At 63.9% G+C, this 87,675-nt stretch carries 87 protein-coding genes, 2 tRNA genes and 1 pseudogene; 56 read left to right on the top strand and 34 right to left on the bottom strand.

Features of this window, described 5'->3' with window-relative positions:
* Positions 1–2,431: carbamoyl-phosphate synthase large subunit (carB, locus tag KBY99_RS12750; RefSeq protein WP_254999439.1), on the bottom strand; the 2,431-nt coding region annotated here is incomplete at its 3' end.
* 97 nt (positions 2,432–2,528) lie between these two features.
* Here carB and KBY99_RS12745 point away from each other — a divergent pair.
* The 6 genes from KBY99_RS12745 (at position 2,529) to KBY99_RS12720 (ending at position 6,896) form a co-directional block, all read left to right on the top strand.
* Entirely contained in the window at positions 2,529–3,164 is a 636-nt protein-coding gene (locus tag KBY99_RS12745; protein ID WP_106632970.1) for a DUF3318 domain-containing protein, read from the top strand.
* The gene (gene rsfS / locus KBY99_RS12740; RefSeq protein ID WP_254999437.1) at positions 3,157–3,567 is read left to right on the top strand and encodes a ribosome silencing factor; all 411 of its coding nucleotides are present in this window, start codon (positions 3,157–3,159) and stop codon (positions 3,565–3,567) included. The genes KBY99_RS12745 and rsfS overlap by 8 nt, the downstream gene beginning before the upstream one ends.
* A 5-nt stretch (positions 3,568–3,572) precedes the next feature.
* A complete protein-coding gene (locus KBY99_RS12735; RefSeq protein ID WP_254999435.1) occupies positions 3,573–4,055 on the top strand; it encodes a CGLD27 family protein in 483 nt (160 codons plus the stop codon).
* An 18-nt stretch (positions 4,056–4,073) separates the two neighbouring features.
* A complete protein-coding gene (locus KBY99_RS12730) occupies positions 4,074–5,045 on the top strand; it encodes an asparaginase (RefSeq protein ID WP_254999434.1) in 972 nt (323 codons plus the stop codon).
* Positions 5,046–5,088: 43 nt separating this feature from the next.
* Positions 5,089–5,165: transfer RNA gene (locus tag KBY99_RS12725), tRNA-Met, on the top strand.
* An 84-nt stretch (positions 5,166–5,249) separates the two neighbouring features.
* The gene (locus KBY99_RS12720) at positions 5,250–6,896 is read left to right on the top strand and encodes a GMC oxidoreductase (RefSeq protein WP_254999433.1); all 1,647 of its coding nucleotides are present in this window, start codon (positions 5,250–5,252) and stop codon (positions 6,894–6,896) included.
* A 153-nt stretch (positions 6,897–7,049) separates the two neighbouring features.
* On the opposite strand, the gene KBY99_RS12715 is transcribed toward KBY99_RS12720, so the two are convergent.
* Together KBY99_RS12715 and KBY99_RS12710 are read right to left on the bottom strand one after the other, a co-directional pair.
* Positions 7,050–7,286 (bottom strand): DUF2811 domain-containing protein, encoded by a 237-nt coding sequence (locus KBY99_RS12715; RefSeq protein ID WP_254942009.1) that lies wholly within the window; start codon positions 7,284–7,286, stop codon positions 7,050–7,052.
* A gap of 414 nt (positions 7,287–7,700) precedes the next feature.
* Complete coding sequence (locus tag KBY99_RS12710; RefSeq protein WP_254999432.1) at positions 7,701–8,828, bottom strand: sirohydrochlorin chelatase; 1,128 nt, start codon at positions 8,826–8,828, stop codon at positions 7,701–7,703.
* A 77-nt stretch (positions 8,829–8,905) separates the two neighbouring features.
* Between KBY99_RS12710 and KBY99_RS12705 the strand changes: the two genes are divergently transcribed.
* From KBY99_RS12705 to KBY99_RS12695, 3 genes are all read left to right on the top strand, one after another.
* Positions 8,906–9,568, top strand: a complete 663-nt coding sequence (locus tag KBY99_RS12705; RefSeq protein ID WP_106632976.1) for a ParB-like protein — start codon at positions 8,906–8,908, stop codon at positions 9,566–9,568.
* Positions 9,569–9,635: 67 nt separating this feature from the next.
* Positions 9,636–10,082 (top strand): universal stress protein, encoded by a 447-nt coding sequence (locus KBY99_RS12700; RefSeq protein ID WP_254999431.1) that lies wholly within the window; start codon positions 9,636–9,638, stop codon positions 10,080–10,082.
* A gap of 36 nt (positions 10,083–10,118) precedes the next feature.
* On the top strand, positions 10,119–10,790 hold the full coding sequence (locus KBY99_RS12695; protein WP_315857996.1) for a hypothetical protein: 672 nt from the start codon (positions 10,119–10,121) through the stop codon (positions 10,788–10,790).
* Here KBY99_RS12695 and KBY99_RS12690 read toward each other — a convergent pair.
* Entirely contained in the window at positions 10,787–13,186 is a 2,400-nt protein-coding gene (locus KBY99_RS12690; RefSeq protein ID WP_254999430.1) for a glycogen/starch/alpha-glucan phosphorylase, read from the bottom strand. The genes KBY99_RS12695 and KBY99_RS12690 overlap by 4 nt on opposite strands.
* 177 nt (positions 13,187–13,363) lie before the next feature.
* Between KBY99_RS12690 and KBY99_RS12685 the strand changes: the two genes are divergently transcribed.
* On the top strand, positions 13,364–15,532 hold the full coding sequence (locus KBY99_RS12685; protein WP_254999428.1) for a glutamine synthetase III: 2,169 nt from the start codon (positions 13,364–13,366) through the stop codon (positions 15,530–15,532).
* 16 nt (positions 15,533–15,548) lie between these two features.
* Here KBY99_RS12685 and KBY99_RS12680 read toward each other — a convergent pair whose 3' ends face one another.
* Positions 15,549–16,262, bottom strand: coding sequence for a hypothetical protein (locus tag KBY99_RS12680; protein ID WP_254999426.1), 714 nt, complete (start codon positions 16,260–16,262; stop codon positions 15,549–15,551).
* A gap of 280 nt (positions 16,263–16,542) precedes the next feature.
* Between KBY99_RS12680 and KBY99_RS12675 the strand changes: the two genes are divergently transcribed.
* Complete coding sequence (locus KBY99_RS12675) at positions 16,543–16,746, top strand: hypothetical protein (protein ID WP_254999425.1); 204 nt, start codon at positions 16,543–16,545, stop codon at positions 16,744–16,746.
* 9 nt (positions 16,747–16,755) lie between these two features.
* Here KBY99_RS12675 and KBY99_RS12670 read toward each other — a convergent pair whose 3' ends face one another.
* Positions 16,756–17,079, bottom strand: coding sequence for a hypothetical protein (locus KBY99_RS12670; RefSeq protein WP_254999423.1), 324 nt, complete (start codon positions 17,077–17,079; stop codon positions 16,756–16,758).
* A gap of 241 nt (positions 17,080–17,320) precedes the next feature.
* Between KBY99_RS12670 and KBY99_RS12665 the strand changes: the two genes are divergently transcribed.
* The 4 genes from KBY99_RS12665 to KBY99_RS12655 are packed head-to-tail and all read left to right on the top strand — an operon-like array spanning position 17,321 to position 18,731.
* Positions 17,321–17,725, top strand: a complete 405-nt coding sequence (locus KBY99_RS12665; RefSeq protein ID WP_254999421.1) for a molecular chaperone DnaJ — start codon at positions 17,321–17,323, stop codon at positions 17,723–17,725.
* Between the two features lie 51 nt (positions 17,726–17,776).
* Positions 17,777–18,130, top strand: coding sequence for an esterase/lipase family protein (locus KBY99_RS12660; RefSeq protein WP_409996570.1), 354 nt, complete (start codon positions 17,777–17,779; stop codon positions 18,128–18,130).
* A gap of 2 nt (positions 18,131–18,132) precedes the next feature.
* Positions 18,133–18,261: a hypothetical protein gene (locus tag KBY99_RS14945; RefSeq protein ID WP_409996569.1), complete on the top strand. Its 129-nt coding sequence runs from the start codon at positions 18,133–18,135 to the stop codon at positions 18,259–18,261.
* On the top strand, positions 18,261–18,731 hold the full coding sequence (locus tag KBY99_RS12655) for a hypothetical protein (protein WP_254999418.1): 471 nt from the start codon (positions 18,261–18,263) through the stop codon (positions 18,729–18,731). The genes KBY99_RS14945 and KBY99_RS12655 overlap by 1 nt, the downstream gene beginning before the upstream one ends.
* Here KBY99_RS12655 and KBY99_RS12650 read toward each other — a convergent pair whose 3' ends face one another.
* Together KBY99_RS12650 and KBY99_RS12645 are read right to left on the bottom strand one after the other, a co-directional pair.
* Positions 18,732–19,775: a glycoside hydrolase family 3 C-terminal domain-containing protein gene (locus KBY99_RS12650; RefSeq protein WP_254999417.1), complete on the bottom strand. Its 1,044-nt coding sequence runs from the start codon at positions 19,773–19,775 to the stop codon at positions 18,732–18,734.
* Positions 19,693–20,913, bottom strand: a complete 1,221-nt coding sequence (locus tag KBY99_RS12645; protein ID WP_254999415.1) for a glycoside hydrolase family 3 protein — start codon at positions 20,911–20,913, stop codon at positions 19,693–19,695. The genes KBY99_RS12650 and KBY99_RS12645 overlap by 83 nt, the downstream gene beginning before the upstream one ends.
* 517 nt (positions 20,914–21,430) lie before the next feature.
* On the opposite strand from KBY99_RS12645, the gene KBY99_RS12640 reads away from it, so the two are divergent.
* From KBY99_RS12640 to KBY99_RS12625, 5 genes are all read left to right on the top strand, one after another.
* Positions 21,431–22,363, top strand: coding sequence for a cupin domain-containing protein (locus KBY99_RS12640; RefSeq protein WP_254999413.1), 933 nt, complete (start codon positions 21,431–21,433; stop codon positions 22,361–22,363).
* Positions 22,364–22,802: 439 nt separating this feature from the next.
* The gene (locus KBY99_RS12635; RefSeq protein ID WP_254999410.1) at positions 22,803–23,903 is read left to right on the top strand and encodes a glycosyltransferase; all 1,101 of its coding nucleotides are present in this window, start codon (positions 22,803–22,805) and stop codon (positions 23,901–23,903) included.
* Positions 23,904–24,237: 334 nt separating this feature from the next.
* On the top strand, positions 24,238–24,417 hold the full coding sequence (locus KBY99_RS14870; RefSeq protein WP_315857997.1) for a Thivi_2564 family membrane protein: 180 nt from the start codon (positions 24,238–24,240) through the stop codon (positions 24,415–24,417).
* A gap of 481 nt (positions 24,418–24,898) precedes the next feature.
* A complete protein-coding gene (locus KBY99_RS12630; RefSeq protein ID WP_254999408.1) occupies positions 24,899–25,168 on the top strand; it encodes a ribbon-helix-helix domain-containing protein in 270 nt (89 codons plus the stop codon).
* Positions 25,169–25,505: 337 nt separating this feature from the next.
* On the top strand, positions 25,506–25,757 hold the full coding sequence (locus tag KBY99_RS12625; protein WP_254999407.1) for a hypothetical protein: 252 nt from the start codon (positions 25,506–25,508) through the stop codon (positions 25,755–25,757).
* A 974-nt stretch (positions 25,758–26,731) separates the two neighbouring features.
* Here the strand turns inward: KBY99_RS12625 and KBY99_RS12620 are convergent.
* A tRNA-Lys gene (locus tag KBY99_RS12620) sits at positions 26,732–26,803 on the bottom strand.
* 97 nt (positions 26,804–26,900) lie between these two features.
* On the opposite strand from KBY99_RS12620, the gene KBY99_RS12615 reads away from it, so the two are divergent.
* The 7 genes from KBY99_RS12615 (at position 26,901) to KBY99_RS12585 (ending at position 34,030) form a co-directional block, all read left to right on the top strand.
* On the top strand, positions 26,901–27,428 hold the full coding sequence (locus tag KBY99_RS12615) for a gamma carbonic anhydrase family protein (RefSeq protein ID WP_254999406.1): 528 nt from the start codon (positions 26,901–26,903) through the stop codon (positions 27,426–27,428).
* A 73-nt stretch (positions 27,429–27,501) separates the two neighbouring features.
* The gene (locus tag KBY99_RS12610) at positions 27,502–27,624 is read left to right on the top strand and encodes a photosystem II protein Y (RefSeq protein WP_106632785.1); all 123 of its coding nucleotides are present in this window, start codon (positions 27,502–27,504) and stop codon (positions 27,622–27,624) included.
* A gap of 4 nt (positions 27,625–27,628) precedes the next feature.
* Positions 27,629–29,002: an FADH(2)-oxidizing methylenetetrahydrofolate--tRNA-(uracil(54)-C(5))-methyltransferase TrmFO gene (gene trmFO / locus KBY99_RS12605; RefSeq protein ID WP_254999404.1), complete on the top strand. Its 1,374-nt coding sequence runs from the start codon at positions 27,629–27,631 to the stop codon at positions 29,000–29,002.
* Between the two features lie 27 nt (positions 29,003–29,029).
* The gene (gene crtH / locus KBY99_RS12600) at positions 29,030–30,559 is read left to right on the top strand and encodes a carotenoid isomerase (RefSeq protein ID WP_254999402.1); all 1,530 of its coding nucleotides are present in this window, start codon (positions 29,030–29,032) and stop codon (positions 30,557–30,559) included.
* A gap of 177 nt (positions 30,560–30,736) precedes the next feature.
* A complete protein-coding gene (locus KBY99_RS12595; RefSeq protein ID WP_254999401.1) occupies positions 30,737–33,190 on the top strand; it encodes an EAL domain-containing protein in 2,454 nt (817 codons plus the stop codon).
* Positions 33,191–33,218: 28 nt separating this feature from the next.
* Entirely contained in the window at positions 33,219–33,503 is a 285-nt protein-coding gene (locus KBY99_RS12590) for a hypothetical protein (RefSeq protein ID WP_254999400.1), read from the top strand.
* Positions 33,500–34,030 carry a hypothetical protein gene (locus KBY99_RS12585; RefSeq protein ID WP_254999398.1) on the top strand — a complete coding sequence of 177 codons (531 nt, stop codon included), beginning with the start codon at positions 33,500–33,502 and terminating at the stop codon, positions 34,028–34,030. The genes KBY99_RS12590 and KBY99_RS12585 overlap by 4 nt, the downstream gene beginning before the upstream one ends.
* Here KBY99_RS12585 and KBY99_RS12580 read toward each other — a convergent pair.
* Positions 34,019–34,780, bottom strand: coding sequence for a response regulator transcription factor (locus KBY99_RS12580; RefSeq protein ID WP_254999443.1), 762 nt, complete (start codon positions 34,778–34,780; stop codon positions 34,019–34,021). The two genes, KBY99_RS12585 and KBY99_RS12580, sit on opposite strands and share 12 nt — an antisense overlap.
* A 178-nt stretch (positions 34,781–34,958) precedes the next feature.
* On the opposite strand from KBY99_RS12580, the gene KBY99_RS12575 reads away from it, so the two are divergent.
* The gene (locus tag KBY99_RS12575) at positions 34,959–35,225 is read left to right on the top strand and encodes a DUF6761 family protein (RefSeq protein ID WP_254936090.1); all 267 of its coding nucleotides are present in this window, start codon (positions 34,959–34,961) and stop codon (positions 35,223–35,225) included.
* A 25-nt stretch (positions 35,226–35,250) separates the two neighbouring features.
* Here the strand turns inward: KBY99_RS12575 and grxD are convergent, their stop codons facing one another.
* The 4 genes from grxD to KBY99_RS12555 form a co-directional block, all read right to left on the bottom strand.
* Positions 35,251–35,574, bottom strand: coding sequence for a Grx4 family monothiol glutaredoxin (grxD, locus tag KBY99_RS12570; protein ID WP_106632779.1), 324 nt, complete (start codon positions 35,572–35,574; stop codon positions 35,251–35,253).
* Between the two features lie 4 nt (positions 35,575–35,578).
* Positions 35,579–35,812, bottom strand: a complete 234-nt coding sequence (locus tag KBY99_RS12565; protein WP_254999396.1) for a BolA family protein — start codon at positions 35,810–35,812, stop codon at positions 35,579–35,581.
* Positions 35,813–35,849: 37 nt separating this feature from the next.
* Positions 35,850–36,347, bottom strand: a complete 498-nt coding sequence (locus KBY99_RS12560; protein WP_254941955.1) for a hypothetical protein — start codon at positions 36,345–36,347, stop codon at positions 35,850–35,852.
* Positions 36,348–36,418: 71 nt separating this feature from the next.
* The gene (locus KBY99_RS12555; protein ID WP_254999395.1) at positions 36,419–37,138 is read right to left on the bottom strand and encodes a lysophospholipid acyltransferase family protein; all 720 of its coding nucleotides are present in this window, start codon (positions 37,136–37,138) and stop codon (positions 36,419–36,421) included.
* 152 nt (positions 37,139–37,290) lie between these two features.
* Between KBY99_RS12555 and KBY99_RS12550 the strand changes: the two genes are divergently transcribed.
* Positions 37,291–38,040, top strand: coding sequence for a pyridoxine 5'-phosphate synthase (locus KBY99_RS12550; RefSeq protein WP_106632777.1), 750 nt, complete (start codon positions 37,291–37,293; stop codon positions 38,038–38,040).
* Complete coding sequence (locus KBY99_RS12545; RefSeq protein ID WP_254960312.1) at positions 38,037–38,357, top strand: MgPME-cyclase complex family protein; 321 nt, start codon at positions 38,037–38,039, stop codon at positions 38,355–38,357. Before KBY99_RS12550 ends, KBY99_RS12545 begins: the two co-directional genes overlap by 4 nt.
* Here the strand turns inward: KBY99_RS12545 and KBY99_RS12540 are convergent.
* Positions 38,354–38,677, bottom strand: a complete 324-nt coding sequence (locus KBY99_RS12540; protein ID WP_254960311.1) for a hypothetical protein — start codon at positions 38,675–38,677, stop codon at positions 38,354–38,356. The genes KBY99_RS12545 and KBY99_RS12540 overlap by 4 nt on opposite strands.
* Before the next feature lie 113 nt (positions 38,678–38,790).
* Between KBY99_RS12540 and KBY99_RS12535 the strand changes: the two genes are divergently transcribed.
* From KBY99_RS12535 to KBY99_RS12505, 7 genes are all read left to right on the top strand, one after another.
* Positions 38,791–39,450, top strand: coding sequence for a metallophosphoesterase (locus tag KBY99_RS12535; protein ID WP_254999394.1), 660 nt, complete (start codon positions 38,791–38,793; stop codon positions 39,448–39,450).
* Positions 39,451–39,473: 23 nt separating this feature from the next.
* Positions 39,474–42,731: an exodeoxyribonuclease V subunit gamma gene (locus tag KBY99_RS12530; RefSeq protein WP_254999392.1), complete on the top strand. Its 3,258-nt coding sequence runs from the start codon at positions 39,474–39,476 to the stop codon at positions 42,729–42,731.
* Positions 42,728–46,585 carry a UvrD-helicase domain-containing protein gene (locus tag KBY99_RS12525; protein ID WP_254999391.1) on the top strand — a complete coding sequence of 1,286 codons (3,858 nt, stop codon included), beginning with the start codon at positions 42,728–42,730 and terminating at the stop codon, positions 46,583–46,585. Before KBY99_RS12530 ends, KBY99_RS12525 begins: the two co-directional genes overlap by 4 nt.
* Positions 46,521–48,098 (top strand): ATP-dependent RecD-like DNA helicase, encoded by a 1,578-nt coding sequence (locus KBY99_RS12520; protein ID WP_254999390.1) that lies wholly within the window; start codon positions 46,521–46,523, stop codon positions 48,096–48,098. Before KBY99_RS12525 ends, KBY99_RS12520 begins: the two co-directional genes overlap by 65 nt.
* A complete protein-coding gene (locus tag KBY99_RS12515) occupies positions 48,095–48,460 on the top strand; it encodes a phosphomannose isomerase type II C-terminal cupin domain (protein WP_254999388.1) in 366 nt (121 codons plus the stop codon). The genes KBY99_RS12520 and KBY99_RS12515 overlap by 4 nt, the downstream gene beginning before the upstream one ends.
* 219 nt (positions 48,461–48,679) lie before the next feature.
* Positions 48,680–50,545 carry a DEAD/DEAH box helicase gene (locus tag KBY99_RS12510; protein ID WP_254999387.1) on the top strand — a complete coding sequence of 622 codons (1,866 nt, stop codon included), beginning with the start codon at positions 48,680–48,682 and terminating at the stop codon, positions 50,543–50,545.
* An 82-nt stretch (positions 50,546–50,627) separates the two neighbouring features.
* Positions 50,628–50,864, top strand: a complete 237-nt coding sequence (locus KBY99_RS12505) for a hypothetical protein (RefSeq protein WP_254999386.1) — start codon at positions 50,628–50,630, stop codon at positions 50,862–50,864.
* Positions 50,865–50,896: 32 nt separating this feature from the next.
* Here KBY99_RS12505 and KBY99_RS12500 read toward each other — a convergent pair whose 3' ends face one another.
* Positions 50,897–51,100: a hypothetical protein gene (locus KBY99_RS12500; RefSeq protein WP_254941943.1), complete on the bottom strand. Its 204-nt coding sequence runs from the start codon at positions 51,098–51,100 to the stop codon at positions 50,897–50,899.
* 250 nt (positions 51,101–51,350) lie between these two features.
* Here KBY99_RS12500 and KBY99_RS14840 point away from each other — a divergent pair, with 250 nt between their 5' ends.
* Together KBY99_RS14840 and KBY99_RS12490 are read left to right on the top strand one after the other, a co-directional pair.
* Positions 51,351–51,770, top strand: a complete 420-nt coding sequence (locus KBY99_RS14840) for an RNA recognition motif domain-containing protein (protein ID WP_261352661.1) — start codon at positions 51,351–51,353, stop codon at positions 51,768–51,770.
* A 257-nt stretch (positions 51,771–52,027) separates the two neighbouring features.
* Complete coding sequence (locus tag KBY99_RS12490; RefSeq protein ID WP_254999385.1) at positions 52,028–52,951, top strand: LCP family protein; 924 nt, start codon at positions 52,028–52,030, stop codon at positions 52,949–52,951.
* On the opposite strand, the gene KBY99_RS12485 is transcribed toward KBY99_RS12490, so the two are convergent.
* On the bottom strand, positions 52,933–53,403 hold the full coding sequence (locus tag KBY99_RS12485) for an MgtC/SapB family protein (RefSeq protein WP_254999384.1): 471 nt from the start codon (positions 53,401–53,403) through the stop codon (positions 52,933–52,935). The genes KBY99_RS12490 and KBY99_RS12485 overlap by 19 nt on opposite strands.
* Before the next feature lie 82 nt (positions 53,404–53,485).
* Here KBY99_RS12485 and KBY99_RS12480 point away from each other — a divergent pair, with 82 nt between their 5' ends.
* The 3 genes from KBY99_RS12480 (at position 53,486) to KBY99_RS12470 (ending at position 57,397) form a co-directional block, all read left to right on the top strand.
* The gene (locus tag KBY99_RS12480; RefSeq protein ID WP_254999383.1) at positions 53,486–54,463 is read left to right on the top strand and encodes an aromatic acid exporter family protein; all 978 of its coding nucleotides are present in this window, start codon (positions 53,486–53,488) and stop codon (positions 54,461–54,463) included.
* The gene (locus tag KBY99_RS12475) at positions 54,460–55,512 is read left to right on the top strand and encodes an FUSC family protein (RefSeq protein WP_254999382.1); all 1,053 of its coding nucleotides are present in this window, start codon (positions 54,460–54,462) and stop codon (positions 55,510–55,512) included. The genes KBY99_RS12480 and KBY99_RS12475 overlap by 4 nt, the downstream gene beginning before the upstream one ends.
* A 106-nt stretch (positions 55,513–55,618) precedes the next feature.
* Positions 55,619–57,397: a TolC family protein gene (locus KBY99_RS12470; protein WP_254999380.1), complete on the top strand. Its 1,779-nt coding sequence runs from the start codon at positions 55,619–55,621 to the stop codon at positions 57,395–57,397.
* A 31-nt stretch (positions 57,398–57,428) separates the two neighbouring features.
* Here the strand turns inward: KBY99_RS12470 and KBY99_RS12465 are convergent, their stop codons facing one another.
* The 4 genes from KBY99_RS12465 to psbP are packed head-to-tail and all read right to left on the bottom strand — an operon-like array spanning position 57,429 to position 60,576.
* Positions 57,429–57,635: a hypothetical protein gene (locus KBY99_RS12465; RefSeq protein WP_254999447.1), complete on the bottom strand. Its 207-nt coding sequence runs from the start codon at positions 57,633–57,635 to the stop codon at positions 57,429–57,431.
* Positions 57,632–58,945 carry an NHLP bacteriocin system secretion protein gene (locus KBY99_RS12460; RefSeq protein ID WP_254999379.1) on the bottom strand — a complete coding sequence of 438 codons (1,314 nt, stop codon included), beginning with the start codon at positions 58,943–58,945 and terminating at the stop codon, positions 57,632–57,634. The genes KBY99_RS12465 and KBY99_RS12460 overlap by 4 nt, the downstream gene beginning before the upstream one ends.
* Positions 58,946–58,963: 18 nt before the next feature.
* A complete protein-coding gene (locus tag KBY99_RS12455; protein ID WP_254999378.1) occupies positions 58,964–60,049 on the bottom strand; it encodes an FAD-dependent oxidoreductase in 1,086 nt (361 codons plus the stop codon).
* A complete protein-coding gene (psbP, locus tag KBY99_RS12450) occupies positions 60,046–60,576 on the bottom strand; it encodes a photosystem II reaction center PsbP (RefSeq protein ID WP_254999377.1) in 531 nt (176 codons plus the stop codon). Before psbP ends, KBY99_RS12455 begins: the two co-directional genes overlap by 4 nt.
* Before the next feature lie 160 nt (positions 60,577–60,736).
* On the opposite strand from psbP, the gene KBY99_RS12445 reads away from it, so the two are divergent.
* From KBY99_RS12445 to lipA, 3 genes are all read left to right on the top strand, one after another.
* Positions 60,737–61,447 (top strand): pentapeptide repeat-containing protein, encoded by a 711-nt coding sequence (locus KBY99_RS12445; RefSeq protein ID WP_254999376.1) that lies wholly within the window; start codon positions 60,737–60,739, stop codon positions 61,445–61,447.
* A gap of 62 nt (positions 61,448–61,509) precedes the next feature.
* Positions 61,510–62,088, top strand: coding sequence for a recombination mediator RecR (recR, locus tag KBY99_RS12440; protein ID WP_106632752.1), 579 nt, complete (start codon positions 61,510–61,512; stop codon positions 62,086–62,088).
* Positions 62,089–62,107: 19 nt separating this feature from the next.
* Positions 62,108–63,034, top strand: a complete 927-nt coding sequence (gene lipA / locus KBY99_RS12435) for a lipoyl synthase (protein ID WP_254999375.1) — start codon at positions 62,108–62,110, stop codon at positions 63,032–63,034.
* On the opposite strand, the gene KBY99_RS12430 is transcribed toward lipA, so the two are convergent.
* A complete protein-coding gene (locus KBY99_RS12430) occupies positions 63,013–63,762 on the bottom strand; it encodes a J domain-containing protein (protein WP_254999372.1) in 750 nt (249 codons plus the stop codon). The two genes, lipA and KBY99_RS12430, sit on opposite strands and share 22 nt — an antisense overlap.
* A gap of 310 nt (positions 63,763–64,072) precedes the next feature.
* Between KBY99_RS12430 and KBY99_RS12425 the strand changes: the two are divergent.
* Positions 64,073–65,053: pseudogene (locus KBY99_RS12425) on the top strand (carbohydrate porin); the annotation flags it as partial.
* Positions 65,054–65,093: 40 nt separating this feature from the next.
* Here KBY99_RS12425 and KBY99_RS12420 read toward each other — a convergent pair.
* On the bottom strand, positions 65,094–65,627 hold the full coding sequence (locus KBY99_RS12420; RefSeq protein ID WP_254999371.1) for a hypothetical protein: 534 nt from the start codon (positions 65,625–65,627) through the stop codon (positions 65,094–65,096).
* 94 nt (positions 65,628–65,721) lie between these two features.
* Between KBY99_RS12420 and KBY99_RS12415 the strand changes: the two genes are divergently transcribed.
* Together KBY99_RS12415 and KBY99_RS12410 are read left to right on the top strand one after the other, a co-directional pair.
* Positions 65,722–66,015, top strand: coding sequence for a type II toxin-antitoxin system Phd/YefM family antitoxin (locus KBY99_RS12415; protein WP_254999370.1), 294 nt, complete (start codon positions 65,722–65,724; stop codon positions 66,013–66,015).
* Positions 66,016–66,149: 134 nt separating this feature from the next.
* A complete protein-coding gene (locus KBY99_RS12410; RefSeq protein ID WP_254999369.1) occupies positions 66,150–66,446 on the top strand; it encodes a type II toxin-antitoxin system VapC family toxin in 297 nt (98 codons plus the stop codon).
* 65 nt (positions 66,447–66,511) lie between these two features.
* Here KBY99_RS12410 and KBY99_RS12405 read toward each other — a convergent pair whose 3' ends face one another.
* The 6 genes from KBY99_RS12405 to lysA all read right to left on the bottom strand — a co-directional run bounded on the left by KBY99_RS12405 (position 66,512) and on the right by lysA (position 72,396).
* Positions 66,512–67,534, bottom strand: a complete 1,023-nt coding sequence (locus tag KBY99_RS12405) for a DUF952 domain-containing protein (RefSeq protein ID WP_254999368.1) — start codon at positions 67,532–67,534, stop codon at positions 66,512–66,514.
* Positions 67,500–68,435 (bottom strand): rhodanese-related sulfurtransferase, encoded by a 936-nt coding sequence (locus KBY99_RS12400; RefSeq protein ID WP_254999367.1) that lies wholly within the window; start codon positions 68,433–68,435, stop codon positions 67,500–67,502. Before KBY99_RS12400 ends, KBY99_RS12405 begins: the two co-directional genes overlap by 35 nt.
* Positions 68,432–69,319 (bottom strand): biotin synthase BioB, encoded by an 888-nt coding sequence (bioB, locus tag KBY99_RS12395; protein WP_396112063.1) that lies wholly within the window; start codon positions 69,317–69,319, stop codon positions 68,432–68,434. The genes KBY99_RS12400 and bioB overlap by 4 nt, the downstream gene beginning before the upstream one ends.
* Before the next feature lie 67 nt (positions 69,320–69,386).
* A complete protein-coding gene (locus KBY99_RS12390) occupies positions 69,387–70,160 on the bottom strand; it encodes an isoprenyl transferase (RefSeq protein ID WP_254999365.1) in 774 nt (257 codons plus the stop codon).
* Entirely contained in the window at positions 70,157–70,945 is a 789-nt protein-coding gene (cdaA, locus tag KBY99_RS12385) for a diadenylate cyclase CdaA (RefSeq protein WP_254999363.1), read from the bottom strand. The genes KBY99_RS12390 and cdaA overlap by 4 nt, the downstream gene beginning before the upstream one ends.
* Positions 70,946–71,007: 62 nt before the next feature.
* Positions 71,008–72,396, bottom strand: coding sequence for a diaminopimelate decarboxylase (gene lysA / locus KBY99_RS12380; protein WP_254999361.1), 1,389 nt, complete (start codon positions 72,394–72,396; stop codon positions 71,008–71,010).
* A gap of 27 nt (positions 72,397–72,423) precedes the next feature.
* Between lysA and rimI the strand changes: the two genes are divergently transcribed.
* From rimI to KBY99_RS12355, 5 genes are all read left to right on the top strand, one after another.
* Positions 72,424–72,900: a ribosomal protein S18-alanine N-acetyltransferase gene (gene rimI, locus KBY99_RS12375; RefSeq protein WP_254999359.1), complete on the top strand. Its 477-nt coding sequence runs from the start codon at positions 72,424–72,426 to the stop codon at positions 72,898–72,900.
* A 179-nt stretch (positions 72,901–73,079) separates the two neighbouring features.
* Entirely contained in the window at positions 73,080–75,632 is a 2,553-nt protein-coding gene (locus tag KBY99_RS12370) for an ATP-dependent Clp protease ATP-binding subunit (protein ID WP_254999357.1), read from the top strand.
* A 52-nt stretch (positions 75,633–75,684) separates the two neighbouring features.
* Entirely contained in the window at positions 75,685–76,791 is a 1,107-nt protein-coding gene (locus KBY99_RS12365; RefSeq protein ID WP_254999356.1) for an iron-containing alcohol dehydrogenase family protein, read from the top strand.
* The gene (locus KBY99_RS12360; RefSeq protein ID WP_254999354.1) at positions 76,788–77,681 is read left to right on the top strand and encodes an alpha/beta fold hydrolase; all 894 of its coding nucleotides are present in this window, start codon (positions 76,788–76,790) and stop codon (positions 77,679–77,681) included. The genes KBY99_RS12365 and KBY99_RS12360 overlap by 4 nt, the downstream gene beginning before the upstream one ends.
* On the top strand, positions 77,678–78,316 hold the full coding sequence (locus KBY99_RS12355; RefSeq protein WP_254999353.1) for a DUF2993 domain-containing protein: 639 nt from the start codon (positions 77,678–77,680) through the stop codon (positions 78,314–78,316). Before KBY99_RS12360 ends, KBY99_RS12355 begins: the two co-directional genes overlap by 4 nt.
* Positions 78,317–78,323: 7 nt before the next feature.
* On the opposite strand, the gene KBY99_RS12350 is transcribed toward KBY99_RS12355, so the two are convergent.
* The 4 genes from KBY99_RS12350 to KBY99_RS12335 form a co-directional block, all read right to left on the bottom strand.
* Positions 78,324–79,244 (bottom strand): phosphatidate cytidylyltransferase, encoded by a 921-nt coding sequence (locus tag KBY99_RS12350; protein ID WP_261352686.1) that lies wholly within the window; start codon positions 79,242–79,244, stop codon positions 78,324–78,326.
* 10 nt (positions 79,245–79,254) lie between these two features.
* A complete protein-coding gene (gene cbiT / locus KBY99_RS12345; RefSeq protein ID WP_254999350.1) occupies positions 79,255–79,914 on the bottom strand; it encodes a precorrin-6Y C5,15-methyltransferase subunit CbiT in 660 nt (219 codons plus the stop codon).
* Positions 79,915–79,921: 7 nt separating this feature from the next.
* Positions 79,922–81,253, bottom strand: coding sequence for a lysine decarboxylase (locus KBY99_RS12340; protein WP_254999349.1), 1,332 nt, complete (start codon positions 81,251–81,253; stop codon positions 79,922–79,924).
* Positions 81,254–81,338: 85 nt separating this feature from the next.
* The gene (locus KBY99_RS12335; protein WP_254999347.1) at positions 81,339–82,538 is read right to left on the bottom strand and encodes a hypothetical protein; all 1,200 of its coding nucleotides are present in this window, start codon (positions 82,536–82,538) and stop codon (positions 81,339–81,341) included.
* 109 nt (positions 82,539–82,647) lie between these two features.
* Between KBY99_RS12335 and KBY99_RS12330 the strand changes: the two genes are divergently transcribed.
* Complete coding sequence (locus KBY99_RS12330) at positions 82,648–83,742, top strand: ABC transporter substrate-binding protein (protein ID WP_254999442.1); 1,095 nt, start codon at positions 82,648–82,650, stop codon at positions 83,740–83,742.
* An 85-nt stretch (positions 83,743–83,827) separates the two neighbouring features.
* Positions 83,828–85,468, top strand: a complete 1,641-nt coding sequence (locus KBY99_RS12325; protein WP_254999441.1) for an ABC1 kinase family protein — start codon at positions 83,828–83,830, stop codon at positions 85,466–85,468.
* A 38-nt stretch (positions 85,469–85,506) separates the two neighbouring features.
* Here KBY99_RS12325 and KBY99_RS12320 read toward each other — a convergent pair whose 3' ends face one another.
* On the bottom strand, positions 85,507–86,802 hold the full coding sequence (locus KBY99_RS12320; protein ID WP_254999346.1) for a hypothetical protein: 1,296 nt from the start codon (positions 86,800–86,802) through the stop codon (positions 85,507–85,509).
* On the opposite strand from KBY99_RS12320, the gene KBY99_RS12315 reads away from it, so the two are divergent.
* A partial coding sequence (locus tag KBY99_RS12315) for an ABC transporter substrate-binding protein (protein WP_254999345.1) occupies positions 86,795–87,675 on the top strand: 881 nt, incomplete at its 3' end. The genes KBY99_RS12320 and KBY99_RS12315 overlap by 8 nt on opposite strands.

The raw sequence follows: 87,675 nt of genomic DNA, 5'->3' as shown, positions 1-87,675 counted from the left end.
CCATTAAACCGCCGATCACCACTACCCCCTCCCGATCGCAAAGGGCATCCACATCCACTTCGATGGCGTTATCAAGGTATTGGTCGATCAGCACTGGGTGGTCGGGCTCCACCTGCACCGCTTCCACCATGTAGCGGTTGAGCTCGGCTTCGTCGTAGACGACCTCCATGGCGCGCCCGCCCAGCACGTAGCTGGGGCGCACAACAACTGGATAGCCCACGCGCGCAGCGATGGCCCGGGCCTCGGCCTCACTGCGGGCCAAGCCATTGCGGGGCTGGCGGATCTCCAGCCGGCGCAGGATCGCTTCAAATTGCTCCCGGTCTTCGGCGGCGTCGATCGATTCAGGTGAGGTGCCCCAGATGCGAGTTCCGGTGGCCAACCCCTCGGGCGAAGCCAGCCAGCGCAGCAGCGGGATCGCCAGCTTGAGAGGTGTCTGGCCGCCGAACTGCACGATCACCCCCTCGGGATGCTCCACCTCGATCACGTTGAGCACGTCTTCGAGGGTGAGGGGCTCGAAATAAAGCCGGTCGGAGGTGTCGTAATCCGTTGACACCGTCTCCGGGTTGCTGTTCACCATCACGGTGGCGAAGCCCTCGGCCTGCAGAGCGAAGGAGGCGTGCACGCAGCAATAGTCGAATTCGATGCCCTGGCCGATGCGGTTTGGCCCGCCGCCCAGGATCATCACCTTGCGGCGGCTCTCCGGCTGCACCTCGTTTTCGGGCGGCACGATCTCCAGCTCACCGGCCGCATTGAGCCGCTCCAGCGGCCGCTCGTAGGTGGAGTAGTGATACGGCGTGCTGGAGGCAAACTCCGCCGCACAGGTATCGACGGTTTTGAACACGGCATTGATGCCCAGCCCCTGACGGTGGCGCCGCACCGTGAGTTCATCGCTGCCAGTGGCCCAGGCGATCTGGCGATCTGAGAAGCCCAGCTGTTTGAGCTCCAGCAGGGCGGCGGCATCGAGTTGCTCGAGCTGGCGGCCCCGCAGCAACCGCTGCTCAGCTTCGAGGATGCAGCGCAGCTTGGCCAAAAACCAGGGATCGATGGCGCTGAGCTGGTGGATCTCGTCGTCGCTGCGGCCGACGAGCATCGCCTCGCGCACGGCGAAAATCCGCTCAGGCGTGGCGGTGCGCAGGGCCCGCTCCAGGGCGGTGGGATCGGGGGCAAGCGTGAGGTCACTGGCGGCATCGGGGCGGTCGCAGCCCCAGCCGGCATGGCCCGTTTCCAGGGAGCGCAACGCCTTTTGGAACGACTCCTCAAAGCAGCGGCCGATCGCCATCGCCTCCCCCACCGACTTCATCGAGGTGGTGAGCACCGCCGGGCTACCGCGGAACTTCTCAAAGGCGAAGCGGGGAATCTTCGTGACCACGTAATCAATCGTGGGCTCGAAGCAGGCCGGGGTGGCACCGGTGATGTCGTTGACGATTTCGTCGAGGGTGTAACCCACCGCCAGGCGGGCGGCGATCTTGGCGATTGGAAAGCCTGTGGCCTTCGAAGCCAGCGCCGAGCTGCGCGATACGCGCGGGTTCATCTCAATCACCACCACATCGCCGTTGGCGGGGTTGATCGCAAATTGAATATTGCTGCCGCCGGTATCGACGCCGATCTCGCGGATGATCGCGATCGACTGGTCGCGCAGCCGCTGGTATTCGCGGTCGGTGAGGGTTTGGGCCGGTGCAACGGTGATCGAATCACCGGTATGTACCCCCATCGGATCGAGGTTTTCGATGCTGCAAACGATCACCACGTTGTCGGCGCTATCTCGCATCACCTCCAGCTCGAATTCCTTCCAGCCCAGCAGCGACTGCTCCACCAGGATCTGGGAGACGGGGCTCGCCTCCAGGCCGCTTTTGCAGAAAGCGCGGAACTCCTCGGGGTTGTAGGCGATGCCACCGCCGCTGCCACCGAGGGTGAAGGCCGGCCGGATGATGCGGGGATAGCTGCCGATGACCTCGCCCACCCGCTCCGCCTCCTCAAGGGTGTTGGCGATGCCGGAGGGACAGACAGCGACGCCGATCCGCTCCATCGCCTCCTTAAAGAGCAGCCGGTCTTCCGCCTTGCGGATCGCCTGCAAATTGGCGCCGATCAGCTCCACCCCGTGCTTTTCCAGGGTGCCGTTTTCAGCCAGGGCTACCGCCAGATTGAGAGCGGTCTGGCCGCCCATCGTCGGCAGCAGGGCATCGGGCTGCTCGATCTCAATCACCCGGGCCACCACCTCGGGCGTAAGTGGCTCGATGTAAGTGCGATCCGCCATGTCCGGATCGGTCATGATCGAGGCCGGGTTGGAATTCACCAACACCACTTCGAAGCCTTCTGCCCGCAGCGCTTTACAAGCCTGGGTGCCGGAATAATCGAATTCGCAGGCCTGGCCGATCACGATCGGCCCCGAGCCCAGCAGCAGGATGCGCCTGAGGTCCGTGCGGCGGGGCATAGGGGGTGGGCAAGCCAAACCTGCCTAGCCTCTCACGCCCCCCTGGCAGCAGCTGGGGCTGGAATCGCTAACCTGATTGATAACGCGGAAGCCCTAGATGAGTGAGCTCCAGCGCCTGAAAGGGCTGCTGCCCCCTGAATTACAGAGCTGGGTGTTTGTTGAAGCGGCCGCCTCGGTGGAACCGCCCCTGATCACCATCGAGGAGATCGGTCGCGATGAAGTCGAAATTCAGGTCGACCTGGAAAGCTGGGACGGGCTGGCGATAGACCATCGCAACCTGCTGTTTTGGCACGAGGTGGGCCGCGTCCAGAACGATGCGGTACCCCGCGACGGTTGGGAGATGGCGGCCCTGGCGATCGGCCTGGGTGGAGCCATCGGTGAGCTGTGGGTGCAGGACGGCCTCCTCCTGGTGATGGCCCTGGGCCTGTCCGGCTTTGCCGGCTACCGCCTCTACCTCAAAAACAACTCCGAGAAGCGGCTGCAGGACGCCATCGCCGCCGATGAGCGGGCCATCGACCTGGCCACCCGCTTCGGTTACACCCTGCCCAATGCCTACAAGAGTTTGGGCGGCGCCCTCAAGGAGCTGGTGGAGCAGACCCGCAAGAAAAAGAAGCGCGCCTTCTACGAAGACCGGCTAGAGGCACTGCGCAAGAGTGCCGGCAAGGCCCGGGCCGAAATGGCCCAGCAACAGGGCTCGCGTCAATCCGTCACCAGTGAGAACGTCTATGGCTGATTCCCCCGCTGGCAGGCCCACGACCCACCAGGAGCTCAACAGCGAGCAGCTGGCCAAGCTGGCGGCAGAAGCCTGTGACGACCGCAAGGCCGTGGATATTCGCCTGATCCGCGTTGACGAGGTGTCGTCGTTGGCCGATTGGTTTGTGATCTGCAGCGGCCTCTCCGATGTGCAGGTGCGGGCCATCGCCCGCTCGGCTGAGGATCAGATCGAGGAAACCACCGGCCGGCTACCCCTACGGCGCGAAGGCCAGAAGGAGGGCCGCTGGATGCTGCTCGATTACGGCGAAGTGATTGTGCATGTGCTCACCCCCAGCGAGCGCACCTACTACGACCTCGAATCCTTCTGGGGCCACGGTGAACAGGTGCGCTTCGTAAGCTCAACTCCAGCAGTTTCTCCCTGACCGCCATGCCGTGCCCGGTGCCCCCCGAGCAACGGCCCCTGCAGGAATACGAGCAGTTGCTGGCCTCCTGGTTTTTTGTTTGGCCGTCCCACGACCTGCCAGGTCTGTTGCGCCCCTTAGCCACCAGCTGGCTGTTGCTGCTGCCCCTCTCCACCTTGGTGGCAAGCGGCAGCTGGGTGTTGCGCCACCACCCGGCCCAGCTGGTCCTGGCGGGCATGGTGGCTGCAGTGGCGCTGCCGATGCTGCTCCTCGTGCGCCAGTGGCTCGGATGGAACTACGTGCACCGCCGCCTGGTTTCCGAGCAGGTCGAATACGAGGAATCGGGGTGGTACGACGGACAAGTGTGGGAAAAGCCCCTGGCCTGGCGCCAGCAAGACCTGCTGGTGGCCCAGCACCAGGTGCAACCGGTGCTGCGGCGGCTGCAGCAGGGGGCAGCCCTGGCGGTAATCCTGGCCCTGGTGGGGGCCAGCCTCTGTCAGGCTCTATAGACCAGCTCCTGGGCTCTTGTGACCCTGTCCTCCAGTTTCGGTGGCACCGCCCGCGGGGGCGTCCCTCCCCTGGAGGTGCGGCTGCTGCGCAACGGCATCGTCGAATCGCGCCACCGGGTGCACGCGGTGGTTTGCGACGGCCGCGGCCGAGTATTGATGCGGGCAGGCGATCCCCAGCAGCTGAGCTTTGTGCGCTCTGCCCTAAAGCCCTTTCAGGCCACGGTTTTTGTGAGCAGTGGCGCCGCCGACCATTGCAATTGCGGCGAGCGGGGCCTGGCGATCGCCTGCGCTAGCCACACCGGCACGGCCATGCACGCCCGCGAGGCCTTCAAGCTGCTTTGGGGCGCTGAAATCGAGGCCGAGCAGCTGCAATGCCCCGTGCCCGACTGCGGCAAAAGCCCCCTTGAGCACAACTGTTCCGGCAAGCACGCCGCCTTCCTGGCCACCTGCCGGCAGCTGAACTGGAGCACCGAGAGCTACCTACAAAAAGAGCATCCTTTGCAGCAGGAGGTGTTTAAGCGCGTGGGCGATCTGCTCGCCCTGCCCGCCGCCGAGCTGCTCACCGCCCGCGACGACTGCGGCGCCCCCACCCTGCAGCTGCAACTGGCCCAGATGGCCCTGCTCTACGCCCACCTGGGCGCCGGCAGCCAGGCCGATCTGGAGCGCCTCAGCCGGGCGATGTTGGCCCACCCCGAACTGGTGGCCGGGGAGGGGCGCTTTGACACCGAACTGATGCGAGGCGGCCACGGCCAGGTGGTCAGCAAGGGCGGAGCTGAAGGCATCCAGTGCCTCAGCCGCGTCGGCGAAGGCATGGGGATAGCGATCAAGGTGGAAGACGGCTCCGCCCGAGCCAAGCAAGCCGTAGCCCTGCACCTGCTCGAGCAGCTCGACTGGCTAACGCCAATAGCTCTTGAAGAGCTGCGCACTCGCTTCTTGATCCCAGCCCCCCATCTGCGCCTGGAGGTGATCGGCGAGCTGCGTTTCGACTGAGCGCCAGTACTAGGCACTTCGACTGGTATGGTTAAGAGGTCGACGCGGGGTAGAGCAGTCTGGTAGCTCGTCGGGCTCATAACCCGAAGGTCGCGAGTTCAAATCTCGCCCCCGCCACCACTTCCCAAAGCCCCGGCAGTCACCTGTCGGGGCTTTGTTGTTTGAACGTTCACCTGCGCTGCCCCAGCGATTACCGCCCAGAAGATGGCCATCCCCGCCAGCGTGACCCAGCCCGACGCCATCGTGGTGGGCTCCGGCGCTACCGGCGGTGTGGCTGCCATGGTGCTGGCCGAGGCGGGGCTGCGGGTGCTGGTACTTGAGGCCGGTCCCGAGCTCTCATCCCGCCAGGCCTTCGGCAGCGAACCGCTGAATACGGCCCGGCGCGTGGCCCGCATCGCCAGCGGCCAGCAACGCCTGCAGCGCCACCATCCGGGCTTCTGGAAACACAATCCCCAGCTGTTTGTCGATGAGCGGCTCAATCCCTACTCCACCCCAGACGACGCCCCGTTTTTGTGGAGCCGGGGCCGGCAGGTGGGGGGCAAAAGCCTCACCTGGGGAGGCATCACCCTGCGCCTTTCCGACTACGAATTTGGTGCTGCTGAGCGCGATGGCCAGGGGGCAAGCTGGCCGATCGGCAGCGCCGAGCTAGCGCCTTACTACACCCGCCTTGAGCAGTTGCTGGAGGTGCATGGAGCCTGCGACGGCCTGCCCCAGCTGCCCGATGGCCACTTCCAGGCGCCCTTACCCTTCACCCCGGGCGAACGCCACCTGCAGCGTCGCATTGGCGACGAGCTCGGCCTGCCCCTGATCCACTCGCGCGGCTTCAACCTGCACCGGGGTGCGGGCTGGCCCCGCTCCGCCAGCCAGGGGCGCACGTTGGCACGGGCCCTGGCAACGGGGCGCACCCAGGTGCGCAGCAACGCCGTGGTGAGCCACCTACTGCTCGACGGCGAGCGGGCCCAGGGCGTGGTGCTGGTAGATGGCAAAACGGCAGCACACGAGCGCATTGAGGCGCCCTTGGTGGTGCTCTGCGCCTCAACGATCGAGACACTGCGGATCCTGCTGCACTCGAGCGAAGCCCACCAACGCGGCGGCCTAATCGATCCATCCGGCAGCCTCGGGCGCTATCTGATGGACCACATCTCCAGCAGTCGCTTCTTTTCGATTCCCGGGGTGCCAGCCCTCGATGGGCCCAGCGAACTTTCTGGGGCCGGTAGCTGCTTCATACCCAACACGGTCAACCTGGATGCGGGTAGCGAAGCTGATTTCCGTGGCGGCTACGGCCTCTGGACAGCCCTGCAGCGCTTTGATCCACCCGCCCTGCTGCAGCGACGCCGAGGCGAGGCGGTGGGTTTTCTGATCGGTCACGGCGACGTGCAACCCAACGCCGACAACCAGGTGACCTTGAACGGTGAACATCTCGATGCCTGGGGGCTACCCACCGCCCACATCAACTGCCGCTGGGGTGCAAACGAGCAGCGCCTGGTGGCCCACATGCACCGGCGCATGGAGGCGGTGGTGGCAGCTGGTGGGGGGCAGATCCGGCCCATCGAAGAGCTATTTGTGCTGCCGCTGCTGGAGCCCTGGATCCGCACCAGCCTGGCGGTGAGTCCCGAGGCGCCACCACCTGGCTACTACATCCACGAACTCGGCGGCGCCCGCATGGCAAGCCAGCCCGAGGCAGGTGTGGTGAATCACCTCAACCAGTGCTGGGGCGCCCCCAATGTCCTGGTAGTCGATGGGGCCTGCTGGCCCCGGGCCGGCTGGCAGAGCCCAACCCTCACTGAAATGGCCATAACCTGGCGCGCTTGCGAAGCCGCTGCCGCCAGGTTGCGCCAAGGAGCCCCATAACCCGGTTGCGATCCGGTGTCTATCGCCACAACCGGCTTAAGCAACCCTGCTCACAATGGCAACGTCGACCTCTAAAGGGTCGGGCAAGGGAGTCTCAGGCGGAGGTTGGCCCCTCCGCCTTTTTTTTGTTATCTGCCACCAGATTTGAAAAATTCAGCGGCGCAGGAACAGGCCGTTGAGGTAGTGCTGGCTCACCCCCTGATCGGCGCAGCCGTGCTGAAACAGGAAGCTGGACAGCGCTGAGGAGATCAAGCGGTATTGATCCCACTGGGGGTGGCTGCGCAGGAACTCGCGCATGCCATCGAACAACACCTCTGGCACCTCCGCCTCCAGGCTGATGCTGCCGGCTTCTGCCTCCACTAACCCTTCTGCGCAGCTGGGCTGCTCCATACATCGTTGGAGGTGACTGCGCTCGGCTGCCATTACGAAACAAGAGTTGGGTGACCTAGTAGGCCACATCGGTGCCAGGTCCGTCAAAGCCTGAAGGCCAGGGCGAAACCACACCGTTCTCAACTGAGATTGCCTGTGCCTGCGGTTCCACAAGGAAGTAACGAGGCTTTGCAAAGCCTGCGAGGGCGAGCGCTGCCGGTGCTGTCAAGGCCACACTGAACAAAAGCAGTTATTCCCCAACTGCCAGGCCTGAACTGGCTTAAAAGCCTCGTTTCTGGGGAAAACCCCTAATAAACCGGGGAAAAGACGGCAATAATGGGGAATACGGATAACCAATCAGCAGAACTGATGAGCTGGAGTCTCGCGAGACTTCCAGCGAGCTGAGAAGACTGAGCCACGCCAAACCAAGAGGGCTCAGCTGCTGCCGCCCTGGCGCAGGGTTGTGGGACCGAGGGGATGGTCCGCGTGGGGGTAGGGCGGATGGTGATGGCTGAGACCGTGGTCGTGGCTGAGACCGTGGTCGTGGCTGTGCCCAGGGGAGTGGTCGTGATCGTGGGTGTGGCCGCCCACTGGAATCGGCACTCCATCGGGCTGGCAGGCACCGGTGCACTCGCGCTCACAGAGGTCACAGCCGTCGGTGAGCCCTTCAACGTGGTGGTGGTGGCTGTGCTGGGGCGCCCCAACCTCAGTCTCAAAGCCCAGCACCTGGGCCCGGTATTTGCACAGCGAACAATTCATGTTGGCGTCACCGCGCACCACCTCGGCCACCCGCTCCACAAAGGTGTCAAGCACCAGGGGGTGATCTGCCAGATAGGAGGCCTTGAGGAACTCCACCTCGGGATGGTCCTGGGCCACCCTCTCGGTGTGCTGCTGAATCCGACTCACCAGCACCCCGGAAAACAGGAAATAGGGGAAAACGACAACCCGGCGATAGCCAAGTCTCACCACTTGGCGAAGTCCAGGCTCCACTAATGGAAAGGTGACCCCGGAATAAACCGTTTCACCCCAGCCAAAACCAAAACCCTCCACCAACATCCGCGTCACCTTGGCGACATTGGAGTTGGCATCGGGGTCGGACGAGCCCCGGCCCACCACGACCAACATGGTTTCGTGCAGGGGCACCTCTGTGGCTGCCCCATCAAGGACTTCGCGAATCCGGGCCCCGGCGGCCTGAATCATCTTCAGGTCAACCCCCAGTTCACGGCCGTAGTCAATGCGCAGACCCGTCTCCGCCGCGTAGGTATTGAGCACCGAGGGGATGTCGTTTTTGGCGTGGCCCGCTGCGAACAGCATGGCCGGCACGGCCAGCACGTGGCTTACCCCCCGGGCCCGCAGCGCCTCCAGGCCATCGCGCAGGATCGGCCTGGCAAATTCCAGGTAGCCGTATTCCACAGGCACCTCGGGCAGCAGCGCTTGGAGCCCCTTGGCCAGCTCGGCAAATTCGGCCACTGCCAGCCGATTGCGGCTGCCGTGGCCGCAAACCAGCACCCCAATCGGGCCGTGGGGACCGGCACTCAGGTCGGGATGGGAGAGGGAAGCCATGGCCACTCGCACTTGAGGCCGACCCTATTCCGGGAAGCAGCGGGTCAGGATGGGGATATCCGGGCTGCCTAGCCGTCATGGCCCTGCGCCTTCCCCCATACCAGCCGTTACCGGCCCCGCGCCCGGGGGGTGAGCTGCTTGAGGTACCCATCGCCCAGCTACGCCCCACCCAGCTCTGCGTGGGACTGGCTGAAGTGCGCAGCAGGCTGCGCGATTTCGGTGCCGAAAATGCGCGGGAACGCCGCTCCTACCTGGGCAGCAAGCCCGTGCCGCTGGTGCGCAGCGCTGATGGCAGTGTGTGGATGGTCGACCGCCACCACCGCCTGCGGGCCCTGATCGAGATCGAACCCGGCGCCACCGCCTTCGGCTACGTGGTGCTCGAGCTCGACAGCCCCGACCCCCAGCAGGTGCTTGCTGCCCTGCATCAACGCGGCTGGCTCTACCTCTATGACGGCAGGGGCTTGGGGCCCCTGCCCCCCAGCGCCCTGCCCGAGCAGCTCACAGGCCTGCAGGACGACCCCTACCGCAGCTTGGTGTGGAAGCTGAAGCAGGAGGGGGTGTTGGCCGCCGCCCCACTGATTCCCTTCCACGAATTCCGCTGGGGCGCCTGGCTGCGCAGCCGCCCCCTGCCGCCCTTCAGCTCCGAGCAACTCGAGCCGGCCCTGCCCCGCGCCCGCGCCCTGGCCCGCTCCCGCGCCGCTGCCCACCTGGCTGGCTGGAAGGGATCAGGCAGTTGCTAGGCGGCGCCAGTTGCTAGGCGGCCCCAACTGCCCCAGGCTGGAGCTCCACCGCCCCCCTGCGCCGTAAATGCCATACAGCCACCTGCTGGTGCCCACCGATGGCTCCGAGCTCTCAGACAAGGCCGTGCAGCAGGCGGTGGCGCTGGCCCACAGCCTGGGAGCTCGCATCACCTTTTTCCACGCGCAATCCAACTTCCCCATCTCCCTAGTGGGCGTGGGTGAGCTGGTGGACCCCAATACGGTGACCGCCCTAGTGCAAGCCGCTCGCCATGGCGCCGAGCAAATCCTGGCGGCAGCAGCAGCCATGGCCCAGGCCGCCGGGGTGGTCAGCGACCAGGACACCGTGGTTAGCTCCATGCCCTATGCGGCAATCGTGGAGGCCGCCACCCGCCATGGGGCTGATCTGATTGTGATGGCATCCCATGGCCGCCGCGGCCTGGAGGGAGTGCTGCTGGGCAGCGAAACCCACCGGGTGCTTACCCACAGCAGCTGCCCGGTGCTGGTTGTGCGTTGAGCTCCGGCCACTACGCTGCCTGCGACAGCAACAGGCGTGCCGGTGGCTAAGGACGAAACGAGCAGGGGCGAAGAACTGCAGGGCCTGGGCTGGACGCCTGAGGAGGTGCGCCAATACGAGGAGCTGTGGGAATACCGGCAGCGCTGGGGCGCCATCAACCTGGAGCCGGAAGATCGGGTGTTACTTCGGCGAGCTGAAGCAGCCCTGCCCAAGCGGGTTGCCCATGGCAAGAGCTCGCTCAAAAAAACACTGCAGCAGAAATCTCACTACCGCTGGCTGTGTCTCTATCGAGACGCCATGCTCGCCGCCGCCGAAGGCCTTGGCCTCCAGCCCGGCGAAGAAGCCGCCTGGGTGATTCTGCTCGAGGCCGAGTTAAGAGCCCTGGATCACTACGAGCCGGTGCTGGGCTTGCCTGACACCCTCAAGGCCAAGGCCCTTTTGCCGGCCCGGGAGGCCTGGATCGCTGCCATCGCCACCCATGGACGGGAGCTCAGCTTCGACTTCGACGCACCGCTGGAAGCCCTCAAGCAGCAGGAAGCCACCAGCTGGAAGCCCCTGCGCAACGTTGGGGCCCGCTCCTATCCGGTGCTCGAAGCTGGCGCCGCTGCCAACTTCCGCTCCCAGATGAACCAGGAGGTAGCCCAGCTGATCCGCTCCACCTTCCCCTCGCTCAAGGACAGCGACAAGCCGGAGCCCCCGAGCGCCTAGGGCGCCGGGGCGCCGGCGCTGGACTGCACCGGTACCCGGCCCACCTTCCAGATGCGCTCGGCGTAGTCAGCGATCGAGCGGTCGCTGCTGAAGAAGCCACAGCGCATCGTGTTGTGCAGCGACATCCGCGCCCAGCGGCCCCGGTCGAGCCAGGCTTCATCCACGGCGTTTTGAGCGCGGCGGTAGTCGGCCACATCTGCCATTACCCGGAAAGGATCGTGGCTGGTGAGGCTGGCCAGCAAGGGGTGGAAGAGCTCGCCATCACCCTCGCTGAAGTAGCCCGAGCCGATCAACTCCAGGGCCTGGCGCACGGCCGGGTCCTGCTCGATCCAGGGCATCGGGTGATAACCGCCGTGGCCCAGCTGCTCGATCTGCTCTGCGGTGTGGCCAAAGAGGAAGAAGTTCTCAGCCCCAACGCAATCGCGGATTTCGATGTTGGCCCCATCGAGGGTGCCAATCGTGACAGCACCATTGAGAGCCATCTTCATGTTGCCGGTGCCGGATGCCTCCTTACCAGCGGTGGAGATCTGCTCAGAGAGATCAACCGCTGGATACACCAGCTGGCCCAGGCTGACGCTGAAGTTGGGCAGGAACACCACCTTGAGGCGGCCATCCATGGCCGGATCCATGTTGACCACGTCGGCGATACCGACCAGCAGGCGGATGATCAACTTGGCCAAGGCATAGCCAGGAGCCGCCTTGCCACCGAACACAAAGGTGCGCGGCGGCAGGTCTTCACCGGCGCGGATGCGCAGATAGCGCTCAACGATCTGCAGGGCCGCCAAGTGCTGGCGCTTGTATTCGTGGATGCGCTTGACCTGCACATCAAACAGGGAGGTGTGATCAACCAGCACCCCCAGCTCGCGGCGCATGTACTGGGCGAGGCGCTGCTTGCCGAGGTCACGCACCGCCTGCCAGCGCTCAAGGAACGCGGGGTCGTCGGCAAAGGCGGCAAGACCTTGCAGCTCCTCGAGGTGGGTGCGCCAGCGATCGCCGATCGCCTCATCTAGCAGGGCCGCCAACGGGGGGTTGGCCACCGCCAGCCAGCGCCGCGGTGTGACGCCGTTGGTGACATTGGTGAAGCGCTCCGGCCAGATCCGGGCCAGATCAGCAAACAGGTTCTGCTTCAGCAGGGTGCTGTGCAGCTCGGCCACGCCGTTGACGTGGTGGCTGCCCACCACAGCCAAGTGGGCCATGCGCACCCGGCGCTGCGGACCCTCCTCAATTAAGGAAATGCGCTGCAGGATTTGGGAATCGCCGGGATAGCGAATCCGGGCCATGCGCAGGAAGCGGGTATTGATCTCGTAGATGATCTCCAGCTGGCGGGGCAGCAACTGCTCAAACAGCTCCACGCCCCAGGTTTCCAGGGCCTCAGGCAGCAGGGTGTGATTGGTGTAACTGATGCTGGCGGTGGTGATCGACCAAGCGGTATCCCAATCGATGCCGTATTCATCCATCAGCAGCCGCATCAACTCAGCCACGGCGATGGCCGGATGGGTGTCGTTCAGCTGCAGCGCAAACTTGCGATGGAAGTCGGTCACCTCCAGCCCCTGGCCCCGCAGGATGCGGAACATGTCCTGCAGGGAGCAGCTAACGAAGAAGATCTGCTGGGAGAGACGCAGTCGCTTGCCCTGGTCCAGCTCGTCGTTGGGGTAGAGCACCTTTGAGAGGGTTTCAGCCTGCATCTTGCGCAGCACGGCTCTTGTGTAATCGCCGGCGTTGAAGGAAGCGAAGTCGAAGGCCTCAGGAGCCACCGCCGACCAGAGCCGCAGGGTGTTCGCGGTGTTTACGCCGTAGCCCAGGATCGGCGTGTCGTAGGCGACGCCGATCACGGTGTGTTCACCGATCTGCACCGGATAGCTCCACTCCGGCCGGATCACCTCCCAGGGATTGCCATGGGCCAGCCAGGGATCGGTGCTCTCCACCTGGCCGTGGGGAGTTATCTGCTGACGGAAGATGCCGAATTCGTAGCGGATGCCGTAGCCGATCGCTGGCAGCTCCAGCGTCGCCATCGACTCCTGAAAGCAGGCGGCCAGTCGCCCTAAGCCACCGTTACCAAGACCGGGTTCGGGCTCCTCGGCGATCAGCTCCTCAAGGCTCAAGCCCAAGCTGGCGCAGGCCTCCCGGGCTGCCTCCACCAAGCCCAGATTCACCAGGTTGTTTTCCAGGTGCGGACCCAGTAGGTATTCCGCCGACAGGTAGGTGGCCGTGCGGACATGCTCGCGGGTGTATGTGTCGGCGGTGTCAACCCAGTTTTTGAGCAGTCGATCACGCACCGCCAAAGCCAGGCAGCGGTAATGGTCGTGGCTGGTGGCCAGGGAGCTGGACTTGGCCTGACTGAAGAAGAGATGCCTTTGCATCGACTCCTTCAGAGCCTGGCTATCGGCTGAGGCCATCCCTGACTACCTACAAAGTGAAAGTCTGGGGCTGGCGACTCAAATTCGCTGCAGCGTGGTCACGGTTACCGCACACGCCAAGCCAGGGCCAATCGCGCCGCTGGTATCAACCGCAGCAAAGCGTGGGAGGGGTAACAGCTTTGGGTAGGAGGAGTGACGTTCAGTAGCGAAGTCCCCATGCCCTCCCAACCACGCCTGCAAGCCCTCGAAAAGATTCTCAGCCGCCCCGCCGCCCCTACAGCTCCGATTCAATCCCTCGACGAGCTCTGGGCTAGCGACGTTTTCACCCTCGACAAGATGAAGGCGGCGCTGCCGAAGGAGATCTTCAAATCGGTGCAGCGCACCATTAAGGAGGGCAGCAAGCTCGACGTGTCGGTGGCCAATGTGGTGGCCCAGGCAATGAAGGAGTGGGCCACAGCCCGAGGAGCTCTCTATTACTCCCACGTTTTTTATCCGCTCACCAACTCCACTGCCGAGAAGCACGACGGCTTCATCTCACCCCAGGGCGACGGCACGGTATTCACCGAATTCACCGGCAAGGTGCTGGTGCAGGGCGAGCCCGACGGCTCCTCCTTTCCCAATGGCGGTATCCGCTCCACCTTTGAAGCTCGCGGCTACACCGCCTGGGACATCACCAGCCCGGCCTGGCTGATGGAGACGCCCAACGGTGTGACCCTCTGCATCCCCACCGTCTTCGTCTCGTGGACCGGCGAAGCCCTCGACAAAAAAACCCCCCTGCTGCGCTCGATCGCAGCCGTTAATAAACAGGCCCACAGGCTCCTCAGCCTGCTGGGGGAAACCACCATTGCCCCTGTCAACTCCAGCTGCGGCGCCGAGCAGGAGTACTTCCTGATCGACAGCGCCTACGTGCCCCTGCGGCCAGACCTGCTGCTGGCCGGCCGCACCCTGTTTGGTCGGCCCTCGGCAAAGGGCCAACAGTTTGACGACCACTACTTCGGCGCCATCCCGGAGCGGGTGCAGGTGTTCATGCAGGAGGTGGAGCGGCAGATGTACCGCCTGGGGATTCCGGCCAAAACCCGCCACAACGAGGTGGCCCCATCCCAGTTTGAGATTGCGCCTTTCTTCGAGGCCGCCAACGTGGCTACCGACCACCAGCAGCTCACCATGACCCTGCTGCGCAGCACAGCGAAGAAACATGGTCTGGCCTGCCTGCTGCACGAGAAGCCCTTCGCCGGCATCAACGGCTCTGGCAAGCACGTCAACTGGTCGATCGGCAACGCCACCCAGGGGAACCTGCTCGATCCGGGCAAGACGCCCCATAAAAACCTGCAGTTTCTGATGTTCTGCGGAGCGGTGATCCGCGGCGTGCATGTGTACGGCCCCCTGCTGCGGGCCGTGATCGCCACCGCCAGCAACGACCACCGCCTCGGCGCCAACGAAGCGCCCCCGGCAATCATTTCGGTGTATCTGGGCAGCCAGCTGGAGGATGTGTTCAACCAGATCCGCGAAGGCCGGCTCTCCGGCTCGGCCCTCGGCGGCGTGATGGACTTCGGCGTGGATACCTTGCCCGAATTCGACAAGGACGCCGGCGATCGCAACCGCACCTCGCCCTTCGCCTTCACTGGCAACCGCTTCGAGTTTCGCGCCGTCGGCTCCAACCAATCGGTGGCCGGCCCGCTTGTGGCCCTGAACACCATCCTGGCCGATTCCCTCGACTGGATCTCCAGCGAACTGGAGGCCAAGCTGGCCAGTGGCTACGGCCTGGAAGAAGGGGCTCTGGCCGTGCTCAAGACCCTGATCGAACAGCATGGCGCCGTCGTGTTTGGCGGCAACGGCTACTCCGATGAGTGGCACCGCATGGCCGTGGAGGAGCGGGGCCTGGAAAACCTGCGCACCACCGCCGATGCCCTGCCGGTGTTGGAGCGCCAATCAATGCGCGAGCTGTTTGAGCGCACCGGCGTGCTCTCGGCCGTGGAGCTGCAAAGCCGCTTCGAGGTTTACGCCGAGCAATACATCCTGGCGATCGATGTGGAAGCCAAGCTAGCCGTCCAAATCGCCCGCACCCAGGTGTATCCAGCGGCGATCCGCTACCTCGGCGAACTAGCTGAATCCCTGCAACTGCAGAGTTCCCTAGGCATCCAGGTATCGCCGGAAACCTCCAAGGAGGTGGCTGGACTGTGCCAGTCGTTGATGGACATCAGCGGCCAGCTGCAAAGCGCCATCGACCATCCCCCCCACGGCACCGAAGCCCACATGCGCTACTCCGCCGACACCCTGGTGCCGTTGATGGGCGACTTGCGCGTGGCGGTTGACGGCCTGGAGGCCCTGGTCGACGACAACCTCTGGCCCCTACCCACCTACCAGGAGATGCTGTTCGTGCGTTGAGCCAGGCTGCGCCCGCTCACTGCGGAAAAACGCTGATGCGGGCGCGTTCTAGGTAACTGGGGTCGGCCATGGTGTCGACCTCAAAGCTGGTCCAGGTGGCACTAGGTGCGGGGCTGCGCTCAAGCAACGGCCATTCGATACGCCGGCGCTGATAGGTGAGGCCCACACAAGTAAGTGCCTGGTCATCGGCCATCAGCGACCAGAGCACGTGCACCTCGCCGCGGTCATAGGCGATCGGAAGCTCCTGCCCGCCCTGCTCTGGCAACCATCCTGGAGCGAGGGTCAGGCCAGTCTGATTTTCCCAGCACAGGTAGGAGCCGTTATCGGTGGGATAAAACCAGCAGGTTTCATTGGCTGCCTCAGCCAGGGGAAAGCGATCCAGCAGCTCCACCTCCTGCACTTGCAGCCAGGAGCCGTCGGCGGGGCCCCTAACGGCGTAGACGCCGATCCACAGGGAGGGCACGTCAAACTGCGTCACCACGGCATCGCAGATCAGGGAACGCCGCTCTGGCGCTGAGCCGAGGGGATCTTCACCGGCGATGGTGGCGCTGCCACTAGCCACCAACTCATCAAGGCTGCCCTGCCATTGATCTGGCATCCGAAACAGCCTCAGACCCCGGCCGCGATCAGGACCCTGGTGGCCTTGGGCCGCAACCAGAGCCTGCCAATCAACGCCCTCTTCGGGCAACTCCTGGCCCCTGGTCAACAGAAAGGCTAGGGAGTGGAGCATGGGTGCCTGCACAGGTCAGGGGCGCAGTAAAAGCGGACCCTAGAAGCCCTGCTTGTTTAAAGCGGTGTTCTTGGCTGCCGGTCAGAGCACCAACTCCACGATCACAAAGCCCACAAGGGCCGCCAGAGCCAGCAGGGATGGCACACGCATCGAATTCCGCACCGTTCAATTCTTAAGCAAATCCTAGGAGCGCTGGCTGGCCCTGGATTGGGATCGGGGAGGTCTTCACATCTCTTGCTCCTGAGAGACTGGGTTCATCAGCAATCCCGCACCCCAGGCGATGCAAAGCAGCGATGGCAGCCACCGCACAGCTTTCAGCCTGATGCTGCTGGTCGTGGTGGCCATCGGCCTACACGTTTACGCCTTACGGGTAAAAGAGGTAAAACCGAGTCGCCAGCTGCCAAGAACCAGTCTTAGCCCCGATGGCCAGGGGCGCGTGGCCGGTTCCCAATCCAACCGGATTCAGCGACTACTTGAAAACTGAAAGCCAGCCTCAGCGCTCGAAGGCAAGGCCCACCAAAGAACGATTGGCACCCTTGACTTGCCAGCAGCCCTTGACCGGCCGGTAGCCACAGCCACGGCCATGGGCCTGGGTAATTAAGACGCCATGGCCGCCGGGGCATAAATCGAGCTTTGGATCAACCCATATCGCCACGCCACCGGCACTGAAATTTGCGATTTTCACAGGAATTACAGGCAGCACCCTGCCCTCCCACTGCAACCAGCCCTCCATGGGTTGCTCCACTGGCCAACGCTGACCCTCGCGGAGGTTGGTGAACCCAGCGAGAGGCCTGTTTCGCAGGCGAATTCTGGTCACCGATCTCATAAAACCCTCACTACGCAGGCCAGAGAAGACCGATCGCGACTAGCGCGCCTCACCTCTTCTTAAGTTTAGACCCATCTGACACTGGATAGACCGAGGTCCCGGCAGCCTTGTCATAAGAGGCTCCAGAAGTGCAAGGCACAAAGATCTCGCCCCTAGCCAGCGATGGGCGTCGCCTAGGCCACCACGGGGCTAGCCGGCCATGGAGGACAGTGGATATATCGCGGCAGAGCTGATGCCCCAGACCAAGCAAGCCAATTTGACCGGTCTGGTACCGACCCGATCGCCGCGGGCCGCTGCCGCGCCGGCTGAAGAGACAAGCCAGTCCCAGCGGGGATTCGGTGGATCGGGCCAGAGCAAGTCACGACGCAAAGGGGGCAAAAAGCGCAGCCCTGCACTGAGCAAAGCCGACTGGGGCCCTCTGGGTAAGCATCCCGATCTTGATGCGATCGTGGCGCGTCAGCGATTACACCTGCCCCTGGCCGGGCGCATCGGCGCCGACGAAGTCAACCGAGCTTGGAAGATCGCCGCCGCCGAACACCACCCAGACCGCGGTGGCAGTCACGACACGATGCAACGGGTAAACGGGGCACGGGATCTGCTGCTGGGTCGCAGCACCGTGGTGGAAAGGTCAGATTGAGTAATTGAATCGGATGGTGGTCCCATCGCCGATGCAACTCCCCTGGTTCTGGTGCACGGGCTGCTCGACAGCCCCGCGGTTTTCAATGCGCTTAAGCGCTGCCTGGGCAACCAGCGCCAACCGCTGTTAATCCCCGAACTACCGCTGCGATTTGGCCTCACCCCCATCTCCGAGGCGGCCGAACTACTCGGTAGTCATATCGAAGCGGCCTTCGGGCTGGAGCAACCCATTGATCTGCTGGGCTTTTCGATCGGCGGCGTAATTGCCCGCACCTGGATCCAGCTGCTGGGCGGCCAACGCCGCACCAGGCGCTTCACCAGTGTGGGAAGTCCCCAGCAAGGCACCCTCACCGCCCAGCCCTGGCCGGGATCGACTGCTGCAGCTTTTATTCGACCATCGACCTAGCCGTGCTGCCCGGCTGGCGGGCCGTGCTGCCTGTGGGCCGCACCCAGATGCTGCCGGTGTGGGCCCATCCCCAGTTGCTGCGCGCTCCCAAATCGGTGCAGCTACTGGCCCAGGAGCTGTTGCGGCCCTGATGACAAACCTTTCTCCGCTGATGACAGCCACCTCCAGCGCCCTGGGCTGGCTGCTCTGGAGCCTGCTCGTGGGCTCCCTGGCCAACAGGCTGCCAGCCGCTTGGTTGGAGCGGGAGCACTGGTTTATGCGGCGGCCATGGAGCGAAAGCCGTCAGGGCTTCGAGAGCCAGCTGGCGATCCGCAGCTGGAAGCCCTGGCTGCCCGATGCCGGCCAAGCCCTGCCCAAAGGGATCGCCAAGGCAAGCCTGGTGGGCCGCGAGAGGATCAAGCTGGAGCGGCTGGTGCTGGAAACTCGCCGGGCCGAGCTAGTGCATCTAGCCCTGTGGCTTTTCTGGACTATCACCCCCCTGTGGCTACCGCCGGAGGGGGTGCTGATCAACCTCGCCTTTGCCACCGCCTTCAACCTGCCGTGCCTGTGGGTGCAGCGCTACAACCGCCTGAGGCTGCAGCGCCTGCTGGGCAAAGGCTGATCAGGGGCCCAGATCCGTTGCCTCGCAATTGATCTCCAGCAGCACTCCCCCATCTTCACTGTGTTGGCCAACCCGCAGGCGATGGCAACCCGCCTCCAGCCAAAAGTGGCTGGAGGCTTCATCGAAATAGGCCAGTTGACGCAGCGGAATGAGCAGCTGAAGCCGCCGGCAGTCGCCTGGCCCCAGCGCCACACGAGCAAAGCCCACCAGGCTGCGCTGGGGCCGCTCCAGCAGTAACCCAGGCGGTTCGGCGTACACCTGCACCACAAACTCACTGGCCAGCAGGCCGGCATTTTGGGCAGTTACGGCCAGCCGAATTTGATCTGGCTGCAGCTCGGCCTCCACCTGGCTGAGGCGCAGCTCCGCGTAGGAGAGCCCAAAGCCGAAGGGGAAGGCGGCCGGATTGCCGTCTCGCTGCAGGCGGCGGTAGCCGTGCCAGAGGTCGTAGCGCACCTGGGGAGCCCGGGGCTCGAAATCAGGCAGGTGGTCGGCGCTGGTGGGAATGGCGAAGGGCAAGCGCCCACTGGGCGACACCTGGCCGAACACCACGTCGGCCAAGGCCTCACCGCCCCGCTCCCCCGGGTACCAGAGCAGCAAGATCGCAGGCACAGCACGGCGCCAGGCCTCGATCAAGATTGCCCCACCTCCCATCAACACCACCACTGTGCGGGGGTTTGCCGCCAGCACGGCCTCGATCAAGGCCACCTGCTCAGCGGGCAGCTCCAGGTTGGTGCGGTCGCCGGCGGCGAAATCGCCCCCCTGACGCGCCGAGCCGTAGCTGGTGATGGCGGCAATGGCCCGGGCCACCGGCGGCCACCAGCGCCGCAGCAGGGGATGGGGTGGCGGTATCTGGCGCAAGATCGGCGCAATGTCGCCGGGATGGATGTGCTCCCCCTCCAGGCGCCAGTCGAGGCCCAATACCAGCAGGGCCGCCTCACAGCTGGCGGCCAGGGCAGTGGCTTCAGCCAGTCGCTCGCCGCTGGCATAACGCACAGCCCCCGGCGCAGCCCCTGCCTGTAGCCCCTGCAAGGGCGTGACCACCACGCCGGGCTCTGGGCCGGGTGTCGGAAGAGCCGCGATCGCCCAGGTTGGCGATAGCGGCCAGGCTGCCGATTACCGCCAGCGAGCGGGCCGGATCCAGGGGCAACAGGGGAGGGCCAGGGGAGAAAGCTTCATTTTTGAGCAGCACGATCGACTTGGTGGCAGCCTCCCGAGCCAGGGCCCGGTGCTCGGCGCAGCCGCGCAGGCTGGTTGGATAGGAACCCGGAGGCACAGCGAGCTGCGCCCGCAGCTGGCGCAGCACGGCGTCATCCAAGCGCTGCTGCGGCAACCGACCATCAGCAACGGCAGCCGTCAGGCAACCGGCAAAGATCATGCGGAAGGGCATTTCCAGGTCCTGGCCGGCCCGCACCGCGGCAACGCCATCGCGGACCCCGAAGATGAAGTCGGTCACCACGAAGCCAGTGAATCCCCAGCGCTGCTTGAGGATTTCGTTGAGCAGCGCGGGGTGCTGGCCGCACCACTCGCCATTCACCTGGTTGTAAGCGCTCATAACCGAGCCCACCCCTGCCTCTACGCAGGCGCGGAAGTGGGGCAGGTAAAGCTCGTGCAGAACCCGCTCACTCACCTGCACGTCGACTAGGAAGCGGGAGCTGTCGATCGAGTTGAGGGCGAAATGCTTGACGCAGGCAACGGCGTGGCGCTGGATGCCGCGGGTCATTGCCGCCCCCATCGCGCCGAGCAGCACCGGATCTTCGCCGTAGGTCTCCTGGGCCCGGCCCCAGCCGGGGTGGCGCAAGAGATTTACGCAAACCGCCGCCAGCCAGTTAGCCCCGAAACTGCGAGCCTCGCGGGCCATGGCCACGCCGATCCGCTCCTCCAGATCCACTTCCCAGCAGGCACCGCGAGCAATCGGAGCGGGGAAGGTAGTCGCCCCGCCCTGGAGCACAACCCCCCGCGGGCCATCAACAAACTGCAGACCCGCCAGACCGAGCCCCGGCACCGCCCCCGCCGGCCAGGGGTGCAGGTGGGAGGCGTCGCGGCTGGCGATGTCAACCATGCCAGGCCAGAAATCGGTATCTCCCTCAAGCAGGGCAAGCTTCTCGGCAACGCTGAGCTGGGCCAGCAGCTCTTGGGCCCGGCGCTCAATCGACTGCTGGTGAGTCTCTGGTGGCGCCGTCATGGCGTGCTCCCAAGCGACATAAAAACTAGGAAGCCCAGAGCGCGAGCCCCGGGCTTCTGTTGACCCAGCTGTGGTACCTGCCCGGAGGGGTGGGGCTCAACTGGGCGCAAGTTAGATAGCAATCAGATCGTGTGATCTGGGTGTCTTCAGTTGTACTGCGGAGCTGCTGACGCAAGCACCTGGGGCCAGGTGACTAGTGGGACGTCTCGATTAATCCGGGGCACCTAGGGCGGCGCAGGGGAGGCTTTTCAGCCAAGAGACGTCAGAGATCCGTCGAGAGTGTTGGAGCAGGGGCCGGATCGTCAGCGCGCTCCTGGCAAATGCTCAGGGGGGGTGTCTTCCATCAGTGGAGCCTCCGAATCCCGATGTCCACACGATCACTCCGCCAAAGCGAAAGGGCAACCATCCACACCGCCGCCGCAATGGCTCTTCACCCGCGGATATCAGACTTCATGAAGGCCGCTTCACATCTGAGGCTGGATAGGAGCCAAGATTTCAATCAGCTAGTTCGGCACCCTTGAAGAGACAATCCAGGCTGGGGCTGCTGGCCCTGGCGTTCTTGGCGGCCTGGGCTACTGGCACGGGCATGGGCATGGGAAATGCGCGCGCCGATGATGGCCCAAGCGCTGCTGCCCTGGGCGTGAAGGTAGAAACCCTGATCCGCAGCGATCGCTCCTGGAATGGGGACCTACTACCCAAGCTCAACGATATCCAAGCCGAAGTAACCGTGCTGCGCATCACGGTGCCTGCCGGAGTAACCCTGCCCAGCCATCTCCATCCGGTGATCAATGCCGGCGTTTTGCTGCAGGGAAGGTTGCGAGTCGAAAGCGACGACGGCGCCAGCCAATTCTTGCAACCAGGCCAGGCCATAATCGAAATGGTGAACAAAGTGCACCGAGGCGTAAGCCTGGGTCCTGAGCCAGCGGTGGTCGTGGTGGTTTACGTGGCGCCGAAGGGCAGCCCCATCACGGTGCCAGCCGCCTCGGCCCCCAAAGGGAATCCCAACAAGGCGGCGGACGAGATCGTCACCGTGCGGCCGCTGACAACCAGCACCAGCAAGCAAAAACTAAAGCAGTTTGTGGGCATTTCCGGCGCCAACAGCGGTGCCCGTGGCCTGTCGATGAACAGGGTGGTGATTCCCCCTGGTGGGCAGGCAGCAGCGCACCGCCATGTCGGATCGGAATCGGCGATATTTCTGCTGGCAGGCAGCGTTAAAACCTTTTACGGCCCTTGCTTGGAGAGGTCAGTGATCAACCAAACGGGCGACTTTCTATTCATCCCGGCGGGCGTCATCCACATGCCGGTAAACCTCAGTGCCAGCGAGCCCGCCATTGCAATCGTGGCCCGCAACGATGCCAACGAGCAAGAGCATGTGGAGCTGCACACCCCTCCGGGTAAGGCCGAGAGCGCACCAGGCACACCAAACTGTGCAGTACCAGGCCACAAATAGCTATTAAGGCCTGCAGCATCGGGGGAAATGCGGCGCCGCCTTGGTGCGCGATGGGGTAAACGCCGCACCGGCCAAAGAATCAGATACTTGCGCTTGACAAGCTTGACTGCATAAGCCATTTACAAGATGGCGAATGAGAATCTATACCGGCGGGGTCAGGCCTCTAGTTAACAGGTAAACCCCAACGTACAAAAATAGAAAGATCAAAAGCAAGCCACCAACAAATAATTTCCCATCCATGGGTGGTAGCTGATTTAGTTTCCGCCATCCTATCTAAGCAGAACCGACCTCATCAGCTCATTGGAGCGGGACGAGAAGGTTAAGAGGTGCTGCTCCTCAAGCAGATAGACCCGCCCAGGTCATTCAGCTGCAAATCCGAGGTAATGATTGATAGTTCCAGTCCCTCTCCCTAAGGTGAAAATTCTCCTCAGGTAACTGAGTGTTAATTGGCTGGCTGGAGGTGTCGCTGCTGGTGCGCTGGCTGCTGGGCTGGATTCTGGCCTTGAGCCTGCCGTCCCTTCCGGCCTCCATGCCGCTGCACAAGCGAACGGTGTCCGTGTTGATACCTGCCCGTAACGAGGCCGCCACCCTGCCCCACCTGCTGGCAGCCCTCAGCAACCAGGTTCTCAGACCCGCTGAAGTGATCGTGGTCGACGATGACTCCAGCGACGGTACCGGCGCTATCGCCCGCCAAAGCGCTGACACGCTTGCGATCAAGGTGATTCAGCCACCTCCTCTTCCCGAAGGGTGGTGCGGCAAGACCTGGGCTCTGCACCACGGTGTTCAGGCCAGCCGGGGGGATGTTTTGGTTTTTCTCGACGCCGACACCGAGCCTGCCCCACAGTTCCTGCAGCGGCTGCTCGCCCAACACGAGCAGCAAGGAGGACTGGTCTCGGTACAGCCCTATCACCGCACAGAGAAGCCTTACGAGCAGCTCTCTCTGCTCTTCAGTCTGGTGGGGCTGATGGCGGTAAGGCTGGGGCCGAGCTGTGGGGTCGCCTTCGGGCCGGCGATGGTGAGCAGTCGGGCCGACTATCTGCGCGCCGGCGGCCATGAGGCAGTGGCTGACAAAGTGGTGGTGGATTGGTTCCTAGCCCATCGCTACGAGCAGCTCGGCCTGCCCGTGAGCGCCTGGCTCGGCAGCGATTCGATCGCATATCGCATGTATCCCGGCGGCTTGGCCGACATGGTGGCCGGATTCGATAAGAACTTTGCGACGGCCGCCGGAGAAGTTCGCTGGCCCTGGATGCTGGCGATGCTGCTGTGGCTTTCGGGCCTCTTCTGGGCCGCCTGGTGTCTGCCTGCCGCCTTGCTGGGCTGGCCTCTGGTGGGGACCCACGCGATCGGCCCAAATGCATTGATCTATGGCGCCTTTGCCGTGCAGTTGCTGCTGCTCAGCCGCCGGGTAGGGCGCTTCCATTGGATCAACCTGATCTTTCCGATTCCGGTGCTGTTCTTTCTAGGGGTGTTCATCCTCGCGATCTTCAAGCTCAAGCGAGGGCATGTTGAGTGGAAGGGAAGGCGATTCAAGACCCGCTGAGGGGCCTTAGGAGGCGTGATCTACGGGTTGATACAGCCTTGCGGGTCTGCTGAGGCAGCTTGTACAAGGTTGCTATGGCTGCTCGATTAGTGGGTATTCAAAAGAGGGCTGATCACACATCTGCCGCCGATCTGCTGACAAGTCTGAATCCCAGCAATTTGACAAGCATTACAGAAAAACGAGCGGCTTTAATGTGCAACTACATGACTTGACAGGAGAAGATCTCTAGCCTGGATGAGCATCCAGTACCAACACAATTTTTAGCCAATACTTCAAACTACAACACAAGTTTTAAACCGGCAAAGGAGAAAGCCACGCCGCGTTTCTCCCGTCAATTGTCATCACCCTCATTGTCGTTGGAGTACTACCATGGCCCATCAATAACTATATTCCGATGGACCGAAAGATTAAGCGCATTTTGAACATGACTACGGTCGCCGTGGTCGCCCCATGGATTCTCAACGCAATGGCATTAATTGACTCCCTCCGCGGGATACGCTTTGGCAGGCAATAACTTCGTGCGACCGAGGATTTATTAAATCACAGCAGGGCATTCAACTCAGAAGGATCAGCAAACGCATAACCGTGCCCATAGAGCCCTAGACGGCCATCGTGCAAGTTCGCATACTTCTTCGTTGAGCCTCCTATATCCAAGGCGCCTCGCCGACAACGAAGAGGTTGTGTCTCGAGAGCTGGCTCTAGCAATTGACTACCGAAAGTTGCTCTTAGCAGGTCATTGATCAGACTCTATAGCCAGATTATTGGCTTCTTGCCTGCTTAGCGATTTTTGACTAAGAGCCAACACCGGAAAAACTGCGGCGCCGTGCCTCACTCTGCAGCAGATTACAAAAATCCGTACAAACTTGAGGCTGTGGGCAGCTTAAATACTCCAAATAAGTGCAGATTCGGCTAGGGATAAACGAATATGATCATTTCACCACTCGCAAGAGTGCGGCTTCTGCTTAATTTTGCCCCCAGATCGATAAAGCACTGCAATGAACGATAAACTACGAATTCTTCAGCGCCAACCACGCAGGATCTCAATAACATTAAGCCACAATGTACATGAGGCTTTAATAAAAAGATCAGACGAAGAAGGCCGCTCTGTTTCCAACCTTTGTGCATTCCTGCTTGAAGATGCTTTAAAGGATCAGAGAGATCTGATAGGCATACACGGCCGAGATAATATAGTGGATGGGTTGGCCGGTAAAAAGTTGATGCTTAACGGTGATTCCGTGTCTAACGGATTTTCTCGACGACCGTAGAGCATGCGGCAATTCCATGCCAAGCAGCATATGCAAAGTACAGGGCTGGCTCGATTGCCCTCCTTAGCTTATTAGGCGCTCGCCGCTATACAGCCTGAATATGTTGCTTTGTCTTACCAACTGATTTTGCAATATCGACAAAGCCATTCGCTTTTCAATACAAAACAGGTGGCTATCACTTCTTGCTCATCAGGAGAAGGCAATCTCAGGCATTACTGAATCTATCATTGTCTTGAATAAACCTAATCGTAGATTGTTTAATCCCTCAATATCCATAGGCAGAAGAGCGATAGCCCCTGGTCGGATCAAATTGTTCCACGGCTCGCATAAGACTCAAATGACCTGCCCGAACAAGATCAATCCTGCCAACTTAGTTACCCCTAATCCGAAATCTATATTGCTTGACAGCACTAACAATGAGCCTAAGATTACCATTCATTATCCGGACGAAAGCACGGCGTCCCCTTCGCCGTTTGATGCTCGCGATGTTGTCAAAGTCTCGCCATTTTCTATTCATTCGCCCAAGCTCAACCTCTTCTTCTTCAGGCAGCAGCGGAATGCCACCATTCGCCTGTTGATAATCACTTAAGCAATCAGCCATGGAGACCAGAGAAGCAACTGCGGCCATACTCCTCCAGAAGAATCAACTTTAAAATTAAATCAGCACATATGCTTACTTAATGCCGCGCTGCGCAGCCGCCTACAGCATTAAATTGACAAGCAGATGCGGGTATTTTTAACATAGTCCTCACGGCAATGCGACCATTCAAGCACTTCAATTCTAGCAGAAAAATATAGTGATAAAAATCCACTAAAAATTATCATCGGGCGAATCAGGCGAGGATTAAAAGCCAGAAACCATCGTGGGTTCTGGCCGACAGGTAGTCAGCTGGGCATGGCCGCCACCATGGGGGCCTGATCCATACCGATCAAGGCAGCCACTACATGCCGACGACATACCGGCAATTGCTGGAGGACCACAAAATCAGCCGGAGCATGTCGGCCAAGGGATGCTGCTGGGATAACACGGTGGTGGAAATATCACAAGCAGCAGTTCATCCCTGCCCGCACACTCTCCACACGTGGCCCTGATCACTGTCCAACCAATCGGGGAAACCCCACCCCGTAAGGCTCAAGGGTTGGATTGGCCACTACTTTACGCCAGAATTACCAGCCTCAAAGGCTCCTTAAAGCCTCTTCTTTAATGGATGAAAACGACGCAATAGCTGCGCGCAGGAATGCTCATCACTTACCAGAATGAACATCAATTTGCGTCGACTTAGACTAAAGCAGGGGGTGGCCGTCCAGCAAACCCATAATAACTCAGGCAACAACCAATGTCGCCAATTAATTATAAACTTTTAGCTCTTGCCATTGCCATCGATCAACCAGGGCCCTCACGCAGCTCAGAACATTGAGGATTCAGTTTCACCTAGGGGCGCTTGACCTAGGGGCGCTTGACCTAGGGGCGCTTGACCTAGGGGCGCTTGAACTGGGGCGCTTGTTATGACTACAAGCATCAAGAAGATGTTTCTGACCCTGAATGCAGGCCCAGATCAAGAATGGGTCGCCTGAGATTCGAACTCAGGACCAATCGGTTAAAAGCCGAGTGCTCTACCGCTGAGCTAGCGACCCGCGCCCTTGGGCACTTATGAAACGTATCACCCAGGGGCGACCTCCTCCAAGGGGGCCCAGGCAACCGTGAGAATGGCCTAACAGCTGGCCACAGCGGATGAGCGTCTTTCCCTGGCCCAAACCCCAGATCCACGCCGAGGCCTGGGTGGCCGAAACGGCCGTGGTAATCGGCGATGTGCAGCTAGCGGCAGGAGCAAGTCTTTGGCCCACTGCCGTCGCCCGTGGCGACGTCTCTTCGATCGTGGTGGGTGAGGGCAGCAATGTGCAAGACGGGGCAGTGCTGCATGGCGACCCCGACCAGCCTGTAACCATCGGCTCCGATGTGACCATCGGCCATCGGGCTGTGGTGCATGGCGCCACCCTTAGAGACGGCTGCCTGATCGGCATCGGAGCCATCGTGCTCAATGGCGTCACCGTGGGAGAGGAGGCCCTGGTGGCCGCCGGATCGGTGGTGACTCGCGACGTACCAGCTGGAGTCCTGGTCATGGGATCCCCGGCCCAGGTGAAGCGAGAGCTCACGGCTGAGGCCCGGGCCGAGCAGCGCCAGCACGCCCGCCGCTACCGCCAACTCGCCGGTGCCCATGCCCATGCCCATGCCCAGTCCCATGTCCAGGCGAACGGATGACGACAGATCCGGGGCTGGACAGGCGAATCCTGAGGTTCAGTCCGTAAGATCATCAGATCTTGTTTGGCTTCCCATGGACGGTCGGCTGATTTTGGTGGTTGCTCCGATCCTGCTCGCCGCGAGCTGGGCCGTCTTCCATATCGGTCGTGCCGCCGTAGGACAGCTGCAATTGCTGCTCAAGCGCGCCCGCGCCTGAGCATTTGAGCTCCGAGCTGCTCGTTATCGGTGCTGGCCTGGCGGGTACGGAAGCCGCCTGGCAGATCGCCCAAGCTGGCCTGGCGGTGCGCTTGGTGGAAATGCGGCCGGTGCGCCGCAGCCCAGCCCACCACAGCTCTGAATTCGGCGAGCTTGTATGCAGCAACAGCTTCGGCGCCCTAAGTAGCGATCGGGCCGCAGGCCTACTTCAAGAGGAATTGCGGCGCCTGGGTTCGATGGTGATTCGCACCGCCGACTCCCACGCCGTGCCTGCAGGCGGCGCCCTAGCCGTAGATCGGGGCCGCTACAGCGCCGCCCTCACCGCCGCCCTGGAGCAGCACCCATTGGTGACGGTGGAGCGGCGGGAGCACACCGAGCTGCCCGGCCCCGGTGAGATCGCCGTGCTGGCCACCGGCCCGCTCACTAGCGAACCCCTGGCGGAGCAGCTGCGGGAATTCACGGGCCGGGCCGACTGCCACTTCTTCGATGCGGCCAGCCCGATCGTCGAAGGCGAGAGCATCGACCTGAGCGTGGCCTTTCGCGCTTCCCGCTACGACAAGGGCGACGCCGACTACATCAACTGCCCGATGGACCGGGAGCAATTTCTTGCTTTTCGGCAGGAGCTGCTAAGCGCCGAGCAGGCCGAGCTGAAGGACTTTGAAAAGGAGAGTGCTCACTTCTTCGAGGGCTGTCTCCCCATCGAGGAGCTAGCCCGCCGCGGCGAAGACACGATGCGCTACGGCCCCCTCAAGCCAATTGGCCTCTGGGATCCCCGCTGGGGCGATCTCAATGATCGCGATGTGCGCCGCGCCAAGCGGGCCTACGCGGTGGTGCAGCTGCGCCAGGAAGATAAGGACGGCCGCCTTTGGAACCTAGTTGGCTTCCAGACCAACCTGAAATGGGGCGAGCAGAAACGGGTACTGCGGCTGATCCCGGGCCTGGAGAACGCCGAGTTTGTGCGCTTCGGTGTGATGCACCGCAACACCTTCCTGGAATCGCCCCAGCTGCTCGATGCCACCCTGCAGTTCCGCCAGCGCCCCAGCCTGCTGGCGGCGGGCCAGATCACCGGCACCGAGGGCTACGCAGCCGCGGTAGCTGGTGGCTGGCTGGCCGGCACCAACGCCGCCCGGCTGGCCTTGGGACTGGAACCCCTGAGCCTGCCCAAAACCACGATGCTGGGCGCCCTCACCCACTTCATCGCCGAAGCTCCCAGCAAGAAGTTCCAGCCCATGCCGCCCAACTTCGGCTTGCTGCCCGAGCTACCCGAACGCGTCCGCGAGAAACGGGCCCGCTACGGCGCCTACCGCGACCGGTCCCTAGCGGATCTTGAGCCTTTCACTCCGCCCCTACAACTGCACGACGACAGCGCCGCTGCCTAGGGTCGCTTCAGCATCTCCAGCCCAACGTTGACCAGCAACCCTGCCCCCATCTGGGATGTGATCGTGATCGGTGCCGGCATCGGCGGCCTGGTCACCGCTTCCCAGCTGGCTGCCAAGGGGGCGAAAGTGCTGGTGCTGGAGCGATACCTCATCCCAGGAGGTTCCGGCGGCAGTTTCAGGCGTGATGGCTACACATTCGACGTGGGCGCCTCAATGATCTTCGGCTTCGGCGAGCAGGGGCACACCAACCTGCTCACCCGGGCCCTGGCCGATGTGGGCCAGCACTGCGACACCATCCCCGATCCAGCCCAGCTCGAATACCACCTGCCCGGCGGGCTCAACGTTGCTGTGGACAGGGATTACGAGCACTTTCTAAGTGATCTCAGTGCCCTGTTTCCCCACGAGGCCAAGGGCATCCGCGCCTTCTACGACGCCTGCTGGCAGGTGTTCCGCTGCCTCGATGCGATGCCGCTGCTGTCGCTGGAGGATCCGGCCTACCTGGCCAAGGTGTTCTTCAAAGCCCCCCTTGCCTGCCTGGGCCTGGCCCGCTGGCTGCCAGTGAACGTGGGCGACGTGGCGCGGCAGCACATCAGCGATCCGGCCCTGCTCAAATTCATTGACATGGAGTGTTTCTGCTGGAGCGTGATGCCCGCCGATCTCACCCCAATGATCAATGCGGGCATGGTGTTCTCCGATCGTCATGCCGGCGGCATCAATTACCCCAAAGGGGGCGTTGGTGTGATCGCAGAAAAGTTGGTAGCGGGATTGGAGAACCATGGCGGCGCGATTCGCTACAAGGCGCGTGTGGCCAAGGTGCTGCTGGAGAACAACACTGCGGTGGGGGTGAAGCTGGCAAGTGGTGAAGAGCTGCGGGCCCGCCGCGTGGTGAGCAACGCCACCCGCTGGGACACCTTTGGCGCTCTGGTAGATGCCGCCCACACCCCCAAGGCCGAAACCACCTGGCGGCGCCGCTACAAGCCCTCCCCCTCCTTTCTCTCCCTGCACCTGGGCATCGATGCCCAGATCGTGCCCAAGGGGTACCACTGCCACCACCTGCTACTGGAGAGCTGGGAGGAGATGGAGGCCGAGCAGGGGGTGGTGTTCGTATCGATGCCGACCCTGCTGGATCCGGAGCTGGCCCCGGCAGAGCGCCACATCGTGCATGCCTTCACCCCCAGCTCCATGGAGCACTGGCAGGGGCTCACGCCAGCGGCCTATCGAGCTAAAAAACAGGCGGATGCCGACCGGCTGATCGGCCGGCTCGAGGCGATCCTGCCCGGCCTGAAGGGCGCTATCCGTCACCGCGAAGTCGGCACGCCGCGCAGCCACCGGCGCTTCCTGGGCCGCATGGGCGGCAGCTACGGCCCAATCCCAGCCCTGCGCCTGCCGGGGCTGCTGCCGATGCCCTTCAACCGCACCGGCCTCGCCGGCTTGTATGCGGTGGGGGATTCCTGTTTCCCAGGCCAGGGCCTCAATGCGGTGGCCTTCAGTGGCTTTGCCTGCGCCCACCGCATCGGCGCCGATCTGGGGCTTAATCCCTGGAGCCTGCCTGACTAAGGTGACTCGAGAGGGCACTGAGGCGGCCCAGTGACGGTCGGCACAACCAACGAGCTCTCTCAGCCTTATGCGGGGGCAAGGCTCCAGTCCCCGCGAATTCTTTTGCGCTCATGGGCCAAAGAAGAGCGCATCAGCTGGATCAAGCGTGGCCATTCACGGTCGGCCCTGATCCTGTTTTTGATAGTCATCCTGGTTGGGATTGAAGCGGTCCGGAGGATTCAGCTGGCCAAGGGCCGAAGCGTCACCAACCAGACGATCGCCCTGGAAAAACTCGAAGCCGAATTCCGGGACGCCCAGCGAATTGCGAGCGACTGGGGCTGGTGGGATGACAGCTATGCCTTCATTGAGGGCAAGAACCCCTCCTTCCCCTCCCAAAACCTGGCCACCAGCAGCCTCTTTGATCAAGGGGCCGCCATGGCGATCTACGACGCCCAAGCCCAACGCCGGGCCCTTCAGGTGGGCCTGAGCAGCCCGAGCCGGCCCCCTGATCAACGGCTGGTGCGCTGCCTGGACTCCACCGCCCGCACCCGCCGCCAACTGGACCTCGCCGGCATCCGGGTGATCTGCTCAGACGAGACCAACAACCTCTACGTCGGCTTCGCCACCACGATCGGCACCAGCGACAACAGCCGTTCCACAACAGCGACCCTCATTTTCCTCAACCCGCTGGTCGAACCCCAGTTCGGCACCCACTTGAAGGAGGAGCTCAACCGCATCCAGGCTCAGCTGCAGCCCATCCCCCCAGCTGGAGTCATCGCCACGGGGGAGCCCTTGGCTGCGCTTAAACCCAAGACCTTCGGCGAAGACGGGCGACTGATGGGCGTCAAACCCGCCAATAGCCAGGCAGAGCAGCGCACGGAACTAAACCATCTGCTGCTGCTGCTAACCGGCGGGGGACTGATCGCCCTGGCCCTGCGCTTCAGCTGGAAACTGGCCGAGCGCCGGCAGAGATTGCTGCTGCGCAAGAAGGAACGCTGGGCCACCCAACGCATCCGCCGAAGTCACCGTGCACTGATTGAAATCCTTGATTTCAAAGCCCCCCAGTCGCTCCCTTCAGCAGATCACAGCTCTACCAGCCCACCCCATAGCAGCAACTTCATCTTCAGAGGGATGCTGCAGGAGGAACGGCGACACCCTGCCTCGCCACGCGCCAGCCAACCGATCGATGGGTCGACCACAACCGGCAGCGAACCCGCTGGTCGCCAACGAGTAGACATCCATTTGATTGCCAATCGGTTTGAACAGATTCTGGGCACCGCCCGCGATCTGGCCATGCACGATGCACTCACGGGCCTGGCCAACCGCCGCTATTGCATCGAACATCTTGAAAGAGAAATCGATCGCCTTAAGGAAGAGCAGACACTTCTTGTCCTGCTGTTTATCGATCTCGACAAATTCAAAAGCATTAACGATACCTATGGCCATCGCATCGGTGATCAAGCCCTGCGCAAGGCAGCCAACCAACTCAAGGCCCTCTGCCGCCAGGGGGATTTCCTGGCGCGCTACGGCGGCGACGAATTCATTCTGATTCTGAATCCGGGAGACTCTCAAAACGCCAGCGATGAAGACGATCTAGCCCTCCATGCCAAACAGGTAGCCCACCGGATCCTTGATTCCTTTGAGAAAAGTCAAGTTGACTCCGCGTCGCCTTACCGACTTAGCCTGAGCATTGGGATCACGATCAGCGATCCACACCACTTCTGCAGTGAAGACATCATCCGAAAAGCAGACCTGGCAATGTACAAGGCGAAGGCATCCCAGGGGGAACATATTCACCTGTTCACAGCAGAAAATGAGTCCAATCCGCTCAGTGACTATCGCCTATTTACTGCGCTCCAACAGGCTTGCGAAGCATCGCTTGAGCCATCGCAGCCCGACTCCTTCCGGGTTTTATTTCAACCGATCGTCAACGCCGCAGGCGAAGTCCTAGCCGTTGAGGCTCTCGCCCGCTGGGATCACCCAGACCTGGGGGAAGTTCCCCCAACTCTATTTATCCCGGTAGCGGAACACTACCGAATCATGGGTCGCGTTGGCTGGCAGCTCATCGAAGCCACGTTGAAGACCTTCAAGCAGCTGATCCAGGCTCTAAAGGTAACCCCCAACCAGCTCAACCTAGCGATCAATATCAGCCCGTCCCAACTCACTGACGCATCTTTTTCAGGCCAATTAATCGATGCCATTGCAGCCCAAGGAATCTCTTGCAACAGCATCAATCTTGAAATCACCGAAACCGCGATCTTCAACTCCACTGCAGCAGTTAAAACTAATCTGCGCCAGTGTCGAGAAGCGGGAATGCGGATTTCCCTCGATGACTTTGGAACGGGCTTCTCCTCCATGGGCCTGCTGCTATCGCTGAAGCCTGACGAACTGAAGATCGATCGCAGTTTTGTAATCGGAGTTCTCAACGATTCCTATGCGGAACAAATCGTGGAACTGCTCCCCAGGCTCACGAACTCCATATCGATGACCCTCGTCGCTGAAGGGGTAGATACGGAGGAGAGCTTTCAGCGGCTGCAACAGATGGGGGTGGCCCGATTCCAGGGCTATCTATTCTCTGAGCCCCTAAACATCGCCGCCCTGGTTGAGCTTGTGGGTGGAAAGCGACTCACAATCCCACTTCCCGCTGCATAGCCTGGGCCAAATAGCCCTAATGCAAGGAATGCCCGGCTCCCCTACCCCCAGCTCCGCCGAGCTGGCCACTTACCTCGAGCAACGCGGCGAGCTCAGCAAGCCCTGGATGCTGCAGCTACTAAGGCTCACCAAGCTCAAGGAGGCCAAGGACAGCATGGACCCGGATGCATACATGGCCAGCCTGCAGGAGGCCCACGCCGATCTGATGCGACTTGGCGAATTCTGGAAAGGCCGCGAGCAGGAGGTTTTCAACGGTCGCTACCAGCCAGAGACCCTGATCGAACCCCTACCCGGCTCCCCCGAAGATCGATGACCGGCGCCTTGGCCGTCAGCAGCGACCGCTACCCAATGGCGCCGCTGATCCGCTTCACCCTGATCGCTCTCTACTTGGCAATGGTGGCGCCCCTGCCCCTACTGGCACCAGCAGAGCTCAAATTGCTGCTGTGGCTGGCTCTACCCCTTGGGCTGGGCTTGGTAGTGGCAGCCACCAGTGAAGCCGTTGAGCTAGACGCCGATGGCATTCGGGTTGGCCATCCCAGCTGGTGTGCCTGGCTGCTGCGCCGCGGCTGGAGCCTGTCTTGGAAATCCATCAGCGGGCTCACACCGGTAGCCACAAGCCAGGGGGGCCGGGTCTTTTACGTGAGGGGAGAAGACGGATCGGCATACCTGCTGCCGCAACGGGTCGCAGCCTTCGAGCAGTTTCTGGGCCGCTTCAGCCAGGAAACGGGCATCAACACCAGCTCAATCGGCCGGATCAGCCCACCCTGGACCTACCAACTCCTAGCCGGCCTGAGTGCCGCCATGTTGCTTGGGGAGTTGGTTTGGGCTCTAAACCAATGAGTTGATCTGCTGACGCACCGGCTCTTCCTCGGGAGCAGCTTCGGGCAGGGTTTCCAGGCTGAAGCGATAACCCTGCTGGCGCATCGTTTCGATGCCGCCTCCTTCACCCAAGCCAGCCTGCTCTAACTTGCGACGCAGGGTGAGCACTTGGGTATCAACCGAGCGGGGCCCGCCGCTGAAGGGAGGCCAGGCCATACGCAGTAGCTCCTGGCGACTGCGCACAACCCCAGGGGGCATTAGCAGGGCACAAAGCAGGGCAAATTCCCGTGGACTCAGCTCGACTGGCTGGTCGCGCAGAGTTACCTGGCGTAGCAATACGTGAACTTCAAGCGGGCCAACACAGACCCGTTCCTGCAGACCGGTGCCGCCACGGCGCAGCAGGGTGCGGCAGCGGGCGGCGAGTTCTTCCAGGCCAAAAGGTTTGCGCAGCACATCATCTGCACCCGCATCAAGCAGGCTCACCACGGGCTCCGAACCGGTGCGGGCCGTGAGCACCATCACGGAGCAGCGCAGCTGGGCCGCTAGGCGGAGGGCGGAACTCTCATCGAGTAGTTCTGCGCTGATCAGCAGATCGGGAGATTGGTCCTGGCACACGTCCAGAGCTTCACGAGCCGTAGCAACCGCCGCCGCAAGATGGCCGTCCTGCCGCAGGCGCTGGGCCAGCACCGTGCGCAGGGTCGCGTGGGGATCAACCACCAAAACCCGCTGGGGCTGGCTTCCGGCCTGATTGGCGGCCCCAGAGGCCGGCAGTGGCGGGTTAGAGGAGTTGATGGAGTCCACAACTGTGTTGAATTCACCTTAACGGCAGCCGCCAGGGGATCCGCGTATCAGTCGCTGCGTTTGTGTGGACACCACCAAACAATGCGGAGACCACCCAATCGCGGCTTCTGCCTCCAAGGGGCAAAATAGGTAAAGGTCCCACGACCCCATGACTTCGCTTCAACACCCAGACGCCATCCGCCATTTCCAGTCGCTCTGCGATGCCTGCCAGGAACTGGCCCATCGCTTCCACAGCCCTGCTGAATTGCGGCTCTACGCCGATGGCTACATCCACGCCCTACGCCGCACTGCGGTGCTTGATCCGATCTCCCAGCGGCGACTTGAGGAGCTCACCGACCGCTGGATTCGAGATCCTTCCAGCTTTGTGGGTCCCGATGGTGACCCGCGCAGCCTTTACGAAAGCGAGCGCTACTGACTCGCTGAATGGCTAGCTGCACCTTTCAGCTAGCCAGAGCCACTTCCAGCTTCTCGCGCAACTCACCGGAGTTGTACATCTCGATCAGGATGTCGGAGCCACCGATGAATTCCCCTTTCACATACACCTGGGGAATCGTGGGCCAGTCGGAAAATGACTTGATTCCATTACGGATCTCAGCATCCGAGAGCACGTCGAAGGTTTCAAATGGAACCCCAACGGAGTGCAGTATCTGCACCACGTTGTTGGAGAAACCGCACTGAGGCATCAGCTTGTTGCCCTTCATAAAAACGAATACCGGGCTGGTGGCCAGGAGTTCTTCGATGCGTTGGCGGGTAGTGGCGTCCATGGACTCAGGCGGGAGTGGATGTTTGCAGGGCTAGGGCGTGGATTGCCTCACTGGCCAATTCCTGGCGTAGGGCGCCATACACGAGCTGGTGCTGCCTGACCTTGGTCAGGCCGTCGAACGCTGCGGAGATCACCGTGACCTGCAGATGGTCGCCGCCACCGGTGAGGTCTTCAACCTCAACATGGGCATCGGGCATGGCCAAGGTGATTGCGGCCTTCACCTGGTCTGGATGCACCATTGAAGCGAAGAGGCAGCGAACAGGGGAAATCTAGTGGTCAGCTGCCAGGGGTTGCCGCGGCCCCTGATGTGTAGGGAGTGGCTGCGAAGCCAATCTCGACCAGGCTCTGGAAAGCCTTGCGACCCTCTGGGCTGGCCGGGGTCATCACCTTGACCACCTCGACCAGCAGGGGCACCGCCACCTCAGGCTGGTTCTGGCGACGGAACAAGGCCGCCAAGCGCAGGTTCGCCTGAGCCATGGTTTCCAAAGCTTCCCGCCCCTTTTGGTCCATTTCGCGGGGGATGCGGGCATCGAGTCCGCGGAAGGAGCCGCTCAGGTCGCGATAAAAGCCAAGCAGGCGGCGACAGGCATCGCGGGCCTGGTCGTAGAGCTTGCGGGCTTCGGCCAGATTGCCCTTAGCAACGGCGGCGTCACCGCGCACCAACAGGGCGCGCACACCCTCAAGATTGAACGGGCTGCCGGTGGACTCCAGGGCCTTCTGGGGCTCCTGCTGAGCTTGCACCTTGGCCGGAGCTAGGGGCGCAGCGAGGGCCATCAAGGCCAAAGCGGAGCCACAAATCAAGCGGGATGGCCTACGCACAACCAGCAAACGAATATGCAACAACTTTAGGGGGCCAGACCCAGGGCTCCCTGGGCCTGGCCTTCAACCACCGCCATGGCGGTGGCGAGGTGGCCGGTGAAAGCACTCGCAGCCTGCCTTCCCTGGCCCTCCAAGCTGAGAGGTCGGCCGAAACAGAGCACGGCCCCATCCCCGCGGCGGGGGGGGCGATGGCCATAGGCGATGCCTACGGGCACCACCGGTACCGCCACGCCCTGGCCGGCGGCCAGCATGGCCAGGCGGGCGAGGCCCTGGTGCAGCCGCAGGGGAATCTCTTCGCGCACGATGCGCCCCTCTGGAAAAACCACTAGCTGCTCACCGGCAGCCAGTAGGTCCACGGTGTAGCGCAGGCTGGCCAGGGAGGGGCGCCCCTGACTCACAGGAAAGCAGCCCAAGCGGTGCAAAAACCAGCCCTGCAGCCCACGCATCTCATCAACCGTGACCATGAAGCGGCAATCCCGCCCCGTAATGCGGCGGCCTGCGGCGTGGGTCAACAGCAGGGCATCCCAGCGGGCCCGGTGGGTCGGAGCTAGCAGCAGCGGCCCGCTGAGCGGCAGATTTTCGCTGCCAAGCACCTGGACGCTGCGGAAAAAAAAGCGGAGGCCAATGTCCTGGCTAGCCACCATGGCGAGCGGTGCCAGCCAGGGGCTGATGCCGTTGCAGAGCCCCTTTTCCCGGGAGGAGGGGGCCTGGGTGGACAACGCCGATGGGCCGGATTGAACCGCCAACAACCCGTTAAGTGCGACCAAGCTCAAAGCTAGGGGCTAGGCAATGGAGCTCGGCTCGAGCGCGGGCAGTTGAACTGGCGTCCTGAGCCGGCGCAGGTTGCGGTATCCATAGGATTTGGGCGGTATCACCGCCTGCCAACCACTCCCCAGCCATGGCCAGCCTCGGCGTCAACATCGACCACATTGCCAATGTGCGCCAGGCCCGCCGCGCGGTGGAGCCCGATCCGGTGAGCTATGCCCTGCTGGCCGAGCTGGGGGGGGCTGACGGCATCACCGTGCACCTACGGGAAGACCGGCGCCACATTCAGGACCGGGATGTGGAGCTGCTGCGTCAAACCGTGCGCAGCCGGCTCAATCTGGAGATGGCCGCCACAGCTGAGATGGAGGCAATCGCCCTGCACATCCGGCCCGACATGGTGACCCTGGTGCCGGAGAAGCGTCAGGAGGTAACCACCGAAGGCGGCCTCGATGTGGCGGGCCAGCAGCCAGCTCTCAGCGCTCTGGTGGGTGCGCTGCAAGATGCCGGCATTGGCGTGAGCCTGTTTGTGGACGCCGAGGCGAGCCAACTGGAGGCCTGCCGCGCCACCGGCGCCCGCTGGGTGGAGCTGCACACCGGCGCCTACGCCGAAGCAAGCTGGAGTTTGCAGCCCGCCGAGCTGGCCCGGCTCACGGAGGGGAGCTTCATCGCCCGCAGCCTCGGGCTGCGGGTAAATGCCGGCCATGGCCTCACCTACCAAAACGTGGAGCCCATCGCCGCCATCGAAGGCATGGAGGAGCTCAACATCGGCCACACAATCGTGGCCCGGGCCCTGGCGGTGGGACTGGAAGAAGCTGTTCGGCAGATGAAGGCGCTGATACAGAATCCGCGCCGCGACCCCCTGTTCGGCAGCCGCCAGCTATGAGCACCTATCACTTCATCGCCGCCAGCGAAGCGTTCCTCACCGTCGAGGAGCCCCTTGAGGAGGTGCTGCGCGAAAGGGTGCGCCACTACGGAGAACAGGGCAAGGAAATCGACTTCTGGCTGGTGAAACGGCCGGCCTTTCTCGATGCACCCCAACTCGAACCGATCGGCAGCGCCGTGCCGAGGCCGGCGGCGGCGGTGGTGTCCACCGATGAGAAATTCATCACCTTTCTGAAGCTTCGCCTGGAATTCGTGGCCACGGGCCGCTTTGAGGCTCCCAGCACCTCAATCCCCGACGCCCTCGCCAGCGCGTCCTAAAACAGCCCCAAGAAGCGTTTGCGCGGCCCGTCATCGGAGGCTCCCTGACCGCCATCCTGCTGGTAGCGAGGCTTGTTATCGCCAATCGTGAGTAGGGCCTCCTTGTTTTTCCACCACACCCAGTCGCGGATTGGTGGGGTGTTCGCCAGTTGCTGGCGGCTGAGCCCTAGGCCGAGCTTGGCGGAGGCATCGAGCAGAACGTCGAGCATCTCCTCACCGTTGCCGCAGCGGGCCAAGGCCTCATTGGTGCGCTTAGCGCCATTTAGGGCTTTTACCAGGGCGTTTACCCGCTGGACCACCGACAACGACGCTGGATTCATCTGACTGTCACTGGGTGGGGCGACCGTACCAGCGCTGGCCGGTCGACATGAATGGCTGGGGGGCTGACAAGTGGCCGCCAGGCAGGCAAGACTGGAACTAACGCGATGGACTGATGACGTCCCCTTCACGTTCCTGCCACCACTGGGTGATCGGGGACGTCCACGGCTGTGCCGACGCGCTTGAGCTGCTGGTAGCTCGCCTACCTGCAGGAGACAAGCTCGTGCTTTGCGGTGATGTGATCAACCGCGGCCCCGAGATCCGCCGCACCATGGAGCTGGCCTGGGGCTTGGTGAGCTCCGGCCGGGCCATCTGGCTGATGGGAAATCACGAAGCCGACCTAGTGGCCGCCCTGCGGCAAGGCGACTGGACCGCTCAAAGGGCCTTGGCCGGCTGCGACACCTATCGCCAGCTCGGTGATAGCCACTGCCGCCTCTGGCAGGAGCGGCTGGAGCAGCTGCCCCTCACCTACGCCGGCAAAGGCTGGATAGCCACCCACGCTGGCTTCAATCCCGACACCTGGGAACCCGACCTCAGCATCCGCATGCCCTTCTGGCAGGCCTACGACGGTCGCTTCGGTGAGGTAGTGATAGGCCACACCCCCGGGCCCCAAGTGCGTCGCCTCGGCCAGATCGTGATGGTGGATACGGGCGCCTGCTACGGCGGCGAGCTTTCGGCCTACTGCCCCGAAACCGGAGCTATTCACGCCGTTTACGGCTTGCAAGAGCGCCGGCTCTCCTCCTTCAGCCAGGAGCTGGCAGGCTGCCTGCCATGACGACCCACAGCTGAGCATCTTTTGTGCTCACAGTTTTCCGGGGCAACCGGGCCGAACACCTAGCCGAACTCCTGGCCGCCCAGTTGCTGCTCACGCCTCCCGGGCCGCTCGAGACGGTGCAGGTGGTGGTGAATACCTGGCCCACCAGCCGCTGGCTTGGTGAACAGCTGGCCGTGGGACTCGGCGGCATCGCCGCCAACATCCGCTACCCATTTCCTGGCAGCCAGCTGCGCCAGATCGTTAATGGAGTGCTGGGCCAAAACGGCGCTGACCAAGATCCCTGGCGTGCCAGCCAGCTGGTGTGGCCCGTGCTGGAGCTGCTCCCCCAGCTGGTGGAGCAGCCAGAAGCTGCCTCGCTTAAGCACTGGCTAGGCCGCTACCCGCAGCACGGCAGCAACCTTGAGCTGGCCCAATGGCAGCTGGGCCGCAGCATCGCCGACGCCCTCGACGACCTAGCCCTGTATCGCCCTGAGCTGCTGGCAGCCTGGTGGTGTGGGGAGGACGGCCCACCCCTGCCGCCGGAGCAGGAGTGGCAGCGGCTGCTGGTGGGGCGGCTACGGGAGCGCCTGGGGGTGAAGCCCTTCGGCCTGCAGGTGCTGGAGGCCATAGCCCAGCTGCAGATCAAGGCACCGCCTGCCGGCAGCCTGCCCGATCCCCTGCGCCTATTTGGGCTCAGCAGCCTGGCGCCGATCCAGGTGCAGCTGCTGCAGGCCCTGAGCGTGCACACAAATGTGGACCTCTACCTGCTAACCCCCTGCCGCGACCTTTGGCAGCGCTGCACCAGCCGCCGCCAACTGCTCAGCGATGCGATCGCGCTGCAGCAGCCCCTTGATGGTGACTGGCTACTGCAGGCCCCTGGCCTGGAGGCCCGCTTCGGCCGACTCGGCGGCGAGTTTCAGCAGTTGCTCGAAGGCAGCGGCGAGAGCCTCCAGGGCCAGTGGCAGGAAAAGGATTTGTTTGTGGCCCCGGCCAGCAGCCATCGGGGCCAGGGGCCAGCGCCCCTGCTGCATCAGCTGCAGCAACAACTGGCGGATCCGGCTGCCCAACCCCTGCTGCAGCGGGCACCGGCAGACAGCTCCCTGGAGTTCCACCGCTGTCCCGGCCCCCTGCGCCAGGTGCAGGTCGTGCGGGACCGCATCCTGCAGCTGCTGGCCGCCGATCCCACGCTCCAGCCCCGCGATGTACTGGTGATGACGCCTCAGGTGGATGGCCTAGCGCCTTTGGTGGCGGCCGTATTTGGCGATCAAGAGGCCACTGGGGTGGCCCTCAATTGGCGCCTCACCGACCGCAGCCAGCAGAGCGAAGCCAGCCTCAGCCGCAGCTTGCTGGAGCTGCTGCGGCTGGCGGGGGAACGGCTCACCGCCTCCGCCCTGGAAACCCTGCTGGAGAGTCCGGCGCTGCAGGGGCATTTCCAGCTCAGTGGTGTCGAGATGGCGGCCCTGCATCCCCTGCTGCAGCAGGGGGGCTTCCACTGGGGCCTCGATGCAGAGGAGCGCGGCGGCCTGGGCAGCGGCAGCCTCAGCTGGGTGATCGATCGGCTGCTACTAGGCCTGGTGCTGCCCTGCGACCCCGGCCTGGCCCCGGCCGCCACCGCCCCCCTGGCCAGTGGCGAGAGCATCGAACTGTTGGGCCGCTGGCTACACCTACTCACCCGGCTGCGCCACTGGCTGGTGGAGCTGCGGCGACCCCGCTGTTGCCTGGCCTGGAACACCTGCCTTCGGGCCCTGCTTAGCGACCTATTCGGCGACGGCGACCAGGCTGGCGGGAGTGGCCAGGACTGGGAGCTGCCCCTGGTGCTAACCGCCATTGACGACTGGCAGCAGGCCGCCTCCGGCTGCAACCTGGAGCTGGCCGCACCCGTGGTGGCTGCCGTGCTCGATGAGCGCCTGGCTGCGGATTCGGGCCGGTTTGGCCACCGCAGCGGCGCCCTCACCATCAGCGCCCTCGAGCCGATGCGGGCGATTCCCCACCGAGTGATCGTGCTGATGGGCCTGGATGCAAACGCCTATCCCCGTCAGAGCAAGCGGCCCGGCTTCCACCTGCTGGAGCAGCAGCGCCACCTCGGCGATCCCAACCCGGCCGACCAGGACCGCTACGTGCTGCTGGAGGCTCTGCTCTCAGCCCGCGACCATCTGCTGGTGACCTGGAACAGCCGCGACCCCCGCAGCGGCGAAGAGCTGCCACCGGCCACACCGGTACGCCAGTGGCTCGAGTGGCTGCAGGGGCAGCTGCCTTGTGGCGGTAGCGAACTGGTGATTAGTCACCCTGCCAACCCCCTCGACCGGGCCAATTTCCAAGCCAGCGGCGAGCGGCCGCCCGGCAGCTGCGACGAGCGTCTGCTGAAGGCCCGTGAGCTGCTCGATCAACCACGCCAGCAGAGCGGAGCACCGCAACCGCCCCGGCCCCTGGCGGCCAGCGAACCCCCTAGCGCTCCTCCGGCCCAGCCCAGCGATACCTATGGGGATCTGCGCGACTGGCTGCTTGCCCCCCAGGCCAGCTGGCTGACTGAATTGGGGCTAAGGCCGCGGGAATGGGCCGACAGCCTCGACGACCTCGAGCCCCTCAGCCTCGATGAGCGCGGGCGGGCGCTGCTGCTGCGCCAGGCCCTCGAAAGCCCCAGCGAAGCAGCCCTCGATGAGCCCGCCGGCTGGCTGGCTCGCCACCGCGGCCAGGGCGTGCTGCCTCCCCATGCGGCAGGCGAACTGGAGGCCGGCGGGCTCAGCCAGCGCTGGCGCAGCCTGCACGCCAGCCTCGAGGCCCTGGGCCCCGAGCGTCGCCAGCTGGCCCTCTGGCAAAACTGCCAGCAGGAGCTGCAGTGGCGGGGGAGCTCGGTGCTGGTGCTGCACACCGCCCGGCCGCGCAACCGCCACCGAATGGAGCTGTGGCTGGCGCTGCTGCTGGCCGCCGCCGCCGACCAAGGGCCGCTGGATGGGGTGCTGGTGGCCCGGGGTGCCAAGGACTTCGGCGTGCAGTTGCGGCTGCAGGCGCCGCAGGTGGATAGCGCCCGGGCCGAACTACTGCGGCTGCTGGAGTTGCGCCAGCAATGGCGCCAGGGCTGCTGGCCGGTGCCACCGGAAACCGGCTGGGCCCTGCTCGATAAGGGTGAAGCACGGGCCATCGAAACCTGGGAGGGCGGTTTTCAGAGACGCGGCGAGCGGCTTGATCCGGAGCAGGCCCTCTGCTTCGGATCTGAACTCAGCGGCGCCGCCCTGCTGGCCAGCGGTGAGCTAGCCGCCCGGGCTGAGGAGCTGCTTGGTCCCCTGCGGGAGCGGTTGATATGAACCTGTCTGCCGGCAGCGAGCAGGCTTTGGCATCTGAACAAGCCCTGCCACTCCCACTGCCACTGCCACAACCATTTGAGGCCAATGCCTTTCCCCTGGATCCCGGGCTGCGGCTGCTGGAGGCCAGCGCCGGCACCGGCAAAACCTTCGCCCTGGCCCAGTTGGTGTTGCGCTATGTGGCCGAGGCCGAGCTAGGGCTGCGCCAGCTGCTGGTGGTGACTTTCACCGAGGCCGCCGCCGCCGAACTGCGCGATCGCATCGGCCAGCGCCTGCAGCGGGCCCTGGCCGGGCTGGAAAATCCAGATCTGGAGCCGCCCGATCCCACCCTGGCCGCCTGGCTGGAGCAGCAACGACCGCGGGCCGAAAAGTTGCGGGCCCGGCTGCTGCTGGCCCTAGAGGAACTAGACGCCGCCGACATCACCACCATCCACGGTTTCTGCCGCCGCACCCTGCAGCGCCACGCCCTGGAAGCGGGCCTGCCACCGGAGCTGCAGCTCGAAACCGACAAGGGCACCCTGGTGCGCCAGGTGGCACACGACTACTGGCAACAGCAGGTGCTGCCCCTGCCAAGCCACCTGCTGGCCGGGCTGCAGCAACAGGTTCGCGGCCCCGAAACCCTCGAGGGCCTGCTGCGCCAGCTCGATGGCGATCCAGCCCTAGGCCTGGATTCCCTGCCGGCAACGCTGCGGGCCGACGCCCCCTTGGCACCCCAGCTCGAGGCCCTGTGGAGCGAGGCGTGGCACAACTTCCAGCAGCTCTGGGCAAGCCACGGCCAAGCCCTGGAGGCCGGCTTTTGCGCCGCCGCCAGCCAATGGCGCGGCCAGGGCTTCAAAACCACCAGCCCCTACGTTCCCAAACCCACCAAGGACCGCTGCGCTCTGGTGCGGGGCTGGATCGCTGCCCAGCCCATTGGCGGCGACTACGGCGCCACGGCAGGCAGCCAGGGCGGCGGCCAGGGCCTGCTGCGCGATTACTTCCACCCCGGCGCCTTTCTCAAGGTTGCCCGCAGCCTCGAACCTGGTGATGGGGAAGGCCCCGGCCCCTCCCTGCCCGAACGCCCCCTGCAGGAGGCGATCGCCCAGGTTTTGGATGGACCGGCCGAAGCCCTAGTGCTGCACGCCTGCCACTGGGGCCGGGCCGAACTGGGCCGGCGGCGGCGCCAGAGCGGAAGGCTGGGTTTCGCCCAACTGCTGGAGGGTCTTGATCCAGGCGAGCAAGCCAGTACCCCCCTACTAGAGGCGGTGGGAGCCCGCTATGCCGTTGCCCTGATCGATGAATTCCAGGACACCGATCCGATCCAGTGGCGCATCCTGTCGCGGGCCTTCCAACCTGAGCGGCACCGACTGGTGATGGTGGGTGATCCCAAGCAGGCGATCTATCGCTTCCGCGGCGGCGACCTGCGTACTTATCTGCGGGCCCGTCAGGCCGCCGCCAGCTTCGGCGGCATCAGCAGCCTCCGCGACAACTACCGCTCCAGCGAGGCCCTGGTCGCCGGCCTCAACGGCCTGATGGGGCCGGGGCTGCGCCGAAGCGACCTGGCCGTACCGGCGGTGCGGCCCCAGGCGACCGACACCAAACTGCTCCTACCCGCCGGCCAGAGCCCCCTGCAGCTGCTCTGGCTCGGCGGCAGCCGCCTGGCTGGTGAGAAACCACCCAGCCGCAGCGCCCTGGAGCGGCAACTTCCCGACCAGATCGCCTGCTTCAGCGCCGAATTGCTCAACCAGGGGCTGATGCAACAGCGGGGCGAGCAGCGCCAACCCCTAGGACCCAACGACCTATGCGTGCTGGTGGGCACGCACCGTCAGGCTGAAGCTCAGCGCGCCGCCCTCGATCGCTGCGGCATAGCCAGCAAGCTGGTGAGCCAGGGGGATGTGTTTGAAAGCGCCGGCGCCTCCGCATTGCAACGGCTGCTCGATGCCCTGGCCGAACCAGGCCGGACCCAGCGTCTGCGGCTACTGGCCGCCTCACCTCTGCTGGGCTGGAGCGCGGAGCAAATCGCCTCCGCCAGCCCCGAAGCCTGGGGCAACCTGGCTGCGCGCCTAGCCCAGCTGGCCGTTGAACTTCCCCGCCGCGGCCTGCTTGGGGTGCTGGCGAGCCTGCTGGAGCAAAAGGGGCTGGCCCAGCTATCCCTCGGCGGCAGGCTGCTGGCGGATTTGCAGCAGTGCGGTGAATTGGTGGCCGTGCGGCTCCATGCCGACCAACTGGGTCCCGCAGCCGCAGCCGACTGGCTGCGGCGTCTGCGTCTCGATCCCGACCGGGACATCCCCGACGCCCACCAGCCCCACAGCGACGTGGTGGATGAGGCCGTATCGGTGCTGACGGTGCACCGCAGCAAGGGCCTGGAATATCCAGTGGTGATCTGTCCCTACCTTTGGCAGGCCGGCGCTGAGAGCCGCAGCGGCCAGTCCATCGGCGTGCGCTGGCACCCGGGCGGACCTGAAGGCGGGCAGCCCGAAGCCGTGCTCGACCTGCACCTGAACAACAACTGGGGCCCGGGCCAGGGCGCCAGCCAGCAGCAGCTTGGGGCCGAGCTGCAGGAGCGGGAGCGACTTGCCTATGTCGCTGCCACCCGGGCCAAGCTGCTGCTGGTGCTGGCCTGGGGCCCGGCCTTGGGCCAGCAGGGCAATCCGCTGCACCCCTGGCTGTTCGACCAGGAGCAGCCCCCCGCAAGCGACCACGACCCCTACAGCGGCCGCAGTGATGCGGAGTGGCGCCAGCGGCTGGAGCAAGCAATCGCCCGCCGCCAGCTGCCCCTCACCCTGGTGCAGCCCCCCGCCAGCGGCCAGCGCAGCCAGCTAAAACCAGGCCCGGCAGCTGCTGGCCTATCCCTGCAGCGAGGCCCCGTACCCAGCCATGGCTTCGACAGCAGCTGGGGCCGCAGCAGCTACACCAGCTGGACCCAGGGCAGCCACAGCGCCGCCCCCGCAGCCGTGGAGGAGGGCCGTGAAACCGATGCCCTGGTAACCGAACTCGAGGCAGCGACGGCGGCCAACGCCTTGGGCGCCGATTCCCAGGACAGCCCTCTGGCCCCCTTCCCCCGGGGCGCCCAGGCCGGCGACTGCCTGCACCGCATCCTTGAGCAGCTCGACTACTGCCAACCCTTGGCAGCCCAGGCCGAGCTGGTGGGCCGCGAGCTGCAGCGGGCCGGTATCGCTGCGCAGCAAGGCGAAGCGGTGCTAGTTGGGCTTGAGCAGCTGCGGCACACGCCCCTGGGCGGCCCCTGCAGCGACTTCAGCTTGGCCCAACTTGAGCGCGGTGCCCGCCTCAATGAGATGAACTTCGATCTGCCCCTCGGCCTGGTGCGCACCCCAGACCTGGCACGCCCCTTTGCCGACCATCCCGAAGGGTGGTTTGGCAGCACCTACGCCGAGCAGCTTGCCCAGCTGAAAGTGGAAAGCCGGGGCTTTCTCACCGGCTCGATCGACCTGGTATTTCGACAGGGCGAGCGCTGGTGGGTGGCCGACTGGAAGAGCAACTGGCTGGGCGAGCGCGACGACCAGGGGCAGCCGCTGCACTGCGGTCCACGCCACTACGGAGCAGCAGCCATGGCAGAGCTGATGGCCGCCAACCACTACCCCCTGCAGGCCCACCTGTACCTGGTAGCCCTGCACCGCTATCTGCGCTGGCGCCTGCCCGGCTACCGACCCGAGCAGCACCTGGGCGGCTACGTCTACGTTTTCCTGCGCGGAGTGCCAGGCCCCACCACGGCCAGCGCGGTGCCCGGCATGTTTGTGGAGCAGCCGCCCTTGGCCCGCCTGCTCCAACTTGACCAGGCCCTGGGGGAACACCATGAGCAGCCCCACCCCCCTAGAGCAACCTCGCTGGCTCCAGACCTTGGCCTCAGCACTGGCTGAAGCCCTGCCGCGGCTGCATGGCAGCAGCCCAGATCCACTGGTGGCGGAACTGATCACTGAGCTGGCTGCCGCCCTGGCGGAGGGTCGCCTGGAAATCAACCTGCCCAGCGCCGACCATCGCCGCGCCCTGGAGGCTTCACCCCTGGGCGCCGAGCCGGATGGTCCCCTGGTGCTGGAGGGCGACCGGCTGCTGTGGCGCCGCTGGCAGCGCCAGCGCGAGCAGGTGCTGGAGGCACTGATCGAGCGAGCCCAGTTTCAGCTCCCAGATGCGAGTCCCGACGCAAGCTGCAGCGACGGGCTGGATCCGGACCAGCAGCGGGCCGTCACGGCGGTGCTGCAATACGGCCTGGTGCTGCTTGAGGGCGGTCCGGGCACCGGCAAAACCAGCACCGTGGCTCGCATGTTGGCGGCGGTGCTAACCCAGCAACCAGGCAGCCGCATTCAGCTAGCAGCCCCCACGGGCAAGGCGGCGAGTCGGCTGCGAGCAGCCCTAGCCAGCAGCAGCCTGCAACTTCCCTGCAGCACCCTGCACCGGCTGCTGGAGAGCCGCGGCGAGCGCTTCGGCCGCAACCGCCAGCACCCCCTTGCCCTCGACCTGCTGGTGGTGGATGAGGTGTCGATGGTGGATCTTCCCCTGATGCAGGCCCTGCTGGAGGCCCTGCCCCCCAGCTGCCGGCTGGTGCTGGTCGGGGACGCGGCCCAGCTGCCACCGGTAGGCCCCGGACCAGTGCTGCTGGAGCTGCAGGCACCCGAACGCCGCCAGGCCCTGGGCGGAGCCGCCATAGAGCTGCGCACCACCTACCGCAACAACGGCGCCATCGCTGCGGTAGCAGCGGCCCTACGGGGGGCTGAGCAGCCCCTCGAGGCCCTGCTCACACCGCTGAACTCTGACGACAACCTGCGCTGGCTGCCGGCCAACCCACGCCAGCTGCCCGCAGAGCTGCTGCAGCGACTGCGGCAGCACCAACACCAGCTACAGGAGAGCTGCCTGGCGGGCGATCTGGACGATCCCACTTTCACCGCGAGCCTGCTGGCGGGCCTGGATAACTACCTAGTGCTGACACCAGTGCGCCGGGGCCGCTGGGGGGTGGAAGCTATCCACCAAGCGCTGCTGGGGGAGGCTGCCGCCCGCTCGCCCCAGTTTTGGCCAGTGGGCACGCCCGTGCTGTGCCGCCACAACCTCAGCGAACTGGGGCTCGCCAATGGCGACGTGGGGCTGGTGGTGGAAAGGGAAGCCAAGCGGGGGAGGGAACGCCGCCTGCTGTTTGCAAACCAGGGCGGTAGCGAGCCGCTCTGGATTCACCCGGCCCAGCTACCCGAAGCCGAGCCAGCCCTGGCCCTCACAGTGCACAAGGCCCAGGGCAGTGAGGCCCAAGAGGTATGGGTGCTGATGCCCGACACCGGCAGACCCCAACATCGCCTGCTCTACACAGCCCTGACCAGGGCCAGACGACGGGCCTGCCTGATCACCCCGTTGCGCGGCGCGGCGGCGGCTGTCAGCCTGAAATCGTGAACATCCCTGAGCCCCAAAGTCCCGCCGGCCGGGTGCAACGCCCCTGGGGCTGGTTTGAACAGCTGGCCAGCGGAGATCAATACCTGGTCAAACGCCTACTGATCCGCCGCGGCCAGCGGCTGAGCCTGCAGCGCCACCAACACCGCTGTGAGCACTGGGTGGTGGTGGCCGGCGACGGTGAACTGCAGGTAGGGGAGGAGGCCATCACCGCAACGGCAGGGACCAGCGTCTTCATCCCCCAGGGGGCAATTCACCGGGCCCAAGGAGGTCTGGCGGATCTGGAGATCGTGGAGGTGCAGCGTGGTGACTGGCTGAGCGAAGCCGACATCGAGCGCCTGGCGGATGACTTCGGCAGGGAGTGAAGCGGACCGAGAGGTGATAAAATTTGATTTCAGCCTTTTTCAAGGGCAGGGCAGTTTTGTTAATTGCGGGTCTGAACAACTGAACATCGGGTAAAGCAGTGCAGCTTCAGTTGCCCCGCAACGGCCCATCCGTTCAGTATTTCTTGGCTCAATTGGGTTTCTGCCGGCCTGCGTTCAAGGACTTCACCAAGCCCTGATCAACCAGGCCATTTGCATCCCGTGACCGAACACGCCAACGGCGGCAGCTTTGCTTGCTCCGTCGACATTGACGCGCCCGCCCAAACAACTGAAAACAACACATCCGAAAGCAACGCAGCTGAGATCAAGACAGAAGCAACCACTGCCTCGGGCTTTGCCCGCTTCGGCTTTGCCCCAGAACTGCTGAAGGCCCTTGAAGCCATCGGCTATCAGGAGCCCTCGCCAATTCAGAAGGCCGCCATTCCCGAGCTGATGCTCGGCCGCGACCTGGTGGGACAGGCCCAGACAGGCACCGGCAAAACCGCTGCCTTCGCCCTGCCAATGCTGGCGGCCCTCGATCCCGAGCAGCGCAAGCCCCAGGTGCTGGTGCTCGCTCCTACCAGGGAGTTAGCGCTGCAGGTAGCAGATGCCTTTAACAGCTATGCCAGCCACCTTCCCGGTGTACGCACCCTGGCGATCTACGGCGGCGCTGATTTCCGCGACCAGATCCATCAGCTCAAGCGCGGCGTACAGATCGTGGTGGGCACCCCCGGCCGGGTGATGGACCACATGCGTCAAGGCACCCTCGATCTCTCCAGTCTTCGCGCCCTGGTGCTGGACGAAGCCGATGAAATGCTGCGCATGGGCTTCATCGACGACGTCGAATGGGTGCTAGAACAACTACCTGAGCAGCGTCAAGTTGTGCTGTTCTCTGCCACCATGCCGGCGGAAATCCGGCGCATATCGCAGAAATATCTCAACGCTCCAGCTGAGATCACCATCAAGCAAAAGGCCGCCGATGCCACCCGCATTCGTCAGCGTTTCTTGATGGTGCATGCGCCCCACAAGCAAGCCGCCCTGGAGCGGGTACTGGAGGCAGAGACCAGTGAGGGTGTGATCATTTTTGCCCGTACCAAGGCGATCACGCTCACCGTGGCCGAATCGCTTGAACAGCACGGTTACGACGTTGCCGTGCTCAACGGCGACGTGCCCCAAGCCCAGCGAGAGCGCACCATCGAGCGGCTTAAGAGCGGCCAGGTGGACGTACTGGTGGCCACCGATGTGGCTGCCCGCGGGCTCGATGTAGATCGAATCAGCCTGGTGATCAACTACGACATCCCCTTCGATTCGGAGGCCTATGTCCACCGCATTGGCCGCACCGGTCGAGCTGGCCGCAGCGGCGACGCCATCCTGTTCCTGACCCCGAGGGAGCGCCGTTTCCTAGGCGGCATGGAGCGGGCCGTGGGCAAGCCGATCGAAGAGATGGAGGTGCCAAGCAACGCCACCATCAATCAAAACCGGCTCGACCGGATGCGCACCAAGCTCACCAACTGCTTACAAACCCCAGCCAGCAGCGAGCAGGAACGGGCGCTACTCAGCGAAATCCTGCAACGGGTAGGCCAGGAGCAGGGCTCCAGTCCTGAGCAGCTAGCCCTGGCGGCCCTAGAGCTGAGCCTGGTGGGCAAACCCCTGCTTTTGCAGGGCGAAGAGAACTTCCAACAAGTGCGTCAGAACGGTCCTGGCCGCGATGGCGGTAGGGATGGAGGCAGGGATGGCGGTCGCGACTTCGGCCGGGACCGGGGAAGGGGCCGGGAAATGGGTCGGGAGATTGGCCGTGATGTAGGCAGGGGAGCTCCCAGGGGTGAACGCCCCGTGGGTCCGCCAGAGGACAACATGGAGCGCTTCCGGGTGGAACTGGGCTGGCGCGACCGCATCAAGCCCGGCAACATCGTGGGAGCCATTGCCAATGAGGCCGGTCTGAACGGGCGAGCCATCGGCCGTATCCAGATTTTCGACACCCACAGCACCGTGGACCTACCCAAGGGCATGCCCGAGGATGTCTTCCAGGGTCTGCGCCAACTTCGGGTGATGAACAAACCCCTGCAGCTTTCCAGGTTCCAGGGGTGAACTCCTCGGGCTTCCGCCCTTTTGCTCCATGAACCCCAGCCCCCCGCGCCCGGTCCTAATAGGACTGCTTTGCCTGGGGCTGGTGTCCCTGGTTCCCGCCAGCCGCTCTATCAGCGTTGCCGAGGTAGTGAAAGCCTTCTGCCTGTCGGCTTACCAGGCGGACCTGCAAAGGGAGGGCAAAGTTGCACCCGCTGCCCAACTCGACCGCACCTGCGCCTGCGTTGGTGCGCGAGTTGCAAAGGGCAGCGACGTGGAGGAAGCCCATGACGCCTGCGGGCGGACCCTGGACCAGCGCTCCGTGAGCAAGCCCAGCACCTAGCTCCGGGCGATGATCCGCCAGGCCAAAGCGCTTCAGGCGCAAAGACTGGTCACGCCTCCCACACTCAGGCTGGTCAAATCAGTAATCGACAACCGCTCCACGGCTGCGATCAACGTCGATTGAACCTCTGCACTTTCGCAAGCAACCAGGCTCTGCAGCAGGTCAAAACGATCCTGGGTGGCAAGTTCGCCATCCTCACGCCAGGCGAGGCTCCAAGGCACAGGTGCTGTGATCATGGGTCCGCGTTGATCAGAGTTTGCTGACATTGGGACGACATCCGGGATCACCGGTTGAACCTCAGAGTCTCTTCAGAACCTCTTTACGGTTCTCCATGAAACGCCCCGCCAGTGCTAGTTGGGGGCCAGGCCACCCGGTATCATTTGCCGTGATTCAAAGGGTACGGCCCCTCTTTTGGCACCCTAGTTCCCACTAGGACCACTAAGAACCGCAGCTTCGACCGAATCAGTTCCAGGATTTGCTCCATTAATGACTATCTACGTTGGCAATCTTTCGTTCCAAGCTGAACGCGAGGACTTGCTTGATCTCTTCGGCCAATACGGAGAGGTGCGCCAGTGCAGCCTGCCCCTAGACCGAGAAACCGGTCGCAAACGCGGTTTCGCTTTTGTCGAATTAGCCGACGATGCGGCCGAACAAAAGGCTATTGACGACCTTCAGGACGTCGAATGGATGGGGCGCATGATTCGTGTCAACAAAGCCACTCCCCGTGAAGGTGGTGGCGGTGGTGGTGGTGGTGGTGGTCGTGGTGGCGGCGGCCGTGGGGGCTACGGCGGTGGCGGTGGCAATCGTGGTGGCGGTGGATATGGCGGCGATGGTGGTGGTGGCGGTTATGGCGGTGGCGGCTATGACGGTGGCGGTGGCGGCGGTGGTGGCGGCAACCGCTGGTAAAGCCAAGCCCATCAGCCCGTACTGCAAGCCCTCTAGCTCCGCACTGAGCGACACCAACCCTGCCGCGGAAGCTCCACGGCAGGGTTATTTTTTGCAGAGCCTCTAGCGCTGAAAGCGGTTGAAGGCTCTGCTGTTATCCACGGTGTTTCCTGCAGGCCTGCGTCAACAGCTTCATAAACTCGTTCTAGCCTGGCCACTCTGGGCAGCGGCAAGCCCCCATTTGTGAAAGGTTCGCTTGGTGCAATAGCTTTCAGGGGATGAGAACCCCTCCGGCCAAGCGGCCCCGCAAGCGGAGCAAAGGCGGTGCCGTGCTCTTGGCGATCGGGGTCGGCCTTGGCGGAGGCCTGTTGCTGGCGGGGCCCCTCTCCGAACTGCTCAGCGACACCGCCTCAGGAGCAAATAACGCCATCACCAATCCGTTCGCGGCCTGGAGCGGCATCACCACCCAAGACATCCTGCTGCTCGGCACCGATGTGGGTGGTGGCAACACCGATGTGATCGCCAGCCTGCGGGTGGATGGGGGCATCACCCGGATCACCCAGGTACCTCGGGACACCTACATCGAGGCAGAAGGCTACGGACCCCACAAAATCAACGCCCTCTACAGCCTCGGGGGCACCGATCTGCTCAAACGGGAATTGGCCCGCAAGTTGGGTCGACCGATCACGCACCACCTAGTGGTGAACTTGTCTGCGATCCGGCGCATGGCCGACGCCCTCGGCGGCATCGAGGTGGACGTGCCGAAACGCATGGCCTACACCGACAACAGTCAGGGCCTGTACATCGACTTGCAACCCGGCCTGCAAAATCTCAAAGGCCAAGACCTAGAAGGCTTCCTGCGCTTTCGCCACGATGAGATGGGCGACATCGGCCGACTGGAGCGCCAGCAAATAGCCCTACAGGCCCTGTTTCGCAAGCTCACCAGGCCAGAGCATCTGGTGCGCCTGCCAATCCTGCTGGCTGCAGCCGGTAAGGATCTGAAAACCGATCTGGGCCCCATGGAGCTGGGTGGCCTTATCACCGCCATGGGCACGACCCAGCTTGAAACCAAGCGACTGGGCGGACGGCCCTTCTATCGCGATGACATCAGCTATTGGGAGGCGGAGTGGCCCCAGCCGGTCCTGGATGGCTCCAACGAAGCTGAAGGCAGCGGCGATGGCCGCTATCGCTTCCTCTTCTGATCTGCTGCAGGATCAATGTCTGGTCGCGACTCGCCGTTGCTCCGCTGAGACAGGGTGATCAGGGCCAGAACCAGGGCCACCCCTGCAAGCAAGGGGGTGGAGGCCGCCACGGTCACCCCGAGGGCAGCCGTAAACCAGATCGAAGCCGCACTGGTCAGTCCGCGCACCTCAGGCAGGCCCCTCTTGTCAGCAGCAGGGGGCACCAGGATCTCGCCCGCCCCCAGGAAGCCAATTCCGGTGGCGACCCCCTGAATCACCCGGCTGCGGGCCTGGGGGTCGTCACCTGCCGCCAGGACCATCAGACAGGCACTGAGCCCCACGAGCACATGCACCCGCAGGCGGTTGGGATGGCTGGTATTGCCATGGTGGGCTCGATTGATGCCCACAGCCAAACCACACAGCACCGCCAGGCCTAGGCGCAGCAGGATCTGCAAATCAAGGGTGAAAGGCAATGATCCGGATCCAATCAACCCATCATCGATTGCACTGGACGAGAACGCCAGAATCACCGCAAGGCTGTGATCCCTGTCCCGCGTGCTGAGCCACCCCGCCCTGCGCGCCGCCCTCAAGATCGGTCTGGCCGCCGCCCTAGCCGGCGCCTGGGCAATCAGCTTCCGCGACGTGCGCTTCGTCTGGTATCCGCTGTTGGCGGTGGTGATGTGCATGGACGAGACCGACACCCGAGTCATGGCCGCGGCCCGGGGCAGGGTGCTGGGCACGATCGGCGCCGGCATCGTCAGTTTTCTGGTGCACACCCTCCTAAGTGGCTGGGTGGGGCTGACGGTGTCGTTGCTGGTGGTGGTGCCCCTGCTGCGGCTTATGCGCTGGCAGGCCGGCCTGGCCACCGGAATCGTGATGTGCTCGATGCTGTTTCTGGTGGCCGATTACGCCGAGCTCAACTGGATCTATGTGCTCAACCGCACGGCCGACACCCTGGTGGGAGTGGCGGCCACCCTGCTGGTGAATGCCCTGTTCTGGCCCATCAACAGACTCGCGGAGATGGGCCAACTGGACCAGCAGCTGCGGAGCGTGCTGGGCCAACGCCTGGAGGCGATCCGCCGCCAGCTCAAAGATCCAACAGCCGGCGACGGGCGAGCCAGCCAGCCGATCGTGGGCAGTCGCCTCTGCCAGCAACTCAACCAGCTGGTGAACGATGAGTTGCGCAGCAACCCAAGCGGCGCAGCCCAGCGGCAGCACTGGCGCCAGCGCAGCCTGCTCTGGGAGCGCATCAACCACCACAGCCTGCAGCTGCAGCGTCTTGGGCAGCTGTTACCACCGGGGGCCCTTGCCTCGTCCGCGACACCGTGGCTGGAGCGGCTGCCAGCACTGCTCGGCCCAAGCCCGGCACCAGAGGTGCTGGGTCTGCCGGAACGGAAACGCCTGCAGGACCTAGCCCAGGCGCAAGGTCTGCCTCCCTTGCTGTTGCTGGCCCTCGACGATGAGTTGCAACGGCTCACCCGCAGTGCCCAGAGCCTGGCCCTGGCCAGCCGAGGAGATGGGGTCCGGCCATGAAAGCTCCTCCTCTGATCACGCGAACCGACCTGCGGCTAGCCCTCACCGCCGGGCTCTCAGCTGGATTCGTGATCGTGCTGGGCCTCCCCGATGCGTTCTACGCCCCGTTGGCTGTGGGGGCGGCCCTGGGAGGCACCGTGGGCGCTACCCGCTTGCTTGGCACACAACGGGTGCTGGGCACCCTTCTTGGGGGAGTGATCGTGGCGATCGGGTTCAACACCATGGGCCAAGCCCTGCCCCTGCCCCTTGGGGTGGCGGTAGCCCTTGCCCTGACACGGATCTTCGGAGGATCCCTCGGCCTGCGTTCCGGTTACAAAGTGGCCGGGCTAGTCGTATCCATGGGCTGGACAGTTCACCACACCAATCTGGCCAGCTGGATTCCCACCCGCCTGGTGGTGACCCTGATCGGGGTGTTGGCCGCGTGGCTGGCGGTGAGCCAGATCTGGCCCAGCAGGGCCCTGGAGCAGCACCAGGAACACTCCCAGCGACTGTTCGGCGAGATCGCCACCCTGCTGCGAGAACGAGCCAGCCTGTTGCTGGAGGAGCGGGAACTGACGGCCAGCGCCCGTCTGCAGCGGCGCAACCAGCTGGTTAATGCCACCATCCAACTCCAGAACCAGCGCCAGGAGGCCAGCCAGGAGCTGGGACCTGACCGCATGGGAGAAAGGATGCAGCGCCTCTGGGACCTACAGGAGCAATGGCTCAGCGCCGTGATCAGCCATTACCGAACCATGCTGCGCCTGCCGGTGGTGCCGTTGACCAGTCCCGGCCTGAAAGCCCTGATGGAAGCGGAACACTCTCTCCTCCAAGACCTAGCTGACCAGCTCGATGGCTGGGCCCAGCACTGGCCCAGCGCCCCACCTCTGGGGGCCAATGCCGCCGCCGGTCCGGACCTGGAGCGGCTGGAGCAGGCTGAAACGTCAGCCTTCCAGGATCCGCTTGCCACAGCGATTTTGCTGGGCAGCAGCGGTGGACGCCGGGCGATCACATGCCACCAACTGGTCGAAGCGACCCGAGGCTTCGAGGCCGCTTGGGCTGCGGTGCCCTGAGCTGCCGTGCCCCGAGCTGCTGTGCGGGAAAGTGCACACCCCACCTAGGCAAGAGGACGTTCCATTCAGCAGACTGACCTACTTGAGGGGGCTAAACGGAACCACCGTGGCAATCCGCAACCGCGCCCTGACCCTGGTGCTGCTCGGCATCCTTCCGGCCCATGGGGCCCCGGCTGGCCTGGCAGCGTCGCTCCCAGCCCGCAAGTCCCCACCCCAGTCCACCGCGCTGATTGAGCGCAGCTGGCAGCGCCTGGATGCGGAGCTGCGGGCACTCGACCAGCTGCTCCCCACCGAGCCCGAGCCCCCGGTGGGCGACGTGCTCAGCACCCCGGAGCTGCCCGCCAACCTGATCCGGGCTAACCAACCCGCCGCCGGTCCGATCCAACCCGCCGACACGGTGGCCGGTCCGCCGCTGGATCTGCCCAACCCCCAACAGCTCCAGGCCGGCAGCGTCGCCAGCCTCAGCCTGGAGCAAGCCCTGGCCATCGCCTTCGCCAACAGCGCAACCCTGCAGGCCCAACGCGAGCAAGTGGCCGCCGCCTTGGCCAGCGTCCAGGCCGCCATGGGGACCTACTGGCCCACCATCAGCGCCTTTGCCAACGGTGGCTACGAGGGCAGCCGCAGCACCACCACCGCGAAAAAGCCGAACGACAACCTGGGCTTTGGCCCCCAGTTCTCACCCACAGGGCTGCTCGACTCAACTGGAAACCCCACCGCCGGCCCCTTCTATGTGCCCAACGGCGGTTCCGTGGCGGCCACCTCCGGGGAATGGGGCGTTGAGGGAGGCCTGCAGCTCAACTACGCCCTGCTCGACTTTGCGCGCACGCCCACGGTTCGGGCGGCACGCGCAGTCCTTGAACGGCAGCGCAACACCTACGCCAACCAGCTCCGCTCCCTGCAACTGCAGGTGAGTGAGGCCTACTACTCCCTGCAGCAAGAGGAGCAGCTGGTGCGCGTCTACGACGCCAACCTGCGCAACGACTTGGTAGTCCTGCAGGACACGCTCGACCTCAAGCAGGCGGGTCTGGTGCCCAGGCTCGATGTGCTGCGGCGCCGGGCCATCCAGGCCGCCGATGAAGAGACCCTGATCCAGGCCCTAGCCGACCGGGCGGTGGCGCGCCGCCAACTGGCGGTGCTGCTCAACCTGCCCGCCAGCGTGACTCCCAGCCCCAGCGACCAGATCGTGGTGCAGCCCCGCTGGCCCCTCGATCTGGAGGCCAGCCTGCTGGCGGCCTACCGGGGCAATCCGGAGCTGGAGGCGATCCTGGCCACTCGAACGACTCTGGTCCAGCAGAGCCAGGCCACCGCTGCGGGCCTGCTGCCACGGTTGTCGCTGTTTGCCAACGCCGGCGGCAGCGGCTCCCAAACCAGCCTGGGCGACTTCGAGCTAGGTGGAGGGGGCTGCTGCGGCTCCACCGCCCTGCCCCTGAGCACCACCAACGGTTGGGACTGGTCGGTGGGTTTGACCTTCACCTGGCTGCTGTTTGATGCCGGCACCACCGCAGGCCAGGCCCGTGCCCTGACCAAACAGGCCGCGGCCACCGCCCAGCAGTACGCCGCCAGTCGCAACGACATCCGCCTGCGGATCGAGCAGGCCTTCTTCAACCACGAAGCCAGCCTGGCCAAGCTGAGTTCAGCTCGCCGAGGCGTGGCGGCCGCCCTGGAGGCCTTCCGTGATGTGCGGCTGCGCTACTTAACCGGCCTCGACAGCGAGCTCAATCTCTCCAATACCCAAGACCGCCTGATCAACAGCCTGGTGCGGCGGATCAACGCCACGGTCAACGTGAACATCACCTACGCGAAGTTGCTGAAGGAGCTGCTGCCGATGCCCCGGGATCCCAACGCGCCGATCCAGCCGCAGCTGCAGATCAGCAGCCAACCCTGAGCAAGAAGAAATAATAATGGCCCTGGTGGACTCAGGCGCTTGGCCGCGACGACCACCAGCGCTCGACGCGATAAAGCAGCACCACCAGCAGCACCACCAGCCAGAACCACAGCTCCGGCGGGTTGGCGTTGAACAGGATCAGCAGCAGCACCACCTCGCTGACCAGCCAGGGGAACTCCTGCCGCAGCAGGGGGTTGCGGATCTGGAAACGGGGCTTGGCGTCCACGGGGCGAGTCACGAAACAGTGTTGGGCTGGCGCAAGAAAGGCAGGTTCCAGCGTTGATCGATCCAGGGAGTGCGGTAGCCACCGGTGAGCGAACGCAGGCCGGGGATCACGTAGCTGATCGGCGAGCGCCACTCCACGTAGGCATGGGTCGACACCGTGAGGCCCTCGCGGATTGGGAAGACGCCGCTCCCCCCCGAGAGGGTCCAGCGATAGTCATCGATGCTGGAGGGATCCCGTTCCAGCTCAATTTCGCTACGCATCACCGGGCCGTTCTTGGTGAGTTCCTGGGCCAGCTGGGCGTTGCCGGTGGTCGTGGCGATGTCGTCCTCGGTGGCGGGCAGGGTGAGCACCTGCGTCACCTTGCCCACGATGCCGCCAAAGCGGCCGCGCTGGTTCCACTGCGGCACCACCTCCACGGGCAGCCCCAGCGGCAGGCGGCGGGCATCGGCAGGCGCGAAGTAGGACACCACCCGCAGCGGGCGGTCTTTGGCGCTGGGTTGCTCAGGCCGACCGATCGTCCCAAGCCGCTGGCCGGTGCCCACGGTCTGGCCGGCGATCACCTGCAGATCCAGCACCGTGCCGTCCCGGTCGGCATGCACCTTGCCGTCGAAGCTGATCTTGGCCTCGGTCACCTGGATCTGGCGCTTGAGATCGTCGATCTGATAACGGCGCTGCAGGGCCTGGGTTTCGATGCTGAGCTTCACCTGCTGGTAGTTGGTCACCACGTTCTTCTCGTTGATCTTCACGTCATCGAGATTCACGCTGGTGCTGGTGAGCCCCTGCTCCGCCGACACCACCTCAGAAGACAGCGGAGCCACCACCTCGCGCTGGGCCAGCCAATCAAGGTTGCGCAGTTTGCTGGAGTAGGTCGACTGCAATTCGCCGTAGCGACGGCGATCGTCGGAAAACTTGGCCAGAGACGTATCCAGGGCCCGCTTCTCGGTGAGCAGACGCAGGGCATCGCGCTCGTCGAGCTGGGCGTTATGGCGCTCCAACTGACGCAGGTTGCCGCGCTGCTGGTCGAGCTGGCGCTCCAGCACGGGCAAATACAGCTGCATCAGCACCTGGCCGCGCGCCACCGGCTGCCCCTCCTTGACGAACAACTCCCGCACCTGGCCGCCGGCACGGGCGTTGAGGATGCCGGCGTTGTCGGGGTAGATCAACACGCCCATGCCTTCCACCTCGGTGGGCACTGGCCAGAACAGGGCCCACAGCACCAGCACACCGCCCACCCCCGCCAGGCTCACGCCCACCTGGTTGTGATCGCTCAGCCCTTGCCCGCGGGGCTTGGGCGCTGCTGCGGGGGGGCTGGCCTGAGTCATAGCGCCCAGCTTGCAGGATTAAAAGGCACCTGTCAGGCCCAGCTGCTGCAGGCGCCGCGTTGCCGCTTCCGCCTGCGCTCCCCCTGACACCAGGACCTGGGCCAGCAGGGGCGCCAACACCGGCACCTGGCTAAAGCCCGCACTAAAGCCCGTAAACAGCCACAACCCAGGCGCCCCTGCCAGCTGACCCACCAAAGGCAAGCCCTCACTACAAAAGGCCACGGCCGCCTGGCGCAGGCAACCAGGCAGCGCCGCCAGCGGCTCCCCCCAGGCTTGCACCGCCAGCTCTTGGCGCAGTTGCCCTTCCACCTCCAAAGGCGGCGGCGCTGGGCCCAGCTCCAGGCCTGGTCGCACCAGGGTGTGCTGGCCCAGCAGGGCCCCTTCTCCCCGGGGCACCAACCCGCCATCCACCAGCCACTCCGGCTCGCTCAGGCCAGCGGCGCGCCGCTCCAGGGCGACCCGCCCAAAGCTGAGCGGCAGCCAGGCCGCCGCCCGGCCCAGCGGCGCCGGGAAGGAGGCCAGCTGCAGCGCCGCCGCCCAGCTGCTGCGCAAGCGCTGGGGCAGGGCCGGCCAGAGCTGGCGGCAATGAGCGCCTGCCGCCAGCACCAGCTGGGCAGCCAGCAGGCTGGAGCCATCACTGAGGGTCAATTCCCAGCCTGCCCCAGCCTGCGGCTCCAAGCGCTCCACCCGGCCCCTTTTGCACGTCACCCCCGCCGCCGCCAGCGCCAGCGGCAGGCGCGCTGCCAACACTGCGGAATCCACCTGGGAGAAGGGCAGCGGCCACCAGGCACTAAGGGGACGCCAACCGGCGGCAGCCCCGTGCAAACGCAAGCGGCAGGGCCGCCAGCCCAAATCACCATGGCGTTCTTGCAGAAACCGCCAACGCTTAGAGGCTCCGGCCGCCAAGCGAGCTAAGGGGGTTGGAGCCAGGGGCCATCCCGGCAGAGCGCCATAGCTGAGCTCGGTAGCGGAGCAAAGCCCATTGCTGGCGGGGGCATCAACGACCGTCACCGACGCCCCCAGCTCCTGCAACGCCAAGGCCAGCAAACCACCAGCCACTCCAGCGCCAACGATCACCACATCGGCGGGGGCCGAAACCGTCACACCAGCAGGGTGAAGGAGGTGACGACCTGATGGAACATGTCCTTGACCTTGGCCCAACGAATCTCGTTGGTGCTGGCCGCAAACGTGTATAGCCGGCCGCGATCAAGCACCACGGTGGCCAACTCGTGGCGGTCCCGGTCTTCGAGGTGCACGGCGTATTCCAGGTCGTAGAAGGTGCGGGGACCTTCCTGCCGCTCAGACGCTTCCACCAGCTCAGCCTGGCGGCCACTGCCATCAGGGGCAATCACCGTACGGCGCAGCTGCTCGCCGACCGCCACGGCGCTGCCGAGCTTTTCCAAGTCGTTGGTGGGGTTCACCTCCGAGATCACCAGGCTGAGGGTTTCATCGCTGTTGATCAGGTCGTGGAACACCACCTGGGGGCCGCCACTCACCTGCACCCGCGTCCAACCGGTGGGATAGAGGAACGCATAGCGGCCATCGGGGCTCTGGAAACCATTGAGGCCGGCTGCCGCAGCACTGCAAGCAACCAGCAGCCCCGCCAGCACCAAGGCAACCAGACGCGACATAAAGGCGCGTAGGCCAGCCCGACTGCAAAAAACAGCCTGATTGCAAAAAACAGCCTGATTGCAAAAAACAGCCATGGCTCAAGGCGCGTTGCGTGGCGCCATTCTGCTGGGCAGCCGAGCCCCCAGGGGTCAGCATGGGCTCCTGATCTCCAGTCTCCCCATGCCACGCCAATCCACCTGGGTGGACCGGCAGCAGCGTCGTCACGACTCCCGCTTCTTCCGCCTGCTGGACGGCTCCTTTCTGTTCCGCCTGGCCCTATCTGGTTCAGCAGCCATGGCGCTGCTGCTGGTGGTGAACAGCTACGCCACCTGCCGCAACAACCGCTGGGCCCCGGGGTGCCTTTGGCGGGATGCGGAGGCCCTGATCAGCGTCGGCAATGTGGAATCGCTGAGCATCGTGACGGCCGCCTTCCTCTACGTGCTGGAGGCTCAAAAACGGCGCCAGCGCGACAACATCGAGGCCTACGAGCTGCTGATGAACTGCAATGCCTCCGGCGTCAAATGGCTGGTGGGGCGTATTTCTGCTCTAGAAATCCTTAACAGCGCCGGGCTACCAATCGACGGCCAGGAGCTAGCGGGCTTTGACCTACGCAATCTGCAGGCTGCCAACGGCCACTGGCACAACGTCAACCTGGAAGGGAGCGTGCTGCGCCGAGCCAACCTGGCCGGCACCGATCTGAGCGGATCCAACCTGCGCGGCGCTGATCTGCGCGATGCCGACTTGCGTGGCGCGATCCTTGTAGGTGCCGATCTTGAGGGAGCCCTGCTGGACGGTGCCCTGCTGGAAGGGGCCCAACTTGATGGGGCAGAACTTGATGGAGCACAACTTGATAGGGCCAGCCTCGATAGCGGTGCCCCCAATCCCAGCTGATCGAGCTGGCTGCCTAAGTTCTGAGCAATTGCGGCGGACTGCTGAGCGGCTTTACCCGCCCCCTGGCCAGGCTGATCGACCAGTTCGAGCGCTTACCTGGAATTGGCCCCCGCACGGCCCAGCGGCTTGCTCTGCACCTTTTGCGCCAGCCTGAGGAGCAGGTTCGCAACTTCGCCGACGCCCTGCTAGCAGCCCGCAGCCAGGTGGGCCAGTGCAAGTGCTGCTTCCATCTCTCGGCCGAGCCGATCTGTGAGATCTGCCGCAACGAAGAGCGCGGCAACGGCCAGCTTTGTGTTGTGGCCGATTCCCGCGACCTGCTGGCGATGGAGCGCACCCGGGAGTTCAAGGGGCACTACCACGTGCTCTGCGGCTTGATCTCACCAATGGATGGCATCGGTCCCGAGCTGCTGCAGATCCAGCCCCTGGTGAACCGGGTCGACAAGGAATCCATCACTGAGGTGATCCTGGCCCTGACACCAAGTGTCGAAGGGGACACCACCAGTCTCTATTTGGCCCGGCTGCTCAAACCATTCACCACCGTGAGCCGCATTGCCTACGGCTTGCCCGTCGGCAGCGAGTTGGAATACGCCGACGAGGTAACCCTGGCCCGGGCCTTTGAAGGCCGGCGCCAGGTGGAGTAAGCACAAGGGTGGCCCTGCCATGACCAGCACGACCCGCTACAGCAGCATCGCCCCAGCCGAACGGCTGCCCGAGTGGCTGCGGCGTCCGGTGGGCAATGCCTCAGCCCTGGAAAACGTGCAGGCATTGGTGAAACAGCAGAGGCTGCACACCATCTGCGAGGAGGGCCGCTGCCCCAACCGAGCCGAGTGCTACGCCGCTGGCACCGCCACCTTCCTCCTGGGGGGCTCTATTTGCACCCGCAGCTGCGCCTTCTGCCAGGTGGAGAAGGGCCAGGCACCCAAGCCCCTAGATGCAGGCGAGGCCGAGCGGGTGGCCGAGGCAGTTGCCGCGCTGCAGCTCTCCTATGTGGTGCTCACGGCCGTGGCCCGCGACGACCTGGCCGACCACGGCGCCCACCTATTCACCACCGCCATGGCGGCGATCCGCCAGCGAACACCCGGAGTGGGCATTGAAGTGCTCACCCCCGACTTCTGGGGCGGCCATCGCGACGAACAGGAGGGGTTGGCGGCCCAACGGCAACGGCTGGCCGCAGTGCTGGCGGCGCAGCCCGCTTGCTTTAACCACAACCTCGAAACCGTGGAGCGCCTTCAGGGGGAGGTGCGCCGGGGCGCCACCTACCGCCGCTCCCTGGTCTTGTTGGCCGCTGCCCGCGAACTGGCGCCCGCCATCCCCACCAAGAGTGGGCTGATGCTGGGGCTGGGCGAAACCGAAGCTGAGGTGCTGCAGACGATGGGCGACCTGCGATCAGTCGATTGCCAGCGCCTAACCCTTGGGCAATACCTGCGCCCATCCCTTGCCCACATTCCGGTTGCTCGCTACTGGACTCCGGCGGAATTCGAACGGCTGGGAGCCATAGCCCGAGAGCTGGGGTTTGAGCAGGTGCGCAGCGGGCCACTGGTGCGTAGCAGTTATCACGCAGCCTCTCAACCGACCAGCAATCGATAGGCAGCATCAAGGCGATGGAAGGCCGTCACCTCTCCACCTAGATCGGGGTGGTGATTTTTAGCCAGTCGCCGGTAAGCCCGCCGGATCTCGGCAGGGCTGGCACCGGGCGCCAAGCCCAGTAGTGCTAAGGCTTGCTGGCGAGGATCAGCTGCGCTGGCGGTTGTGCCAGAGCTGCCTGGGCTGCGTCGCAGCAACTCCTCCACGACCCGCATTGGGGCCTCCTCCAGCCACTCCGGAGCGCGCGGACCATAGAGCGCAAAGGCCGCCCGCACAGCCCAACGCCAGCGGCAGTGAGGTCCCCGCAAGGCCTCAACCAGCTCAGAGCCCAGGCCGGGGCAGCGGCGGTTTAGCTCCTGTTCCAGCTCGAGTCGCGGATCCCACCACTGGCTGCGCAACTCCTCCACCAAACCCCGCAAGCCAGCGGGCGGCCCCAGGCGCAGCTCCTGCCAGCGGGGATGGGATGCCATGGCAGCTCCCCAGCGCTCCAACCGCGCCGCGGTGATCCCGTGGGAAGCGGCGGAGGTGACACGGCTGCGGGCCCGATTGGGTGACCAGGCTTGCTGCTGCGACCAGGAGTGCTGGTGCGTCCAGGCTTGCTGGTCCAACTGCTGCCTCAGAGCCCGCACCTCCCGGCGCAGGCTCTCGTTTTCGGCCAGCAGCTCCTCCAGATTGGCCGTAACCGGAGAGGAGGTGGCAGAGGGGCGCCAGTGGCGGGGATCAAAACCCATTCACCCCCCCTACCTCAACCCAGGCTGCCATTGTTGCGGAGCACGGAGATGCCAGCAGCGGCATACTTGCCCCAACGCCACTCCAAGCCAGTGGCAAGCCACATCCGGAGCCTGTAAGCGTTTGAGCGGCGCGGCACGATCCCCCAAGCGCCTGCTGGCACCCCTACTGCTGATAGCAACTAATTGGCTGCTGCCGTATTCAGTTTTGGCCGAGCCGGCGCCAACAGCCAGCTGGCTCGACCTCGACTTCAACCTGCAGGCCCAGCCCCTGGCCAACCCCAGCGGTGGCGAGCGTCAAGGCGCCAGCTGGATGCAGCAACTCACCTTGGGGGCAACATTCAGCAGCGGGCTGGCCAAGGAGCCGCAGCAGTGGCAAGAAGCCGACCACTGGCGCACCAACCTGCAGCTGATGCTGTTCAGCGGTGATGCCAACTACGCAAAGAGCCTCGGCGCCGCCTTCCCCCTGCAGAGCACGGCCCACCCCACTGGCCTCTGGCTCACCGAAGCCAGCGTGGAGCGCCAGCCAGGCCAGGGAGGCATCGGCATCAAGGCCGGGGTGTTCTCGCTCAATCCGGGGTTCGTCAGTGCACCGGTGCTTGATGCCTACGTGCACTCAGCCCTCAACGACACCCTCAACCTCAGTGTTGACGGGCTGCCAATCAACCCCTACACCGCCCCTGGCCTGCAGCTGAGTTGGCGACCGGAGCCTGCCGGCCGCTGGGGCGAATGGCACTACGGCGCCTTTCTGCTGGATCCCGAATACAGCCTGGCTTCCCTATTCGGCGTCAACCCCGACCAGCAGCGCCTCAACGGCCACCTCCAGATAGTGCAGTGGCGCTATGAACGCTTACCGGGAGCGGCGGCGATGCAAAAGCCAATCCGCGCCGGCGACCAGCAAATCACCCGCCAGCTGCCGCCGCCCCTGCTACAGATCGCCAGCGGCTACGTCGACAACCGCAGCACAGGCAACCTGGATGGCGCCGCCATGGCCACCCTCACCATGGCGGCGCCGCTACCGCTGGGGCTCGACAACCGCATCTGGCTGGGTGTAAACGCCGGCTTTGAGTGGGACACCAACCCCATACCGCTTTTTCTCGGTGGGGGCTGGCTCAGTCAGGGGCTAGTGCCAGGCCGCCCCCTCGATGTGCTGGCCCTAGGTATCGGCAGCAGCCGCTTCAGCCCCAGCCTCTCGCCTGGCCAAGACAGTGAAACCGTGCTCGAACTCAACTACAGCTGGCTGGTAAACGCCAACCTCAGCCTTCAGCCGGTGCTGCAGCTGATCCTCAACCCCGATGGCAGCAACGCCAAGCCGATGCCGGCTTGGAAGTTGATCAACCCAGCCCCAGCCGCCGTCCACTGCGGCGCAACACCTCAGTGCAATCGGCCCGCATCAAAAGACCGGCGCCGCCCCAGATCAGCCGGGGGGCAAAATCGGCAACTCCGGCACCGAGCTCGCGCAGGGGGCTGAAGCCCAGCTGGCGGAAGTAGCGCACCAGGCGGCGGTGCTGGGCCTCGCTGTCGCGGATGGCCAGGATCGTGGCCTGGCGGCAGGGGGTTGCCTCCAGGGCCCAGGCAAAGGTGGCCGCCCAGATCAAGGGTCCTACGGCGGCCGTGTCCTCCCCCTGCACCCGCATCGTGTCGAGCCGCAGGCCAGCGGCCGCAGGCAGGGCCCAGCCTTTGATCTCACCAAGCAGCACCAGCCTCTCCCCATCCCTGCGCGCCACCCCCAGCCGCAGGCTCCAGGCCAACCCAGCTGGCCGGCCCACCTGCAGGCGCAGCAGAAGGCCCCGCGTGCGGGCCTCCTGCTCCAGCTGCTCCAGGCTGGGATTGGGGCAGGTAGGTGCCCCGGGGGAAGAGCTGGACATCCACAACCGCCACGGCATGGGCCAGTCTCAACCTCTGCCCAACGGCCCTCTGCGGCGGGAGGCGGCTAATGTGGTCGCAAATGTAGCGCCAATCGTGTCAGAAGTAGTCGCAAGTCAGGTTTCGGTGCGAGATCTCAAGACCCATCTCTCCGAATGGCTGGCCCGCGCTCAATCTGGCGAGGTGGTGGAAGTCACCTCCCATCGCAAGCCCATCGCTCGCATCACAGCTCTGAACCCAGCTGCTTCAGCCTCAACCAATCCGCTACAGAAGGCGATTGATGCCGGCGTGATCAGCTGGAATGGCAAGAATCCTGCGATTCCACCACCCGTAAAGCTGAACGATGGCGGCCCACTGATGAGTGACATCGTGATCGAGGATCGTGGTTAGTCACTGTGATCCTTTTTTGTGATACCTCTGCCCTTCTCAAGCTCTTCATCGACGAGCAGGGCAGCGACAGCATGATCAAGGCAAGCTCTTCATCATAAGGAATCGCGGTCTGCAGGATCACTTGGGCTGAGTCGATGGCTGCCTTTGCCCAGCGCACTCGCTTCAAGGGTGCTAGTCAGTCTGGATTGGCCCAGGCTCGATCCATGTTTGAGCGGGCTTGGCCTGACTTTGTGATCGCTGATGTCAACCAGCCGCTGGTTGAAAAAGCCGGAATGTATGCGGAAGCATTTGGCCTGCGCGGATACGACAGCGTGCAACTAGCTGCAGCCCACAACCTGCACCAGCAGCTGGACCTTCCCATGACCTTCGCCTGTTTCGACCGTCGCCTCAACCAAGCGGCCCAGCTCCTTGAGCTGGAGGTGCTCCAGTGACGCAAGCGCCCACACCCCTTGAGGGGCCCACGGTGGGCATTTAGGCCCCCTGGAGTCGCCCAAAGTCACCGCCGCCACGGCTCCGCAAGCCGCACCGCCTCCAGGGGCAAGGGCCCATAAAGGTGGGGAAAGGGCTTCCCCCCGTCGGCTAGCTCGAAACGCACCTCCAAACCGGCGGCGGCCAGGCGCTGGGGATCAATCGTCAGCAGCAGCACCGCCCCTGCGGGCAGATCGGCGTAGAAGCGGCTAGCGGTGGCCGGCACCTGGTGCGCTGAGCTGAGGTGAATGAAGCCCACCGATTCCAAAGCCAAGCCACGGGTGGAGCGGCGATACACCCCATCGGCCCGGGCCGCCTGCCACTCCGGCCGCAGCGCCAGGTGATAAAGCAAGCCAGGTGAGCGCCAAGGGGCTCGCGCCGCCCAGGGAACCTCCTGCACCGCCGCCAGCTCCGCAGAAGCCAAAAACCGACCCAGCCAGGCCTGGAGCGCCGCCAACTGCGGCTCGGCGTCAAAGCCCGCCGGATCTACCAGGCGAAACTGGCGCACGAATGGCAGCAGGGCCCAGTCGGCCAGGGAAGGGCGATCGCCGAGCAGCCAGCCTCCGGCCCCCAGTTGCTCGTTCCAGCGGCGCAGGATCGTGAGGCCAGCAAGCCGGTTGGTGCTGGCTGGCTCCCCTTGGTAGCGATCGGGGTATTTGAAGCGATCGAGGTGATGCTTAAAGGGGCCGTCGTTGGTGGCAATCAGTGCCTCCATATCGGCCAGCTGGGCTGGGCTCCAGCCCGCCAACCAGCCGAGGGGGTCGCGGCGCTCCAGGGCCCAGCGCATGATTGCCAGGCTTTCATCCAGCACCTGAACCCCCAGCACCTGAGCCCCCAGCACCAACACCGGCACCGTGCCCTTGGCGGAGGCCTCCAGCAACTCGGGGGGCTTGGCCTTGAGGCTCACCTCGCGCAACTCCAGATCCTGGCCAGATTGCAGGCCAGCGGCAGCCAAGGCCAGCCGCGCCCGGATCGCGTAGGGGCAGCGGCGAAAGCTGTACAAAATTGGCTGGTAATCAGCCAACGGGGCGCCCACCAAGGTGGTGCTCACCCCGCTGGCGGGCTCGCTCCATCTGGCGCTGACGCTCGGCGAAACGCTGCCGATCAGCGTCGCTGAAGCGCTCGAGGCAGTGGCGGCAGCTCACCCCGGCCACGTAGCTGGCCAGCTCACGATCGGCAGGCGAAAGCGGCAGGCCGCAGGCATGGCAAACGCTGTGCTCACCGGGCTCGAGCCGGTGGTTGACGGCTACTCGCTTATCAAACACGAAACACTCGCCGCGCCAGCTGCTTAGCGGCTCGGGGATCTCCTCGAGGTAGCGCAAGATTCCCCCCTCAAGGTGGTGCACCCCGGCAAAACCCTGCTGCTGCAGGTAGGCCGTGGCCTTCTCACAGCGGATGCCACCGGTGCAGAACATCGCAATCGCCCGGGGCTGGCGCTGCTCCACCAGCGGCCTGAGCTCCCGCTCCACCCACTGGGGAAACTCGCGAAAAGTTGCGGTGCCCGGATCAATCGCACCCTCAAAGCTGCCGATCGCCACCTCGTAGGCGTTGCGGGTATCGATCACCAGGGTGTCGGGGTCGGCGATCAGGGCATCCCACTGCCCAGGGGGGACGTGGGTACCCACCGCTGAGGCCAGATAGGGACTCACCTGGGGCTCACCCATGGTCACGATCTCGCGCTTGAGGCGCACTTTGAGCCGGTGGAAAGCCTGAATCTCCGAGCGGCTGAACTTGGCTTCCAACCGCTCCAGGCCTGCCACCTGCCGCAGCCGAGCCAGCAGCGCCTGCACGCCAGCATCTGCTCCGGCAATCGTGCCATTTACCCCCTCAGCCGCCAGCAGGATCGTGCCGCTCACCCCCTCGGCTGCTGCCAGGTCGCCCAGCTCACGCTGCAGGTCTGGCAGGCCCTCAAGGGCGGCGAAGCGATAAAACGCCGCCACCAGCACACTCATCCGCCCACCTGCACGCCGGCGGCGGCCAGGAGCTCCCGATCGGCATCGACGGCTGGATTGGAGGTGGTGAGCAGGGTGTCGCCATAAAAAATTGAATCGGCCCCAGCGAGCAGGCAAAGAATCTGGGCTTCCCGACCCAGCTGCTCGCGGCCGGCACTGAGCCGCACCCGCGCCTGGGGCATCAAGATCCTGGCCGTGGCCACCATCCGCACCAGCTCTAGGGGGTCGACCGGCGGCAGATCTTCTAAGGGGGTGCCCTCCACCGCCACCAGGGCATTGATCGGCACACTCTCCGGGTGGGGATCCAGGTTGGCAAGCACCTGCAGCAGCCCGGCCCGGTCGGCGTCGGTTTCGCCCATGCCGATGATGCCGCCACAACAGAGGGTGATGCCGGAGCGCCGCACCCGGGCCAGGGTCTCCAGCCGCTCCTGGTAAGTGCGGGTGGTGATGATCCGGTCGTAGTGCTCGGGGCTGGTGTCGAGGTTGTGGTTGTAGGCGGTGAGACCGGCCTCAGCTAGGCGCTCGGCCTGGGAATCGCTCAGCATGCCGGCGGTCACACAGGCCTCCAGGCCCAGCTCGCGCACGCCGCGCACCATCTGCAGCATTGCCTCAAAGGGAGCGCCGTCGCGGATTTCACGCCAGGCCCAGCCCATGCAGAAGCGATGGGCCCCGGCTTGCTTGGCGGCCCGGGCCCGCTCCAGCACCGGCTCCACCTCCAGCTCCGGCCGGCCCGCCACATCGCTGCTGTTGTGCAGCGACTGGGGGCAGTAGGCGCAGTCCTCTTCGCAGCCGCCGGTCTTGACGCTGAGTAGAGAAGCCAGCTGCACGTGGTATCCGGGGTTGGCGGCGCGGTGCACCTGCTGGGCCTGCCAAAGCAACTCCATCAGCGGCTGCTCCAGCAGCGCCTGGATTTCAGAACGGGACCAGTCATGACGCGTGATCAAGGCAAGTTCAGCAGGGTTCGACACCACCAAAGCGGCGCTGGCGGCCCTGGTAGTCGAGCAGGGCATCCAGCAGGGCCGCCTGATTGAAATCGGGCCAGAGCACATCGGTGATGTGGATTTCGGCGTAGGCGAGCTGCCAAAGCAGGAAATTGCTGATGCGCCTCTCGCCACTGGTGCGGATCAACAGATCCGGATCGCACTCACCAGCGGTGTGCAGCTCGGCGGCAAGCTGCTGCTCATCGATTGCGGCAGGATCTAGTTCCCCAGCCACGCAGCGCTGGGCCAGTCGCTGGGCAGCACGCACCAGCTCGGCTCGGCCGCCGTAGTTGGTGCAAACGTTGAAGTGAATGCCCGTATTAGCTGCCGTGCGCTCGGTGGCATCAGCAATCAGACGCTTCAGACCCTCCGGCAGGGGCTCAAGGTCGCCAAGGAAGCGAATCCGCACCTGCTCCTGCTCCAGGGATTGAAGCTCGCGGGCCAGCACCCGCTCAAACAGAGCCATCAGAAAGCTCACCTCCTCGCCAGGGCGGCTCCAGTTTTCGGTGGAAAAGGCGTAGGCGGTGAGGGCGCCGATGCCCCAGTCGCTGCAGAGCCGCAAGGTGCGCTTAAGGGCCTCAACCCCCTCCCGGTGTCCCATCACCCGGGGCAGGTTGCGCTGCTTTGCCCAGCGGCCATTGCCGTCCATGATCACGGCCACATGGACCGGCAGGCGCGCGGGATCTAGGCCAGCCGGAACGGGCTGGGAGGCTTTCGCAGTAGTGGTCGCCAGGGCGCGACTCATCCGCGTGATTCCGGCGTGTCCTTCGCCACGCTACGCCCAACAGGCAAGGCCAGGGCCTGGCTGAGCAGGTCGTGGAGACGGCTACTGGTAATTGGCCGCTCGAGGCGGCCCTGACTCGCCAGAGACAGGGTGCCGGTTTCCTCCGACACAACGATCGCGAGGCACTGATCGAAGCGCTCGGTCAGCCCTAGAGCCGCCAGATGGCGGGTGCCATAGCGGTTGATGCCCTGACGGGATAGGGGGAGGATCACACCTGCAGCGACGATGCGGTTGGCCTTCACCAGCACGGCACCGTCGTGTAGTGGCGTGTCAGCGGCGAACAAGTTGAGCAGCAAATCCACCGACAGCTTGGCGTCGAGGCCAATGCCGGGATTCAGGAAATCTTCAGGGCGCAGGTCGCTGCCCAGATCCACCACGATCAAGCCACCCCGGCGGGCCTGGGAAAGACGGCCGGCAGCCTCACTCAGAACCGCCACCGATCCCGACCCCAGTTGATCTTGGCTGCGGCTGCCAAACAAAACTCCGATGCGGCCGGTGCCAAGCAGCTCCATCAGCCTGCGCAGCTCCCCCTGCCAGAGAATCGCCAGGGCGAGGCTGCAGGCCAGAACCAGGGCATCAACAAGCTTGCTGGTGAGCGGCAGGTTGGCGTAGCGCTGCACCACCCAGGCCAGGGCCACCAGCAACAAATAGCCCCTTAACAGCCAGAGGGTGCGTGCTTCGGTGACCCGGCCGAGCACAAGCACGCCCAGGCCGAAGGCAAACAGCAGATCAAGGAGCAAGCGCATATCGATCAGCCGTAGCAACTCACCCAGTTGCGGCCCGATCACACGTACTCCAGTCGACTAACTCACCTTACCGATCGCAACCGAGTTGGCAAAACGTCGTAGCGCAGTAGGTCTTCCGGCTGCTCGCGGCGCTGCACCAAATCAGCGACCCCGTCGTGGACCAGCACCGCCGCTGGCCTAGGGATGCGGTTGTAGTTGGAGCTCATCGAGGCGTTGTAAGCGCCGGTGGCAAACACCGCCAACACATCGCCACTGCCAGCTGGCGGCAGGGCCAGATCCTTGAGCAGCACGTCGCCAGATTCGCAGTGCTTACCAGCAACGGTGACGGTTTCGGTGGCCTCGGCCGTGGGGCGATCGGCCAACACCGCCGTGTATTGAGACTGGTAGGTGATCGGCCGGGGGTTGTCGCTCATGCCGCCGTCCACAGATAGGTAGGTGCGGATGCCAGGAATGTCCTTGCGGCTGCCCACCTCGTAGAGGGTGACCCCGCCGCTGGCCACCAGGGAACGCCCCGGTTCACAAAGCAGACGGGGCAGCTCCAGCCGCCGCTCCTGACAGGCCGCCGCCACCGCCTCGGCCACGGTGCGCACCCACTCACTGATGCTCGGCGGATCGTCGCTGGTGGTGTAACGAATACCCAGGCCACCGCCCACGTTGAGATCAACCACCTGGTGACCCAGGGAGCGGGCCAAGGCCAGGGCATCGGCCATCACTCCAGCTAGGTCGCGATGGGGCTGGAGCTCGAAAATCTGGGAGCCAATGTGGGCGTGCAGCCCCGTGAGCTGGGCCCAGGAACAGGTCGCCAGGTGCTGCAGCACCGCTTCGAGCTGGTCGGGATCGAAACCAAACTTGCTATCGAGGTGGCCGGTGCGGATGTACTCATGGGTGTGGCACTCAATACCCGGCGTAAAACGCAGCATCAGCTGCACGGGTCGCTGAAAGTCAGGGGCCAGGGCAGCCAGCAGCTCAAGATCGCGCCAGTTGTCAGCCACCACCGTGACGCCCTGCTCAGCTGCGAGGGCCAGCTCTTCGCGGCTCTTGTTGTTGCCGTGCAGCACGATGCGCTCCGCCGGCATGCCCCCCTGCAGGGCGGTGAGCAACTCGCCAGCGGAAACCGCATCAAGCCCCAGGCCTTCGGATGCCACCAGGGCAGTTATGGCCAAGGAGCTATTCGCCTTGGAGGCGTAGATGGCTAAGGACTGCCCTGGGTAGTGCTCGGCGAGGGCTTCTCGGTAGGCCCGGCAGGTGCCCCGCAAGGTGGCTTCATCGAGCACATATAAAGGTGTGCCGTAATCGCGGGCCAGGTCGCTCAGCAGGCAGCCACCCACCACTAAGCGCCCCTCACTGTCTAAGGCAGTGGTGAGGGGGGTGAGATTGCGATTAGGACTATGGGGATCCCTATCGCGTTCAAAGGGATTCAGCAGCGCAACGGGCTCAGGGGAGGTCAGCATGACTGTGGCCGCGCGGGTCAAGTGAGCATGAATGTAAGGAACTACTTGGCGGCGCTGCACCTGGCAGCCCTGGCTCCTGAGCACCTGGAGGCCTGCTTAAACCTCGACCAGGCCAGCCTCGGCGGCCTGTGGAACCGCGCCCAGTGGCAGAGCGAGCTGGCGGAGCAGCGGCGCCCCGGGGTGGGTCTTTGGCAAGGGCAGCAGCTACTGGCCTTGGCTAGCGGTTGGCTGGTGGTAGATGAACTGCACATCACCGTGGTGGCGGTGGATCCCGAGCAGCGGCGCCGGGGCTTAGGCCAGCAGGTGCTGAAGGCCCTGCTGCTGGAGGCCGGGCAGCAGGGAGCCCTGCACGCCACCCTGGAAGTAAGCCCGGCAAACACTGCGGCAGTGGCCCTATACCGACGACTGGGCTTCCGTGATGCAGGAGTGCGTCGCGGTTACTACCGCAATGGCGAAGACGCCCTGATCCAATGGCTGCGGTTATCTGACATGAATGATGCGTAGCCATGGTGTGGATAACCGGCTTTTCTTATTGCTAATGACCGGCAATTCAGCAATTTGCATTGTTGCCTTCGAACGCCTTAGACCCAGCCACCGCAGGGGATCTGCCTTTGATGCGGCGTAAACCACACCTCACCTGTTAACCCTGGTAGCTTGGAAGCACTTGCACCAGGCCTAGGCCAATGTTCGAGCGGTTTACCGAGAAAGCCATCAAGGTGATCATGCTGGCCCAAGAGGAGGCCCGCCGCCTTGGCCACAACTTTGTGGGCACCGAACAGATCTTGCTTGGCCTGATCGGTGAGGGCACTGGCGTTGCCGCCAAGGTGCTCAAGTCGATGGGGGTAAACCTTAAAGATGCCCGCGTTGAGGTTGAAAAAATCATCGGCAGAGGCTCCGGCTTCGTCGCCGTGGAGATCCCTTTCACTCCTCGCGCCAAGCGAGTGCTTGAACTCTCCCTAGAAGAAGCTCGCCAGCTTGGTCACAACTACATCGGCACCGAGCACCTGCTGCTTGGCTTGATCCGTGAGGGTGAGGGTGTAGCTGCTCGGGTCCTGGAAAACCTTGGCGTTGACCTAGCCAAGGTGCGCACCCAGGTGATCCGCATGCTGGGCGAAACAGCCGAAGTCGCCGCCGGTGGCGGCAGCGGCAAGGGCTCCACAAAAACACCAACCCTCGACGAGTTCGGCAGCAACCTCACCCAGCAGGCCGCCGATGGCAAGCTCGATCCGGTGGTGGGGCGTCAGAACGAAATTGAGCGGGTAATACAAATATTGGGTCGTCGCACTAAGAATAATCCGGTCCTAATTGGCGAGCCTGGCGTTGGCAAAACAGCCATCGCCGAGGGCTTGGCTCAGCGGATCAATTCTGGTGATATTCCAGACATCCTCGAAGACAAGCGAGTCCTCACCCTGGACATCGGCCTGCTGGTGGCAGGCACCAAATATCGGGGTGAATTTGAGGAACGCCTCAAAAAAATCATGGAGGAGATTCGCAGCGCTGGCAACGTGATCCTCGTGATCGATGAGGTGCATACCTTGATCGGCGCAGGTGCAGCAGAAGGTGCAATCGATGCCGCCAACATTCTCAAGCCGGCCCTAGCCCGGGGCGAACTTCAGTGCATCGGTGCCACCACCCTTGATGAGTACCGGAAACACATCGAGCGCGACGCGGCCTTGGAGCGTCGCTTCCAACCGGTCATGGTGGGCGAGCCTTCCGTTATCGACACGATCGAAATTCTGCGCGGTCTCAAGGATCGCTACGAAGCTCACCACCGCCTCAAGATCGCCGATGAGGCCCTGATTGCGGCAGCCACCCTGGGCGACCGCTACATCTCTGATCGCTTCCTTCCAGACAAGGCAATCGACCTGGTTGATGAGGCCGGCAGCCGGGTGCGGCTGATGAATTCCAAGTTGCCGCCGGCCGCCAAGGAAGTCGACAAGCAGCTGCGCGCTGTCCAGAAAGACAAGGAACAGGCCGTGCGCGAGCAAGACTTCACCAAGGCTGGTGAGTTGCGCGATAAGGAAGTAGAGCTGCGCGAGCAGATTCGCTCGATCCTGCAGACCCGCAAAGATGAAGAGCCAGCATCCGAGTCCGTGGCCGCTGAGGCCGGTAGTGGTGCACCCGTAGCGGTTTTTGAAGGCGCCGCCGAAGGCGATCGCACGCCCATGGTTACGGAGGAGGACATCGCCCACATCGTTGCCTCCTGGACTGGTGTGCCTGTTCAGAAGCTCACTGAAAGCGAGACAGCCAAGCTGCTGAACATGGAGGAGACCCTCCACCAGCGTTTGATTGGCCAAGACGAAGCCGTTAAGGCCGTGTCCCGTGCCATCCGCCGGGCCCGGGTGGGGCTGAAAAATCCCAACCGCCCGATTGCCAGCTTCATCTTCTCCGGCCCCACCGGCGTTGGCAAAACCGAGCTCACCAAGTCGTTGGCGGCTTACTTCTTCGGCAGCGAAGAAGCCATGATCCGGCTTGACATGTCGGAATTCATGGAGCGCCACACGGTCAGCAAGCTAATCGGCTCCCCTCCCGGCTATGTGGGCTTCAATGAGGGTGGCCAGCTCACCGAGGCTGTGCGCCGTCGTCCCTACACCGTGGTGCTATTCGACGAGATCGAAAAAGCTCACCCCGATGTGTTCAACCTGCTGCTGCAGTTGCTCGAAGACGGTCGCCTGACCGATTCCAAGGGCCGCACGGTGGACTTTAAGAACACCCTCATAATCATGACCTCGAACATTGGTTCGAAGGTGATTGAAAAGGGCGGCGGCGGCCTTGGCTTTGAGTTCGGCGGTGGTGATGCAGATGAAACCAACTACAACCGCATTCGCTCGCTAGTCAATGAGGAGCTGAAGCAATACTTCCGCCCCGAATTCCTCAACCGCCTCGACGAAATCATTGTCTTCCGTCAGCTCAACCGCGAGGAAGTCAAAGACATTGCCGAGATCATGCTCAAAGAAGTGTTCGGCCGGATGTTGGAGAAGGGTATTGCCCTATCCGTTACTGAAGCCTTTAAGGAACGGCTGGTCGAGGAGGGCTACAACCCCTCCTACGGCGCCCGTCCCCTACGCCGAGCAGTAATGCGGCTGCTTGAAGATTCGCTGGCTGAGGAATTCCTCACCGGACGGATTGGCGATGGCGACTCCGCCCTGGTGGATGTCAACGAGGACAAGCAGGTATTTATCCGCAAGCAGGCAGCCCTGCCGGCCGAGCCGGAATTGGCTGCGGCTGGAGTTTGAGGGGATTCGGCTCTAGCCCGTACCATCACTTGGGGATGAAAGCAGCAGCGGGATGAACAACTCCCTGAGCCAACACGCCATCGCACCTGCAGAGGTGTTGAGGGGCCCTGGAGCGTGGCTCCAGGGCATCCCGCGGCTTGCAGCCCTGGGCCAGCGCCCACTGGTGCTAGGTCGCAGCGCCGTAACAGCCCAGCTGAGGCAGCAACTGGTTGCCGACCTACACCAGGCTGGGCTCCAGCCCCACTGCGCCGAGTTGCAGTTCGACTGCTGCGAAGAAGACCTGAAAAAGGTCTCTGCCATTTGTCAAAAGCAAGGCTGCGATGCAGTTGTGGCCATTGGTGGCGGCAAGGTGCTCGATGCCGGCAAGTTGCTGGCCCACCGGCTGAGTCTGGCCTGCATCACTGCGCCCACCAGTGCGGCCACCTGCGCGGGCTGGACTGCCCTGGCAAACATCTATTCAGTTGAAGGTGCCTTTCTGGGCGATGTGGCCCTGGCCCGCTGCCCAGATCTGTTGATCTTTGACCACGACCTAGTCCGCCAAGCCCCAGCCCGCACCTTGGCAAGCGGCATCGCCGACGCCATGGCCAAGTGGTACGAGTCGTCGGTGAGTAGTGGCGCTAGCGGCGATGGCCTGGTGCAGCAAGCGGTTCAGATGGCCCGGGTGCTGCGCGACCAACTCATGCTGGAAGCTGAATTTGCCCTCCAGGATCCCCACGGCGCCGCCTGGGAGCGGGTAGCTGAAGCCTGCGGGCTCAGCGCTGGCTTGATCGGCGGTATTGGGGGAGCCCGCTGCCGCACCGTGGCTGCCCATGCCGTTCACAACGGCCTCACCCAACTGGAGGCCAGCCATGGCCGCCTACATGGCGAGAAAGTGGGCTTCGGGATCCTGGTGCAGCTGCGGCTGGAGGAGGTGCTCGGCGGCAACCAGCTCGCCGGCCAATCCCGGCGCCAGCTGCTGCCCCTGTTCCGCAAGCTCGGCCTGCCGGTGAGCCTGGAGGAGCTTGGCCTGGCTGAGGCAGGCCTGCACCAGCTGCAGCAGGCCTGCGCCTTTGCCTGCCGCGATGATTCAGATCTGCACCACCTGCCCTTTGCCGTAGGGCCCAACGACCTACTGGCCGCCCTGGTGAGCACCTGCAGCAGCGAGCGCCAGCCCGCGTGAACAGGGAGCCCACACCCCAGCAAGCCCTGGTGGCGGCAGCGGCCCGCAGCCTGCTAGATCCCCAGGGCAGGGCTCTGGCAGCGCAGGTGCAGTGGTGGCCCCTGCCTGAACTCGGCGAGGAGGGGCCCTGGCCTGTGGCCGTGCTGGGCGAAGGGCCACCGGTGTTGCTGCTGCATGGCTTTGATAGTTCCTTCCTGGAATTCCGGCGTCTGGCACCCCTGCTGGCCAGCGGCGTGCAGCTATTCATTCCCGACCTTTACGGCTTTGGCTTCTGCCCAAGGCCCACCGGCGGCGATTACAGCCCCAGTGGCGTGCTGCGCCACCTGGAGGTTTTGGCGGGGGAAATTGGCAGCCGCAATCCCGCCCCCCTCGGCCTGATCGGCGCCTCGATGGGTGGCTCGGTGGCGGTGGAGCTGGCCCGACGCCTGCCCGAGCAGGTGAATCGGCTACTGCTGCTAGCTCCCGCCGGCCTAACTGGCCGTCCCATGCCCCTGCCCCCCCTGCTCGATGGCCTGGGGGTGCGCTTTCTGGCCCTGCCAGGGGTGCGCCGGGGCCTTTGCCGCACCGCCTTCGCCGATCCGGACGCCGCCGTGGGAGCTGCCGAACTGGAGATCGCCTCGCTGCACCTGCAAAGCCCTGGCTGGGCTGATGCCCTGCGGCGCTTTGCCCGCTCCGGTGGCTTCGCCGGCAGCGGCGCCCCCCTGCCCAACCAACCAATCACGGTGCTGTGGGGCGCCAATGACCGCATCCTGCGGACACCCCAGAAGCGGGCGGCCCTGGCCCTGTTAGGAGAGCGGGTGCGTGAGCTTGATGCCTGCGGCCACCTACCGCACCTCGACCAGACCGCCACCGTCGCCGCCACCTGGCTCGGCGCCCCTTCCCAGCAATGAGCAGCAGCGACGACAAACCAGGCGGGCCGGTGATGCAGCTGCTGGCCAGCGGCCTGCAGCTCTGGGTGCGCCAGCAGTGCCAGTCCATCGGCAGTCTCGATATCCAGCTGCAAGGAACTGGCCTGCAACTGCTGCGCGGTCGCCTGGCCGGCGTGCAACTGCTGGCCCGCAGGGTGATCTACAAAGGCCTCCACTTCGAGCTGGTGGAGCTAAATAGCGGTCCCATCCAGGTGCACAGCGGCAACCTGCTCAAGGGCCAACCGCTGCAGCTGGAGCGGGCCTTCGAGATCCAGGGCCAGGTGAGCCTCACCGCCGACGGCCTCACCCGCTCCCTCAGCGCCCCCCAGTGGCGCGCTTTAGGCGATGGCCTAGGCGAAGCCCTGCTTGGCATCGTGCCCCTGGTGGAACTGCGCATGTGCCGCGACAACCTGGTGTTTGCAGCCCGGGCCCTCGGCACTCCAGACCTGGTCGAGCTGGCCACCACCGTTGTGGCAGCCAGGGGCAGCATCGAAATCAGCTCCGTAGTCGGCAACGTCAGCAGCAGGCTGCCGATGGATCCCGGCATCCACATCAGTGATGCCCGCATAGAAGCAGGCATGGTGCAGCTGATTGGCACAGCCCAGGTGAGCCCTTAGCCCTGCACTAGCCCTGCAAAAGCGGCAACACCAGGGTTACCAGCGAGTAAACCACCGCCGGCACAAACAGATAGCTGTCGATTCGATCCAGGATCCCGCCATGGCCAGGGATGGCATCACCGGAATCCTTTAGGCCTGCATCGCGCTTCATCATCGATTCGGTGAGATCACCCACCAGGGCAAACAGGGCCACCACCGCACCGAGCACCGCACCGATCAGCCAGCCCCAGCTCCAGCCGATCAAGGTGCCGCCGAAAGCACCCACCGCCACAGCACAGGCCACCCCGCCCAGGGCACCCTCCACCGTTTTGCCAGGGGAGATTGGCGAAAGCGGATGGCGCCCCAGCCGGCGGCCGATCACGTAGGAGCCGATGTCGGTGGCAACTATCAGGAAGCAGGCCAGCAGGGTGAGGGCGAGCCCGGCGCTGGCGGGCCAGGGCTGGCCGGCCAGGTTGGGCGCCAGAGCGTCGCCGGCCAGGTCGCGCAGACGTATCCAGTAGCTGGGCAGAAAACCCAGGTAAAACAGCCCGAAAATGGAAGCCGCGATGTCGGCGATGGTGCCGGTGACCGGCTGCAACAGCAGCCAGCCGCAGATCACCGCCCCAGAGGCCGGCAGCACCGCTGCGGCCACATCGCCGGCAAACCAACCGCCACCCAGTAAGTCACTGCCACTGGCCAGCTGGGTGGTTACCAGCAGCAGCTGCACCGCCACCAGGGTGGTTTTGGTGGCGGGCCGGATCCCCTTGAACTGGGCCATCCGGAAGAACTCCAGCAACCCCAAGTGCACGATCACCCCTACGGCCACCGTGAACCACCAGCCGCCAAGCATCACCACCACGAAGCCAAAGCCCCCAGCCAACCAGCCGCTCAGCAACCGGGGCAGGGAGGTGGCGGTGCGGGGTTTAGCTGGCTGGGTAGGGGGTATCAACACGCGGCGATCAGAAGGGCTCAGAGCTGGCTGAGCGCTCGGCAGCAATCAAAAACAGTGGTTCAGCCGCAGCCAATTTGGCCTGGCTGCCGCGCCGTTGCATGCGGTGCACGGTGGCCTGCACCACCTGCACATCGCGGGCCGCCAGCTGGCCCAGGGTATCGGTGGCATCCACCAAGCCCTCCAGGCTGGCGGTGCTGATCACCAAGCGCCCGCGGGGCACCAGCGCTTCCCATACCGCTAGCAGCACATCACCCAAGGGCCGTCCCACCTCCAGCAGCACCCGATCTGGGTGGGCGGGCAGCTGGTCCAGATCATCGGGCGCAGCGCCAGCGTGAATGTGCAGGTTGCTGATGCCAAAACGGCGTCGGTTTTGCTCCAACAACTCGATGGCATCGGGGTCGCGCTCGAGGGTATGCACCGCACCCCTGGGCATCAGCCGGGCGATTTCCAGGGCCAGGGCACCGGTGCCGCCGCCCACATCCCACACCAGGGAATCGGCGCGGGGGCGCAGATGGGCCAGCAGCATCACCCTCAGCTCCATGGGGGTGGGGCTGAAGCCCGGAGCGTCTTCAAAGGCACTATCCGGCAGCCCAGGGGTGACGAAATCCCACTGGTAGGTCGGCTGCTGGGAAGCTTGGCCTAGATCGGCCGCGGCATTGGAATCCATCGGCCTCCTATCCGGCCACAACCCTCACCGTATCAGCGATCTGGCCTGGCCAAAGGTGCTGCTGCTGCCGCAGCCAGGTAGCCCTAGCCAGATCGATCCGCTCGCCGGGCACCAGCAGGGGAATACCGGGCGGATAGGGACAAAGGGGTTCGGCGGCGATCCGTCCAGCTGCCGCCGCCAAAGCCACGACTTCCGCCGGAGCGCGCCAGGCCTCGGCCAGGGGCAGTTCCGGCTCCGCTACCAGCGGCAGCGGTGGCGCGCTGAAGGGTGGCAGGGGTGGTCCCCCCAGGGCACGCCGCAGGCGCAGCAGCTGGTGGGGCAGGCGCCACACCAGCCCAGGGGGCGGCGCCATACCCAAGCAAAAAGTGAGCGCCCCCGGTTCCGGCAACTCGGCGATCACACCCCGCTGCAGCAACCAAGCATCGGCCTCCAGCCCATTGATTCCCATGGCAGCGGTGTGCAGCACCAACCGCAGCGGGTCATTATTTGCAACCAGGGGCAAGCCCAGCGCACGACAGCGGCGCTGCAGGCGCTCGCCGCAGCGCCATGCCGCTTGCCAGCGGCGCCGGCCCGCCGAGCTGGTGAGGTCGTCGAGGGCAGCTTCTGCGGAGGCCAGCAGCAGGGCGCTGGGGCTGGAGGTCTGCAGCCAAAGCAAGGCCCGGGCCACGGCATCGCGATCAGCCCTGCCGCCCTGCAGCAGCAGGGCGGCGCTCTGGGCCAAACCGCCGCCAGCCTTCTGGCCCGAGAGCACCACCAGGTCGGCCCCGGCCGCCAAGGCCTCGCCGCGGCCGTGGGCTTGATCGACCAGGACGGGTAGCCCACGGCCGTGGGCCAATGCCACCAGGGCCGGCAGCTCGGCTCGCTGGCCCTGGTAGCTCGGCGACACCAGCACAAGGGCCGCCAGGGGACCATCCTGCTCTGCTGCTGCAAGCACCACCTCGAGATGGGCTGGACTCGGTGGCAGCCACAGGCCGCTGGCCGGATCGAAGGGCAGGTCAAACAGCACGGGCCGCAGCTGGCCCAGCACGCAGCCGTGCAGCAGGGAGCGGTGCAGGTTGCGGGGAAGCAGCACCCGGCTGCCAGGGGGAGCGAGGGCTAGCAGGGCTGCCTGCAGCAGGCCACTGGCACCATTAACACCAAACCAGAGCGCCTCCGCTCCAAGCTGGGAGGCACAACGCCGCTGAGCCTCAGCGACGGCACCGGTATCGATCAGGGGGCCACCCTGCTCTGGCAGCTCCGGCAGGTCCCAGCTGCCCGGCCGCTGACGCAGCAGGCTCCGCAGGGCAGGAGACAGACCCCGACCGCGGCCGTGGGCCGGCAGATGCAGCGGCAGGCCCATGGGTCAGGAAGCAAGGGATTTAGGGAGTTTGACCAACAACCAACTGTCGCTCCCTGAGCAGCGCCATAACCAACCGCAAGTTTTATTAAGCCCCAGGCGGGATTGAGAACCAGGCCACGGCAATTGCAATAGTACTAAAAATAACCACCACTACCGGCCAACTGCTATCCAGATGCTCAAGGCGACTCTTGGCCAATTCCCTGCACTCAATATCCTCTATTTCCTCCACGTCGGCGTAACGGCGACCAATCCAAATCACCAGCACAAAGGCAACCAGGGTGACCACATAAGCCACAACGTAAACCTGATCAAGAAAAGTCAGAAATGGAAGAACGGGAAGATCGCTGCGATATGTCTGCTGTAGAAAAACCAGTGTAAGCAGCACTGTCACTGGAATACTGGCTCGGGCATCCTGCTCATCCGGCCGCACCTTGAAAACAAGCAGAACCATTGACATAAGCACAACCAAAGGCAGCAACAGTCGCCATACAGAAGCCCAAGCGGAAGTTCCGAAGGAAATCTCGAATAGAACCATGCTGTAATCACTCTCACCACCACCTTGCCCGAAACTTGTGGCGTACTGGTGGCGGTATTCAGCGATCGACCAGCCCTGATTCAACCAGCCAAGTATACGAGCATTGAACCCCATTCCACTGTCACGTATATCGGGCTCAAGCCGCAGCTTGTCGTAGCTAAGACTGCCGTCCACATCATCAGCCTCGATAAATACCGGCAAGCTGATGCTCATAAAAGGGTAGTGGCGAAAGCTCGCCTGATCGAGCAGGTAGCGACCCCGGTAGCCAAATAATTGATAATAACCCCCATCAACTCGTCGTTCAGGGCCTTCACCAATCGGCTGAAGATCCGGCGGTGCGTCGCTTATCAAGGTATTGAGAAGGGTGAAGCGCTGATCAATCGAGATACCAGCCGCGTCGAGATAGCGCTGCAAAGGCTCATCCCAGATCAGCCAGATGTAGCCACTGGAGGCAAAACTAGGCACGCTCAGATCGAGCTCAGAAGCGGTATTTGCATACACCCCAAGCTGGGCTCGGTAGGGCGCAGCGGCAAACGCCTCCTGATCAACACTTGCCTCGCCTGGATTGAGCAGCTGACCTCGCAGGCTGGTCCAGCCACTCGGGGGCAGATGGCTCGGATCGATGTTGAGCGAACGCGCTGAGGTGGAAAGCCGCAGGGCATCTCGGCTCTGAACCGGTTTGATGTCGATGCGCGTGATCGCGATCAAGGCCAGAATCACTGCAAGAAGGAGTGACACCGTGGCGAACAAATTCCAGCGCCGCTGCTTCCTCACTGGTTTCCGGAGGCGGCTGTATCCGACATTACGCGCAAAACGGAGACTTGCCCTACTGCTCCTCCCTCTGCTCACACCCTTGTTGGTGCGTTCAGCCGCGGCGGTTAAACAGCCTGCCAAAGCCCCACCAGAGCTGGTTATCGGCCAGTCGGCACCTTTCAGTGGAGCCTCTGCCCAAACGGCTAAGAGCTATCAAGAAGGCTTACTCGCCTGGTTCAGCGAGGTAAACCGGCGCGGGGGAATCCATGGCCGGCGATTGCGCCTTATCAGCCTTGACGACCGCTACGAACCAAAACTCACCCTGCGTAATACCCGTCAACTAATTGAGCAGCAGCAGGCCATCGCCCTGATCGGCTTTTTTGGCACGGCCAACTCAAAAGCGATCCTCCCTTTAGTGGAGAAGGTTGGGATTCCCTACGTCGCTCCCAGAACCGGAGCTAAAGCCGTCTTGAGTCCGTATCGCCCCATGGTGTTCAACATGCGGGCTAGCTACCAGGCAGAGATCGATCAGGTGATCGACCACCTAGTGCGGGACGGCCGCCACCAAGTGGCGGTGGTGCACATCAAGGATGCCTATGGAGATGATGGGCTGCGCTCCACCAAAAAGGCCCTGGCCCGTCATGACCTGAAACCGGCGGCAGTTACTGGGGTCATGCGCGACTCCACCAACACCAACACAGCAGCCCGGCAAGTCGTGGCGGCCAATGCCAATGCAGTGTTGATAATCGCCACCTTCACAACCTCCGCCGCTCTGAGCCGCGACTTGTCCCGGCTCGGCAGCAGGGCCCAGCTGATGAACCTTTCGCCGGTCGGTATCGAGGGATTACAGGATGCCCTGCCGGCGGGCCAGGCCAACGGTATTGGCATTTCCCAGGTAGTTCCCTTCCCCTGGAACCGAAGGGTCCCGGTGGTGGCCCAGTACCAGCAGTTGATGCAGCGGCAGCAAAAGGAGGCCAGCTACGGCTACACAAGCCTGGAGGGTTTCCTGGCCGCCCGCTGGCTCACCGCTGCCTTGGACAAGGCGGGCCCTAACCCAAGCCGCGCCAACCTTGTGGGGGCCTTCAGGACGCTCACAAATCTCGACCTGGGTGGCTTCAAGCTGAAGCTCGGGCCGGGCAACAATCAGGGCAGCGATTTGGTGGAATTGACTTTTCTGGGATCGCAACGTTGGGGGCCTTAGCACCGCAACGCCACAACTCAGCGTTTCTAGAGTCGTGCAGTCCTCTGGCTGCTGTGCCTTGACCAACGCCGAAGCTGCTAGCGAGCTGGGTTACGACCCAGGCCGGGACCTGCGCTGGTTGCTGTTGCGTCCCTGGGTGCTGATAGCCCGGCTGCTCGTGGTGATCTGGCAGCTGTCCAGCCTGGCCCTGGTGTTGGTGGTGCAGGGGAACAGCAGCAATGACCAGGTGCAGCAACGGCTGGGGAGACGCATTCTCACGACGCTCACGGATCTGGGCCCCTGCTTCATCAAGGTGGGCCAAGCCCTTTCCACCCGGCCCGATCTGGTGCGGCGAGACTGGCTCGAACAGCTCACCCAGCTGCAGGACAACCTGCCCGCCTATCCCCATGGGATTGCGCTAGCAACCATTGAGCAGGAATTGGGCGCCCCGGCCGACCAGCTGTTTGAGGTATTCCCCGACTACCCCGTAGCTGCAGCCAGCCTGGGCCAGGTCTACAAAGCGCAGCTCGCTGATGGCCACTGGGTGGCCGTCAAGGTGCAACGCCCCAATCTGCCCACCATTCTGCGGCGGGATCTAGTGATCATCCGCCTGTTGGCTGTGCTGAGTGCGCCGCTGCTGCCACTCAACCTGGGCTTTGGCCTCGGCGACATCATCGATGAATTCGGCTCAACTTTGTTCGAGGAGATTGATTACCGGCTCGAGGCCAATAACGCTGAACGATTTGCCGATCTGTTCGCCCGCCAACCAGAGGTGACCGTGCCGCGGGTGGAGCGACTGCTATCCAGCCAGCGGGTGCTCACCACCCAGTGGATCAATGGCACCAAGTTGCAGGAACGCCAGGCGCTGGAGGCCCGCAACCTGGATCCCTCGGCCCTGATCCGCACTGGCGTGATCGCCGGGCTGCAGCAACTGCTCGAATTCGGCTATTTCCACGCTGATCCCCACCCCGGCAACCTGTTTGCGCTCTCCGGCAAAACCGGACCCCTGGGCCATGTGGCCTATGTGGATTTCGGCATGATGGATTCGATTAGCGACAGCGATCGCCTCACCCTCACCGGTGCCGTTGTTCACCTGATCAATAGGGATTTCACCGCCCTGGCGGCTGATTTCGTCAGCCTGGGTTTCCTCAATCCCCGGGCCGATCTCGAGCCAATCATTCCTGCCCTTGAGGAGGTGCTTGGTGGCGCCCTAGGCGACAACGTGGGCTCCTTCAACTTCAAAGCCATCACCGATCGCTTTTCGGAGCTGATGTATGCCTATCCCTTTCGTGTGCCGGCTCGCTTCGCCCTGATCATTAGGGCGGTGGTGAGCCAGGAGGGCCTGGCCCTGCGGCTTGATCCCAGCTTCAAGATCATCAGGGTTGCCTATCCATACGTGGCCCGGCGCCTGCTGGCAGGCGACACCAGTGAGATGCGCGAAAAACTACTTGAGGTGCTCTTTGATCGACAAGGGCGGCTGCAGCTTGAACGACTAGAAAATCTATTGGCGGTTGTTGAGAACGATTCCACTAGCCCCGATTTGCTTCCAGTTGCGGGAGCTGGCCTGAAGCTGCTTCTGGGCCCAGAGGGCAGCAGCCTAAGGCAACGGCTCCTGCTTACTCTGGTTCAGGGCGATCGCCTGCACACAGACGATTTGCGAGCCCTGTTGGGCCTGATGGGACGTACTTTTTCACCTCGCAAGTTGGTGAGTGGCATGCTGGCAAAACTCACACTGCAGCCAGCTTAAATTATAGACTTAAACAATAGACTTAAACAATAAATAGCTCAGCCAACCTGGGGGATCGTCATCCAGCAGAAGGTAATTGCAGTACCACCCAACAGAACCACCACTAGGGGCCAGGTATCATCAAGGCGATTTAGATGCAGCAATAACGCTTGTTTCTCGGCGGGATCTTCAATCGATTCCATCACGGCATAGCGTCGTCCAATCCACAGAACCAACACAAATGCCGTCAGTGTAACTACGTAAGCAACGACGTACACCTGATCAAGGAAGGTAAGGAAGGGCAAATCAGGCAACTTGTCACGATAGGTTTGCTGTAGGAAAACCAGGGTAAGGAGCACAGTGACCGGGATACTGGCACGAGCATCCTGCTCATCAGAGCGCACCTTAAACACCAACAACACCATGGCCATCAACACGGAGAGGGGCAACAACAATCTCCAGAAAGACGACCACGAAGAGGTGCCATAGGAAATCTCAAAGAGGATCTGGCTATAGTCATTTTCTTCGCCACCAAGGCCAAAATTTGTAGCGTAGTGGTGCCGATATTCCGCAATCGACCAGCCGGTATTTAGCCAGCCAATAATACGAGCATATAGACCCATGCCGCTATTGCGGATCTCTGGGACCAAGCGAAGATTTTGATAACCAAGCCCCCCATCCAAGTCATTAGCCTCAATGGCAATTGGCAGACTAATATTCATGAAGGGATAGTGACGAAAGCCAGCCCTGTCTACATAATAACGGCCAATATAGGTAAATAACTGATAGTAGCTACCGTCAGAGAGTCGCACTGGCGTTTCGCCGACGGGGACAAGGCTCGAACCCTTATCAGAAAGCAAGGTGTTTAGAACAATAAATAAGCTGGAAATATCTCCACCATGAGTTTCCACATAGCGCTGCATAGGCTCCTCCCAGCGCAGCCACACATAGCCACCACTTGAATAGCTTGGCACCGTTAGATCTAGCTCATAATTGCTAGTCGAATACACTCCCACTTCCACCTTGTAGGGGGCTCGCTCCAGTTCAGCCCGATCCACCCGTTCCTCCCCGGCGCTGAGCTGGTCTCCCCGCATGGCGCTCCACACACCAAGGGCAGGCTTCTCGCCGAGGGGCAGGGTGGTGAGAGCGCGGGATGCGGAGGAGAGCCGCAAAGAGTCGCGACTTAGCACTGGGCTCACATCAATGCGCCCGATCCCCAAAATTGCCAGGATGGCCGCCAGAACAACGGCAACCATCGCCAGCACATTCCAAGGCCTTTGCCTGCGCTTACCCATGCCCAACCGCTGCATTTTGCTGAAGTTAAGGCCGAAAGCCGCTTGGGGGCGAGTGGGCACCTCAGCGGCGCTGGCCCTGGCGCTGAGCCTGCCTGCCCTGGCATCAACAGAAATGGTGCTGGGGCAGTCGGCGGCCCTCAGCGGCCCCTCCGGCATGCTCGGCAGCGAATACCGGGCAGGGGCCCTGGCCTATTTCGCCGAAGTGAATCGCCAAGGCGGCGTCCATGGCAAGCGCCTGAAGCTGCTGAGCCTCGACGACCGCTACGACCCACCTCTCACCCTGCGCAACACCAAACAGCTGGTTGAGCGCGACAAGGTGTTTGCCTTGTTTGGTTATGTGGGCACCCCCACCGTCAAGGCGGTGTTGCCCTTGATCGAGAAACAGAAAATCCCTTTGATCGCTCCACTCACCGGCGCCCAACTGCTACGCCAGCCCCATCGCCCCATGGTGTTCAACCTGCGTACCAGCTACCACATGGAAATTGACCGGATGGTCGACTACCTGGTGCGCAGCGGCCGCCATCGCGTTGCGGTTGTCTATCAAAACGATGCCTTTGGACAAGACGGCCTCAAGGGATCTCTCAAGGCCTTGAGACGCCATGGCCTCAAACCAGTGGCCACTGCCAGCGTTGAGCGCAACTCAAACCAAACCGGCGGGGCAGCCAGCATGGCGCAAAACGCCAATGCCAACGCGATTTTGGTGATAGCGGCCTACCCGAGCTCAGCCTCCTTAAGCCGCGAGATGCGGCGGCGCGGCAGCACAGCCCAGCTGATGAACGTATCGTTTGTAGGTACCAGCGCCCTGCGGGCCACCCTGAAAAGCCATGAGGCCAGTGGCATTGGCGTGGCCCAGGTGGTGCCTTTCCCTTGGAACGAAAGGGTGCCAGTGGTGAAGGAATACCAGGAATTGACGCGGCGCCAGCAGGCCAAACC

It is taken from the genome of Cyanobium sp. Maggiore-St4-Cus, from assembly GCF_024345615.1.
GTDB lineage: Bacteria > Cyanobacteriota > Cyanobacteriia > PCC-6307 > Cyanobiaceae > Cyanobium_A > Cyanobium_A usitatum.
The sequence above is the reverse complement of the archived record's forward strand: the minus strand, read 5'-3'. Positions and strand labels throughout refer to the sequence as shown.

What these genes read in the sequence shown, in the direction of transcription:
- KBY99_RS12630 (WP_254999408.1), top strand. Translation starts at nt 24,899, where the DNA reads ATGAACGATAAACTACGAATTCTTCAGCGCCAACCACGCAGGATCTCA.
- rsfS (WP_254999437.1), top strand. Translation starts at nt 3,157, where the DNA reads ATGGCTGATTCCCCCGCTGGCAGGCCCACGACCCACCAGGAGCTCAAC.
- KBY99_RS12655 (WP_254999418.1), top strand. Translation starts at nt 18,261, where the DNA reads ATGACAAACCTTTCTCCGCTGATGACAGCCACCTCCAGCGCCCTGGGC.
- KBY99_RS12460 (WP_254999379.1), bottom strand. Translation starts at nt 58,945, where the DNA reads ATGACTCAGGCCAGCCCCCCCGCAGCAGCGCCCAAGCCCCGCGGGCAA.
- bioB (WP_396112063.1), bottom strand. Translation starts at nt 69,319, where the DNA reads ATGGAGTTGCTTTGGCAGGCCCAGCAGGTGCACCGCGCCGCCAACCCC.
- KBY99_RS12565 (WP_254999396.1), bottom strand. Translation starts at nt 35,812, where the DNA reads ATGGTGCATCCAGACCAGGTGAAGGCCGCAATCACCTTGGCCATGCCC.
- KBY99_RS12745 (WP_106632970.1), top strand. Translation starts at nt 2,529, where the DNA reads ATGAGTGAGCTCCAGCGCCTGAAAGGGCTGCTGCCCCCTGAATTACAG.
- KBY99_RS12690 (WP_254999430.1), bottom strand. Translation starts at nt 13,186, where the DNA reads ATGGCCTCAGCCGATAGCCAGGCTCTGAAGGAGTCGATGCAAAGGCAT.
- KBY99_RS12500 (WP_254941943.1), bottom strand. Translation starts at nt 51,100, where the DNA reads ATGATCACAGCACCTGTGCCTTGGAGCCTCGCCTGGCGTGAGGATGGC.
- KBY99_RS12575 (WP_254936090.1), top strand. Translation starts at nt 34,959, where the DNA reads ATGACTTCGCTTCAACACCCAGACGCCATCCGCCATTTCCAGTCGCTC.
- KBY99_RS12365 (WP_254999356.1), top strand. Translation starts at nt 75,685, where the DNA reads ATGAACAACTCCCTGAGCCAACACGCCATCGCACCTGCAGAGGTGTTG.
- KBY99_RS12705 (WP_106632976.1), top strand. Translation starts at nt 8,906, where the DNA reads ATGGCCCTGCGCCTTCCCCCATACCAGCCGTTACCGGCCCCGCGCCCG.
- rimI (WP_254999359.1), top strand. Translation starts at nt 72,424, where the DNA reads ATGAATGTAAGGAACTACTTGGCGGCGCTGCACCTGGCAGCCCTGGCT.
- KBY99_RS12645 (WP_254999415.1), bottom strand. Translation starts at nt 20,913, where the DNA reads ATGACGGCGCCACCAGAGACTCACCAGCAGTCGATTGAGCGCCGGGCC.
- KBY99_RS12355 (WP_254999353.1), top strand. Translation starts at nt 77,678, where the DNA reads ATGAGCAGCAGCGACGACAAACCAGGCGGGCCGGTGATGCAGCTGCTG.
- lipA (WP_254999375.1), top strand. Translation starts at nt 62,108, where the DNA reads ATGACCAGCACGACCCGCTACAGCAGCATCGCCCCAGCCGAACGGCTG.
- lysA (WP_254999361.1), bottom strand. Translation starts at nt 72,396, where the DNA reads ATGCTGACCTCCCCTGAGCCCGTTGCGCTGCTGAATCCCTTTGAACGC.
- KBY99_RS12735 (WP_254999435.1), top strand. Translation starts at nt 3,573, where the DNA reads ATGCCGTGCCCGGTGCCCCCCGAGCAACGGCCCCTGCAGGAATACGAG.
- KBY99_RS12720 (WP_254999433.1), top strand. Translation starts at nt 5,250, where the DNA reads ATGGCCATCCCCGCCAGCGTGACCCAGCCCGACGCCATCGTGGTGGGC.
- KBY99_RS12410 (WP_254999369.1), top strand. Translation starts at nt 66,150, where the DNA reads ATGGCTGCCTTTGCCCAGCGCACTCGCTTCAAGGGTGCTAGTCAGTCT.
- KBY99_RS12525 (WP_254999391.1), top strand. Translation starts at nt 42,728, where the DNA reads ATGAACCTGTCTGCCGGCAGCGAGCAGGCTTTGGCATCTGAACAAGCC.
- KBY99_RS12590 (WP_254999400.1), top strand. Translation starts at nt 33,219, where the DNA reads ATGCCCGGCTCCCCTACCCCCAGCTCCGCCGAGCTGGCCACTTACCTC.
- KBY99_RS12445 (WP_254999376.1), top strand. Translation starts at nt 60,737, where the DNA reads ATGCCACGCCAATCCACCTGGGTGGACCGGCAGCAGCGTCGTCACGAC.
- KBY99_RS12680 (WP_254999426.1), bottom strand. Translation starts at nt 16,262, where the DNA reads ATGCTCCACTCCCTAGCCTTTCTGTTGACCAGGGGCCAGGAGTTGCCC.
- KBY99_RS12490 (WP_254999385.1), top strand. Translation starts at nt 52,028, where the DNA reads ATGAGAACCCCTCCGGCCAAGCGGCCCCGCAAGCGGAGCAAAGGCGGT.
- KBY99_RS12420 (WP_254999371.1), bottom strand. Translation starts at nt 65,627, where the DNA reads ATGTCCAGCTCTTCCCCCGGGGCACCTACCTGCCCCAATCCCAGCCTG.
- KBY99_RS12370 (WP_254999357.1), top strand. Translation starts at nt 73,080, where the DNA reads ATGTTCGAGCGGTTTACCGAGAAAGCCATCAAGGTGATCATGCTGGCC.
- KBY99_RS12340 (WP_254999349.1), bottom strand. Translation starts at nt 81,253, where the DNA reads ATGGGCCTGCCGCTGCATCTGCCGGCCCACGGCCGCGGTCGGGGTCTG.
- KBY99_RS12540 (WP_254960311.1), bottom strand. Translation starts at nt 38,677, where the DNA reads ATGAATCCAGCGTCGTTGTCGGTGGTCCAGCGGGTAAACGCCCTGGTA.
- KBY99_RS14840 (WP_261352661.1), top strand. Translation starts at nt 51,351, where the DNA reads ATGACTATCTACGTTGGCAATCTTTCGTTCCAAGCTGAACGCGAGGAC.
- KBY99_RS12400 (WP_254999367.1), bottom strand. Translation starts at nt 68,435, where the DNA reads ATGAGTGTGCTGGTGGCGGCGTTTTATCGCTTCGCCGCCCTTGAGGGC.
- grxD (WP_106632779.1), bottom strand. Translation starts at nt 35,574, where the DNA reads ATGGACGCCACTACCCGCCAACGCATCGAAGAACTCCTGGCCACCAGC.
- KBY99_RS12390 (WP_254999365.1), bottom strand. Translation starts at nt 70,160, where the DNA reads ATGAGTCGCGCCCTGGCGACCACTACTGCGAAAGCCTCCCAGCCCGTT.
- cbiT (WP_254999350.1), bottom strand. Translation starts at nt 79,914, where the DNA reads ATGGATTCCAATGCCGCGGCCGATCTAGGCCAAGCTTCCCAGCAGCCG.
- KBY99_RS12550 (WP_106632777.1), top strand. Translation starts at nt 37,291, where the DNA reads ATGGCCAGCCTCGGCGTCAACATCGACCACATTGCCAATGTGCGCCAG.
- KBY99_RS12625 (WP_254999407.1), top strand. Translation starts at nt 25,506, where the DNA reads ATGACCTGCCCGAACAAGATCAATCCTGCCAACTTAGTTACCCCTAAT.
- KBY99_RS12715 (WP_254942009.1), bottom strand. Translation starts at nt 7,286, where the DNA reads ATGGAGCAGCCCAGCTGCGCAGAAGGGTTAGTGGAGGCAGAAGCCGGC.
- KBY99_RS12585 (WP_254999398.1), top strand. Translation starts at nt 33,500, where the DNA reads ATGACCGGCGCCTTGGCCGTCAGCAGCGACCGCTACCCAATGGCGCCG.
- KBY99_RS12675 (WP_254999425.1), top strand. Translation starts at nt 16,543, where the DNA reads ATGCAAAGCAGCGATGGCAGCCACCGCACAGCTTTCAGCCTGATGCTG.
- KBY99_RS12545 (WP_254960312.1), top strand. Translation starts at nt 38,037, where the DNA reads ATGAGCACCTATCACTTCATCGCCGCCAGCGAAGCGTTCCTCACCGTC.
- KBY99_RS12665 (WP_254999421.1), top strand. Translation starts at nt 17,321, where the DNA reads ATGCCCCAGACCAAGCAAGCCAATTTGACCGGTCTGGTACCGACCCGA.
- KBY99_RS12610 (WP_106632785.1), top strand. Translation starts at nt 27,502, where the DNA reads ATGGACGGTCGGCTGATTTTGGTGGTTGCTCCGATCCTGCTCGCCGCG.
- KBY99_RS12430 (WP_254999372.1), bottom strand. Translation starts at nt 63,762, where the DNA reads ATGGGTTTTGATCCCCGCCACTGGCGCCCCTCTGCCACCTCCTCTCCG.
- KBY99_RS12560 (WP_254941955.1), bottom strand. Translation starts at nt 36,347, where the DNA reads ATGGCCCTCGCTGCGCCCCTAGCTCCGGCCAAGGTGCAAGCTCAGCAG.
- psbP (WP_254999377.1), bottom strand. Translation starts at nt 60,576, where the DNA reads ATGTCGCGTCTGGTTGCCTTGGTGCTGGCGGGGCTGCTGGTTGCTTGC.
- KBY99_RS12615 (WP_254999406.1), top strand. Translation starts at nt 26,901, where the DNA reads ATGAGCGTCTTTCCCTGGCCCAAACCCCAGATCCACGCCGAGGCCTGG.
- KBY99_RS12700 (WP_254999431.1), top strand. Translation starts at nt 9,636, where the DNA reads ATGCCATACAGCCACCTGCTGGTGCCCACCGATGGCTCCGAGCTCTCA.
- KBY99_RS12710 (WP_254999432.1), bottom strand. Translation starts at nt 8,828, where the DNA reads ATGGCTTCCCTCTCCCATCCCGACCTGAGTGCCGGTCCCCACGGCCCG.
- KBY99_RS12535 (WP_254999394.1), top strand. Translation starts at nt 38,791, where the DNA reads ATGACGTCCCCTTCACGTTCCTGCCACCACTGGGTGATCGGGGACGTC.
- KBY99_RS12685 (WP_254999428.1), top strand. Translation starts at nt 13,364, where the DNA reads ATGCCCTCCCAACCACGCCTGCAAGCCCTCGAAAAGATTCTCAGCCGC.
- KBY99_RS12520 (WP_254999390.1), top strand. Translation starts at nt 46,521, where the DNA reads ATGAGCAGCCCCACCCCCCTAGAGCAACCTCGCTGGCTCCAGACCTTG.
- KBY99_RS12475 (WP_254999382.1), top strand. Translation starts at nt 54,460, where the DNA reads ATGAAAGCTCCTCCTCTGATCACGCGAACCGACCTGCGGCTAGCCCTC.
- cdaA (WP_254999363.1), bottom strand. Translation starts at nt 70,945, where the DNA reads ATGCGCTTGCTCCTTGATCTGCTGTTTGCCTTCGGCCTGGGCGTGCTT.